We start from the raw sequence: 113,090 nt of genomic DNA, 5'->3' as shown, positions 1-113,090 counted from the left end.
TGCCGCAGCGAAGGAACTTGTGCTGGTCAACTGGGGCGGCGATGCCATCACGGCCTACGACGCGGCCTATGGCCAGGCCTTCACCAAGGACACCGGCATCACCGTCAAGATGGACGGGTCGGGCCCGACCGAAGGCGCGATCGCCGCGCAATCCAAGAGCGGCGCCCCGACCTGGGACCTGGTCGACGTCGACCCGTTCTCGGCCATTACGCTCGGCGCGCAAGGCATGCTCGAGCCGATCGACTACAACATCGTCGACAAAAAGAAGATGCGGCCGGGCTTCGGCTGGGACTATGCCGCCTCGACCTATTTCTTCTCCTATGTCATCGCCTACGATTCCGAGAAATACGGCAAGGATGCACCGACTGGCATGGCCGATTTCTTCGATGTGAAGAAATTCCCGGGCAAGCGTTCGCTCTACAAATGGGGCGTGTCGAGCTGGGAAGCGGCCCTTTTGGCCGACGGCATCGCGCCGGCTTCGCTCTACCCGCTCGACCTAAAACGTGCGCATGACAAGATATCAGCCTTCAAGGAAAACGTCGTCGCCTATTGGGGCGGCGGCGCCGAGAGCCAGAGCGTGCTGCTCAATGGCGAAGCCTCCATGGCGATCGTCTGGTCGACGCGCGCCTCGCTGATCGAGCAGGATTCCGGCGGCAAGATCAAGTTTATCTGGGACCAGGGCCTGATCTCGCCCGGCGCGCTGGCCGTGCTCAAGAACAACCCCGGCGGCAAGGATGCGGCGATGAAGTTCATCGCCAGCGCCCAGGATCCGGAAAAGCAGCTCGTCATGTTCGACAAGCTCGGCCAGGGTCCGGCCAATCCGGCGGCCGACGCGCTGATCCCCGCCGACAAGAAGCGCATCAACCCCGTCGATCCCGAGAACATGAAGAAGCAGATCCCGCTCGACATGGACTGGTACGCCAAGAACTATGGGCCGGCGCTCGACGAATACACCAAGATCATCTCCGCCTGACCGGCGGCGATGCTGATCTGACATGAGAGGCGTTCTCTCCGACAGGATGGGCGCGGCGCTGTTGATGGCGCCGCTGCTCCTTTTTCTCGGCCTTGCCTATGCCTGGCCATTTCTCGGCGTGGTGAAATGGAGTTTCACCTTGCCGACGCCCGGGCTTGGCCAGTACGAGGCGTTGCTCACCGACGATCTGGTCCAGTCGGTGTTCATCCGCACGCTGCGCATCGCCGCGATCGTCACTATAGTGTCGGTCGCCGCCGCCTATGCTATTACGGTCGTCTGGGTTCGCGGCAGCCCGGCGCAGCGCCTCATCGCCGAATTCTGCATCCTGGTGCCGTTCTGGATCTCGGTGCTGACACGCGCCTTCGGCTGGGTGGCACTGCTGTCCAATCGCGGCCTGATCAACACCTGGCTGCAGTCGATCGGTTTTATCTCCGAACCGCTGACTTTGGTACGCAACGAATTCGGCGTCATTGTCGGCATGACGCATTTCCTCATTCCTTTCGCCGTCTTTCCGCTGGCTTCGGCCATGCGCAGCCTTGACGAGCGTGTTCTGCTCGCCGCGCGCGGCCTCGGCTCCAGCCGCATGCGCACCTTCTGGACGGTGTTCGTGCCGATGACGCGCTCCGGCATTATCGGCTCCGCGATGATCGTGTTCGTCTTCTCGCTCGGTTTCTTCGTCACGCCGGCGATTCTCGGTGGCGGGCGCAGCGTCATGATCGCCGAACTGATCTATCTCAGGATATTCCAGAGCCCGGACTGGGGGCTGGGGGCTGCGATCAGCGTCGTGCTGGTACTGTTCGTCGGCGCGCTGATGGCGCTCTTGTTCCGTTATGTCAGACCAAAGCAGCTGATCTGATGCCGACTTATCGCCCCGGTCCTGTCTCCCTGGTTATTGCCGCCCTGGTGGCGTTGTTCCTGCTGTTGCCGCTGTTGGCCGTCATCCCCGTGTCGCTGACGCCGAGCCGCATGCTGGCGATGCCGACGGGCGAATTGTCGTTGCGCCACTACCGATCGTTGATCGAGGATCCGCGCTGGCTCCAGTCGATCCTGCTTTCGATCCGCATCGGCATCGTCAGCAGCGCCATTTCAACTGTGCTGGCGCTCTGCTTCAGCCTCGGCGTCTGGATGTTCCAGCCGCGCTTCACCGCGACCCTCGTCGGCTTCGTGCTGTTGCCGATGGTGGTGCCGCCGGTGGTTTCGGCGGTCACGCTCTACTTCCTGCTCACCTCGATCTCGGGCGTCAGCTCCTTCTTCGGCTACGATACCTGGCTCGGCGTTGCCATGGCGCATTCGGTGATGACGGTGCCGTTCGCGACGGTGCTGATCCTGGTCTCGCTCAGCCAGCTAGACCGACGCATCGACCTTGCCGCGCGGGGGCTTGGCGCAAGTGTCTGGGAGCGCGCCACGCGCGTCATCATGCCCAACATCAAATTCGGCATCGTCACCGCGGCGCTGCTGTCCTTCGTGCTGTCCTGGGAAGAGATCGGCGTCACTTTGTTCATCACCTCGGTCAACGCCATCACGCTGCCGCGCCTGATGTGGATGGGACTACGCGACAACATCGACCCGGCGATCGCCGCACTGTCGGTGATTTTGATCGTGATCACCGTGCTGGTTCTGGCGGTGAGGAGCGTCGTGGTCAGGCTGAACCGGGGGAGCAAGCCGGTCTAGACGAACCGCACCGACACTTTGCCGAACCTGCCCAAATCGCCAATGACTTCGTCACCGGCGGCGACGCTGATCGGTGTCACGCAAGTTCCGGTGATCACCACCTGTCCCGGTTGGAGCGCTATGCCAAGTCCCGATAGCTCATTGACGATCCACGTGAGCGCGATACGTGGGTCGCCGAGGACAGCCGCGCCCGTTCCGTCGTGCCGAGACTTACCCGAAACGAGACCGGTCACCGGGTACTCCGCCAGGTTCATGTCGCGCCAATCGTCTTCGGCAGGCTGGCCGATGACAAACAGATTGGCGCAGGCATTGTCCGCGATCAGCTGCGGCGCGCCGACAGCGCAGAAATCATCATATCGTGAGTCCGGTATTTCGATCGCCGGATGCAGGGTCGCCACGGCGTCCATCACGTCAGCGATTTCATAAGGTGCGGCGCGAGGTGGGATCTGGCGGCCGAAACGGAACGCGAATTCGACCTCGGCGACCCGCATCTTGCTCGTCGCCAGCGAGACGATCCCGCCGACCTCGACCGCTTTTTCGGCGAGCAGACGCCCGGCCATCGGGCCGTCGACGTTGATATGCCTTTGACCGGCCAGGCTGGTTGCCGCGATCTTCCAGCCGAAAAGCGGGGCCGCCGAATGCTCCATGACATGCGACTGGATGGCGTAACCTTCGGTGCGCGTTTTCGGCCGCAGTTCCTCGGGTATGACGTCGAGATGGGTGCCATTGTCCCAATGGCCTACCAGCAGACGTGACGCGGCCCTGGCCTTTTTTGGATCGAGCATGGTCAGCTCCGGAAATCGGGAACATGCCCCTCTGTCCGGCCAAGCCGACAAGGAACATTCCGTCGTATGGACCAGCCTATATGGGGCAAGATCGCGTGACCAGACAATCAGAGGCAAGCTCATGGTCAATTTGCCAGGCCCTATCGCGCCGACTGACGAGATTGTCGGCAAGTCGTATTTTCGAGATCATCGGCGTTCATGATTCCGATGACGAATCGCCATCGTCTTCGCGTGGCGAACCGCTATATCTGAGAAGGGATGCGGACATGGGCAGGCTTTGGAAAAGCATTGTCGGTGGCGCAACGGCTTGAGGAAACGGACGATGACCGCGCCCGGCGATTTGCAGCAGGCCCTGTTTCTAAGATTGAAAAGCGATGCGTCGCTGTCGGCGCTGCTGGGCGGCGCCGGACTGCTCGAGCGGGCAACCGACAACGTCGCCTTTCCCTATGTGACTTCAGGTCAGACTTCTGCCTTTGACTGGGACACCGGCGCCGAGAACAACGACGACCAGCTGATCACGCTGCATGTCTGGTCGAAGGCGCATGGCGAGGCCGAGACGCGGGCGATCATGGATGCCATCAAGGCGCGGCTTGCCGGAGCGGTGTTGGTTATAGGCCCGCGTGGCCAGACGCGGCTGTCGCTGGAATTCAGCGAGGCGCGTTACGATGAGGAACTCCTTGTCCACCATGGCCTGCTGCGATTCCGTGCGCTGACGCAGGAAAACGCCTGACGCACTTTCAATATCACCGAAACGGAGTCTAGACTGAGCTTTCGCGGGTTTCACTGGGGGGCGGTGAAACCCAAGATGTCTGTCTCGCGTTGCAGGGGTGTGGCGAGCATGGTTTCAGGGCCGTTCACTGTTCATTTCACGTTCAGCACCGATGCGTTACAACGCGGGTCATGAAAACGCTTCGCTCCCGTTTCCGAACCGCGACCCTGGCGCTTAGTGCCGCCGGGCTGTTTGCGTCGCAGGCAATGGCGATACCGGTCATCGAGCCCGACCAGGCCAGCCCGATCGTCCTGGCTGCATCCGACTGCTATGCGATCGGTCAGCAGGTGGCTCAGCAGAATGGCGGAACGCTCGCCAAGGCTTCGGCATCGACGCGTGGCGGCCAGCCGGTCTGCGTCATCGTCGTGCTCGTGCCCGGCAAGGACGGACAACGTCCGCGCCGCTCCGAAATCGTCGTTCCGCAGAACTGACCGCTTTTCCCTCCGTTTCCCAGGCCGGCGGAATCGGCCTATATCTGAAATCTTCAATCAACAGGCATTGGTCCCCGTATGCGCGTACTCGTCGTCGAGGATGACAAGGATCTCAACCGGCAGATCTCGGATGCGCTGGTCGATGCCGGCTATGTCGTCGATCGTGCCTTCGACGGCGAGGAGGGCCATTTCCTCGGCGACACAGAGCCTTACGATGCCGTTGTGCTCGACATCGGCCTGCCGCAGATGGACGGCATCAGCGTGGTCGAGCGCTGGCGTCGCGGCGGCCGCAAGATGCCGGTGCTGATCCTGACCGCGCGTGACCGCTGGAGCGACAAGGTCTCCGGCATCGACGCCGGCGCCGACGACTACGTCACCAAGCCGTTCCACATCGAGGAGGTGCTGGCGCGCGTCAGGGCCCTGATCCGCCGCGCGGCCGGCCACGCCTCGTCGGAACTGACCTGCGGGCCGCTGCGTCTCGACACCAAGGCTTCGAAGGCCGATGTCAACGGCGTGCCGCTGAAATTGACCTCGCACGAATTCCGGCTGCTTGCCTATCTGATGCACCACATGGGCGAGGTCGTTTCGCGCACCGAACTGGTTGAGCATCTCTACGACCAGGACTTCGACCGCGATTCCAACACCATCGAGGTCTTCGTCGGACGATTGCGCAAGAAGATGGGCATCGACATGATCGAAACCGTACGCGGCATGGGCTACCGCATGCGCGAGCCGGAGGCGTAAGGCGGAACCGCTCCCCACCAACCCGACCGCGGGCAGACGGCTCTCGCTGCGCGCGTGGCCGCGCTCGCTGACGTTCCGCGTCATCGCCTTCTCCACCGTGTGGGCGATCCTGACCCTGGTCGTCATCTTCACCCTGATCACAACGCTCTACCGACAGGCCAGCGAGCGGGGCTTCGACAGCCTGTTGTCGGCGCATCTGTTCAACCTGATCGGCTCCATCGGCATCTCCGACAGCGGCGCGTTGACCGGCTCCCCCGACCTTGGCGATCTCCGTTTCTCGGAACCGAATTCGGGCTGGTACTGGTCCGTCGAGCCCGCCTCGGAAGGCGTGCATGGCGATCTTCACTCGTCGTCCATGACCCGGACCATCCCGTCGCCGGACGTGGCGGATGTTCCCTTCAACGCCAATTTCCAGCGCAGCTATGCCGCGCAAGGCATCAATGGCGAGGAACTGGTCGTGTTCGAGAGCGAATTCGTTCTCGACGCGAAGAACCGCGCCGCGCGCTTCCGCGTCATGGGCAACAAGACCGAGTTGGAACAGGAAATAGGAACGTTCCAGCGCCGCCTGCTGACCTATCTCAGCCTGTTCGGCATCGGCATGATCGCCATCAACGCCATCGCCATCCTGCTCGGGCTGCAGCCGTTGCGCAGGGTCCGGAACGCACTCGCCATGGTGCGCGAGGGCACCGCACAGAGGCTCGACGGCCGCTTCCCGGCCGAGATCGAACCGTTAGCCAACGAAACCAACGCCTTGATAGAGAACAACAAACGCATCGTCGAGCGCTCGCGCACCCAGGTCGGCAACCTCGCCCATTCCCTGAAGACACCGCTTGCCGTTCTGCTCAACGAGGGCCGGGCGCTTGGCGGCGCCAAGGGACAGTTGATCGCCGAGCAGGCCGCCTCCATGCAAAAGCAGATCGACCATTACCTGCAGCGTGCCCGCGTCGCGGCGCAGCGCGACAGCGTCGTCTATCGCACGCCGGTGGCACCGCTGGTGCAGCGCATGGTGCGCGTTTTGCAGAAGCTGAACCCGCGGACCAGCCTGTCGCTGTCGCTGCCGGCCACCGAGATCGTCTTTGCCGGCGAACGCGAGGACCTCGAGGAACTGCTTGGCAATCTTCTCGAAAATGCGGTGAAATGGGCAAGGAGTGCTGTCGCGATCTCGGTCGTGCCCTTCGCCGGCAAGGATGAGAGCCTGTTCGAGATCAGCATCGAGGACGACGGACCGGGTATTCCCGAGGACAAGGCCCGTGAAGCGCTGAAGCGAGGGCGGCGCCTCGATGAGACCAAGCCTGGGACAGGCCTGGGCCTTGCCATTGTCGCCGATCTCGTCAACGAGTATGGAGGCGTCCTGGCACTCGAGCGGTCCGGCATGGGCGGACTGAAGGCGACGGTGCGATTGCGGAGCCTGCAGTAATGCTACCCAGGCCAATCGGCAGCAATGGAAGGCGCATATTGTGGCGGCATATCGATTGACCCCAGAGCAGCCGCCAGTGGCCAAATTTCCGACAAATATCAACACTATGGCCACGCCTACTTCTCCGATGACGCGGCCCCCGGCGCATCCATGGCAGGCTCCAACTCAAGAAAACCGGTTGTTGGCATGAAGATTCGCGTCGCGCTTGTTTCCGCATTGCTGGCCGTGTCGGGCTGCACCACCTTGAGCGGCAAGGGCCCGACCGTGGCGGCGACACCGGCCTCGACGCCTCCGGCCGGCGGCAAGGTCGTTACCAAGTCGATCATCTCCGCCATGGGCGGCGGCCTCATTGGCGGGTCGATCGGCAACGGTCTGAGCGACACGGAGAAGCGCAGCGCGCTCGAGGCCGAATACAAGGCGCTCGAATACAACACCAGCGGCCAGAAGGTGACCTGGAAGGGCGATCAGGCCTCACGCTATGGCGAGGTCGTCCCTGCCCAGCCTTACCGCGTCGGTTCGCAGGATTGCCGCCAATACACGCAGACGGTGTTCACGGGCGGCGCCAGCGTCACGGCGCACGGAACAGCCTGCCGCAATGCCGACGGCAGTTGGACGCCATTGACATAGCCAGCCGGGTCTCGTTGCGATCCGGCCGGTGGATTTCGATCGCGACATTCGGCGCGTGCCGTCAAAGCGTCGCAGGATGCCTGTGTTGGCAGGGCAGGGCTCTGCCGTTATTGGAAGAACCATGCTGTTCTGGGTCATAGCCGCAATTCTCACGCTGGGCGCCAGCCTGGCGGTGCTTTTGCCGTTGGCTGGTGCCTCCAAGGGCGCATCATCGAGCGGCGATCACGATCTGGAAGTCTATCGCGATCAACTGTCCGAACTCGACCGCGATGCCGGGCGCGGTTTGATCGGGCCCGCTGAAGCGGCCGAGGCGCGCGCCGAGATCGCCCGCCGCATCCTTCGCCTGGGCAACGCGGATATGGCGGCCAAGGCGTCCGGCAGGTCATCGGGCACCGTACGGCTTGTCGCGACCGTTGCGGTGCTGGCGGTTCCGTTGGTCAGTTGGGGGCTCTACAGTCAGATCGGCTCGCCTGACCTGCCGTCGCAGCCGCTCAGTGAGCGGTTGGCCAAGAACCCCGCCGACAGTTCGGTCGATGAGCTGGTGGCGCGCGCCGAGGCCCATCTTGCCGCCAATCCTTCCGACGGCAGGGGCTGGGACGTGCTGGCGCCGGTCTATCTGCGTATGCAGCGCTTTGCCGACGCCGCGGCGGCCTACCGCAACGCCATTCGCCTCGACGGCGACAGCGCTGTCCGTCAGGCCGGTCTCGGCGAGGCGATCGCCGGTGCGGCGGGCGGCATTGTTTCGGCCGATGCCCAGGATGCCTTCGAGGCGGCCTTGAAGCTTGACCCGGCCAATGCGAAAGCCGGTTTCTATCTGGCCATGGCACTGGCGCAGGAGGGCCGTGGCAAGGAAGCGGCCGCGGCCTGGCAGGCTATGCTTGGTACACTGCCGCCGGATTCGCCGTGGCGCGGCGCTGTCGAACAGGCGCTGGCCAAATCCGGCGGCCCGGAAGTCGCCTCCGGCACGACCGTGAAAGGCCCCGATGCCGCCGATGTCGACGCGGCGTCCTCCATGTCGCAGCAGGACAGGGAAGCCATGATCAACACCATGGTCGCCGGCCTGGACGACAAACTTCGTCAAAATCCGCGCGACCCGGAAGGATGGATGCGGCTGGTTCGTTCCTATGTCGTGCTGGGCAAGGCCGATCAGGCGCGCGATGCGCTGGGCCGCGCCATCGCGGTCTTTGGCGCCGATAGTGACGAAGCCAAGAAATTCACCGCCTTTGCCGCCTCGCTCGGCTTGACGGCGACGGAGTAGAATTGGGTATGACGCGCAAGCAGAAACGATTGTCGGTGATCGCGGGCGGATTGGTTTTTCTGGGTGCCGCCACCGGGCTGACCTTCTATGCGCTTGGCCAGAAGGCGTCCTATTTCTACATGCCGGCCGATCTGACCACCGCCAGCGTTCAGCCGGGCCAGCGCATCAGGCTCGGCGGTTTGGTCAAAAAAGGCACCATCCAGCGCGGCCAGGGCGCAACGGTTGCCTTTTCGGTCACCGACACCCACAAATCGGTCAAGGTGACTTATACCGGCATCTTGCCCGACCTTTTCCGCGAAGAGCAGGGTGTCATCACCGAGGGTACCTTCGGCCCCGACGGCGTCTTTGTCGCCGACAGCGTTCTGGCCAAGCACGACGAGCGCTATATGCCCAAGGAAGTAGCCGACGGCCTGAAGGCCAAGGGCGTCTGGCAGGAGAGTAAGAGTGAGTAACTCTGGAGGAAGAGCAAGTGTGAGCCGCGCGAATGGTTGAAACCGGACATTTCGCCCTGGTTCTGGCGTTCGCGCTTTCACTGGTGCAGACGATCGTGCCGCTGTTTGGCGCGCGGCTGAACAACCAGCGCCTGATGGCGGTCGGCGGTCCGGTCGCGGTGACCGGTTTCGCGTTGACGGCGCTGTCCTTCGCGGCCCTTGCGAGCGCCTATGCAAGCTCTGATTTTTCCCTGGCGAACGTCTGGGAGAACTCGCATTCGCTGCAGCCGCTGATCTACAAGATCACTGGAACCTGGGGCAATCACGAAGGTTCGATGCTGCTCTGGGTGCTGATCCTGACCTTCTTCGGCGCGCTTGTGGCCGCTTTCGGCTCCAACTTGCCGGCGACGCTCCGCGCCAATGTGCTCGCCGTGCAGGGCGCTATTGGCGCTGCCTTCTTCCTGTTCATCCTGGTGACCTCCAATCCTTTCATCCGGCTCAATCCGGCGCCCATCGAAGGCCGCGATCTCAACCCGATCCTGCAGGATCTTGGCCTCGCCATTCACCCGCCGATGCTCTATCTCGGTTATGTCGGCTTCTCGATCTGCTTTTCCTTCTCGGTCGCCGCCCTCATCGAGGGTCGCATCGATGCCTCCTGGGCGCGCTGGGTGCGGCCATGGACGCTGGTCGCCTGGATGTTCCTGACCGGCGGCATCGCCATGGGATCGTACTGGGCGTATTACGAACTCGGCTGGGGCGGTTTCTGGTTCTGGGATCCGGTCGAGAACGCTTCCTTCATGCCGTGGCTGGCTGGCACCGCGCTGCTGCATTCGGCCATCGTCATGGAAAAGCGCTCGGCGTTGAAGATCTGGACGCTGCTGCTCGCCATCCTCACCTTCTCGCTGTCGCTGCTCGGCACCTTCCTGGTGCGTTCGGGCGTCCTGACTTCCGTCCACGCCTTTGCCACCGATCCGACGCGTGGCGTCTTTATCCTGTGCATCCTGACGCTGTTCATCGGTGGCTCCCTGGCGCTGTTTGCGCTGCGCGCCTCGAAGCTGACGGCAGGCGGCCTGTTTCACCCGGTTTCGCGTGAAGGCGCGCTCGTCCTCAACAATCTGTTTCTGACCACTGCGACCGCCACGGTGCTCGTCGGCACGCTCTATCCGCTGGCGGTCGAGGCTTTTTCGGCCGACAAGATTTCGGTAGGAGCGCCGTTCTTCAACCTTACCTTCGCGCCGCTGATGGTGCCGCTGCTCGTGATGGTTCCCTTTGGGCCGCTGCTGGCCTGGAAGCGCGGCGATGTCTTCGGTGTTGCGCAGCGGCTGATGGCCGCGTTCGCGGCCGCACTTCTTGCGACGCTGGTTACGGTCCTGTTCATCGACGGCGCTTCGGTGCTTGCCGCGCTTGGCGTCGGCCTCGGCGTCTGGCTGATCCTCGGCGCGCTGACTGACCTCGCCACCAAGGCGGGGGTCGGCAATGTCGCCGCGCCGACAATGGTCAGGCGTCTGGTTGGTTTGCCACGCTCGGTCTTCGGGACTGCTTTCGCGCATCTTGGCCTCGGCCTGACCGTTCTCGGCATTGTTGGCACGCTCTGCTTCGGGACGGAGAAGATCCTGTCCATGCATGCTGGTGAAACCGTCGAAATCTCCGGCCGCACGGTGCGGTTCGTCGGGCTCTATCCTGCGCAGGGACCGAACTACAGCGAGGATCGCGGGCGTTTCGAGCTGATCGGCGTCAGCGGCAGCCCTGTCGGCGAAGTCAGCTCCGCCAAGCGCTTCTATCCGGTGCGGCAGATGACGACGACGGAGTCCGGCATCAAGACTATTGGCCTTTCCCAGCTCTACATTTCGCTCGGCGACGAGGGCAAGGACGGCTCGGTCGTGGTGCGTCTGTGGTGGAAGCCGCTGGTAACGCTGATCTGGGGCGGCGGCCTGGTGATGATGGCGGGTGCGGCCATGTCGCTTATGGACAGGCGCCTGCGGGTCGGCGCGCCTTCGCGCCGTCGCAAGCAGGCGGTGGCGCCGGCGGGCATGCCATGAGGGCAAGGTATTCGTTGACGTCGATAGTCCTGTTGCTGGCGTTGTTCTTCGCCGGAACGGCAATGGCGGTGAAGCCCGACGAGATGCTGGCCGACCCGGCACTCGAGGCGCGGGCGCGGGCGCTGTCGGAAGGCCTGCGCTGCATGGTCTGCCAGAACCAGTCGATCGACGAATCCGATGCGGACCTTGCCAGGGACCTGCGTATCCTGGTGCGACAACGCCTTGTCGCGGGCGATACCGACCGGCAGGTGATGGATTATGTGGTTTCGCGTTACGGCGAGTTCGTGCTGCTGAAGCCACGCTTCGATCTGCGCAACGCGCTGCTGTGGGGCACGCCGGTTCTCCTGCTTCTGGCCGGCGGCGTGTTTATAGTGCTCAGTGCGCGGTCGCGCCGGCTTCCGGCAACGGCAGCGCTTTCGGTCGAAGAGCAGGCCGCATTGGACGCGATCCTCCGCCGCGACTGACGGCTGCCGTCGCCCGCCAACATTACCAAAGTTTCATGTGCCGGAAATGGCGTCGTAATGTGCGCTTCCCTAATTCTCGTTCCTTGAGGATGCCGATCAAGGCGCGTCCGCTTGAAAGAGGATAAGAGATCCATGAATATTGCCCCCGATTCAGATTTCCGCACCCGCAAGCGTCTTCTGGCTGCTGCCGCGTCTATCGCGGTCGCCGGTGCGATCGGCGTTGGCGCGCTGACCAGCGGAACCAGCCCCGTTCTCGCTGACGCCGTGCGCGTCGAGGCCCCGCAGGTTCCGAGCTTCGCCGATGTCGTGGAGCGTGTGTCGCCGGCCGTGGTCAGCGTCAAGGTCAAGGCCAAGATCCAGCCGACCGCCGATGATGGCTCCGACGATCAGGACGGCCTCGACAATCTTCCCAACAATCCGCAGCTGCGTCGTTTCTTTAAGGAATTCCGCGGCTTTGGCGACCAGGGCGGCCAGAACGACGAAGGTCATCGTCGCTTCGGACATCGCGACCGCAACAACGGCGAGCCGCGCCCGGTAGCGCAGGGCTCCGGCTTCTTCATCTCCGAAGACGGTTACCTCGTCACCAACAACCACGTCGTCGAAGAGGGCACCGCCTTCACCGTTGTGACCAATGACGGCAAGGAACTCGACGCCAAGCTGGTCGGCACCGATCCGCGCACCGATCTCGCCGTGCTCAAGGTCGATGGTGGCGGCAAGTTCACCTATGTCGACTTCGCCGACGATTCCAAGGTTCGTGTCGGCGACTGGGTCGTGGCTGTCGGCAATCCGTTCGGTCTCGGCGGCACCGTCACCGCCGGCATCGTCTCGGCGCGCGGCCGCGATATCGGCGCCGGCCCCTATGACGATTTCCTCCAGATCGACGCCTCGGTCAACCGCGGCAATTCAGGCGGCCCGACCTTCAACCTCAACGGCCAGGTGGTCGGCATCAACACCGCCATCTTCTCGCCTTCCGGCGGCAGCGTCGGCATCGCCTTCGACATTCCGGCCTCGACCGCCAAGCAGGTCGTCGGGGACCTGATGAAGAGCGGTGCGGTGCAGCGCGGCTGGCTGGGCGTCGAAATCCAGCCGGTCACCTCCGACATCGCCGAATCGCTCGGCCTGAAGTCCAACAATGGCGCGTTGGTTTCGAGCGCCCAGGACGACGGCCCCGGCAAGAAGGCCGGCATATCAGCCGGCGACGTGATCACCCAGGTCGACGGCAAGGACGTTGCGTCGCCGAAGGAACTCGCCCGCCTGATCGGCGCCTATTCGCCCGGCAAGTCGGTCGATGTCACGGTCTGGCGCGATGGCAAGAGCCAGACGGTCAAGGTCGATCTCGGCAAACTGCCGGCGAGCGACAAGCAGGCCTCGAACGACCAGCAACGGCAGCCTGCCGCTCCGGCAAAGCCTGACACGCTGGCCGATCTCGGTCTCACCGTCACCAAGTCTGAAAACGGCAAGGGTCTGGTGGTGACAGACGTCGACCCCGACAGCGCCGCCGCCGATCGCGGCATCCAGCCGGGCGACGTCATCACCGCGGTCAACTCGGCGGAGGTCAATGGCACCGAAGACGTCACCAAGGCCATGGCCGATGCGGTCAAATCCGGACGCAAGGCGGTGCTGATGCAGATCACCCGTGACGACAACAACCGCTTCGTCGCGGTGCCGGTGGCCAAGGGCTGAGACGACTTTTCCAATGCGGCGGTTTCAACACCCCCGAGTCGCCGCATGGGGAAAGTAAGAAGGAGAGCCCGTTAGTCAGTCATCGCGCTCTCCTTCAGCGGCAGCGGGCTTCCCATCGCCCGCTGCCGCGCCCGCATCTGGCTGCCCACTCAGGCCCTCGTGCCCGATGCCGGTTGGTCCCGGGTTGCAGGTAACGACATGACCGGGAACTGGCATGTTCGGCCTAACGACGCCACGGAACAAAGATTTTATCGCGTACGCTCTCGATCGTCTTGATCGCGATGCGCTTTGGCAAAGGCTAAAATGCAGATGCCTGCTACTCAACCTTCAAGCGAAATCGCGTATAACGGCCCTATGAAGATTCTCGTCATAGAAGACGATCGCGAGGCTGCGGATTATCTGCAGAAAGCCTTCACCGAAGCCGGTCATACCGCGCATGTTGCGGGTGACGGCGAGACCGGCTTCGCGCTTGCCGATGCGGGTGACTACGATGTGATGGTCATCGATCGGATGATGCCGCGCCGCGACGGCCTGTCGGTTATTGCCGCCCTCCGCTCCAGGGGCAACACGACGCCGGTGCTCATCCTTTCGGCGCTGGGCGAAGTCGATGACCGGGTCACCGGCCTGCGCGCCGGCGGTGACGATTACCTGACCAAGCCCTATGCCTTTTCCGAACTTCTGGCTCGTGTCGAGGTGCTCAACCGACGCGCCAGCGCCAAGGAGGCCGAGACCGTCTACCGGGTTGGCGATCTTGAACTCGACAGGCTATCGCATTCTGTCCGCCGGGCGGGCCGTGAGATCACGCTCCAGCCACGCGAATTCCGCCTGCTCGAATATCTCATGCGCCATGCCGGCCAGGTTGTGACGCGCACGATGCTGCTCGAAAATGTCTGGGACTATCATTTCGATCCGCAGACCAATGTCATCGACGTCCACGTCTCTCGGCTGCGCGGCAAGATCGAAAAAGGCTTCGACAAGCCGATCCTGCATACCGTTCGCGGCGCCGGCTACATGCTGAAGGGCGGCTAGGCGGCGGCATGGCGCTTTCCGTGCCCGCCATCATGAAGACGACGGCCGCGCGGCTTTCGGCGCTCTATCTCTTGCTCTTCGCGCTCTGCGCGGTGCTGCTCGTCCTCTATATGACTTCGCTCTCGGCGCGCATGCTGACCGGGCAGACGCAGGAGACCATCAACGACGAGGTGCTCGGCCTTGCCCGCGCCTATCAGCGCGGTGGCCTTCCCGTATTGGTCCGCGTGGTCGAGGCCCGCTCGCGGCAGCCCGGCGCCAATCTCTATCTGATCGCCGATGCCAACGGCCAGATCCTGACCGGTAACGTGCAGAGCCTCGAGCCGGGCGTTCTCGAAAACGAAGGCTGGACCACCAGCCCTTTTTCCTATCAGCGCTTTGGCGAGGGAGAACTCGACCGTCTACGCAACTTGCCTGCCGACAAGGGGACCGCACAGCCCGACCAGAGCGACACGCAAGCGCAGGGCGAGAAGGGCCACAACGCCATTGCCCTGGTGCTGCGGCTGCCGAACCAGATGATCATGCTGGTCGGCCGCGATCTCGGGGAACCAGAGCGGTTCCGTGCCGTCATCCGCCGTTCGCTGATGCTGGCGCTCGGCATGATGGCCCTGGGTGGCATCCTGATCTGGTTCTTTGTCGGCCGCGCGGCGCTGAAGCGTATCGATGGCGTATCGGAGGCAAGCCGGCGCATCATGGGCGGGGATCTCTCCGGCCGGCTGCCGGTAACCGGCGCCGGCGACGAGTTCGACCGGCTTTCGGAAAACCTCAACGCCATGCTGGCCAGGATCGCCACGCTCAACGAAGGCCTCAAGCAGGTTTCCGACAACATCGCGCATGACCTCAAGACGCCGCTGACCCGGCTGCGCAACCGGGCCGAAGCGACGCTTTCCGGCAAGCAGAAGACATCGGACTATCGACAGGCGCTGGAAGGCACCATCGCCGAATCCGACCAGTTGATAAAGACCTTCAACGCCATCCTGATGATCTCCCGCCTGGAGGCGGGCTATTCTTCCGAGCACACCAGCCGCGTCGATCTGGCGGTGGCCGTCCGTGATGTCGTCGAACTCTATGAGCCGGTGGCCGAGGAGGCTGGCGTTTCGCTGGACGCCGAGGTGAATGGTGCTTTTGTCGTCGACGGCAACCGCGAGCTGATCGGCCAGGCGCTCTCCAACATCGTCGACAATGCGATCAAGTACTCGACCGATTCGACGTCCAAGCCGGCGGTCCGTGTAAAGCTCGAACGCACGCATGGCGAGATCAGGCTTTCTGTCACGGACAATGGCCAGGGCATTCCCGACGACGCCGATCGCGCCCGGGCGACGGAGCGCTTCGTGCGGCTGGAGAAGAGCCGTTCGCAGCCTGGTTCCGGCCTTGGCCTCAGTCTCGCCAAGGCGGTCATGACATTCCATTACGGCCGGCTTGACCTGCTGCCTGGCAATCCAGGACTATCCGTGGTCATGAGTTTCCCGACACGCGAGGATCACTGATGGCGGCCGTTGCCAAGCGGAGCAAGACAGACTGGCTGCTCAGCCTGGAAACCCCGCTTGTCCCGCTCGACGAAGCCCGGGCACGTCAGGAGCTGGCCGAAATCGCGGACGCAGCGCGCGAAGAGGGGCTGACACGGGTGGCCAAATTCCTGGCCGGCAAAGGGAAGGCGCAGGATCTCCTCGCCGCTGTCTTCGACCTTTCGCCATTCCTGCGCGATACGGCGCGGCGCCGGCCGCAAATCCTGGACGGGCTGTTCGACCTGCCGATAGAGGCCCGTCTGAAGGCGATCACCGCCGCGATCGACCAGGCGCCGCTGGCCGAAACGGTCTCGGAATCCGGCCTGATGATGGAGCTGCGCCGGCACAAGGCCGAGGCGCATTTCCTGATCGCGCTCGCCGATCTTTCGGGCGAGGCCGAAACCTCGCTGACCGTAAGGCGGTTGAGCGATCTCGCCGACGCCTGCACCCGCGCGGCAGTCGATTTCCTGCTGCGTGACGCGCATGGCCAGGGCAAGCTCAAGCTGCCCGACCTCGACAACCCGTCGCATCGATCGGGCTGGATCCTGCTCGGCATGGGCAAGCTCGGCGCGCATGAGCTGAACTTCTCCTCCGACATCGACCTCGTCGTGTTCTTCGATCCGGAGGCACCCGCCGTGGTCGATCCTCTCGACGCCACCGACCTGTTCTCACGCCTGACGCGCCGGCTGGTTCGCATCCTGCAGGACCGCACCGAGCACGGCTATGTCTTCCGCACCGATCTGAGATTGCGTCCCGATCCCGGTTCCACCCCGCTGGCTATCCCGGTTGAAGCCGCGCTTCGCTACTACGAAGCGCGTGGCCAGAACTGGGAACGCGCCGCGATGATCAAGGCGCGCCCGGTGGCCGGCGATCTCGCCGCGGGCGATGCCTTCCTCAAGGAGCTCCAGCCCTATATCTGGCGCAAATACATGGATTACGCGGCGATTGCCGACGTCCATTCGATCAAGCGCCAGATTCATGCCCATAAGGGCCATGGCGAGATCGCGGTGAAGGGGCACAACGTCAAGCTCGGGCGCGGCGGCATCCGCGAGATCGAGTTCTTCGTCCAGACCCAGCAGCTCATCGCCGGCGGCCGCTTTCCGGAGCTGCGCGGCCGCGAAACCGTGCCGATGCTCGGTCAGCTCGCGGCCCGAGGCTGGATCACATCAGACGCAAGAGACGCACTCGCCCTCCAGTACTGGTTCCTGCGCCGGGTCGAACACGCCATCCAGATGGTGGCCGACGAGCAGACGCACACGCTGCCGGAAGACGATGAAGGGCTGGAGCGCATCGCCCGCATGCTGGGCTTCGCCGACGCCGCCGCGTTCGCCGGGGCCTTCCGTGCCTCGCTGCAGCAGGTCGAGCGCCACTATGCGGCGCTGTTCGAAACCGCGCCCGAGCTTTCGGCCGGCATCGGCAACCTGGTCTTCACCGGTGACGTCGACGACCCGGACACGCTGCAGACCCTGCACGGCCTCGGCTTTCAGCGGCCGAGCGATATCTGCCGTGTCATCCGCGGCTGGCATTTCGGCCGCTATCGCGTCACCCAGTCGGCGGAGGCGCGCGAGCGGCTGACGGAACTGACGCCGGCACTGCTCAAGGCCTTTGGCCAGACGCGCCGGGCCGACGAGGCGCTGGTCCGTTTCGACGAGTTCCTCGCCGGCCTGCCGGCCGGCATCCAGCTGTTTTCGCTGCTGCAGTCGAATCCCGCACTGCTCAAGCTGATGGCGACGATCATGGGCGCGGCACCAAGGCTGGCGGCCATCATCACTCGCCGGCCGCATGTCTTCGACGGCTTGCTCGACCCGGCATTGCTGACCGAGCTGCCAGACCGCGCCTATCTCTCGGGGCGGCTTTCCGCCTTCCTCGAGGGCGACAGGGCCTATGAGGACGTGCTCGACCGCTTACGCATATTTGCTTCCGAACAGAAATTCCTCATCGGTGTGCGGCTGCTCGCGGGCTCGATCGACCCGGCCCGCGCCGGCCGCGCTTTCTCCGATCTTGCGGACCTGACCATTGCGGCGGCGTTGCAAGCGGTGATCGCCGAATTCGCGGTGCGCCACGGCACGATCGCCGGTGGCGTGGTTTCGCTGCTCGGCATGGGCAAGCTCGGCAGCCGCGAATTGACGGCCGGATCGGATGTCGATCTCATCCTGCTTTACGATCACGACGCGGACGCCGAGGACTCCGATGGTGAAAAGCCGCTGGCGCCGTCGCATTACTACACCCGCATGACGCAGCGGCTGATATCCGCGGTATCGGCGCCGACGGCGGAAGGGGTGCTTTATGAGCTCGACCTGCGTTTGCGGCCGTCCGGCAACAAGGGACCGGTCGCCACCCATATCGATGCCTTCAAGAAATACCAGCGCCAGGAAGCCTGGACCTGGGAACACATGGCGCTGTCGCGGGCGCGGCCGATTGCCGGCGACGCCGGCCTCTGCGCCGAGGTTGAAGCGGAGGTCGCCGCGCTGCTCGGTCAGCCACGCGACGCGGCGAAGGTGAAAACCGAAGCTTCCGACATGCGCGCCATGATCGAGCAGGAAAAACCGCCCCGCGACCTGTGGGACATTAAGCTCATACCGGGCGGTCTGATCGATCTCGAATTCATCGCCCAGGTGGCTGTCATCACTGGGCAGGTCGAGGCCGGGCCACGCGCCACCGGTACGGCCGAGATCCTGTCTCGTCTGACGCCCCGTTTCGCCAATGCCGTGATCCGGCAGGACCTTGGCGAGGCTTACGCCCTTTATCTGGCACTGACCCAGATGACGCGGCTGTGCCTTACCGGACCGTTCGAACGTGACGACGTTCCGCCGGGGCTTTCGGATCTGCTTTTGGCGGTCACCGACCTGCCGGATTTCGGTGTGCTGGAAGCACATCTCAAGGAGACGTCGCAAAAGGTCAGGAAGGATTTCGACCTTCTGCTTCGTGCCGGAGGGTCGTGACCAACGACCGTTCGGCCGCATCGGGGGTGACGATGCAACAGGAGAAAACCATGAGAAAGACAACCAAGCTCGCACTTGCCTACATCGCCCTGGCCGGAGCCGTCGGCGGCGCGGCCTACGCCGAGAACCTCGACAGCGCCAACGTGCGTGAGCGCACCATGATGCGGCTCGACAAGGCGATGAAGGACAATGACGGCAAAATCACCTTCGACCAGTTCTCTGATGTCATGGACGCGCGGCTCAAGAAGCTTGTCGCTGACAATGGCGGCAAGCTGACTGTCGCTCAACTCGCCGACGCGCTGGAGAAGGCGCGCTTCGAACGCATGGCCAGGCGCATCATCGCCCGTTACGACAGCAAGGGCGACGGCACGCTGACATCGGATGACATCATCGGCCGCGAAAAGAAGCTTTTCGCGATGCTCGACAAGAACAATGACGGCAAGATCGAGAAGGGCGAACTGCCGAATGACGGGCGCGATGACCGTCAATGGGATGGCGAAGGCAACGAAGGCGGCGTGCAGTAAGATTTGGTTGATACGGGCTCCGCTCCGAGGTCGTCGACCGGAGCCTGTCGCTCAGGCCGCGGCCTTGACCGCCATTGGCGCCTTCTTCACGGGAATGCGCACCGATACGATCGTGCCGACGCTTTCGGTCGAGCGGATCTTCAGTGCACCGCCTTGCAACTCGGCAAGCGAGCGCGAAATGGCAAGGCCAAGGCCGGAGCCGGCATGGTTCTTGGAAAACTGGTTCTGCACCTGCTCGAAGGGGCGCCCCAGCTTGCCGAGGGCTTCCTTCGGGATACCGCAGCCATTGTCCTCGATCGTCAGCACCAGCGCGCCTGACGTGTTGCGGGCCCTGACCGATATGTGGCCGCCCTGGCCGGTGAATTTCACCGCGTTGGACAGGAGATTGATGACGATCTGCTTGATCGCCCGGCGATCGGCAAACAAAGTCAAGGCGTCGGCAATGCGCGTTTCCACGGTGATCGCCTTCTGCGCCGCCTGCAGCGAAACGACACGCACCGTCTCGCTGATCAGCGGACCGAGGTCGATTTGTTCCTGGTCCAGCGAGAACTGGCCGGCTTCGATCTTGGACATGTCGAGAATGTCGTTGATGACGCCGAGCAGGTATTTGCCGCTGCTGTTGATGTCGGTGGCGTACTCCTCGTAGCGCTCCGAGCCCAACGGACCGAACAGCCTCTGTTCCATCAGTTCGGAGAAGCCGATGATGGCGTTGAGCGGTGTGCGCAGTTCATGCGACATGTTGGCCAGGAATTCGGATTTGGCCCGGTTCGCCGCTTCGGCGCGCTCGGTTTCCTTCATGTATTTGCGGTTGAGGTCGACCAGTTCGCGCGCCCGTTCCTCTTCGGCCCGGCGGGCGAGGCTGAGATCATGGATCGTTGCCATCAGCCGGCGTTCGCTGTCGACGAGTTTCTCCTGGTGCAATTTGATCTGGGTGATATCGGACCCGACCGAGACGATGCCACCGTCCCTGGTCCTGAGCTCGTTGACCTGCAGCCAGCGGCCGTCGGACAGCTGCCGCTCGAACGTGGCGCCGCCCTGCGGACCGTTGGTATTGGCGAGCCGGCGCTCCGAAGCGAAGGCCAGCATCCGCTCTTCCAGGGAAGCGCGCGTCACACCTGGCATCACGTCGCGATCCGAGAGCCCGTTGTCCTGCTGATATTTGGAATTGCACATGATCAAGTTCTGAGCCGAATCCCACAGCACGAAGGATTCATTGATGTTCTCGATCGCGGTCCTCAGGCGAAGATCGGCCGCTTCGGAGCGCAGCGCCAGATGGCGCTGCTCGGTGACGTCGACGGCGATGCCGATGAGCTGGATCTCCGGCGCTTCCGGGTCCATGACCTGGGCGCGGGCGCGCATCCACACCCACTGGCCATCGGCATGCCGCATCCGGAACACCTGGTCGATGTGGTCGATCTCGCGCGCGACGATCCTGTTGGCGAGTTCGAACAGGTCGCCATCCTCGGGATGGATGATCTCGTCGACCTCGCCGAAGGACAGCATCGTCTCGCAGGGCTCATAGCCGAGCATGTCGTACATCGAGCGTGACCAGTACATCTTGCCGCGCACCATGTCCCAGTCCCACAGGCCGCAGCGGCCGCGGACCAGCGCCATGTCGATACGCTGATGCGCTTCGACATAGATGCGGTCGGCTGCCTGCGCGCGCGCCGCCTGTCCGAAATAGGCATAGAGGATGATGATCAGCACGCCGGCCGTCAGCACAAACAGGGTGACGTTGAGCGAGACGGTCTTGCGCCACGTGTCGAAGACCGCCTCTTGGGGGACGAGCGCCGCCGCGGCTCCCTTCCTGTCCTTGCTCAGGCTGACCGCCGCGTACCAGTCCTGCCCGCCGATGTTGACCTCCATGACGCCGGCCCGGTCGCCGAACATGAACAGAGGTTGGCCGCCCTGGACGAGGCCGTCGAGCGAATGGCCTTGCCAGGGCACCGAACGCGGCGTCACCGCGGTGATCCTGAAGGCGCTGTCGGTAATGACTAGCACATGGCTGCGGCCCATGGCGCCCTGGCGGCTGGTGGTCTCCAGCAGGTCCTGCGTGGCGCCCGGCAGCGTGTCCGCTGTGGTGGCGAGCGAACTGGCGAGCTGCGCGGCGGCCAGCGTCAGGATAGCCTTGGCATCGCGCTCCACGTCGTCGCGCTCGTTCATCAGCGAGATTACACGCAGCGCCGCGATGACGAGCAGGAAGATGACGATGAGGGCCGGTATCGACCGGCGCAGCAGCGGTTCGGCCGCCAGAAGCCGCTTGTAGGCCGGTTCGGCAATGAGCCGCGTATTCCCGGCAAGGCCGTCGCCGCGCGTCTCGCGACGCGCAAAAACCATCCCACCGGGCGCGCCCCACGCGTCCGCCTTTGCCATAAATGGCACTCCCCGATTTCAGTATGTCGCATTTCTATGTGCTGGTGATCCGGCAACACCGCACTTCCGAATCGCCATTAAAGAATCAAAGGTGATTCGCCTTGTCCAGTGGTCGGGCGAAAAAAGATTAAAAATCGACTAAAATGATGGGCTTTTAGAACCCGGCCTTCTTCCGCAGGGAAGAAGGCGGGAGCGCCTAAGCCAACGTGCGCTCGACGATGTCGCGCAGATCCGCCGATAGGTTTTCGGCATTGGCGATCGAAACCAGCACTTCCCGAGCCTGGGCTTGCCTGCCCGGTTCGAGCGAGCGCCATGACCTGAGCGCCGTCGCCAGCCTTGCCGCCACTTGCGGATTGCGCTTTTCAACCTCGAGCACCGTTCGTGCGAAGAAGCGGTAGCCTTCGCCGTCGGCGCGGTGAAAGCCGGTCTGGTTGGCGCTGGAGAATGTGCCGATCAACGAGCGCACCCGGTTCGGATTGCCCATCGAGAAGCCGGCATGAGCGGTCAGGGCGCGAACCGTCTCCACCGCCTGCGGCCCAGGCACGCTGGCCTGGATCTGGAACCATTTGTCCATCACCAGCGGGTCGGACGCATATGTCTGTTCGAAAGCCGCCAGCGCCTTGCTTGCCTCCGGCGATCCTTGATGGCGATGCGCAAGCACGGCCAATGCGGCCGCCCGGTCGGTCATGTTGCTCGCGGACTGGAAATGCCCGGCCGCCAACGCCGCTCCACCTGGCAGCAGCGAGAGATAATCCAGCAGAATGTTGCGCAAGGCACGCCGTCCGGCACTCGCCGCGTCGGGGCTGAAAGCGCTCTTGTCGGCAAGGCTGTCGTAGAGGCCGGAAAATGCCTCGCCATTGGCCATGCCGATCGCCAGCGCAAGCGCCTGTCGGGCCGCATGGATGGCGTCGGGATCGATGTTCTTGCCGATGTCGCGGGCGATGTCGGCGTCTCCAGGCAGCGCCAGGGCCAGGGCCCGATAGGCTGGCTCCAGCGTCTCGTCGCTGGCGATGCTGCCGGCAAGCTCGGTCAGCCGTGGGGCGAAGTCCGGCTGTTTGCCGCCAAGGATCTGGCGGAAGGCAGCGATCAGAGCATCGGTCAACAGCGTGTTGAAGGCCTGCCAGCGCGAGAAGGCGTCGCTGTCATGGCGGGCGAGGAAGTACTGGTCGGCCGCCTTCTGCTCGGCCGACAGCGTCACCGGCGCCGAAAAGCCACGGTTGAGCGACACCGCCGGGCGCTCGGCCACGCCCGAGAAACGCACCACATGGCGACGCTTGCGGACATGGATGACGCCGTCCTCGACGTTGGCGCCCTCGACGCCGCTATACGCGACAGGTTTGCCGCCGGCGCCGATCAGGCCGAAGGCGAGCGGGATATGCATCAGCCGCTTGCGGCTTTCGGAGGGGGTCGGCGGCACCGACTGCTCGATCTCAAGCGTGAATTCCTGTGCGGCCGGATTGTGCGTCGAACTTACCGTCAGGTTGGGTGTGCCCGCCTGATGATACCATAGCGCGAATTGCGACAGGTCGCGGCCGGACGCGTCCTCGAACACCTTTATGAAATCCTCGATGGTCGCGGCCTCGCCGTCGTGGCGTTCGAAATAAAGGTCCATGCCGGCGCGAAAGACCTCGGCCCCGAGAATGGTGCGGATCATGCGCACCACTTCGGAGCCTTTCTCGTAGACCGTCGCCGTATAGAAATTGTTGATCTCGCGGTAGCGGCGCGGCCGCACGGGATGCGCCAGCGGGCCCTGGTCCTCGGGAAACTGGTGGGCCCGCAGCGTGCGCACCTCGGCTATGCGCTTGACCGCGCGCGAGCGCTGGTCGGCGGAGAATTCATGATCGCGGAAGACCGTCAGCCCTTCCTTCAGGCAAAGCTGGAACCAGTCGCGGCAAGTGATTCTGTTGCCTGTCCAATTGTGGAAATATTCATGCGCGATGATCGCCTCGATATTGGCGAAATCGGCGTCCGTCGCCGTCTCCTGGTCGGCCAGCACGTATTTGTCGTTGAAGATGTTGAGACCCTTATTCTCCATCGCGCCCATGTTGAAGTCCGACACGGCGACGATGTTGAAGACGTCGAGGTCGTACTCGCGGCCAAACGCCTCCTCGTCCCATTGCATCGACCGCTTCAGCGCGTCCATGGCGTAGCCGGCGAGCGCCTCCTTGCCGGGCTCGACATAGATGCCGAGCTCGACCTTGCGGCCGGACATGGTGACGAAATTGTCGGCGACCTGGCCGAGATTGCCGGCCACCAGCGCGAACAAATAGGATGGTTTGGGGAAGGGGTCGTGCCATGTGGCGTAGTGCCAGCCTTCGGCGAGATCGCCGCTCTCGACCGGATTGCCGTTCGACAGGAGCAGCGGCGCTTCGTCGCGTCGCGCATCGATGCGCACCGTGTAGACCGACAGGATATCGGGGCGGTCGAGGAAATAGGTGATGCGGCGAAAACCCTCCGCCTCGCACTGCGTGCAGTACACGTTGTTCGAGCGGTAAAGGCCCATCAAGGCCTCGTTGCCGGCTGGGGCCAGTTCGGTTTCGATCAGCAGCTGGAAACGAGGTGCCGCCGGCGGTTTGAGCAGGGTCAGTTGGTCGGGGCTCGCCAGCAGATCCGCCGGTCTCACCACCTTGCCGTCGACTTCGACGCGTTTGAGCGTCAACCCATCGCCGTCGAGCACCAGCGGAGCCGACGTGGATATGTCCTCGCGGCGTTCGACGGTCAGTATCGCGGTGACGACCGTTGCCTGCGGCGAAAGACGGAATTCAAGGCTGGTTTTCGGAATGAGGTAGTCGCTGGGGCGATAGTCCTCGAGTTTGAAGACCTGACCTGTATCGGTGCGCATTCCCTGGCTTTTCCTGTCTTTTCCGGGACCGGACATGATCTGACCGGTCCAAAAATTCGAAGTCCGCGCTCTTTACACGAAACACTCCCTCGACAAAACTGCGGCAGGGCCTAATTCAGGTCATCCTTTCCTTGTCGCGAGGCAGTCATGACGGCCGTCACACCGAAATTCGGGATGGGCGCTTTCGTTCGGCGCGCCGACAATTTCCCGTTCTGCCATTTCGAGAACCGTAGCGTGCCCTCGACCGCGGGCAGAGACGCATTGCCAAAGTGACATCAGGAGCGGGGGGGCAACCAGAGACGACGGGCGGCCACGGCACGCTGAGAGGCATCGTGCTGAAGATCGTCTCCGTGGCGGTTTTTGTCGGCATGCAAACCTGTATCAAGGCGGCAGGCGATGTGCCTGCCGGGCAGATCGTCTTCTTTCGTTCCTTCTTCGCCATCTTCCCGATCATTGTCTTCCTGACGTTGAAGGGACATCTGGCCACGGCATTTGTGACGAAACGCCCCTTCAACCACGTCGCGCGTGGCGTCGTCGGCGTCGGTGCCATGGGGCTCGGCTTTTTCGCGCTCACCAGGCTGCCTCTTCCCGAGGCGATCACCCTGAACTATGCACAGCCGCTGCTGGTCGTGGTGTTCTCCTCGGTCTTCCTTGGCGAGACGATCCGCGTCTATCGCTGGAGCGCTGTCGCGATCGGCCTCATTGGCGTGCTCGTCATTTCCTGGCCGGAGCTGACGCTGCTCAATTCGGATGAAGGTCTCGACGACCAGGAGGTCCTGGGCGTCATGGCCGCGCTGGCGGCCGCGGCAATCTCGGCTATCGCCATGCTGTTGGTGCGCAATCTCGTGCAGACGGAGAAGACGGCGACCATCGTGCTATGGTTCTCGTCGACGGCGAGCGTGCTCTCGCTGCTGACGCTGCCCTTCGGCTGGCAATCGCTGACGCTAATACAAGCCACGTTGCTCATCGTCGCCGGCTTTTGTGGCGGCCTCGGCCAGATCTTGATGACCGCAGCCTATCGTCATGCCGAAGCCTCGGTCGTGGCGCCTTTCGAATACACCTCGATGATCCTCGGCGTCGTGGTCGGCTATTTCGTTTTCGGCGACGTGACCTCGCCCGCCACGCTGGTCGGTGGCGTGATCGTGGTCGCCGCCGGCATCTTCATCATCTGGCGCGAACGGCAGCTGGGTCTGGAGCGGACGCGCACCCGTAAGGCGGCCTTGCCGCAAGGGTGATCAGGCCCGTTCCTTCGCCAAGCGTACCAGCATCGCCCGTGTCTGCTCATCGGCCGGGAAAAAGGATTCGATCGCCAGTTCCGAAAGGGTGACATCCAGTGGCGTGCCAAACACGGTGATGGTGCTGATGAAGGAAAGCACCGTATCGCCATGGGCAAGCCGCAGCGGATGCACGATCGCATTCGGCTCGACCGGCGCCGGCCGGCTGCTCTGCAGGCCAGAGGGGTAGCCGCGAAGCTCTTGCTCCAATGCCACCAGCACCGGGTCACCGGCGGCATCGTTCTGATGCCTCAGCCGTTCGAGCAGGTGGGTGCGCCATTCCCGGAGGTTGACGATGCGCGGTGCCACACCACCTGGGTGCAGGCTGAGCCGCAGCACATTGACGGGTGGCTGGAGCAGAGAGGGCTCGGAAACATCGGCCAGGAATGGCCCGATCGCCGTGTTCGCCGCAACCAGGTTCCAGTGCCGGTCCACCGCCAATGCCGGAAACGGCTCATGTCCCTTGAGCACCATCTCGACCGCCGCCATTGCCGGTGCCAGCGTCGTGTCGGTGAGCGACCGTTCGCTGAAGCTCGGCGCGAAGCCCGCGGCCAGCAGCAATTGATTGCGCTGCCGCAGTGGGATCGCAAGCTGCTCGGCCAGATGCAGCACCATGTCGCGCGAGGGTGCGGCACGCCCGCTTTCGACGAAGGAGAGATGCCGTTGCGAGATCTCGGCCTCCAGGGCGAGGTCGAGCTGGCTCATGCGGCGGCGCGTGCGCCATTCGCGGATCAGGCTGCCGGCGGAGGTTTGGGGCGCTGTCATGCAGGACGACTAGGCTGACGCTGAATGTATTTCAATTACCTGCAAGGTCATCGCTAGCTCACTTCCCTAAGCTTCGCCTTCACCTCGAGAAAATCCCGCCATGCGAGCTTCTTGTGCGCGGGCGTGCGCAAGAGATAGGCCGGGTGCAGTGTCGGCATGGCCGGAATGGCAATGCCGGAACCCGTGGTGTGGATGCGCCAGTTGCCGCGCAGCCGCAGGATCCCTTCCGAGGTGTTGAGCAAGGTCTTGGCCGACGGGCCGCCGAGATTGATCAGCACCTTGGGATTGACCAGCTCGATCTGACGCTCGATGAACGGCCGGCAGATCTCGGTTTCGTGCGGCGTCGGCGTGCGGTTGCCGGGTGGGCGCCAGGGAATGACATTGGCGATGTAGACCGAGCTACGGTCGAGGCCGATCGCCGCCAGCATCCGGTCGAGCAGGCGGCCCGAGCGGCCGACGAAGGGCAGTCCTTCAATGTCCTCGTCACGGCCGGGGGCTTCACCGACCAGCATGACTGCGGCTTGCGGGTTGCCGTCGGCGAAAACGAGATTCTTGGCGGTGGCCTTGAGATTGCAGCCCTCGAAAGCGGCCATGTGCTGGCGTAATTCGTCCAGCGACATTGCCGCGGTCGCCAGCTGGCGCGCCAGCGCCGCCTGCGCTTCGTCGGGCACGGCCGACGTCGGCGGGCGCGGGGCCGGAGCATCCGGCAAGGCGCGCGCATCGAGGCGCGGTGGACCCGCGGCCGGCTCCGGTGCCTTGCTTTCGCGTGGCGCCGCCGCCGGCGTGCGCTCCGCCGGCTTCGGCACGGCCTCCGCGAACCGATTGACGGGCGCATCCTCCAAAGCCTCGTCAACACCCGCGCTGGCATAGAAGGCGAGCAGATCGGCGAAATCGACGGGATTGTTGGGAGAGGCGGCAGTCATGGCCGCACCATCGTCCGGGCGGGATCAATTTGCAACCTCGACGAGGTCGGTGGCGGCAGCCAATCCCGCTTGCCAAGGCGAGGTCGCGATCTAGCCAGTGGGTATGCGTGGATCCTGCACCAAATAGAAGGTCCATCGCGGCGTGTAGTCGGTCATCAGGAATTCGAAGCTGGCGGTCTTCAGCGGGTCCACCTTGCCGTTTTTGAACAGCAGCCGGTCATAGGGCTCGAAATCGCGGTCGAAATCGGCGAAATTGCTCGACCAGATATTGTCGGGCGCCTTGTTGCGCTGGTCGAACGAAAGCCCGTCTCCGAACACGCTTGGCTGGTCCAGTATTTCCTGAAGCTCGAACTGGAACTCGATCCAGGCCTGGCCGCTGTTGTTGAGCACGTCAATGCGCATATACATGATGCCATTGGCGAACTCGCCTGCTCTGCCGAATGCCTGGATCGGCTTTGTGGTACGGATGGTCAGCGTCACGGGTGTCGCCGAATTCAGCTCTTCGGTGATGATCAGCGGATCGTCCTTGGTTCCGATGCCGGAGGCTCCGGTGATGCGGAAACCGCCAAGCTCGTCGGAGAACGAGTACGCGCCTGTCGCCCAGACCTTCACTTCATCCGCGACGGCATGACCCGGGCTCGACGCCAGAAGGGCCAAAATAAGCGCCCGGCAGGCCCGGCCGGGCGTTGATGGAAAGCGCGTCGAAGAGAAGCCGCCTGGCCCGGGAATGCGCATGGCGGGAAGTATGGCCGATAAGCAAGCCGTCGAACAATAGAAAACGCAAGCCTGGCGGGTCGCGCCGCGCGGAAATGGCCTCTCTGCCGCGCAAAGCGCGACTCTTTGGCCAAATCGGCATTGTCACGTATGCGCCGGTTTCCTGTCGCCAATTGATGCGCTATGCAGCGCAGGAGCCAGCAAGATACGCCAACGGCGGCAAGCCAGTGCGGAGGGGTTGATGAGCGATATCGAACGCGAAAGCATGGAATTCGACGTGGTCATCGTCGGTGCCGGACCGGCCGGCCTTGCCGCGGCCATCCGCCTCAAGCAGGTCAATCCCGAGCTCTCCGTCGTCGTGCTGGAAAAGGGCGGCGAAGTCGGCGCCCACATCCTGTCGGGGGCCGTCGTCGATCCGATCGGCATCGACCGGTTGCTGCCTGGCTGGCGCGAGGAGGATGGTCATCCCTTCAAGACGCCGGTCACTGCGGACCATTTCCTGGTGCTCGGCCCCGCCGGTTCGTTCCGCCTGCCCAACATCTTCATGCCGCCGCTGATGAACAACCACGGCAACTATATCGTCTCGCTCGGCAACGTCTGCCGCTGGCTGGCTGGCAAGGCCGAGGCGCTCGGCGTCGAGATCTACCCAGGCTTTGCCGCGGCCGGCCTGCTCTACAATGAAGAAGGTGCCGTCACCGGCGTCGTCACCGGAGACATGGGCGTCGAGAAGGACGGCACGCATGGTCCAGGCTTCGCGCCGGGCATGGCGTTGATGGGCAAATATGTGCTGATCGGCGAAGGCGCGCGCGGTTCGCTGGCCAAGCAGTTGATCGCTAGATATAAACTCTCCGATGGCCGCGAGCCCGGCAAATACGGCATCGGCCTCAAGGAACTCTGGCAGGTCAAGCCGGAGAACCATCGGCCGGGTCTGGTGCAGCATTCCTTCGGCTGGCCGCTGGACATGAAGACTGGCGGCGGTTCGTTCCTCTATCATCTGGAGGATAATCAGGTGGCGGTCGGCTTCGTCCTCCACCTCAATTACAGGAATCCCTATCTGTCGCCTTTCGAGGAATTCCAGCGCTTCAAGACCCATCCGGCGATCGCGGGCACGTTCGACGGCGCCAAGCGCCTGGGCTACGGCGCGCGCGCCATAACCGAGGGCGGCTGGCAGTCGGTGCCGAAATTGTCATTCCCGGGCGGTGCGCTGATGGGGTGCGCGGCGGGCTTCGTCAACGTGCCGCGCATCAAGGGCTCCCACAATGCGGTGCTGTCGGGGATGCTGGCGGCCGAGCATGTCGCCGAGGCGATCGGCGCCGGCCGTGCCAATGACGAGCTTTCCGCCTATGAGGATGCCTGGCGGGCGACCGACATCGGCAAGGACCTGAAGAAGGTGCGCAACGTCAAGCCGCTGTGGTCGCGCTTCGGCACCATTATGGGCGTCAGCCTCGGCGGCCTCGACATGTGGCTGAACACGCTGTTCGGCGTCTCGCCCTTCGGCACGCTGAAGCACGGCAAGGCCGACTATGCCACGCTCGAGCCTGCCGCCCAGCACAAGAAGATCGTCTACCCGAAGCCGGATGGCGTGCTGACCTTCGACCGTCTGTCCTCGGTGTTCCTGTCCAACACCAATCACGAGGAAAACGAGCCGGTCCATCTGCTGGTCGGCGACATGGACCTGCAGAAACGCTCGGAACATGATGTCTTTGCCGGACCTTCCACACGCTATTGCCCGGCCGGCGTCTACGAATGGGTCGACAAGGACGGCAACGCCGCCGCCGATCCGCAGGCTAAGGATGTGCGCTTCGTCATCAACGCGCAGAACTGCGTCCACTGCAAGACCTGCGACATCAAGGACCCGAACCAGAACATCGACTGGGTGCCCCCGCAAGGCGGTGAAGGACCGGTCTACCAGGGCATGTGACCCCTGCGCCGCCGGGCCGTCCAGGGCGCGGCAGCAAAATTGCAGCGGAGTTCTGGCTGCGAGAGCATGCAGCGTAGCAGAACCGTTGAAACTATCACCGGCTTATGGTTCCCTTCTCCGGGGACAAGGAGAAGGCCGATGCGCCGGACAGTTCTGACATGCCTCGCCGTCATCGGGACACTGTGCGCGCCTCAGGCCTTGGCCGGCACCAGGGCAATCGTCCAGACGCGGACCTACGACATCACGGGAAACTCGGGTACGGCCTTCATCGATGCGATGGACAGCAAGGGGCCCAAGCACGGCTTCATGACGCATGCCATAGCCACAACCGCCTATACGGTCGACTGGGATCTCGGCGGAGGCCAGGACAACGGCGTCTGCCGGCTGCGGCGGGTCAACGGCACGCTCAATCTGTTCTACACCTTCCCTCGCGTCGGCTCGCCCATGGCGCCGACGTTGAAGAGGCGTTGGAACAGGTTTTTCGCCGGTGTTCGCGCCCATGAGGAAACACATGGGCGCATCGCCAGGGAGATGATGCGCGTGACAGAAAGGTCGATAACTGGCCTGCGGGTCGCCAACGACCCGTCATGCGACAAGGCGCGCCGCGAGGCTCGGCTTCGCATCAAGGCCGTTTATGCAGAATATGAGGCGAGGCAAAACGCCTTCGATCGGCGTGAGCATCGCGATGGCGGCCATGTCGAACATCTGATCGCTGCCTTGATCGGGAAACCTTGAACGAGCAATCCGTTCGCCATCTCAACGCTTCGCCGCGGCGCGGGTGCTCCATTCGTTGACGCGTCAGCCGTGCGGCTCAGCAGGCAAATCGTGCGCCGCGAGCGCGGTGGCGTGCCCATCCTCAGGCTGTTTCTCATCGGACCGGACCAAAAATTCGACCAGCACCGGCAGGTGGTCGGAGCCGGCATCTTCCAGCCGCGTCGAAGACAGGATCGTCACGCCGCCTTTGCTGAACACCTGATCGATCGGCAGGCCTGCATAGCGGCGCAGGAAGTCGGGCAGCGTCCGGTGGATCCAGGTCGGGCCGGCGGAAGGCATGAGTGTCAGCCCGCCGAGAGCCGCGACCCGCCGCACCGCGGCACTCCACGGCACGGCGTTGCAATCGCCTGCCATGATCGCGGTCTCGCCGAGCGCGGCCAGTGGCTGCGCCAGTTCGCCGATCTGCCAGTATTGCTCCTTCGGCCAGGGCCAGCTCAAATGAATCGCGGCGACATCGACATCGGTGCCGCCGAAGTCGACCGTGGCGATGGCCATCGCGCCGCGCGGCTCGCAGCGCGGCGCGGCGTCGGCGGCAAAGGGCCGGCGCGACAGCAGCGCCACGCCGAACATGCCGTTTGGGTAGGGGCAGAGGATTCGGTAGGGGTAGGCGCTGGCGATGTAGCCAAGCTCGGTCGTCCACATCTGCGACACCTCGTCGAGCGTGATCACGTCCGGATTGGTGCGGCCGATCAGTGAGAGCACTTTCTTAGGTGTCGGGTTGTTGAAGCGCAGATTCATCTGCAGCAGGCTGTAGACGATCTGGCCGGTCGGCTTGGCGGCCGCCTGTTGTGGCCACCATTTGGGCAGCGCACCCGTCGTTGTGGCCAGGCAGAAAATGGCAAAAAGCAGCCCAGCCGCGGCTTGCAGCCGAAACGAGCTGGCGAGCAGCGGCAGCGCCAGAAGTGCCATCAGCACGCTGAGATGAATGCGGAAATGCGAGAAGGAATCGAACGCCGGGTGCAGTGCGCCGAAAAATCCGGCCAACAAAGCGGCCGACAATGCCGTCATCGCCAGGAATGCCAGCCCAGCCGTCATGTTCAAGCGCGCGCCTGTTGCCATTGAGGTCGTGTCTGCGAGGTTGTATCCGCTGAATGCCGCCTGTCGGTCCGTTCGATTTGCTTATCGGCCAAATTGCGGCCTGAGCAAGACGACGAATTGCCTCGCCGAGGCTTCGCGGTCGCCTACTGGAATGCCGTTTCCGAAAAGCTCCGGAGCTTGCGCGAATGCAGCCGCTCCATCGGCATCTCCGCCAGCTTCTCCATCGCCCTGATGCCGATAGTCAGGTGCTGCGCCACCTGCCGCTTGTAGAATTCGGTTGCCATGCCAGGCAGCTTCAACTCGCCATGCAGCGGCTTGTCGGAAACGCACAGCAGCGTGCCGTAGGGGACGCGGAAGCGGAAGCCATTGGCGGCGATGGTCGCCGATTCCATGTCGAGCGCAATGGCGCGCGACTGCGACAGGCGCTGCACCGGTCCGCGCTGGTCGCGCAGTTCCCAGTTGCGGTTGTCGATGGTGGCGACGGTGCCGGTACGCATGATGCGCTTCAAATCATAGCCCGACAGGCCGGTGACCTCGGCGACGGCTTCCTGCAGCGCGACCTGGATCTCGGCCAACGGCGGGATCGGCACCCAGACCGGAAGATCGTCGTCCAGCACGTGGTCCTCGCGCACATAGGCATGCGCGAGCACATAGTCGCCGAGCGCCTGGGTGTTGCGCAGCCCGGCGCAGTGACCAAGCATCACCCAGGCATGTGGCCGAAGCACCGCGACATGGTCGGTGATGGTCTTGGCATTGGAAGGACCCACGCCGATATTGACCATGGTGATGCCGCCATGGTTCGGCTTCTTCAGATGGTAGGCAGGCATCTGCGGCAGGCGCTGTGGCGCTACGCCTTCGCTGGGCGCGCTCTGCCCGGCCCGGGTGATAACGTTGCCAGGTTCGACAAATTCCGTGTAGCCGTCACCGCCCTTTTCCATCAGGTCGCGGGCGCGGGCGACGAACTCGTCGATATAGAACTGATAGTTGGTGAACAGCACGAAGTTCTGGAAATGCTGCGGGCTGGTTGCGGTGTAGTGCGTCATGCGGTGCAGCGAATAGTCGATGCGCTGCGCCGTGAACGGCGCCAGCGGCCGGGGCTCGCCGAAGGCCACTTCGAACGTGCCATTGGCGATCTGATCGTCGGTGCCGTCGAGATCCGGCACGTCGAACAGGTCGCGGATCGGCCGCTTGATGCGTTCGGCAGCGGCGCCGTCGACATAGGTGCCTTCCAGAAAAGCGAAATGCAGCGGGATCGGGGTGGTCGATTCCGAGACGGCTACCGACACGCCGTGATTGCGCATGATCAGCCGAAGCTGCTCGATGAGGTAGGTCTCGAACAGGTCCGGCTGGGTAACCGTGGTGGCGAAATGCCCTGGTGTTGGCATGTGGCCATAGGCCTGGCGCGAGTCGACCTGGGTGAACGAACTCGTGGTGACGCCGATCTCGGGGTAGAAGGCCCGGTAGCGCTTGCTGCTGTCGCCGCCGGCGGCTAGGGCCGCGAAGGAATCGCGCAGAAACTTGGTATTGCGGTCGTAGAGCACCTGCAGCGCGGCAACGGCCTTTTCGGCGTTATCGAAGCTTTGCCGGCCAAAGGGCTCGGGCATGACGACAGATTCGATGGCTTGGGGATAGATTCGCTTTTCCATGGCTCAATATAGAGACTTGGACGGGCGGTTGGGAGGGGGCTCGCCGCCGAAGGCGCTCAAAGCGCGCTTTTTTCTTCAACCCCGCTGCAGGCTGACCAGCAGCACGAACCCGACGCCGGACTTTCTGAGCGCCGGCGCCTCGATCGTCGAGCCGCTATCGGCGCGCATCATCGGCACCGCCAGGACCGGAGCGGCCAGAAGTATCAGGATGAGCGCCGCCCGCGGCAGGAGCCGGAGGGACTTGGAGAGGTTGGCGGCGATGCGGTTCATGATCTCTGTGCTTTTCTTTTCGAGGTCCGGGTTCTCTGCTTCAGTGACGAAAATCGGTCGGGCAGGCGAGATGGCACATTCTGGTGGCGCCGTCCCAGGAGCGCGGGGAACGGCCCGCTTCGGCGACAAGGATGGCGAAGAACATTCCAAACAGGCTCATCAGCAGGCAGACGATGGTGAAGCGGCGAGCAAGCATTGGGTCCGTGTCTCCTTCAACACGCATGAGAATGCCCTGACGCCTCTGAACCGGCTCTGATGCCGGCGTTCATCTGCCGTTCAAATTGATTGAAGGGATGTTGGCTGGGTTGCGGCAACCAGAATGCCGACCGAGCGCTGCCTGCTCATCGACAGAACGAAAACGGGGCCCGCCAGGCCCCGTTTAGAGATCACACGGAAATGGTCGCTTAGAGTTTGTGCCAGGTCTGGCTCTTGCAGATCAGTCCGCCGAGCACGCAACCGCTCATCTTGAGCGAGGCGCCCGACAAGGTTGCCTTGCCCGAATAGGTCTTGTCATTTGCCGGATCGGTGATGTTGCCGGTGTATTTGTTGTCGCCGGCCGCCTTGAGCGAGCCGATGGTCTTGCCGGCATATTTGCCTGATTTGAGCGTGATGGAGAACGAGCTGCTGCCTGAAATGGCAGCGGTGTCGCCGGCTTGCGTTTTCCAGTTGCCCTCGATCGGATCGGCCCACGCCGCGCCGCTCAGGATCAAAGTGGCCGCCAGGGCCAGGCTCACTTTTCGAGACATGTCTTCCTCCCTTTGGATAGCCGGCCGAATGCTCCGCCTCGCCGGTCTGCCGCTTACGCAAACGTAAGCTAATCCAGCTTCCGTCAAAACGAAAGCGGTGCCGCGACGGAAGGTTTTGGCATTTCGAAAGCGCCTGAATTCGCCCTGTCGGCCCGGAAATGAAAACGACCGGCGCCTCGTGTTTGCTTTCTAGGGTTAGCAGAGTGTTGACCGCGCGCTCGAAAATTTTCGTCAAATTTGGCGAAAACCAGCTGAATTGCTGGCTTCGTATCCTTAACGAATCTTCGCGTTTACCTCTTGTTTTAGCTTTGTTTTCCTCAAATTAAGCACGCCATTTAACGACGGATTCAAGCCTGCGCGGCATTCTCGAAAGCATCGAAAGAGCGGCCCGGACAAGACGAACGGAGGCAGCTCTCGGGAGCCAGACAGGGGACTAAAAATGGCACGTTTTGAAATGCTTGAAGCAGGCTTCGGCGCCATGGGGGCAACTGCCCAGGCCGACATTCTTTTCGAATTGGGCATGATGTATGCGACCGGCCGCGATTGCGAAACCGACGTCGTTGCCGCCCACAAATGGTTCAACATCGCCGCCATCAAGGGATCGGCCCGCGCCGCCGAGTTGCGCTCGGAACTCTCGGCGGCCATGTCGAAGGTCGAGATCGCCAAGGCGCTGCGCGAAGCCCGCGAATGGATGACCATGCACTGAGTTCCGCCAGACGGGGACGCTCCGGCCAAGACCGCAGAAAGACGGTCGGGCCAACAGGGAAAAGGCTGCGCAGACAGCCAGGCCACGGCCATCGACAACGAGAATGCGGCACGCCGACAGGTCCAAGCCGCGCAACGGACCATGATCCCGAAGACTCCGGTTTTCGGAAGGATCATGGCCAACATGAAGACAGGGAAGGTGGGTTGGGTTCAGCGCGGGGGCGCCGGGGAAACAGCCTGACCGGCAAAAAAAGCCACGACCGGCCGGAACAAGGCTGGCGTGGCTTTTTGCGTGGATGAGGCCGCGCAGGCCTAATCGAGTGGCGCCAATGCGCCTAGACAGGTCCGATGAAGGATGAAATTGTCCCGCCTCTCTGGAAGAAGCGCGGCCGGGCGGCCGCGCGTGAGTGGAGGAGTTCTATTGTCATGAAAAAAATGAGTGTTTTGAGCGCGGCCATTTTCGGCCTGATGATGAGCGCGCCGGTCGCGTTCGCCGATGACATCACCATTTCGGTGGTCGGCCCGATGACCGGACAGCTCGCCACCATCGGCGATCAGTTCAAGCAGGGCGCACAGGCCGCCGCCGACGCCATCAACGCGGCTGGCGGCGTCAACGGCTCCCAGATCAAGCTCGACATCGAAGACGACCAGTGCGATCCCAAGCAGGCGGTGTCGGTCGCCAATCGCATCGTCGCCAACAGCGTCAAGTTCATCGACGGGCATGCCTGCTCGGGTTCCAGCATTCCGGCCTCGGCGGTCTATGCCGAAGCCGGCGCCCTGATGATGAGCCCGGCTTCCTCGAACCCGGTGCTGACCGATGCGGCCGCCAAGGCCGGCTGGTCGACAATCATGCGTCTCTACACGCGTGACGACGCACAGGGCGCCTTCATCGGCCCGTGGATCGCCAAGAAATACGCCGGCAAGAACGTCGTCATCCTGCACGACAAGAGCGCTTACGGCCAGGGCGTGGCTGATGCCGTCAAGGCGACCATGAATGCCGGTGGCCTCAAGGAGGTCTATTATGACGCCATCAACCCCGGCGAGAAGGACTATTCGGCGCTTGTCACCAAGCTGAAGGATCTCAAGGCCGATGTCGTCTATTTCGGCGGTTATCATCCTGAAGCTGGCCTGATCCTGCGTCAGTCGGCGGAACAGAATTTCAAGTTCCAGCTGATCATGCCGGACTCGATCGCTTCGCCGGAATTCTGGCAGGTTGCCGGCCCGGCCGGCGAGGGCACGATGTTCGTGTTCCCATCGGATCCGCAGGCAAAGCCGGAAGCCAAGGCAGCCGTCGAGAAGATCAAGGCCGGCGGCTTCGTGCCGGAAGGCTTCACGCTGTTCTCCTATGCCGTGGTCCAGGCATTCGCCGAAGGCATCAAGCGTGCCGGCAGCGACGATCCGGCCAAGGTTGCCGAGGCGCTGAAGAATGGCACGGCGATCAGCACCGTTGTCGGCGACGTCACCTTCGACGAGAAGGGCGACCTCAAGAATGCCAGCTACGACATCAACCAGTGGCATGACGGCAAGTACGCGCCGATCGCGCAGTAATCGCCCTGGCAGTCGGGTACTCCAAGGGAATGGCCGGGTTCGTCCCGGCCATTTCAGTTTGCGGTCGCTCCTTCTATCCGCCGGCGGCCGCTGTGGATGCGTTCTGGTCCTCGGCGAACCGCACCAGCACCGCGCCGTCGGTGACCTGTGCGCCTTCCCCGGCGACCTCGGCGATCACCCCGTCATGCGGGGCGGCGATGGTGTGCTCCATCTTCATCGCCTCGAGGATCAGCAGAGCTTGTCCTTTGATCACAGCGTCGCCTTTCGCCACGCGCACAAGCTTGACCAGGCCCGGCATCGGTGCGCGCAGGCTGCCGGTGGCGGCGGCCGCTTCATCGCTCCTGGCCAAGGGGTCCGGCACCGCGAAAGTATAGCCGACGGCGCCTTCGAACACCGTGATGTGGCCAGGCCAGCGGGCGAGGCGGGGAACGGCGCGAAGATCATGCAAATTGGTGCTGTCATAAGGCGCATCGAGCGCCACCTGGAAGCGCCCGTCCGATCGCACTGAAATCCTTGCCTGAATGGCTTCATCGCCGAACGTCAGCCGCATGCGCTGCGCCCCGCCGTGGAAATGCGCATAGCCGGCGAGTGATGACCATGGGTCGTTCGACGACGGCAATGCTCCGGCACCCGAGGCCGCCATGGCGGCAGCCGAGATGATCTCGCCGGTCGGCGGCGCGACCGCCGTCAACGCCTCCTGGTGTCTGCCGATCAGACCGGTATCGATGTCTTCAGCCGCAAAATCCGGATCGGCGGCAAGGGCGGCAAGAAAAGCGGTGTTGACGGTGGAGCCGGCAATCTCGGTTTGCGCGAGCGCGGTGCGGAGCGCTTCCAGCGCCTGCCGTCTGTCTCCGGCATGGACGACCAGCTTCGCGATCATCGGGTCGTAGTAGGGCGAGATGGCATCGCCAGCCCGCACGCCGGTCTCGATGCGCATTGTTGCCCCGTCGGGCGCCGCGTCGGGAAACTTCAGGTGGTGCAGCGTGCCTGTCGCCGGCAGAAACCCCTTGGCCGCATCCTCGGCATAGATGCGCGCCTCGAAAGCATGGCCACAAAGCGTGATCTCGCTCTGCGTCTTCGGCAGTTTTTCGCCGCCGGCGACCCGTAACTGCCACTCGACGAGATCGGTGCCGGTGACCATCTCGGTGACCGGATGCTCGACCTGCAGCCGGGTGTTCATTTCCATGAACCAGAAGCGATCGGCCTCGAGGCCTTGCGAGGCGTCGACGATGAATTCGATGGTGCCGGCGCCGGAATAGTTGATTGCTCTGGCGGCTTTTACCGCCGCCTCGCTCATTGCCTTGCGCAAAGCCGGCGTCATGCCGGGGGCGGGGGCCTCCTCGATTACCTTCTGGTGGCGGCGTTGCGCCGAACAGTCGCGCTCGTAGAGATGCACCGCATTGCCGAAATTATCGCCGAACACCTGCACTTCGATATGGCGCGGCTTGTCGACATATTTCTCGACCAGCACGCGGTCGTCGCCGAAAGCGGCCTTTGCTTCGCGCCGGGCGCTGGAGAGTGCCTCGGAAAAGTCATCGGGATGCTCGACGCGGCGCATGCCCTTGCCGCCGCCGCCAGCGCGCGCCTTGATCAGCACGGGATAGCCGATCTCGCGGGCCTTTGACGCAAGCAGCACGATTTCCTGCGCCTCGCCATGATAGCCCGGAACGACCGGAACGCCGGCTTTTTCCATCAGCCGCTTGGCGGCGTCCTTCAGCCCCATGGCGCGGATCGAGGTCGCCGACGGGCCGATGAAAACGAGGCCGGCGGCTACCACCTGGTCGACGAAATCGGGGTTTTCCGACAGGAAGCCGTAACCGGGATGGATGGCCTGCGCACCCGTGGCCAGGGCCGCGGCGACAATCCTGTCACCGCGCAGATAGCTCTCGCCGACGGGCGAAGGACCGATATGGACCGCCTCGTCGGCCATCTCGACATGCAGGGATCTCGCGTCGGCATCCGAATAGACGGCGACAGTGTGCACGCCCAGCTTGCGAGCCGTGCGGATGACGCGGCAAGCGATCTCGCCCCGATTGGCGATCAGGATTTTCGTGAACATGGAGCCTCCCGGGTCAGTATCGGGCGGCGCCATTTTGGTAGGCACCGGCCTATTTCGAAGCGGCGATCTCGCAGGCGCCGCCGGTGGTTACCTTGTAGTGCGCGCGCGTGGCCAGACAGGATTTCATAGCCAGTTCTTCCGCTGCCTTTTGTGACGGCGCGTTCAGATGCCCGCCGCAGATTATGTATGATGACATGATCCGGGCATAAGGCGTGGTGGCGTAGGCCGAATGGCCGCCGGCCGCCACATAGGCCTTGTAGGTCTTGGTACATGGATCTTTCAAATTTCGTGGCAAATAGGGCGGGAAACGCTTGTCTCCCTCGCTTCCCGCCAGCGATCCGGCCACGCCCGCGCCATGCGCGGCGGTTAGCAGCAATGCCGAAAGTATTAAAGTAGACGCATTCCGTGAATATTTCCGTTCCATTCTCACCCCATCCCCATTGCAAAGTGCAGGACGAGCGATAGCGAATATTCTCCGGCGCCGCCAGAGCTGCGGGATGAGCTCGCGATTTCGTGAGCGAACGAAAGGCCTGGCCTATAAAATTCAATCTCCACCCAATGTTGCAAGATGTTGACGGTATAGTTCCGCCATCGCTTCGTCGAAGCAGCAGAAAACAACGATTTCGGGAAGCGCGTTGTGCTTGATGAAGTCATTGACCTCATAGACGGCGATTTCGGTCGCCTCGTCTTTCGGGTAGCGGTAAACACCGGTCGAGATCGCGGGAAACGCCACCGAACGGCAATCATTGGCGGTCGCGAGTTCCAGCGACCTGCGATAGCAAGAGGCCAGCAGTTCGGCTTCGCCCTTGCCGCCGCCCTGCCAGACCGGCCCGACCGTGTGGATGATATGTCGAGCTGGCAGCTTGTAACCCTTGGTGATCTTGGCGTCGCCGACCCTGCATCCGTTCAACATCCGGCATTCTATCTCGAGCTCACGACCCGCCGCGCGGTGGATGGCGCCATCGACTCCACCGCCGCCGAGAAGCGAGGTGTTGGCAGCATTGACGATGGCGTCGACATCCAGCTTCGTGATGTCGCCGGTGTGGATGCGGATCCTGTCTTGGGCCTTGCTCATCTCACATCCTGAACACGCCGAAGCGCGTCTCCTCGATCTCGGCGTTGAGCGACGCGGAAAGGCTGAGCGCCAGCACCTCGCGTGTCCTGGCCGGATCGATGATGCCGTCGTCCCAGAGGCGGGCGGACGAGTAGAGCGGATGGCCCTCATGCTCGTATTTCATCAGGATCGGCTTCTTGAATTTCGCTTCCTCCTCGGCGCTCCACTCGCCGCCCTTTCGCTCGATGCCTTCGCGCTTGACCATGGCGAGCACGGTTGCCGCCTGTTCGCCGCCCATCACCGAGATGCGCGCGTTCGGCCACATCCACAGGAAGCGCGGTGAGTAGGCGCGGCCGCACATGCCGTAGTTGCCGGCGCCGAACGAACCGCCGATGATGACGGTCACCTTCGGCACCCTGGCGGTCGCCACCGCCATCACCAGCTTGGCGCCGTCCTTGGCGATGCCGCCCGCCTCGTATTTGCGGCCGACCATAAAGCCGGTGATATTCTGAAGGAAAACCAGCGGAATCTTGCGCTGACAGCACAACTCGATGAAGTGCGCGCCCTTCAGCGCGCTTTCGGAAAACAGCACGCCATTGTTGGCGATGACGCCGACCGGCATGCCATGGAGGTGGGCGAAACCGGTGATCAGCGTGGTGCCGTAGTTCTGCTTGAACTCATCGAATTCGGAGCCGTCGACGATGCGCGCGATCACCTCGCGCACGTCATAGGGCTGGCGCAGGTCGGTCGGGACGATGCCATAGAGCTCATCCGCGGGATGAAGCGGCTGATGAGCTTTCTGTAAGCTCAGGCTTACAGCCTTGTTCCGATTCAGGTTCTTGATGATGCGCCGGCAAATGGCGAGCGCGTGTTCGTCGTCCAGCGCATAGTGATCGGCGACGCCGGAAAGCCTGGTGTGTACATCCGCGCCGCCCAATTCCTCGGCGCTGACGTCTTCGCCGGTGGCCGCCTTCACCAGCGGCGGTCCGCCGAGGAAGATGGTCGCCTGGTTGCGCACCATGATCGTCTCGTCCGACATCGCCGGCACATAGGCGCCGCCAGCGGTGCAGGAGCCCATGACGCAGGCGATCTGCGGAACGCCGGCAGCCGACATGTTGGCCTGGTTGTAGAAGATGCGGCCGAAATGCTCGCGGTCGGGAAAGACCTCGTCCTGGTTGGGCAGATTGGCGCCGCCGCTGTCGACCAGATAGACGCATGGCAAATTGTTCTGCAGCGCGATCTCCTGCGCGCGCAGATGCTTCTTCACCGTCAGCGGATAGTAGGTGCCGCCCTTCACCGTGGCGTCGTTGACAACGACCATCACCTCGGTGCCCTCGACGCGGCCGATGCCGGCGATCAGGCCGGCCGACGCTATCTCCTCGCCATACATGGACCAGGCCGCGAACTGGCCGATCTCGAGGAAGGGCGAACCGGTGTCCAGCAATTGCGCCAGGCGTTCGCGCGGCAGCAGCTTGCCACGACCGACATGGCGATCGCGGGCCTCATCCGAGCCGCCGCGCTCGACGGTCGTGGCCTTTTCAGCGATGTCGGCAACCAGAGCCCGCATGCGCTCGGCGTTGGCACGGAAGGTTTCGGAGGAGGGCGAGATCTGGGTTTGGAGGATAGCCATGCTACACCCCCTCCGCCATGATCTCGCGGCCGATCAGCCAGCGACGGATCTCGCTGGTGCCGGCGCCGATCTCGTAGAGCTTCGCGTCGCGCAAAAGCCGGCCGGTCGGATAGTCGTTGATATAGCCGTTGCCGCCAAGCAGCTGGATCGCGTCGAGTGCCATCTGCGTCGCTTTCTCGGCGGCGAACAGCACGCATCCGGCTGCATCCTTGCGGCTGGTCTGGCCGCGGTCGCAGGCGGCGGCGACGGCGTACACGTAGGCACGCGCGGCGTTCATCGCCGTATACATGTCGGCAAGCTTGCCTTGCACCAGCTGGAATTCCCCGATCGGCTGGCCGAACTGCTTGCGCTCGTGAACATAGGGGATCGCTACGTCGAGGCAGGCCGCCATCAGGCCGATCGGGCCGCCGGCAAGCACGGTGCGCTCATAGTCGAGGCCGGACATCAGCACCTCGACGCCGCGTCCTTCCTCGTGCAGCACATTGCCGAACGGCACCTCGACGTCTGAAAAGACCAGTTCGCCGGTGTTGGACCCTCGCATGCCGAGCTTGTCGAGTTTCTGCGCCACCGAAAACCCCGGCATCGCCTTTTCGACGATGAAGGCGGTGATGCCGCGCGATTTCCGGTCCGGGTCGGTTTTGGCGTAGACGACCAGCGTTTCGGCATCCGGGCCGTTGGTGATCCACATCTTGGTGCCGTTGAGCACATAGCGGTCATTGCGCTTTTCGGCGCGCAACTTGAGCGACACCACGTCGGAGCCGGCGCCGGGCTCCGACATGGCAAGCGCGCCGACGTGCTCGCCCGAACATAGCGGCGGCAGGTATTTTTCCTTCTGTGCCGGCGTTGCCCAGCGGTTGATCTGGTTGACGCAGAGATTGGAGTGGGCGCCGTAGGAAAGGCCGACCGATGCCGAGGCGCGCGAAATCTCCTCGACCGCGATCACGTGGGCGAGATAGCCCATGCCGCTGCCGCCGAAATCGGGATCGGCGGTTATGCCGAGCAGGCCAAGACTGCCGAGTTCTCCCCATAGATACGCCGGGAATTCGTTCTCGCGATCGATGTCAGCGGCTATCGGCGCGATTCTGTCCTGGGCGAAGCGGCGCACCAGGTCGCGCAACGCCTCGACGTCCTCATCATGCCCGAAGCTGAGCGTGTTCGTGTACATGCCGTTCCTCCCCGGTACCAATGCCGATGTTCGCGCCGACCAGGCGCATTGTCATCGAAAGGTATGTCTGCGTGACTTCGGCGATCGACAATCGCTCGCCCGGCCGGAACCAGACGATGACGCCGGTCATCATCTGGATCAGAGCCATGGCCGTCAGGCCGGTGTCCTCGATGCGGAAAATACCCGCCTCGGCGCCATCGCGCAGGATCGAACGCAGGTCCTTTTCGTAGGCCGTGCGCATGCGCAGGATCTGTGTCAGCCTGTCGGGCGACAGGCTGCGCAATTCCATGTTCGACACATGCGTGGCGTGGCGGCGCCCGATATGAAAGGCGATGTGGTTGCGCACATAGGCGGCAAGCTGCCGCACCGGATCCGCGTCGGCCGGCCTGGAACGCTCCCAGGCCTCGCGAAGCGCTTGCATATGGTCGCGCATCAGCGTGAACAGCAGGTCTTCCTTGGTCGGAAAATAGCGATAGAGCGCGGCCGCCTGCACGCCGACCTCGGCGGCCAGCTGGCGCATCGACATTGCTTCATAACCGTAACGCGCAATCAGGGTGGCCGCCGCTTCACGGACTGCCGCTTCGGTTCGCTCGCCGTGTGATCCTGTGGTGCGCGCCATCGTCGCCTCGTTGACGGCAGAATAATAAAACAAACGTTCAATTAATTCAAGTGGGCGGAAATCCGCCTATGCTATGATTCTGAAATCTCCAGGCGTGGTCCAGGTCGCCAATTCGTCCACATCGATCCGCGAGACGGATGCGCCCGGCGGGCCTTGCCGAAGCCGTTCAATCATGGCCGCAATCGCCGCGTCGGCGCCGGTAAGCCATGCCGTCACCGAGCGGTCTCTTTCGTTGCGCACCCAGCCCAACAGCCCGAGCCTTGTCGCTTCATCGCGCGTCCACGCCCTGTAGCCGACCCCTTGGACCGTGCCGTATATGTGCGCCTGCACTGCCCTTTTCCGATCATTCATGGGCTCGCTCCCGTTCCATAGAGTCTGGCGCAGCATCGAACGAAGGCAACGGTTGAAACGGTGACCGCGATGAAAATCGAGGGCCTCCGTTCCAAATTTTCTGCCGCCGGCCTGACCGAGATGTGTACCGATCCCGCGCTACTCCGGCCGCGCGTTCTTTCGCTCACCGCGCGCGGCCAGGCCGCGCTTGCGGCACTTCATGCGGCCACGGATCGTGATCTGGCCCGCCTGACCGCGGGCTTGAATGACAGGGAAGCCGCGGAATTGTCGGATGTGCTGGCGCGTGCCGGACATCTGCTCGGCGCCGCGATGGCTCCCGAGCGCCGCGAAGTGCCCTAGTTTCCGCGCGCCGCTGCCAAGGCGCCAGGCAATTCCTCGGCGAAGATGTCCAGTTCGTGGGCGAGACCGACGCTGACGCGGATGCAGTGGTCGAGCCGTGGCGCCATCGGCTTGCGGATGAAGACGTCGCGCGACAACAGCCCCTGCAGCACTTTCAGGGCAAAAGCACCGTCATGGCCGCAGTCGATGGTGACGAAATTGGTCGCCGAGGCGAGCGGCTTCAACCCGTTCTGTTCGGCGATATCGGCAATGCGCCGACGTCCGGCTGCGACCCGGGCCACCACCGTCTCGAGATAGGCTTGGTCGGCGAGCGCCTCGACGCCGGCGATCTGCGCCATGCGGCTGACGCCATAGTGGTTGCGGATCTTCTCGAAGTCGCTGATCACTTGCGTCTCGGCGACGGCATAGCCGCAGCGTATTCCGGCAAGTCCATAGGCCTTCGAAAAGGTTCGCATGCGGATGACGTTCGGCCGCGAGATGTCGATCGGCGGCAGGGCCGAGGCTGGTCCCAATTCGCCATAGGCCTCGTCGAGCACCAGCATGGTGGCTTCCGGCAAGGCTTCGATGAAGCGGATGACCTCGTCGGCTTCCCACCAACTGCCCATCGGATTGTCCGGGTTGGACAGGTAGACCAGCGGCGCCTTCTCCCTGACGACTGCCGCGAGCAGACCGTCCAGGCTTTCCCTGTCATTCTCGTAAGGGACAGTCACCAGCCGGCCGCCGACACCGGCAATGTGGAAGTTGAAGGTCGGATAGGCGCCGAGCGAGGTGACCACGGCATCGCCAGGCGCCACGTACATGCGCGCCACCAGGCTGAGCAGACCGTCAATGCCTTCGCCGACAACGATATTTTCGACCGCCACATGGTGATGCGCCGCAGCCGCGACCTTCAGATCGTAATTGTCGGGGTCGCAATACATCCACTGGTCGCGCGCGACACTCTCCATGCGGGCGATGACGCGCGGCGAAGGACCAAAACTGCTCTCATTGGCGCCGATACGGGCACGGAAAGCGCGCCCGCGCTCACGCTGCTGCGCTTCGGGGCCGACAAACGGCACGGTCGACGGAAGCGCTGCGATGAGGGGTGAGAGGGCAGGGCGCACAGGCATGTCGGAAGCTCGCTTCGAAGGGACCTTCTTGCTAACGCGCCGGCTTATTAGGTGCAAGTTGCTCGCAGGCAGCAATTTGTCATGCTGGATTCGGCCGTGTCTTTTTGGTAGCCAGACACGATGAACAATCGTCTGCCGCCTGCCTGGTCCAAGCATCTGAAAACTCCGTCCGGACCGAAAAACCCGCAGTCGAAAATCGCCGAACCCAAAGCGGGGTCGCTATCACACGCGCAGGCCGATGACGCACTGCTCAGGCGGGCGGTAGAACTTCATCGGGCAAATCGGTTGCCGGAGGCGGAGGCGCTGTGTCAGCGTGTATTGGCTCATGCCCCGCGACACCCCCTTGCCTTGTATCTGCTTGGAACCTTTGCGCTCGGGCTGGATGACGAGATGGCCATTCGCTGTTTTGAGCGAGCGGTAAAGGAGGCACCTCAAAATCCGCATTACCATCTGACCCTGGGTGAAACCTATTTGAAAGTCGGCGAGCATACGGATGCAATCAGGCATTTCGAGCGTGCTTGCGAATTGAAGGCCGACTGGGTCGAGGCGCTTTGTGCGCTGGGCCGCGCCTACACCGGATTCGGCAAAGCCGACCTCGCGGTGCCCCTCTATGAGAAAGCGCTCAAGATCGATGACGGCCGTTCCGCTATCCGAATAGGGTTGGCCAACGCGCTTGTAAGCCTCGGCCGGATGGATGAGGCGGCAAACTACATGAAAGAGGCGATCGCCCGTGGCCAGGATGTCGCCGCTGCTTACAACGGCTTGGTCGGTATACGAAAATTCAAGGAAGAGCCGACGGAGTTAAAATCCATTCTGGCTGAACTGAAGAATCCGGCGCTTGATAACAAAAGTATACAACAACTCCACTACGCGGCCGGGAAGGTGCTCAACGATATCAGGCGCTATGACGAGGCGATGGGCCATTTTCAGCAGGCAAAGCGCTCGACCCGCGGCTTTGACCTTGAGGCTTACCGCCGCGGCATCGATTTCTTGATCGAACTGTTCAGCCCCGAGATGTTGGCCGCCAAGACAGGACATGGAAGCTCTTCGGAAGTACCTGTCTTCGTGCTTGGCATGCCACGTTCAGGCACCACTTTGACCGAGCAAATCTGTGCGAGCCACCCGGATGCTTATGGCGCTGGCGAGCTGACAAAACTCCGGCGCATCACAAACAGTCTCGCGCCCAAAACGCGCTCGCCCGAAGAATTGCGAAGCTCGATCCTGACCATGACGGTGAATCAGTCGAAGGCTTTGGCTGAAGACTATCTTGCCCATATCCGTCAACGGTCCCCCAACGCCCAGCGTATCGTCGACAAATTGCCGCATAATTTCGAACTTATCGGCCTTATAAGGCTTCTGTTTCCCAAGGCACGCATCATTCACTGCCGTCGAGATGCTATCGACAACTGCCTCTCGTGTTATTTCCTGGGTTTCAATGACGACAATAGTTATACCGCGGATCTCCATATGCTCGGACTGTATTATCGCGAATACGACCGGCTTATGCGGCACTGGGATAAGGTCTTTCCAGGCCAAATCCTTGAGACCCGCTATGAGGACATGGTCTCCGACCAGGAAGCGCAATCGCGCCGCTTGATCGACCATCTGGGGCTGCCCTGGGACGACGCCTGTCTGCGGTTCTTTGACAAGCCAGGTTCGGTGAACACGTTTAGCCGCTGGCAGGTTCGACAACCGATCTACACCTCGTCTATCAATCGCTGGAAGGGCTATGGAAGTTCAATCCTGCCGCTGATTGAGGCCCTTGGAGACTTGGCTGAGACTTAGTCTGGCACGCTTGCGCCGGAACGATGTCGAGATTTGGCCGTGGCTGCGCGAGACGTCCTGCCCCTCTGGCCTAAATCCGTTAAGCGGGTGGATGCACGCGAGTGCAGGACTGGATCAGATCTGCAGGCGTAGGGGAGAAAGATTTCGGTATCAAATAGTTCTGGGAAGTCTCCAGGTAACGGCCGGTGGTCTATCCCATGCTGGATTCTGTCGGCCGTTTTTGCTAGCGAGGCACGATGAACTCACGGCTGCCCCCAACCTGGTCCAAGCATCTCAAGGCACAGCCAGTGCAAAAGGCCAGACCCTTCGCCCAACCGGCTAAGCCTGGATCGTTGCCTGGGCCAACCGATGACATGCTGCTTAGACAAGCGCTGGAACTACAGAAAGCTGGACGGCTGCCGGAAGCCGAAGAACTCTGCCATCGTGTTCTGACGCGCTCGCCCAATCACGCGCTTGCCCTCTACATTCTTGGCACGCTGGGGCTCGGTTTCGACGACGAACTGGCGATCAAGTATTTCGCCCGCGCGGCAGCGAAGGAGCCGAAAAATCCATACTATCAGCTCAGTCTGGGGGAGGCCTTTCTAAAGGTCGCGGATTATCCGCTTGCGATTCATCATTTGCAGCGCGCCTGCGAGCTGAAGCCCGATCTCACGGATGCTCTTCGTCGACTTGGCGAAGCATATTTCATGTTCGAAAAGGCGGACGTGGCTGTGCCGCTCTATGAAAAAGCGCTCAAAATTGACCCCGACAACGCATTCGTCCGGACGGCCCTTGCGAATACTCTCGTTGCCCTCGGCCGCATGGACGAAGCTACGGTTTGCCTGAAGGAGAGCATCGACAGGCGCATGAGCGTGCCGTCGTCCTACAATACGCTTGTAGCGGTTCGAAAATTCTCCGCCGAGCCACCCGAACTCAAAGCCATTCTGGACGAGCTTCAAAAAACGGCGAATCCCGCCGATGAGCCCTACCAGCTTCATATGGCCGCCGGTAAGGTCTTGGATGATCTTGGTCGCCACGATGAGGCCATGGACCATTTTCTCAGAGCCGCAACGAACAAGGGGTTCGATTTTGACATTGAATCCTACGGTCGACAGGTCGATGCGTGGATCGAGCTGTTCAATCCGGAGTTCTTCGCGGCGAGGGTGGGATATGGTGATCCATCTGAGACGCCTGTATTCGTGCTTGGAATGCCGCGTTCTGGCACGACGCTGACGGAACAGATCTGCTCGAGCCATCCCGATGTCCACGGCGCGGGCGAACACTCCAAGCTGGGGCGAGTCGCGGTTGCCAACGGTCTTAAATTGCAGCCGGGACGCCCATTGGGACGACCAGTCATGTCGATGACGCGAACGCAATCCAAGGCGCTCGCCGGTGAATATCTATCCAGCTTGCGTCTCAACGCGCCCGAAGCATTGCGAATCGTCGATAAGATGCCTCACAATTTCGAACTTGTGGGCCTCATCGCCCTTCTCTTCCCTAACGCACGGATTGTTCATTGCGTACGCGATCCCGTTGATAATTGTTTTTCTTGCTTCACCTCGAATCTTAACGACGCGCATAAGTATAATTCGGACCTTGCGGTGCTTGGGCTTTACTACCGCGAGTACGATCGCCTGATGCGCTATTGGAAGTCGATTTTTCCGGGACGCATTCTCGAGAATCGCTATGAAGACCTTGTTTCCGACCAGGAGGGGCAGTCCCGTCGGCTTGTGGAGCATCTGGGTTTGGAGTGGCACGACGCCTGCCTCCGTTTCTTCGAAAGGGCTGGCTCCGTCAGAACCCTCAGCCACTGGCAGGTTCGTCAGCCGATCTACAAATCATCGGTCAAGCGTTGGAAGCACTACGAAGGCAGGCTTCGGCCATTGATCGAAGCCTTGGGGGATTTGGCTGAAGGCTAGCCGTTCTCAGTTGTTCGAACTGACTTTCTGCGCACGACGGAGGCCCCTTACCTGCGATAGTTGCAAGCGGCCAAAAAAACCCGGCGGTTGCCCGCCGGGTTTGATTTCGCCTAGGCGAATTGACTAGAAGTCGCGTTGGAAGCGGAGGAGACCGCCGACGTTGTCCTTCTTGGTCGCGTTGACCCACACGGACTGGTTGTCGATGGCGCCTTGGCCGACGCGCTGCCAGTCGACTTCCGCCGTGACGGTGAGGCCGGGAACGACGGTGTAGGCGACGTTCGCCGCGACACCGATGTCCTTCCAGTCATCATACGACGCCTGGAGGTTGAACGATGTCTTTTCGTTGAACTTGTAGGTGCCGCCGCCCCATGCTGCCCAGTTGCCGCCCCACTGCTTGTAGAAGCCGCGGCCGAGCGCATCGATGTTGTTGGTCGGGTCGTTGAGGTTGTTGTCCGAGCCATAGCCGACCATGGCAAACAGCGACAGTTCGTTGGATACGTTGACGTCCAGGCGAACCTTGCCGGCGACTTCTTCGTAGTTGCTGTCATAGGCGACGACGCCGGTGATGGCGCCCCAGCCCTGTGTCCACTTCACACCGCCGACGACATGCGGAACATAGCTGTCGATGGTGCCAACCTCACCGGAGCCTTCTTCCAGCGAGACCACGGCCGAGAAGCCGTTTCCAGCGTCGAAGTAGTATTGGATGACGTTGGTCTGGAAATTGCCGTAAGGGACGATCGTGTCGTTGATGACGTTACCGGCGTAGCCGATGAACGTATCAAAGGCCGATTCGTCAGCGCCGACACGCAGACCGCCGAGCTGGATCCAGGCAAATTCCAAGGCGCTGGTCTTGTTGCGCGCCTGCCAGCCGTCGCCGCCAGCGTTAGGGTTCGCTTCGGTGTTGCCTGCGAGACCAGGGGTGCCATAGTCGCCGTAGCTGTTGCCGAAGTTGATGCGGTACTCAGTGTAGGTCTTCAACGTACCGAGTTCGGTTTCCTGGCCAGTCCAGGTCTTCAGCGTGAAGCGGGTCTGCTTCCAGTAGGTCGAGTCGTCATCACCGTGCTGGTGGTCCGTGACGTGATTGACGCCATCGAACGAGCCACCGTCGCCCACACCGATATCCTCACGAATATAGCCGCCGACGCGCAGGCAGGTTTCGGTGCCGGGGATGTAGAAGTAGCCAGCGCCGTAGACGTCGCAAATCTTGACGTATTCAGCGGGCTCCGGCTCGGCGACGACGACGGCGTCGGCGGCGCGCGCACCGGAAACTGCGATCAGGGCCGCAGCGGAGCCGAGAAGAAGGCTCTTGATGTTCATTTTCTGACCTCCAGTCAAAAGTTAAAAAACGGGTCTGGGTATTCTTTGCTGAAGGACAGCGTTCCCTGCCCCATCCCCACTACCGAAAAAGATGCGCACCGCGCCGCTCCTTCGAACTCGACATTACCCATGAGCCGGCGGCGTTCAACAACGATCGTACCGGCGAAAGGGCTGTTCGGCTGCTATCCCCCAGCGTTGTTGCACAAATGACACGATTTGGCCTCACTCAGAAAGCTCTCGTTAACCATCGGGCCCGCCGCAGCCGGCTATTTCCGGCCGAATCCGGCATTCGGCCGATGGAATCGTGGCGAGGCCGCGAGTCACCTGCCAGGGATTTGCCGCATTACCGCCCCATCGCGGAAATCCGCGGCGACAGAGCGCCGTTATTTTCTATATTAATGATGCGGGCTTGTTGATTGTGCCGGCGCTTTTCTTTATCCAGCGGCTCAACGGAGAGGTGGCCGAGTGGTCGAAGGCGCTCCCCTGCTAAGGGAGTAGAGGTCAAAAGCTTCTCGTGGGTTCGAATCCCATCCTCTCCGCCATCCTGCTTCGCCCTTCGGGCTTCGCAGGACAAGCCCAGACATTCCCGCGAAGCAGGACGCCCTCCGAAGCCTCGGCGAAGGAGGGCCTGTGGATAGCGAGCGATGTGTCGGCATCACATCCGACCTGAAGCGCCGGATCGCCGAGCACAATGCCGGAAAATCCACCCACACGTCTAAGTTTCTGCCCTGGCGGATCGTCACCTATGTAGCTTTCTCCGACCAAGCCAAGGCGGCTTCATTCAAGCGCCGGCTCCGGGCACGCCTTCGCCAACAAACGTCTTTGGTGACTATTCGCACGACAGCGCGAAATCCACCTGGTCTCCGAAAAAACTTAATTATCTCAGTTAGTTGATGCCTAAACTGGCGTTGATAGGGCCGTCATTCGGTTCGATTCTGACTGGAGGTCAGAAAATGAACATCAAGAGCCTTCTTCTCGGCTCCGCTGCGGCCCTGATCGCAGTTTCCGGTGCGCGCGCCGCCGACGCCGTCGTCGTCGCCGAGCCGGAGCCCGCTGAATACGTCAAGATTTGCGACGTCTACGGCGCTGGCTACTTCTACATCCCCGGCACCGAGACCTGCCTGCGCATCGGCGGCTATGTCCGCTACGACATCGGCGTGGGTGATGCCGGCGCATTCGGTGGCGCCCAGAACGTTCCGGACCATATGGGCGATGGCGATCACGACACCTACTGGAAGAACGCCCGCTTCACGCTGAAGACCTGGACCGGCCAGGAAACCGAACTCGGCACGTTGAAGACCTATACCGAGACCCGCTTCAACTTCGGCAACAACTATGGCGACTATGACTTCCCGCAGACTGGCACGTTCGAGGCGCACAACAAGGGCGTTTCGCTGAATTTCGCCTGGATCCAGCTTGGTGGTCTCCGCGTTGGTAAGGATGAATCGGCCTTCGATACGTTCATCGGCTACGCCGGCAACGTCATTGAGGACACGATCGTCCCCTACGGCAATTTCGACACCAACGTCGTTCAGTACTACTTTGACGCCGGCAACGGCTTCTCGGCTGTGGTCTCGCTGGAAGAAGGCGCAGGTGCCGATACCATCGACAGCTACGTTCCGCATGTTGTCGGCGGTCTGAAGTGGACCCAGGGCTGGGGCGCTCTCACCGGCGTCGTTTCCTATGACAGCAACTACGAAGAAGTTGCCGGCAAGGTTCGTTTGGACGTCAACGTCTCCAACGAGCTGTCGCTCTGGATCATGGGCGGCTATGGCTCGGACGACAACCTCAACGACTTCGGTACCGGCCGCGGCTTCTACAAGCAGTGGGGCGGCAACTGGGCAGTGTGGGGCGGTGGCACCTACAAGTTCAACGAGAAGACCTCGTTCAACGCTCAGATCTCGTATGATGACTGGAAGAACCTCGGCATCGCTGCGAACATCGCCTATGACGTTGTTCCTGGCTTCACGGTCACGGCCGAAGTCGATTACCAGAACGTCGGCGGTGCTGACGACCTGTCGCAAGGCTGGGTCGGTGCGACCAAGAAGAGCAACGTCGCCGGTATCCTCCGCTTCCAACGCTCTTTCTAAGGGCTGGTTCCTTACAGATGAAATCCAGCCCGGGCGCACAAACGCCCGGGCTGTTTTTGTTTCGTGACTGGGTCAACGCAAACGAAGGAAAAGGGGGAATCGGTAGCTGAACAGATCCGTAGGCTTGGTCTCGTGGGATCCGCGGTGGGCGGGTGAGATCACAACTGCGTGATTTAATCTCTTGAAAGGACGCTCCCAAGCGGATAGGGCTGATTCCAATCCACTCGGGGGAGTGACGGATAATGACCAACGAAGCGATTCAAGAGGGATACCCCTCTGATCAGTTTTCGACGTTTTCTTCTCAGAACTCGAAGATCAACTACACATATAACAAGATAAGAGAAGTAAAGTCATACCGGGTCGGAGAGCTTTTTTCAGCTTATCGAGACATATTGTGGGATGATGGGCGACATAAATATAATGTCAGCTCCTTCATCGGCGAGATAGACGAGATCCTCCTTGGGGAGCGTTTCAGCGCCTTTGACCAGAGTACCCTGGACAACCTTATCGGCACCTTGCGCCAGCGCGGCAACAGCAACGCGACCATCAATCGAAAGATGGCTGCTCTCAGCAAACTGCTGCGCAAGGCTTACAAGATGGGAGATATCCACAGCCTGCCCGAGTTTCGCCGCCAGAAGGAGCGGGCGGGACGAATTCGTTTCCTCGAGAGGGAGGAAGAGGCAAGGCTGTTTGCCGCTATCAAGAGCCGCAGCGAGGATGCTTACCGGCTTTCCGTCTTCCTGGTCGACACCGGATGCCGCCTCGGCGAGGCGCTCGGGCTGATCTGGAACGATATCCAGGAACATCGCGTCTCCTTCTGGATCACCAAATCCGGCCGCAGCCGGACCATTCCGATGACCGAACGGGTCAAGGAGGTCATCAAGCTGCCGCCGGCCGAAGGACGCCGACCCAAGGGCCCGTTCACCAAGCTCAGCCAGGCACAATTCCGCGCCATCTGGAACGATGCCAAGGCGGAAGTCGGGCTCGGCGCCGACGACCAGGTCGTGCCGCACATCCTGCGCCACACCTGCGCTTCGCGTCTTGTCCAGGGCGGCATCGACATCCGCCGCGTGCAGATGTGGCTTGGCCATCAGACCTTGTCGATGACCATGCGCTACGCGCATCTGGCCACCAATGATCTCGATGGCTGCGTTGTCGTGCTGGAGAAGCCTCGCGGCGAGCAACCGGCCGGCAACGCGGAAAGCTCTCTGTTTTCGTCGCCGGTGACGACGCCGTCGGCGAAGCGGAAGCAGGCGGATGAGGGCGCTTCGGCGAAGGCGTCGCCAAAAGCGACCCGCAAAAGCTCCAAGGCCAAGTAGTTCCGACAGCTTGCCTTTGCTGCCGTAACAGCCCCGGGATCTGATCTGGTCTTGGGGCTTATTTGCCGCTTATTGCCTCTCGGCGCGATCGAGAAAGACAGCAACGGCGCTGGGCAGGCTGCCGGTCTCGAGGAAAGGCGCGTGGCCTTGGCCCTCGACCGTGATCGCCTCGAGGTTTGGGTGGCGCTTCTTCATTTCTTCAAGCGTCTCGACGGAGAAAAGTCTCGAGTTGGCGCCGCGTATGACCAGCATAGGCATGGCGGCCAGCGCCTCGAATTGCGCCCACGAATCCGGCAGTTTCTTGCTTAGGTCGAGGGCGGCGAGCGTTTCAACCAGCCTCGGGTCGAAATCCGGCATCAGCCCCTGATCCGTCTCGCGATAGAGCGCTGACGCCATCCGCTCCCAATCCGCCGAAGCGAGGGCGGGAAAGTCGCCGCCATGCGTGTCGCGCTGGGCATCGACAGTCTTGGCACGGCTCTTCGGTTTTGGCGTGGGATCAAGATAGGTGAGGATATGGGCAAGGCCGGCGGCTTCGATCACTGGCCCGATGTCGTTGAGCACGACGGCTTTCAGTGCCGCCGGCTGCATCGCGCCAAGCACATGGATGATCAGCCCGCCGCGCGAGGTGCCAATGAAGGCCGCCTGTTCGATGCCGAGCGCCGTCAGCCCGGCAAGGATGTCCCCCGCCTCGACTCCGACATTATAGTGACTGACATCGGGATCGTAGGCCGACTGTCCGCGTCCGCGATAGTCGAAGGCGATGACCTTGCGCGCCAAGGCGGATCGCGTTGAGAGATAGAGCGCCAGCTCGTGAAAATCCCGCGCATTACGTGTCAGGCCAGGCAGGCAGACGACCGGCCAATGTGCGGAATTCGCTTCGCCATAGACGCGCGCGTGAAGTCTCAGCCCATCTGGCGCGGCATAGAAGAAGTCGGAGAAGCCTGGGTTGCTCGACATGGGACGGGCTCCTTAGCCGAAGGGATCGTCCACGTCTGCTATAGACGGAGCGCAGGAGGGGTCAAATGGGAAAGGCTCCTCCTTCTCCTCACGAAGGAAGAGCAAAAACTTCAACTCCGCCCGTTCACGAGATCGCCGACGATGTCGTACTTGCCGGAGATACGCATCTTGTAGACCTCGTAATTCTCCATCACGCGCTGCACGTAACTTCTTGTTTCCGTGTAGGGAATCCGTTCGATCCAGTCCACCACCGCATCGATGTCCTTGCCGCGCGGGTCACCATATTTCGCCACCCACTGGCCGGCCCGGGCCGGGCCGGCATTGTAGCCCGCGAAGGTCAATACGTACGAGCCGTTGAAGCGATCCAGCTGTTCGCCGAGGAAGGCCGAAGCAAGCGTTGCATTATAGGCGGCGTCGGTTGTCAGCCTGGTCTGCGAAAACTGCAATCCAGCCTTCTTCGCCAATTGCCTGGCGGTTGCCGGCATCAGCTGCAGCAGCCCGCGCGCGCCGGCACTGGATATGGCCCCGATATTGAATTCGCTTTCCTGGCGGGCGACCGCGTAGGCCAGCGCCTTGCCGGAACCGGAAATATTGGCCGAATCGGGGATGACGCCGAGCGGATGCGACAGCGCTCCGACGTCGATGCCCCGCGCTCCGGCGATCTTGCCGATTTTCAGCGCCATGAAATGGTTGTCCTGCTTTTCCGCCAGGATGGCGAGCAGCGCCAGTTCACCCGGACTGGTCAACTGGCCGGCAAGGTCGCGGTAGAGCGTTTCGGCATAGCGGTCGTAGCCCGCCTCCTGCAGGCGCTTGATGGCGGAGACGGCCTCGCGGCCGGCAAAGCTCCGCCTGTCGGCGGCACTTGGCTGGGGATAGACGATGTTGAGCGCCTGCCGGCCGACACGTTCGGCGGCGAGCTGGCCGTAAAACGTGGTGCCGTAGGTCGCCGCACGCCCAAAATAGTCCTTGGCATTGCCGGGGCCTCCGACTTCCGCCGCGCGGCCGAGCCAGTAATAGGCGCGCGACAGCACCCGGCGTTCGACCCACCAGGCATCCGGATCGACCAGGGAGTCACGGTCCGCCGGCGCCTTCATGACAACCGCCGCGGCGCCCGCAAAATCCTGCTGCTTGCGCAGATACTCGGCCTGCGCGAAGAAATAGCCGGCCGAACGCTGCGCCGCCGGCACGGCCTTCAGCAGTTTGGCGGCATTCTTGTCGCCCCTGTCGGCCGCCGCCCAGGCGTCGGCAAGCTGCTGGGCGCCGGCGAGGCCGGCGACACGCAAGGCGGAATTCACCCGGTCGGCATAGAACATGCGCTCCATGCGAAAACGGTGGTCGGCGGCAGGAACAAGGCTGCCGAACTCCTTGATCAGAGCCGTCTCGTCCTTGGCTTCCAGGATCGCGGTGCGCCAGAACGGCGACAGCACCGATCGCGCCGCCTTGGCGTTGCCGGACGACACATAGGCGCGCGCGAGAACCATCACGCCTTCGAATGTCTGCGGCTGGCTGCCGTCGAATGCCTTGACGACGACATCCGCCGCCGGGTTTTCGCGGTAGAGCGCGCGCTCGCTGTTCTTGCGCAGGGTAACGGTGCCCGGCCAGTTGGGCAGCATCTTCGCGGCCGCCGCGATGTCGCCGCTTGGAACCTTGTCTCCGCCGTAAAGCGCGATCGCCCAAGCCAATATGTGCTGGTCGAGCGATTGTGCGGGCAGTGCATCACGCACGCCGCGCGCGCCGGCAATATCGCCGGCCGCCAGCGCATCCAGCCCACTTTTCAACTGTGCGACGCTGGGTGAGGGGGCCTGTTGCGCCTTGTCCTGTACACCAGGCACCGGGATGGCCGAGGTGACCCGCACATCGACGCTGCCGCTGATCGCCACGCCGGGCATCAGCGCGGCGACGGCGCCAAGCAGCGCGAAGAGATGGGGCCGACTGGTCGGCATGATCGCGTGTCTTTCCTTAATCCAGCATTTTACCAGCGGGCGAAGAAGCCTTGAAGCCTAAACTTAGGTCGTGAAGGGCTCGTAAACAAAGGGTTATCGAGGCCGTTCGAATTACGCTTGCTGGCACCATGGCAATGCTTGCCGCGCAACAATGTCGAGACTATGGTGCGCGGCTTCGCTTTCGGTTAGAAGGCGCGCACCACGAAACACCGATGCATGGCGCCCAAAAGTGGATACCGGTTTTGGGACAGCGACATGCGTGAACCGAGAAGTCCCAAGGAGTTGGACGACATGCTGAGAGGCTCGCTTACCGCGCTCGTGACACCGTTCGAAAAGAGCGGGCGTTTCGACGAGAAAGCCTTTCGCGCGTTCGTCGACTGGCAGCTTGGCGAGGGCACGACAGGCCTGGTTCCTGTCGGCACAACGGGCGAGTCGCCTACGCTGTCGCATGACGAGCATCGCCACGTCGTCAAGGTCTGCATCGAGGTGGCCAAGGGCCGCGCCCCGGTTGTTGCCGGCGCCGGTTCCAACAACACCGAGGAAGCCGTCGGGCTCGTGCAGTATGCCGAAAAGGCCGGCGCCGATGCTGCCCTGGTCGTAACGCCCTATTACAACAAGCCGACACAGCGCGGCCTCTACGAGCATTTCGCCGCTGTCGCCCGGGCGACCAAGCTGCCGATCATCATCTACAACATTCCGCCGCGTTCGGTCATCGACATGATGCCGGAGACGATGGGCCGGCTGGCGCACGACTTCAAGAACATCGTCGGCGTCAAGGACGCCACCGGCAAGGTCGAGCGCGTGTCGGAGCAGCGCATGACCTGTGGCAAGGATTTTATCCAGCTTTCGGGTGAGGACGCTTCCGCGCTCGGTTTCAACGCGCATGGTGGTGTCGGCTGCATCTCAGTGACCTCGAACGTCGCGCCGCGGCTCTGCGCCGAATTCCAGGAAGCAACGCTTTCGGGCGACAGTGCGAAGGCGCTGGAGCTGCAGGACCGTCTCTTGCCGCTGCACAAGGCGATCTTTATCGAGCCCGGCGTGTCCGGCGCGAAATATGCACTGTCGAAGCTGGGCAAGGTCGAGAACGTGCTGCGTTCGCCGCTGGTGACTGTTGAACCGGCAACGGCCGAGAGGATCGATGCGGCCATGAAGCACGCCGGCTTGATCAATTAGCGAGCCGTTTGGGAAGTCTGCTCCCGCGATCATCTGAAGGCGCCACCTGCGCTTCCGGTGTTCCCGTACTATATGTACGCTCCGCTCCGGTTCTCGGTAGCACCATCATCTGACTCGCGGGAGCGGGTTTCGAAACGGACTCTAGACCTCATGAACCAAGTCAGAAAAGCCGATCCCAACAACAAGACCGTTGCCGAAAACCGCAAGGCGCGGTTTTCCTATGAGGTGCTCGACACGATCGAGGCCGGCCTTGTGCTGACCGGAACCGAGGTCAAGTCGCTGCGTCAGGGCCAAGCCAACATCCAGGACAGCTATGCCTCGGTCGAAGGCGGCGAGATCTGGCTGATCAATTCCTATCTGCCCGAATATCTGCAGGCCAACCGCTTCAACCACGAGCCGCGCCGCCGCCGCAAACTGCTGCTCAACAAGCGCGAAATGGCCAAGCTGTCGCAGAGCGTGGACCGCGAAGGCATGACCCTGGTGCCGCTGAAAATCTATTTCAACGACCAGGGACGCGCCAAGCTGCTGCTTGCCGTCGGCCGCGGCAAGAAACTGCACGACAAGCGCGAGACCGAAAAGCAACGCGACTGGTCGCGCGAAAAAGGCCGGCTGCTGAAGGAACGCGGGTGATCGGGAGATAGCCTGCAAAGCCAACGGTCTGGTTTTCAACGCCGAACAACCGGCAAGTCCAACAGGGGTGGTCTTGAAGAAGCGGATTGTTCTCTGGGGCGCGGCCAGTCTTGCCCTGGCATGTGTCATTGCTGTGGGAGGAGTGGCCTATTTCCGCACCTACTCTCCCGATCGCGACCGATATCCGGTCAGGGGCATCGACGTCTCCCATCATCAGGGCCGGATCGACTGGCGGCGTGTTGCCGCCGATGATGTGGCTTTCGTCGTCATCAAGGCGACTGAAGGCGGCGACCATGTCGACGACGCCTTCGCCGGCAATCTGCGCGAGGCCCGCGCCGCCGGACTCGCCGTCGGCGCCTATCATTTCTTCACCTTCTGCCGGCCGGGCGCCGACCAGGCGAGGAATTTCATCTCGGTGGTGCCGCACGATCAGCCGCTGCTGCCGCCCGTGGTCGACATCGAGTTCGGCGGCAACTGTCCGCGGCGTCCGTCGCCCGAACAGTTGAATGCCGAACTCCAGGCCTTCCTCGGACCTGTCGAGGCGGCATTCGGCAAGCCGGCGATCGTCTATCTTACGGATGAAGCCGAGGCCGCTTATGCCGGGCAAATCGCCGCTCGCCCACTCTGGCTACGCTCACTGCTCATGGAACCGGACCGCCGTGACTGGATCTACTGGCAGTACCACAACAGGGGGCGCGTGAACGGCATCGAGGGGGACGTCGATCTGAACGTTTTGCAGGGCGGGCCGGAGAAGTTGGCCGCGCTGCTCGCCTCCACACCTTGATGAACAGGCCCGATCCGATGCCCGGTCCGGTTCTTCGGCAGCCTGCCATGCCCCTCAAACCATTCACGATCCAGCTGATGTCGAGACAGCCAGATTTTCCCTGGTGCTGCGTCGACCCATCGCCGAATAACCCATCCCGGCGGCCATGATGGCGATGGCCACGCATTGGATAGCCAGCGGGGTCTCGCCAAGCACGACCATGCCGACCATCACGGTGGCGACCGGCACACCCGGCAGGAACAGCGATGCAGCCTGTGAGCCCAATCGGTCGACAATGTAAGTGTAGAGGAACATTGCCGCAGCGCCCGCGAGAAGACCTTGAATGACGATCTGGCTGGCGATTTCGGCGCCTGCGGCGGCATGGAGGCCGCTTGGCGCAAAGACATAAAGAAGTGGCAGCGGCAGGCAGGACAAAAGCACGACGCTCGCGGTCGCCGTGACCGGGTCGACACGCCATCGCTGCACAAGAACGGCATATGTGGAAAACATCGCGCCCGATCCGATAAACAGCAGGTCCCCGAACAGGACATCGCTGGCGCCGGTGCGCGCCGGCGCTATGAACAGCAACAAGCCGGCGATGATCGTAACGACGCCGATGATCCGCCGACGCGACGCGCTTTCCCTGAACAGCGACAATAGGAACGAGAAGAACACGATCGAGGCCGGGCAGAGCGCCGCGGCATGGGCGGCGGGCGCGTGGGTTAGACCCCAGTTGATGATCAGCGGATAGGGCAATCCGGCCAGTGCAGCCAACGTCAGTCCACGCCGCCAGCCCAGCGCCTTCATGGTCGCCAGGCCGCGTCTCCAGACGATCGGCAGGAACACCGCGCCGGCACCTGCAAAGCGCAGGCTGGCCATGTCGGTGGCCGTCAGATGCTCCCTGAGGCTGAAGCGGGCGGCGACGAACTGCGCCGCATAGATGGCGATCATGACAAGGCCGGCGATCACCGCCAGTCTTGTGTCTCCCGTGTCTCGTCCGTCCGCCATGTCAGTTCCGCCGCATGTTCATGCCGCCAGGAGGAGACAGCCCCGACCTTGCGATGAAGCGCAGCCTATGGTCGAAATGGTCGCGACAAAATACGCTGTTTTTTACAATTTGAAGTGTAATTCACGCAAATAAGAGGGCTTGAACGTGAATCCTGAACCAGTCGACCTGGACGCCGTCGACCGCAGTCTTCTGCGACTGCTGCAGGAAGATGGGCGCCGCACCACGCTCGACCTGGCAGCGCGCGTCGGCCTGTCACCAACCGGGGCCAGCCAGCGCGTGAAACGCCTGTTTCGCGACGGGTTCATCACCGCCGTCAGGGCGGTGCTCAATCCGGCAAAGATTGGCCGCGGCATGCTTGTCTTCATCGAGGTGCGGCTCGATCACGCGGCCCCGCATATCTTTGACCGCTTCGCCGAGGCGGTGGCAAAGGCGCCCGAGGTTCTGGAATGCCACATGGTCGTCGGCGGCTTCGACTATCTCGTGAAGGCCCGCATTGCCGAGATGGCCGACTATCAGGACTTTCTCAAACGCGTCATCCTGCCGCTGCCGGGGGTGAAGGAGACACATACCTATGCCTCGATCGGCGACGTGAAGCCGGATGCCTTGCTGCCGGTGTGAGCAGGCACCGCAGACCGCACGGTATCCGAGAGCTCAGTTCTTCAGGAATGCCGCGATCTCGCCAAATACCCTCACGAACATGTCTTCGGTCAACACACCGGTATTGGTGTTGTAGCGCGAGCAATGGTAGCTCGAAAACAGCATGATGCCGCCGGCTTCCAACTGGCCGCCATGTTTGAACGGATAGGCGGCGACGCGCCCGCCCAGTGCCCGCACGGTCGACTGGTGCGCGATCGATCCCAGCGCCAGCACGGCGCGCAGGTTGGGAAAGCGAGCGATCGTCGGCACCAGGAATGTCCGGCAGGTGGCGATCTCGGCACCGACCGGCTTGTTCTCCGGCGGCACGCAGCGCACCGCGTTGGTGATCGCAGTGCCGAGGAGTTCCAGCCCATCATCGGGCCGCGCCTTGAACTCGCCGCGTGCGAAGTTGTGGGCAATCAGTGTCGAATAGAGCAGGTCGCCGGCATAGTCGCCGGTAAAGGGGCGCCCGGTGCGGTTGGCGCCGCGCAGGCCAGGCGCCAGACCAACGATCAGAAGCTGGACGGTATCTTCGCCACCCAGTGGCAGGAAGGTCGGCACCGGCGCGTTGAACCATGACGGCTCGCGCTGCCGCCATTCGGCGATGAAATCATGCAGCCGCGGGCAGAGCGGGCAATCGCGGCTGGGTTCGGAAAGTGAAGGGGCGGTCAAGTCGACCGGCCTCAGTAGTCGTCCTCGTCGACTTCAGCCGGTTCGGGCCGCCGTGCCGGTCGTTCGGAGGGATCGCGGCCGACTTCGTTCTTCAGCGTCGCCAGGTCGATGAAATGGTCGGCCTGCCGGCGCAGGTCGTCTGAGATCATCGGAGGTTGCGAGGCCATGGTCGAGACGATCGACACCTTGCGGCCACGCCGTTGCAGCGCTTCGACCAGCGTTCGGAAATCACCGTCTCCGGAGAATATGACATAGTGGTCGACGACATCGGCGAGTTCCAGGGCATCGACGGTAAGCTCGATGTCCATATTGCCCTTGATCTTGCGGCGGCCGGTCGAGTCGGTGAATTCCTTGGCCGGCTTGGTGACCACCTTGAACCCGTTATAGTCGAGCCAGTCGATCAGTGGCCGGATCGAGGAGTATTCCTGGTCCTCGACCAGCGCGGTGTAATAGTAGGCGCGCAACAGGTAACCGCGCTTGTGAAAGCTCGCCAGGAGCTTGCGATAATCGATGTCGAACCCGAGCGCGCGCGATGTGGCGTAGAGATTGGCGCCGTCGATGAACAGGGCGATTTTTTCACGAGGGTCGAACATGGAAATAATCCTTTTCGAAAAAACGGCCGTCTAAACGAAATGCGGTAGCGACTATCGGTCAGGCTCTAATAACCGGCCGACCTTGGACCAATCGAGATAACGCCAGTTTGGTGGCAATCCAAGGGCATGTGGCGCACTGCAAGCAATTGTGATCGTGGCGCCGAACCCTGGACCCGGCTGCTTTGCTAGATCGGGAGTTCGATATTGAGATTGAGTGCCCTGTGGGCCCGCATTGCCATGATGCTTGTATTTTGGCGCCGTTCGGGTTATGGACCGCGCCTGTTTTCCATTAAATCCAGGCATGAAAGGGGCAGTCCATGGCCCGCGTAACCGTTGAAGATTGCATCGACAAGGTCGACAACCGCTTCGAGCTGGTGCTTCTGGCCGGCCACCGCGCCCGTCAGATCAGCCAGGGCGCGCAGATCACCGTCCCGCGCGACAACGACAAGAACCCCGTCATCGCACTGCGCGAGATCGCCGACGAGACGCTGTCGCCCGATGATCTCAAGGAAGATCTGATCCATTCGCTGCAGAAGCATGTCGAGGTCGACGAGCCCGAAGCCGATGGCGAAGTGATCGCTGATCAGACCGGCGGCGCTGTTGCGGCCGCCGAAGCCGACGACGCCGAGGAGAACGTCACCTTCGACCGGATGACCGAGGAAGATCTCCTGGCTGGCATCGAAGGCCTGGTGCCCCCGGAAAAGAGCGACGACTACTAAGCCTCCGTTCCGGCACTTCCGTCCCGGCGGTTTCGTGGCTATCTAGTACCAACTGTCGCAAATACCAGATGCAGTTTTGGCCGCACTTGGCATAATGCGTGAATCTGGTATTTGCGACAGTTGGTACCGGCATGCGCCGTACAACAGTGCGGCGCATGATTCATTTCATCGCCGAGAGATTTAGCCCATGATGCGTCAGTATGAGCTTGTCGAGCGCGTCCAGCGCTACAAGCCTGACGTCAACGAGGCGTTGCTCAACAAGGCCTATGTCTACGCCATGCAGAAGCATGGCCACCAGAAGCGCGCTTCCGGCGATCCCTATTTCTCGCATCCGCTCGAAGTCGCCGCCATCCTCACCGAGATGCACATGGACGAGGCGACCATCGCCGTCGCCCTGCTGCACGACACCATCGAGGACACGACGGCGACGCGGGCCGAGATCGACGATCTGTTCGGCCCCGAAATGGGCAAGCTGGTCGAGGGCCTGACCAAGCTCAAGAAACTCGACCTCGTCTCCAAGAAGGCCGAGCAGGCGGAGAACCTGCGCAAGCTTTTGCTGGCGATCTCGGAAGATGTTCGCGTGCTGCTGGTCAAGCTCGCCGACCGTTTGCACAACATGCGCACCCTCGATCACATGCCCGAGGCCAAACGCCTGCGCATCGCCGAGGAGACGATGGATATCTACGCGCCGCTGGCCGGGCGCATGGGCATGCAAGGCATGCGCGAGGAGCTGGAAGAGATCGCCTTCCGCTTCATCAATCCGGAAGCCTACCGGGCCGTCACCGCGCGGCTCGCCGAGATATTCGAGCGCAACAAGGGCGTGCTGACCGACATTGAAAAGGCGCTGTCGGCCCTGTTTGAAAAGCACGCCATCAACGCCGGCGTGAAGAGCCGGCAGAAGAAGCCATGGTCGGTGTTCCGCAAGATGGAGGCCAAGGCGCTGTCCTTCGAGCAGCTGTCCGACATTTTCGGCTTCCGTGTTGTCGTTGACAGCGTCGAGGACTGCTATCGCGCGCTGGGTGCCATCCACACCACTTGGTCGATGGTGCCCGGCCGTTTCAAGGATTACATCTCGACCCCGAAGCAGAACGACTACCGTTCGATCCACACCACCATCGTCGGGCCTTCGCGCCAGCGCGTCGAACTGCAGATCCGCACCCGCGAGATGAACAAGATCGCCGAATACGGCGTCGCCGCCCATTCGATCTACAAGGACACCGGCGGCAAGACGAACGGCGCCGGCCATGCGATCTCGAAGGAGACCAACGCCTACGCTTGGCTGCGCCGTACCATCGAGCAGTTGGCCGAGGGCGACAATCCCGAGGATTTTCTCGAGAACACCAAGCTGGAGCTGTTCCAGGACCAGGTGTTCTGCTTCACGCCGAAAGGCATGCTGATTGCCTTGCCGCGCGGCGCCACGCCGATCGATTTCGCCTATGCGGTCCACACCGATGTCGGCGACACCTGCGTCGGCGCCAAGGTCAATGGCCGCATCATGCCGCTGATGACGGAACTGAAGAATGGCGACGAAGTCGAGATCATCCGCTCCAAAGCGCAGGTGCCACCAGCCGCATGGGAATCGGTCGTCGTCACCGGCAAGGCGCGCGCAGCCATCCGCCGCGCCACCAAGAATGCGATCCGCAAGCAGTATTCTGGCCTTGGCGCGCGTATCCTGGAGCGTGCCTTCGAACGAGCCGGCAAGACCTTCACCAGGGAAAGCCTGAAGCCCGTGCTGCACAGGCTGGCACGCAAGGACATCGAGGATGTGCTGGCATCCGTGGGCCGCGGCGAACTGGCCTCAACCGATGTCATGAAGGCGGTGTTCCCCGACTACAAGGACGAGCGCGTCACGCCGGCAGCGCCCAAGCAGCGCGAGGAGGGCTGGTCGAAGATCCGCAACGCCGCAGGCATGCTGTTCCAGATACCTGGCCGGGCCGCGCGCAAGGACAAGGACCAGCCAGGCGCCGGCGCCGTGCCGATCCGCGGCGTGCGCGGCGACCTGCCGGTGCGCTTCGCGCCGGAAGGCGCGGTCCCTGGCGATCGTATCGTCGGCATCGTCCAGCCGGGCACCGGCATCACCATCTACCCGATCCAGTCTCCGGCGCTGCAGGCCTTCGACGATCAGCCGGAGCGCTGGATCGACGTGCGCTGGGACATCGACGAGCGCACCAAGGAACGGTTCCCCGCGCGCGTCTCGGTCACCGCCATCAACGCGCCGGGTTCGCTTGCCGATATCGCCCAGGTCGTTGCCTCCAACGACGCCAACATCCATACGCTGTCGATGGTGCGCACCGCGCCCGATTTCACCGAAATGCTGATCGACCTCGAAGTCTGGGACCTGAAGCATCTCAACCGGCTGCTGTCGCAGCTCAAGGACAATTCGAGCGTCAGCGATGCGCGGCGCGTCAATGGCTAGCGATAGCCGACCATGGGGGACGAGATGAATACCGACGAAGTGCTGGACATATTCCGCGGGGCTGGCGCTGTTCTCGAGGGTCATTTTATCCTGACGTCGGGCCTGCGCAGTCCAGTTTTCCTGCAGAAGGCACGCGTCTTCATGCATGCCGACAAGACCGAGCGGCTGTGCAAGGCGCTGGCCAAAAAGATCCGCGCCGCCGTGCCAGGCAAGATCGACTATGTCGTCGGGCCGGCGATCGGCGGCCTGATCCCGGCATACGAAACCTCGCGCCACCTTGCCGTGCCGGCGATCTGGGTGGAGCGGGAAGGAGGCGAGTTCCGCCTGCGCCGCTTCGAGATCGATCGAGGCGCCCGCGTCGTCATCGTCGAGGACATCGTCACCACCGGTCTGTCGATCCGCGAAACCATCGATTGCCTGCGCGACGTCGGCGCAGAGGTGGTCGCGGCCGCCTGCATCATCGACCGTTCGGCCGGCAAGACCCATGTCGGCGTGCCGTTGATCGCGCTTGCCGAATATGAAGTTCCGGCCTATCCGCCGGACAGGTTGCCGCCGGAGCTTGCCGCCATCCCGGCCATCAAGCCGGGCAGCCGCAACATCTGACGGGGAGGTCGAAATGATCGCCGGCATCGACCATTTCGTGCTGACGGTCCGCTCGGTTGAAGCGACTTGCGATTTCTACCGGCGCGTGCTTGGCATGCGGCGCCTGGATCAGCCGAACCGGCCGACAGCGCTTCTGTTCGGTTCGCAGAAGATCAACCTGCACGAAGTCGGCCGCACTTTCGAGCCAAAGGCAAGGACGCCGACGCCGGGTTCTGGCGATTTCTGCCTCGTGTCGGCGGTGCCTCTCGCCGAAATCCAGGCCGGCCTCGCGGCCGACGGCGTTGCCATCGAAGTCGGTCCGGTTGAGCGCATCGGCGCGCGAGGACCTATGATGTCGGTCTATTTCCGCGATCCCGACGACAATCTGGTCGAGGTCAGCGAATATCTGAAGTAGGCACCGCGCCGGAAGGATATCGTCTCGGCCACGGATGGTGCCCTTGTCGAAGCCGGCAGGAACCCCTGGCCGCATATCGGTCATCCGGCTGCGACAATTAGCCGAAACCACTTCTCAAATTCGCCGCGATTGTCCGATGTGGAGAAGATGGATCTGACCAAAAATCTGGCGCTGCGGACGCTGAGCGTACGGCCTTCGGTTGTTGTTGGGCTTGCGGATGGCTATATCAAAGTCGCGATTGCCTTCTGGCGACCGTAAAGCGCAAGATGTGGCGGTCGAAGCCTGGCTGGAAACAGCCGGCGTGTAAGCTGTGAACTGTCGGGAATAGGAAGAGAGTGCTTTTTCGTCGCCGCAAGCCTGATGGCCTTTTCGAGCGGGTGCGTACCTATCTGTGGCCGCGCCGTTCGTTTTCGCGCTCGCTTCAATATTTCTCCAAGCGCATTCTGCGGCTGAAGGCCACCCCGCATGCGGTGGCGGCCGGCGTCGCCGCGGGTGTCTTTGCTTCGTTCTTCCCCGTCGGTTTCCACTTCATCATTGCCGCCGTTCTGTGTTGGGTGATCGCCGGCAATCTGGTGGCCGCCGCTCTGGGAGCCGTATTCTTCGGCAATCCGCTGACTTTTCCGCTCTTGTGGGGCGCATCCTGGGAAACCGGCAAGCTCATCCTGCACGATCGCCTGCCGACACATGGTCCGCCGGCGCATCTGGGCGAGATGCTGCACACGCTGTCCTTCGCCAAACTATGGCATCCCGTCCTGGAGCCGATGCTGATCGGCGCGGTGCCGCTCGGGCTGGTGTTCGGCCTGGTGTTCTACGGCATCACGCGCTGGGGCATGAATGTCTTCCGCGAACAGCGGCGCAAGCGGCTGGCCGAGCGCGCGAGACGCCGTGAGCATTCGCCTCATCCCGGCGGAAGCGTCGGTTCCGCCGCCCAATGATCATCGGCATCGGCAGCGACCTGATCGACATCACACGCATCGAGAAATCGCTTGAGCGTCACGGCCAGCGCTTCATCCAGAGGATCTACACCGAGGTGGAACAGGCGCGTTCGGAGAACCGGCGCGCCCGCGCAGCTTCCTACGCCAAGCGCTTTGCCGCCAAGGAGGCGTGCGCCAAGGCACTGGGCACTGGTCTGGCACAAGGGGTCTTCTGGCGTGACATGGGTGTCGTCAACCTGCCCAGCGGTGCGCCGACGATGGCGCTGACCGGCGGGGCGCTGGCGCGGCTGGAAAAGATCCTGCCTCAAGGTCATCGGGCGGCGATCCACCTCACCATCACGGATGATTTCCCGCTCGCTCAAGCCTTTGTGATCATAGAGGCGTTACCGGTCGAAGAAGCGCCACATTGATTGCATCTGACGACCGGCATGGACGTTGCCCAGCGCGCGCCGAGACTCTATACCATCCAACGCACAATCGAGGACGACATGAGCGTGGCTGAAAAATCTCAGAAGAAATCCGGCGGGCTTGGCGAAACCGTCAGCGTCATCGTCCAGGCGCTTTTGCTCGCCCTGGTCATTCGCACGCTGCTGTTCCAACCGTTCTCGATCCCGTCGGGCTCGATGCGGCCGACGCTTCTGGAAGGCGACTATCTGTTCGTCACCAAATGGTCCTACGGCTATTCACGCTATTCGCTGCCTTTTGGACCGGACATTTTCTCGGGCCGCATCTGGGGCTCCGAGCCCAAGCGTGGCGACGTGGTGGTGTTCAAGTTCCCGCCTGATCCGTCCGTCGACTACATCAAGCGCGTCATCGGCCTGCCCGGCGACAAGATCCAGATGAAGGATGGCCAAGTCTTCATCAATGGCGTTGGCGTGCCGCGCGTCAAGACGGGCCAGATCGACAATCCCGACATCACGGAAAAGGATTATCCGATCGACGTCTATCGCGAGACGCTGCCCGATGGTGTCAGCTATGACACGCTCGACCTGTCGCCGAACTCGATTGGCGACAACACCCGCGAATTCGACGTGCCCCCCGGCCACTATTTCATGATGGGCGACAACAGGGACAATTCCGCCGACAGCCGTTTCACCGTCGGTTATGTTCCGGCCGAGAACCTGGTCGGCCGCGCCAACCTTGTCTTCTTCTCGATCGCCGGCAAGGCTAGCCCGCTCGAAATCTGGAAATGGCCGTCGCTGATGCGCGCTTCGCGCCTGTTCCACTTCGTCAACTGATGGCCTTGAAGCGCCCGACAGGCGAGACTCTGGCCGGTTTGGTGATGGCCAGGACCGGCCATGTTTTCAGGGACATCCGCTTACTTGAGACCGCCTTGACGCATTCCAGCGCGGTCAAGGCGGCAAGCAACAATCAGCGTCTTGAATTCCTTGGCGACCGCGTGCTTGGTCTTGTCGTCGCCGATATGCTTTTCGAGAAATTCCCTGATGCACCGGAAGGTGAAATCGCGCCCCGTTTCAATGCGCTGGTCGATGCAAAGACATGCTCGGAAGTCGGCATCGAGATGCAGCTGGAGAATCTGGTCCGGGCCGACGCCGCCTTGAAGACGCGATCGCGCGGCTCCGGCGGAAATTATCTGGCTGATGCCGTCGAAGCCCTAATCGCGGCAGTTTATCTCGATGGTGGTATCGACGCCGCGCGGCGGTTCGTTCTGCGTTATTGGGAGCCACGTTCGAGCACGGTTGTGACGAAGCCACGTAATCCGAAATCCGATTTGCAGGAATGGATTGCCAAGACGAGTGACGCGCGCCCCGAATATGTGATCGAAAAACGCGAAGGGCCCGACCATCAGCCGGTCTTCACTATTTCTTTGCAGGTTAGCGGCTTTGCACCTTCCGTCGGTACCGGCGGCTCCCGCAGGGCGGCCGAAGAAGCGGCGGCTTCGGCATTTCTCGTGCGCGAAGGCGTGTGGGCCAATAAAGGGAGCGCGGCATGACCGCCGAAGACACTGCAGCCGCTCCCGTCACGCACTCCGGCTTCGTTGCGCTGATCGGCGCGCCTAACGCGGGCAAGTCAACGCTGGTCAACCAACTGGTCGGCGCCAAGGTCTCGATCGTCACCCATAAGGTGCAGACGACACGCGCCATCGTGCGCGGCATCGCCACGCACGACAACGCGCAGATCGTCTTTGTCGACACACCGGGCATCTTCAAGCCCAAGCGGCGGCTCGACACCGCGATGGTGACCACCGCCTGGGGAGGCGCCAAGGACGCCGACATCGTGCTGCTGCTGATCGATGCCGAGCGCGGCATCAGGGGCGATGCTGATGCCATCCTCGAACGGCTGAAGGACGTGCGCCAACCGATGGTGCTGATTCTCAACAAGGTCGATCGGGTCAAGCACGAGGCGCTGCTGGCCCTGTCTGCGGCAGCGAACGAGAAAGTGCCGTTCCAGCGCACCTTCATGGTCTCCGCGCTGACCGGTTCCGGCTGCAAGGACCTCCTCGACTATCTGGCGCAGGCGCTGCCGGCCGGCCCCTGGTACTATCCGGAAGACCAGATTTCGGACCTGCCGATGCGCCAGCTGGCTGCCGAGATCACCCGCGAAAAACTCTATCTCAGGCTGCATCAGGAACTGCCCTATTCCTCGCACATCGAAACGGAGAAATGGGAAGAGAAAAAGGACGGCTCGGTGCGCATCGACCAGACCATCTTTGTCGAGCGCGACAGCCAGAAGAAGATCGTGCTCGGCCACAAGGGCGAGACCATCCGCGCCATCGGGCAGGCCGCGCGGATGGAAATATCAGGCATACTGGAACAGAAGGTGCACCTGTTCCTGTTCGTGAAAGTGCGCGAGAACTGGGGCGATGATCCCGAGCGCTACCGCGAGATGGGGCTGGAGTTCCCCCGCTAAGGCCGAAAAAATCCTGGCGCGTCATCGCACGGTGGCCGACCACAAGCATTGGGCGTGAGGCTAATGCATGTCGCCCGGAAGAGTCCTCGGTTCCGGGACAACGACATGCATAAAATCAGAAGCTTACAGCAGGTCGGCGAATCCGATTCGCCGCGACGTGCTGTAGAGCACGTCGCGGTTTTACGCGAACCGCGAACGGCTCCCGGGTGGCGGAAAGCAGGCCAAAGCGAAACGCCGGCTCCACCATGCGGCCCGCGATTGGCGCGAGACCAACTCAGATTCTTGCAAGCCGCCAACGAAGCGGCGACGCGTGCTGAGGCCGGCTTTCCGCGCCGTGATCTGGATCTGCTGATGGTGTTGTTTTCGCGCCGACAGCGATACGAGGACAGAAATCACAAATTTCTCAATTTATTTTAGATTTAGAGCTTAAAAGACCGAAATTCATAGAGTAAACTGGTATATGCAGAAGGATACACTTAATTATTACAAAAATATGACGATGTTCCATTTGTGCCATTTTAAATTCAAGCAAGCTCTCATTAGTGTTATTTGTGCAACACGTATTTAATCTGTGGCGAGAATCCAGCGCATTTATGGAATTGTCATTGAAGGTGGACGATTGGTGGGTATGTTCGCCGCGAAAAGGGGACGCGGTGCGGGCCTTTTTCATTGTGGGGGTGAGGCGGGAAAACATATCCGCCAGCCACAATTCAGAAGCCATTTTTTCAAACTTGACTGGAGAGGTCAGAAAATGAACATCAAGAGCCTCCTTCTCGGCTCAGCCGCGGCTTTGATCGCGGTGTCCGGCGCGCGCGCCGCGGACGCGGTTGTCGTCGCCGAACCGGAGCCGGCCGAATACGTCAAGATCTGCGACGTCTACGGCGCCGGCTATTTCTACATCCCGGGCACCGAGACCTGCCTGCGCATCGGCGGCTATCTCCGCTATGACATCGGCGTCGGCGATTCCGGCACGCTGGATGGCGTCAACAACGTTGGCGATCACATGGACGGTGGAAACCACGACACCTACTACAAGAACATGCGCTTCACGCTGAGGACGTATACCGGCCAGGAAACCGAACTCGGCACGTTGAAGACCTTCACCGAGACCCGCTTCCAGTTCGGCAACTCCTCGGGCGACTATGATGGAAGCTCCTCGACCTCCTGGCAGGCCGGCAACAAAACCACCAGCCTCAACTTCGCCTGGATACAGCTCGGTGGCCTGCGCGTCGGTAAGGATGAAACTGCATACGACCAGTTCATCGGTTACGCGGGCAACGTCATCCAGGACACGATCATCCCGTACGGCGTCAAGGACACCAATGTCGTCCAGTACTATTTCGACGCTGGCAGCGGCTTCACGGGCGTGGTCTCGCTCGAAGAAGGCACGGGCGTCAACACCATCGACAGCTATGTTCCGCATGTCGTCGGCGGCTTGAAGTACAAGGGCGACTGGGGCGCGATCACCGGTGTTGTCGCCTATGACAGCAACTACGAGGAAGTGGCCGGCAAGGTTCGCCTGGATGTCAACGTCAGCAAGGAACTGTCGCTGTTCATCATGGGCGGCTACGGCACCGACGACAACCTCACAGACGACGCCCACAATGCCATCGACGTACATGGCCGCAGCCAGTACAAGCCGTGGGGCGGCAACTGGGCCGTCTGGGGCGGCGGTACCTACAAGTTCAACGAGAAGACCTCGTTCAACGTCCAGGCTTCGGCTGACGACGACAAGAACTATGCTCTCGCCGCGAACGTCGCATACACCATCGTCCCGGGCTTCACGGTCACGACCGAAGTCGACTGGGATCACTACGGCAATTTCGGCAATCCATCCATCTACGGCAACTGGTCCAAGGCCGACAAGAAGGACAGCGTCGGCGGCATCGTCCGCTTCCAGCGCAACTTCTAACGGATCGACTGACCTCACCAACCGCCCGCAGCACATTGCTGCGGGCGGCTTTTTTATGCCTCGTTGCGAGAGCCGGCACAGGCGCCAGACCCATACCTTGATTTCGCCACCCGATCGGTGAAAAGCTCCTGATATGGAATGGCGCGACGAGGGAATCATTCTCGGCACCCGCAGGCATGGCGAAACCAGCGCCATTCTCGAGGTGATGACGCGCGCCCATGGCCGCTATCTCGGCCTCGTGCGCGGTGGCCGCTCGCGCAAGCAGCAGCCTGTTCTCCAGCCAGGCAATCGCGTCGATCTTTTGTGGCGTGCGCGCCTCGACGAGCATCTGGGCACATTCCAGGCCGAAGCCATCGAGATGAACGCCGCCCGGCTGATGGACAGTGCCGTTGCCGTCTACGGCCTTCAGACGATGGCGGCGCATCTGCGCCTGCTGCCCGAGCGCGATGCCCATGGCGGCCTCTACGAGGCGCTTTCGGTGATGATCGTTCATCTCGACGACGCAGATGCCGCCGGCGAACTGGTGGCGCGCTTCGAGCTCCTGATTCTCGATGAACTCGGCTTTGGCCTCGATCTCAGCCAATGCGCCGCCACCGGCTCGAGGCAGGATCTGGCCTATGTCTCGCCTAAGTCTGGGCGCGCGGTGTCGCGTGAAGCCGGGGCGCCGTGGCACGACAAGATGCTGGTGCTGCCCGCCTTCCTGCAGCGCGGCTCCGGCCAGCGCGCCAATCATGCGGCGATGGCGGACGCATTCCGCCTGACCGGCTACTTCTTCACCCGCCACGTCTACGAGCCGCGCGGCATCGATCAGCCCGATGCGCGCGCCGGCTTTCTGGCCGCACTGCGCAAGCACCACGCAGCGCAGAAGCCCATCGCCGGAGAGAGCACGGCCGGAGAAATCATCCGATGAGCGAAGTCGAACTCTATCCGGGCCGGGTCTCGCCGCTCGGCCTCGGCACCATTCCTCATGCCGACATCCTGAAATACACCGGCTTGGAATTGCTGCAGCGAATCGTCGACGGCAAATACCCGGCACCACCGATCTCCTTCCAGCTCAGCTTCGCGTTGACCGAAGTATCGGAAGGTCGCGCCGTGTTCCGGGGCGTGCCGAACGAACGCCACCTCAACCCGCTGGGCGGCGTTCACGGCGGCTGGGCGGCGACGCTGCTCGATTCAGCGTTGGCGTGCGCGGTGCAGACCCTGCTCGACAAGGGCGAGGCTTACACCACTGCGGAGTTCAAGGTGAACCTGACGCGGCCGATCACGCCCAGGACCGGTGAGGTTGTCTGCGAAGGCAAGGTGGTTCACAAGGGCCGCACGCTTGCCGTTTCGGAAGCGACGCTGAAGGATGCCGGCGGCAAGCTGCTGGCTTTCGGTACCGAGACATGTTCGATATTTCCAGCCGCCAATCTGGCGGCACGTTGAATTTTCAGCCGTTTAGCCGCCGTATTTCAATGTCAGTGAGATGAAGCGTCAGTGAAAACTGGCCTGGTTTGGGGGAACCGCCATGTTTGAGAGCCTGATCGGCCTCGTCGCCATCATTGCCTTGTTCGTCATCATTTCGCGTCAGCAGGGCCGCATCGGTCTGATCGAGCGCGAACTTGGCGCACTGCGCAGCCTCGTGCTTTCGGGCGCGGTATCGCCCACGGTCAAGCCGTCGGAACTGGAGGCGGCGCAGGGCAGGGCCGACACGGCTCCGGTGGCCAGGCCTGCCGACATCGCCCCGGCACCAATCGGCGAGCCGGCCCCCGCGCTACAGGCCACGGAGGCGGAAATCCCGGCCGGAGGGCCCGGCCCTTGGAGCGCCCCCGAGATCACACCGAAAACGCCAGAGGTCGCGCCGGCCGCAGTCGCCAAAGCCGCTCGCCAGTCCGACGTTGAAACCGCGCTCGGCACGCGTTGGGCGGTCTGGGTCGGCGGCATTGCGCTGGCTCTGGGCGGCTTGTTCCTGATCCGCTACACCATCGAGGCCGGCATTTTCGGACCCGGCGTGCGGCTCACCATGGCGGCGGTGCTCGGGTTGGTGCTGGTCGCCGGCGGCGAGTTCATTCGCCGCACCGGCTTCAAGGTACCGGTGCAAGGTATTGCCGGCGCTTATATTCCGGCGATCTTGACCGCGGCCGGCGCCTTCATCCTGTTCGGCACCGTCTATGCCGCCCATGGCATTTACGGCTTTATCGGCCCGGCGCTTGCCTTCACGCTGCTCGGTGCGATCGGCGTTGCGACCATAGCCGCCGCTCTCGTCCATGGCCAGGCGCTGGCCGGCATCGGTCTCGTCGGCGCCATGGTGACGCCGGTGCTGATCGCTTCGCAGGCGCCCAATCCGTGGGCGTTGTTCGGCTATCTCGCCATCGTGCTCGCCGCCACTGGCGTGATCGCCCGCATGCGCGACTGGAAGACGCTGATGGCGGCCGCTTTTTTCGGTACCGGCGTCTGGACCATCCTCTACATGACCGACGCACCGGGCGCGAACCTCTCCGCCATACTGTTCATCGATGCTGTGACGCTGGCTGTGCTTGCCCTTGTCTGGCTGAGCAGTCGTGGCGGCGAGACCGGACTAGCAGGGACTTTCGACTGGCCATCCATCGTGCCTGGACTGTTCGTCGCCTTCTCGGCGCTTGGCCTCTCGGTTGACCCGGTCTTCGCCGCTGCCGGTGATGCTTTGCCGGGCGCGGTGCTGCTTGTCGTGATGATAGCGGTCGCGCTCTACCGCCCACTGGCGCTGCCACTGCTTTATGGCGCGGGACTGGTGACGGTGCTGATCTATCTCGGCATCATCCCGCCAACGTCTATCGCTTCCGACTTTTCGGGCGGCGCTTTGGGTGTTGATGGGGTGCCCTTGGCCACCGCTGACGCGCTGAGCTTGCGTATCGGTATTGGTCTCGGTCTTGTTTTCGTCGCCGCTGGTTTGTGGGCCGCGCGCCGCTTCGCCGCCACGGCGCAGATCCGAGCAGCCTCTTGGGCTGCATGGGGTGTCATCGTGCCGCTGATCGTCCTGCTGGCGCTCTGGTTCACGTTCGGCAATCTCGACCGCGACTTTGTCTATGCCGCCGTCGCGGCCCTGCTGGTCCTGGTCTTCGCCGCGGGCGGCGAGTGGATCGCGCGGGCCGAGGAACCGCCGCACAAGGGGGGAGCCGCAGTGTCGTTTGTTTTGGGCGGCGCGGCAGTCGCCGGCCTCCTGATGCTGCATATGGCTTTTGATTCCGGTTGGACCACCATCCTGCTTGGTGCCGCCGCGATCGTGCCGGCGCTCGCCACGCGCTGGCGCTCCTATCCTGTGCTCGGCTGGATTTCGGTCGCCGCTGTCATCGCGGTGCTTGGCCGCGCCGCCGTCGATCCGACGATCGTCGGCGCCGAATTCCTGTCGACGACACCGGTTTTCAACTGGTTGCTGCCGGGCTACGGCGTGCCGGCGCTCGCCTTCGGCTTCGCGGCCTGGCAACTCGCCCGCACCACCGATGGCCGTCCACGCCTGGCCATGGAAGCGGCGGCGGCACTGTTTGCGCTGCTGACGCTCGCCATGCTGGTGCGTCACGCAATGCATGGCGGCGTCATCAACAGCGATGCGCCGACGCTCGCCGAACAGGCGATCTACACGCTGATCGCCGTCGGTGCCGGCGCCATCCTGATCGCCATCGACAGGCGCTCGCCAAGCTCGGTGCTGCGCTATGGTTCGATGGCGGTGGGCGTGCTCTCGGCCGCCTTCATCGTCATCCAGCATTTCCTGGTGCTCAATCCGTTGTTCACGGACGAATCGACCGGCCGGATCCCGGTCTTCAACCTCTTGTTCCTCGCCTATCTCCTGCCGGCCGTCGCCGCCGGTGGTCTGGCGCTCTATAGCAGGGGCAAGCGGCCGAAATGGTATTCGGCCATGCTGGCGCTGATGGCGGCGCTGCTTGCCTTCGCCTATGCCACGCTTTCGGTCAGGCGCCTGTTCAAGGGCGAGTTCATCGGCATGTGGAGCGGCCTTGGGCAGTTGGAGACCTATACCTATTCGGCGCTCTGGCTGGTTATCGGCGTGGCGCTGCTCACCGCCGGCGTCTGGCTGAGATCGCAGGTGCTGCGCATCGCCTCAGCCGCGCTGATCGCGGTGGCCGTCCTGAAGGTCTTCCTGTTCGACATGTCGGAACTGGAAGGGGTGCTCAGGGCGCTGTCCTTTATCGGGCTCGGCGCCGTTCTGATCGGCATCGGCCTGTTCTACCAGCGGCTGCTGACGCGGGCGGCAAAGGAGAAATTGTCGGCCGGCGAACAATAATAGCCGGAATTCAACGCTGTGCGGGAATAAACCGGCATCCGCCGGCGTTATCTCGTTGCTTGGGTGACCGGAGCGGTGGACCGCTTCGCGCTGGCTGCTTGCGCCGTGCCGGGAAGGCGCGTTCTATCGGATCAACAAGGGCGACCTCAGAACCAGCGGTCATGGACGAAAAAAAGGCAGCAATCCTTGGCGAAATACCGCGCCTGCGCCGCTACGCACGCTCGCTTCTGCGCGGCCGTGATGCTGCGGACGACCTCGTTCAGGACTGTCTTGAGCGCGCGCTGTTGCGGCTCGACAACTGGCAGACGGGAGAAAGCCCCAGGAGGTGGCTGTTTACGATCATGCATCATTTGTTCATCGACCAGATGCGCAAGGTGAACCGCCGCGGCGAAGCGGCGATGCTGCCGCTGGAGGCGGGCGAGGCGGTTGCCCAGCCGCCCGAACAATTGGAGGGCATCGCTTCGCGCGAGATCATCGACGCGTTGCAGGCGCTCAGCCCCGATCGCCGCGCGGCCATTGTCATGGTTGCCATAGAAGGCTTTTCCTATGCCGAGGCTGCCAACATTCTGGGTGTTCCCGCCGGCACGCTGATGTCGCGCATCGCGCGGGGGCGTGAGGAATTGCGCGGGCTGCTGGACGACACAGCGCGCCGCCGCGCCATAAGGATCGTCGAGAAATGATCCGCCGCGATTTTTCCGAACGGGACATCCATATGGCGCTCGACGGCGAACTGCCGGCCGATGAGCGCGCCGCCTATGATGCCTGGCTCGACGCCAATCCCGAGATGAAGGCCAGGAGCGCCCGCTTCACCGCCGACCGGGAGGCGTTGCGCTCGGCCTTCGCCGGCGTGCTGGACGAGGTGGTGCCAGTGCGCTTGCGCAAGGTGGTGCTCGGTGAAGCGCCTGTTAAGGCAGCAGTGCCACGCTCACGCTGGTGGCTTGCCGCCGCCGCGGCCGTGCTTCTCGCCACGGGCGGATTTGGCGGCTACTTTGCGGGTATCGGAGGGATCGGGCAGGAGGATCCGGCGGAGGATCAGCTCGCCGAACAAGCGATCGCCGCCCATGTCATCTATGCCGCCGAGAAGCGGCACGCGGTGGAAGTGCCGGCCAGCGACAAGGATCATCTGCAGACCTGGCTGTCCAGTCGGGTCGGCCTGAAACTGGTGGCACCGGACCTGAGCGCGAACGGCTTCCAACTGGTTGGCGGCCGGTTGCTGCCGGCGGGGGAAAGCAAGGCCGCGATGCTGCTCTACGAAGACGACAAGGGCGAGCGCATATCCCTCTTCGTGACGGCGGAATCGACCGAGAATGCCAAGGGCACCTATGCTTCGGCGCAGGACGGTCCGCAGGCCGTCTACTGGCTGGATAAAGGCTATGGCTGTGCCGTCGTTGGTTCGCTGCCGCGCGAGCAGTTGGCGGCCGTGGCCAAGAGCGCGTATGGCCAGCTTCTGGCCGGTCTCTCCAGCTGAGCCGGCTGCGATCTTGCGCGGTCGGCTGGCATGAAAACAGCGATTCCGTTCAAAGCTTGTCAGCTTCCCTGCTGTCGCGGAAAGTGTCACAATTCGGCCCTAATCAAGGAGCGATAGCGCTTGATGAATACCGGCGCTTCGGCCGGTGTTTGCGACGCTTTTCGACCGGGGACGTTGCCGCAACGCGATCGAGGTTTTCTCAAGCCGCATGCCTGCCGAGATCCGCACGGCCCGCGCGTCTGACGTCGATGACCTCGCCGCCATCGAGAAAGCTGTATTCTCGAGCGACCGCATTTCCCGCCGCTCCTTCCGCCTGTTCATCGAGCGCGAGACCGCCGAGACGCTGGTCGCCGAAATCGATGGCCGAGTCGGCGGTTATGCGATCGTGCTGTTTCGCAAGGGCAGTGGGGTAGCACGGCTTTATTCGATCGCCGTCGGACCGTTTTTCGGCGGGCTCGGCATAGGCCGGCAATTGCTGGCCGCGGCCGAAGAGGCAGCCTTCGAACACGACCGCATGATGCTGCGTCTCGAAGTGCGCGAGGACAATGGCCGTGCCATCAGCATCTATGAACAGGCCGGCTACCGCAAGATTGGCCGCGAGCCCGGTTACTACGAGGACGGCGCGACGGCACTGCGTTATGAAAAAACCCTGCGCGGCGACCTTCCGGTCGCCACCAGGGTGCCATTCTATCAGCAGACCTGCGAGTTCACCTGCGGTCCATGCTGCCTGATGATGGCCATGGCCAATTTCGATCGTGGCTTCGTGCCCGACCCGGTGATGGAAATCCGACTCTGGCGCGAGGCGACGACCGTCTTCATGATGTCAGGACCGGGCGGCTGCGAACCATTCGGCCTGGCTGTCTCGGGCTACGAAAGCGGGCTTGCGGCGGAGATTTACGTTTCCTTCTACGGCGCATTGTTCCTGCAGTCGGTGCGTAGCGAGGACAAGCGCCGGGTCATGGAACTGGCACAGGTCGACTTTCGCCGCCGCGCGGAACTTTACGGCATCCCGGTGAATTACCGTCCATTCACCATCGACGATATCAGGGCGGCTCTCGCCGGGGGCAAACTGGTGCTGGTGCTGATCAGCGGCTTCCTGATGTTCGGCAAGAAGGTGCCGCACTGGGTGCTGGCCATCGGCGATGATGGCGATCATATTCTGATCCACGATCCGTGGGTCGAGGATGAAAGGCAGGAAACCATCCTTGATGCCGCCAACATTCCCGTGCCTTACGGCATCTTCATGAACATGGCGCAGTTCGGCCGCGACGGACTGCGTGCCGCCATCACTTTGGGAAAGAGATAATGACCTGGGTCATTCTTACCGGCAGGCAGAGCGATCTCGACCAGGTGGCGACGCCGCACAAGATCATCACCAATCGCGACTATCTCGCGCATCCCTCGCTGTTTCGCGGTCAGCGGCCTAAGGTCATCAACCTGTCGAACAACTACGGCTATCAGAGCCGCGGCTACTATGCCTCGCTGCTGGCGAGTTCGCGCGGCCACAAGGTCATCCCGACCGTGGAGACGATGATCGACCTGTCGGAGCGCAAGCTCTACGAGCACGCCTTGCCGGAACTGGAACTGGCGCTCAACAAATGCCGCAAGGATCTCGGCGGTGTATTTCCGGCGAAGGTCTGCATCTTCTTCGGCATCGGCCCGTCCAAGGTCTGGGACCGTTTCGCCAAGCTGTTGTTCGACTGGTTCCGGGCGCCGGCGCTCGAAGTCCATATCAAGGACAGCGCCGAATGGGCTTCGATCCGCAAGGTCGGCTTCCACCCGCTGGCTCGGATGACGGAGGACGAGGAAAAAAGCTTCATCCAGTGCCTGGAGACCTACACCAACCGCGAGTGGCGCGACACCAAGGGCCGCACGCCGGCGCGCTACACCTTCGCCACGCTGGTCGATCCGCATGAGGAATTGCCGCCTTCGGAAATCTCTTCGCTGCGCTACTGGGCCAAGATCGCCGAAAAGATGGGGGTCGAAATCGAGCCGATCACCAGAAAAGATCTGGCCAAGCTCGCGAATTACGATGCACTGTTCATCCGCGAGACCACCTCGATCTCCAACCACACTTACCGCTTCGCTCGCCGCGCCCAGCAGGAAGGCATGCCGGTCATCGACGACCCGCTGTCCATGATCCGCTGCACCAACAAGGTCTATCTCAACGAACTGATGGCCTACAACAAGGTGCCGGTGCCGCCGACAGTGATGATCGCCGGCACCTCTGACCTCGAACTGGCCGCACAGACGCTGGGTTTTCCCCTCGTGTTGAAGATCCCCGATTCGTCCTTCTCGCGCGGCGTCAAGAAATGCGAGACCCTGGAGGAACTGACGCGGCTCGCGACCGAATGGCTGGAGGATTCCGACCTTCTCATCGCGCAGAAGTTCATCCCGACCGAATATGACTGGCGTGTCGGCGTGCTCGGTGGCCAGCCGCTGTTTGCCGTGCACTATCTGATGGCCAAGAAACATTGGCAGATCGTCAACCACAAGGCCAATGGCAAGCCCGACCAGGGCGGCATCAAGACCTTCACGTTGAAGGAGACGCCGGCCCATGTCGTCGAGACCGCCGTCAAGGCGGCGCGCTGCATCGGCGACGGCCTCTACGGCGTCGACCTCAAGGAGACCAAGGACGGCGTCTTCGTCATCGAGGTCAACGACAATCCAAACCTCGATCACGGCTGGGAGGATTCCGGCGAGAAGGACGAGGTCTGGGTGCGGCTGACGCAGTGGTTCCTGGAGCGGCTCGACCGGCCGGGGCGGTAATCATCCGAGGGGAAATATGCAGTTCATCGTCATCGAGGATTTCACCGGCTGCGACCGCAAGGAAATCTACCGCCGGTTCCGCGCGACCGCGGCCGCCTGAAGCCGGAGCAGCTTGTCGTGCATCACAGCTGGATCGCGGCTGACATGAGCCGCTGTTTCCTGCTGGTGGAGACCGATGACGTCACGTCGCTGCAGCGCTGGGTCGTCGAATGGGCTGACTGATCTGGTCGAGTTCGAGATCGTGCCCGTGGCGACCAGCAAGGACATGGTGGCGGCCTTGAGCGGGCACCTCTGACCATCTCCCTCCCGGTCAGCGCAGCGCCGGCGAGCCAACCGCGCGTTGGCATTGGTTGACCAGCCAATCGCGGAACGCGGCCACAACATCGCGGCTTGCGCTTCGCTCTGGAACCGTCAGGCAATAGGGCTGGCGCAATGCAATCGCGCCGCCGGCCGGCCGGACCAGCCTGCCGTCCTCCACGGCTTCGGCACAATAAATCCCTTGCGCCAGCGCCACGCCCAACCCCGAAATGGCGAGGTCGAGGGCCGCGCGCGACGAATTGGCCGAAAGGCCGCGCCGTGCCGCTCGGCCAGGGTGAGCACCCGCGGCCTCGAACCAGTTGGGCCAGGACGGAAACGATGCGCCTGTCGGCCCCCAGTCGGTGTGGATGAGCGGCAGCCCGGCGAGCGGCTCGCCCGCCTTGGTGATGCCGGCAAGCCCCGGCGCGCAGACGGGATAGACGGCGTCCCGGGCGATCTCCTCGGTCGGGTGCTCGCGATAATGCGGGCCATAGGAAAGCCTGATGTCGATCAACTCGCGGTCGAACGACACCGGGTCGTCATCGCCCCGGAGCGATATGTCGGCGGCGCCGTGGCTTGCGACAAAGCCGGCGAGGCGCTGCGAGAGCCAGCCCATGGCCATGGATGGCGGCACCGACACCACCAGGCGCGGGCGGAATGCATCGGCGCCCAGTTCGCGCGAGACGCTGCCGATCTCCTGGAAGGCCACGGTCAGCCGAGGCAGCATTTCCACGCCGGCCTCGGTGAGGACAACGCGGCGGTTGATCCGGTGAAACAGCTTGCGTTCCATCTGCACCTCCACGGTGCGGATAAGCTGGCTGACGGCGGCGGCCGAAACCGAAAGCTCTTCCGCCGCCGCGGCAAAGCTGCCCGTGCGCGCCGCGGCCTCGAAAGCCTGAAGTCCTTTCAGGGATGGGGATGTGGCCATGATCGCTAGATAGGTAAGGTAAGCTTATCTAAATCGCAGAAATCGTCGTTTCTGGAAAGCTTTTTCGTCGACTAGAATGGCTTCATCATTCTTCAGCCTGGATCGAAGCCGATGGACCATCGCGACATTATCGCCTCATTGACACCGGAAGAGCGCAATCGCCTGACGGCCAAGTCCGATGTTGCGGGCCTGTTCCAGCTCTGCACTCACTTGGGTGCGATTATCTTAATTGGATCGCTGATCGCGGCCGAGGTCCCATTCTGGCCGTTGCTGATGCTGCCGCAAGGCATCCTGATCGTGTTCCTGTTCACGCTGCTGCATGAGACGGCGCACCGCACGGCTTTCGAAACACAGTGGCTGAACGACGGCGTGGCGCGGCTGTGCAGCCTGGCCATCGCGCTGCCGGCCGACTGGTTCCGCTACTTCCATTTCGCTCACCACCGGTACACGCAGGATCCCGAAAACGACCCCGAGCTTGCCTCCCCGAAGCCCGAAACCCTGCGGCAATACATTGTCCACGTCTCTGGGCTTCCGGTGTGGTGGGGCCATCTCAAGACACTCTACGCCAATGCGATTGGCGGTAGTCAGGAGAGCTATGTACCGCCGAAAGGCCGACGCAAGGTGCGGGCCGAGGCGCGCGCCATGATTGCCTTCTACGCTGTCCTCATTCTGCTCGCCGTCTATTTCCGGCTCACCGTGCTTTTCTATGTCTGGATCATTCCCGCTCTGCTCGGACAGCCATTCCTGCGCCTCTATCTGCTGGCCGAGCACGGTCGTTGCCCGCTGGTGGCCAACATGCTGGAAAACACCAGGACGACGCTGACCAGCTGGGGGGTGCGCAAGCTCGCCTGGAACATGCCGTTCCATGCCGAGCATCATGCCTATCCCGGCGTTCCGTTTCACCAATTACCGCGGTTTCATGCGCTGATCGAGCGGCATCTGAAGGTGGTCGAGCCCGGCTATGTCAGCTTCCATGAGAAATACCTGGAAACGCTGCGCTGACTTGCGCTGACGTCATCAGCCGGTCTGGCTGCGTGTCGTACGCGACTTCAGCAGGCGCTGGATGTCGGCCGGCTTTGACGGCACGCCGATCAGATAGCCTTGCGCCTCGACACAGCCATTGTCGCGCAGCATGTCGAGTTGCGCCTCCGTCTCGACGCCTTCGGCCGTGACGACGATGCCAAGCTCGGCACCCAGCCCGATGATGGTCCGAACGATGGCCGCCGTGTCGCGGTTGCCCATGTCGCGAATGAATGATCGGTCGATCTTGATCTTGTCGACCGGAAAACGCCTGAGGTAGCCGAGCGAGGAATAGCCGGTGCCGAAATCGTCCAGGGCGATGCGGATGCCGAGCTCACGCAACTGGCGCAGCGTTTTCAGCACGGCCTTGCTTTCGTCCATCAGCACGGTTTCGGTGATCTCCAGCTCCAGCCGTCCAGCCGGAACGCCGGAAAAAGCCAGCGCCGAGATCACCCCGCGGGCAAACCCGTTGCTTTTGAGCTGCACGGCCGAGACATTGACCGCAATGCGTAGGCCGGGTGGCCAGCTTGCGGCCTCTGCGCAGGCTTTCCTCAGCGCCCACTCGCCGAGCGGCACGATCAGCCCGGTCTCTTCGGCGACCGGGATGAAGTCGTCCGGCGCGACAGTGCCACGCCCTGGTGAATGCCAGCGCATCAAGGCTTCCGCGCCGGTGATCTCGCCGGAAGTGATGTTCATGATGGGCTGGAAATGGAGATCGAACTCCTGGCGCGGCAGTGCTGCCTCGAGGTCCACTTCAAGCGCCCTGCGGGCCTGCACGACAGCATCCATTCCGGGCTCGAAGAAGCGATACAGGTTTCGTCCTTCGCTCTTCGCCCGGTAGAGCGCCGTATCCGCGTTTTTCAGCAGCGTGTCGGCGTCCCTGCCGTCGTTGGGGAAAACGGCAATGCCCATGCTGATGCCGACATGCATGTCCCGGCTCTTGTCTCTAAATGGTTTTGCGATTGCTTCGACGATGCGCTTTGCCAGTTTTTCGGCATCGCCAATGCCCTTGAAATGGAACTGCATGACGACGAACTCGTCGCCGCCGAAGCGGGCGACGATGTCTGTTTCGTTGCGGACGCAATGCCGCAGCCTCTCGGCTACGCTTCTCAGCAGCCAGTCGCCTGCGGGGTGTCCCCAGGTGTCGTTGACCGCCTTGAAGCGGTCGAGATCGAGCGAGAAGATCGCCAACGGCTTGGCTGCCGCGTCCTCCAGCGCAAGATCCAGCCGTTCGCGAAACTTCGAGCGGTTGGGCAGTCCGGTCAGCGTGTCGTGATGCGCAAGATGGGTCATGCGCTCTTCGGTCCGGCGGCGCTCGGTCACGTCGTCGAAAGTCACCACCCAGCCGCCGCCGCTCATCGGCCGGCGTGTGACCAGAACCGTCCTGCCGTCGGTCAGATGCCGGTAGGCCGAATGCGTCTTTGCCGCCGCCAGACAGGCTTCGGTTTTGGCGACTTCGCTGTCGACGTCGATCTTCATGTAGATGCCGAGTTCCAGCAATCGTTCGAGCGCGTTGCGGTGCGTCGTTCCAAGCGGGAAGTCCTCCGCAGTGACGTTGTAGAGCTCCAGAAAACGCCTGTTGCGCACAATCATCTTGCCGTCGGCGTCGTACATCAGCAGGCCTTGCGACATGTTGGCGAGTGCCGCGTCGAAACGGCGATGCTGCTCCTTGAGATCCTGCTCGGCGCGCCGCTTTTCGGTGATGTCCTCGTAGATCGAAACCCATCCACCCAGGGCAAGCGGACGGTGCGAGATGTTGATGATGCGGCCGTCAGACAGCGTCTCCTCGTAAGTTGAGGGTTTTGCCTGGTCGATATAGGGCTTGCGGATGGCGTAGAGTTCTTCGGCGCTTTGCGAGGCAACCCCGATATCGACGCTGTGCCGCAGGATATCGACGAAGCGAATGCCTGGCCGTACCACTTTGGCGTCGAGGCGGAAAATGTTGATATAATTGCCGTTGCAGATGATCATGCGCTCGTCGGCGTCGAACATGCACAGGCCATGCGACATGTTTTCGACAGCAGCTGAAAAGCGTTCGTTCTGCTCGCGCAGCTCATCTTGCATGCGGCGCTGATGTTCCATGCCTCCGGCCGCCCGTTCCGGGACGACCGAACCACCCTTGACATCCACGACGGGCATGAGGCGCCCCTGCGATGCTTGATCGAACACCACACTGTTGACGCTTCCGGTTAATTTAGCGTTTTCTATCCTAGCGCGGACGTCGGAACGTGATGCCGCGACTTCTCGATCGCCGAAAACCGCTTCAGGAACGCATTCTGCGCTGAGGTCACCGAGCGTGGCGCGAAGTCGAAGCGCTCGGCGGAAAAACCGCGCGGCCGGCCGAAGAACTCGGTCGCCTCGGCGGTCGAAAACCCGGCAAGCAGCGTCGCCTCGAAATAGGCGGCGATCTGGTCGGCGCGCTTGATCTCCTTGCGCAGGATCGCACCCGGTTCCGGCGGCAGCGAGAAGCGCAGATGGATGGCGCGCTGCAGGCGCACTTCGCAGTCCTTGTAGCTGCCGCCCATCACCGACTTGAATGGCGAGATCATGTCGCCGATGACATATTCGGGCGCATCGTGCAGCAGCGCCGCCAATTGGTCGTCGGCCGAAGCCTTGGGCACCAGCTCGTTGAACAGTGCCTCGACCAGCAGTGAATGCTGGGCAACCGAAAAGGCGTGCTCGCCGCTGGTCTGGCCGTTCCAGCGGGCGACGCGGGCAAGCCCATGGGCGATGTCCGAGATCTCGATGTCGAGCGGCGAAGGGTCGAGAAGGTCGAGCCGGCGGCCGGACAGCATACGCTGCCATGCCCGTGGCGGCGCACCGGCGCGGTCTGCCGCCATCAGGCTTCCTCCGCGCCGGCGATTTCCTGCGGAAAGCTGAATTTGGCCCAACTGGGGATGATGAGCGTCACCGGTACGTCACCCGCCAGGATCGGCTGGCCGGCATCGAGCGCCGCCTTCACCCTGTCGATGCGGGCGATGGCGAGCCCTGTCACGGTAGCACTCGAGCCGAGCGTGCCGACCGGCCGCCCACCGACGGTTAGCTCGGCACCCGCAGAGGGCAGGGGAAGCCCAGCCTGGACAATCAGCACGCGCCGCCGGGCGGTGCCTCGATGCTGCATGCGCGAGACGACCTCCTGGCCGACATAGCAGCCCTTCTTGAAGCCGACGCCGCCCATTTCGTCGAGCAGCACGTCATGCGGGAACGCATCGCCAAGTGCATAGTCGGCCCCGCTCTCGGCGACGCCGTGGGCAATGCGAAAGGCCTGCCACGCGCCAATGTCGCCACCGTCCGCGGTGCCGGCATGGAAGCGCGTGACGCCTTCGTCGCCAAAGCGCCTGTCGGCAAGCGCGGTTGAATCACTTTCTGAGGCGATTGACTCTTTTCCCCAGGCGACAGTGACAAGTGCCTGTCCCGACTTCGCAATCTCGACCTTGGCGCGAAGCTTGTAGAGCATCAGCCGGCGAATGAAATCGTCTGAAATATCGGCACGGCATTCGATGCGGAAGGCGTTTTCGCCTGCCCGTGAGATCAGGAAGTCGAACAGGATCTTGCCTTGCGGCGTCAAAAGCGCGCCCGGCTTTGCCTCGCCATTGCCAAGCGTATCGAGATCGGTGGTCAGGATGTTCTGCAGAAAATGCTCGGCATCCGGGCCGGAGACGGTGATGAGCGCGCGGTCTTTCAGCAGGGCAAAGGGCATGGGGCGGATTAAAAGCCTGATCTTGCAAAACGGTTGGCCATTACGTAAGCCGCTGACACTCCCCCCGCAAGAGAGCATCACCATGACCTACGACCTCATCCTGACAGGCGGCATAGTGGTCAATCATGACGGCGAGGGGCCACGCGACATCGGCGTGAAGGGCGGGCGCATCGCCGCGATCGGCGATCTGCGCCAGGCATCGGCTGGCGAGACGATCGACTGCCGGGGCCTGCATATCCTGCCCGGTGTCGTCGACAGCCAGGTGCATTTCCGTGAGCCGGGACTGGAACACAAGGAAGACCTGGAAACGGGTTCGCGGGCCGCGGTGCTGGGCGGTGTCACCGCCGTGTTCGAAATGCCCAACACCAATCCGCTGACCACCAGCGAGGCAACGTTTGCCGACAAGGTCCGGCGCGGCAGCGGCCGCATGCATTGCGATTTTGCTTTCTGGGTTGGCGGTACTCGCGACAATGCCAGGGACGTCGGCGAGCTCGAACGTTTGCCGGGGGCTGCGGGAATAAAGGTCTTCATGGGATCGTCCACCGGTGACCTGCTGGTCGAGGACGATGAAGGCGTCGCCTCGATCCTGAGGAATACCCGCCGTCGCGCCGCTTTTCATTCGGAAGACGAGTTCCGGCTGCGCGAGCGCCTGGACGAGCGCGTCGAGGGCGATCCGTCATCGCATCCGGTCTGGCGTGATGAGATCGCCGCCTTGCGCTGCACCGAGCGGCTGGTGCGCATCGCGCGCGCCGTTCGTGCCCGCATCCATGTCCTGCACATCTCGACCGCCGAGGAGATCCTGTTCCTCGAACAGCACAAGGATGTTGCGACCTGTGAAGCCACGCCGCACCATCTGACGCTGAGCGCCGACGACTATGCGCGGCTTGGCACGCTGATCCAGATGAACCCGCCGGTGCGGGACAAACGCCATCGCGACGGCGTCTGGCTTGGCATAGCGCAAGGCATCGTCGACGTGCTCGGCTCCGACCACGCGCCGCACACGCTGGCCGAGAAGGCAAAACCCTATCCGGCCTCGCCGTCGGGCATGACCGGCGTGCAGACGCTGGTGCCGATCATGCTCGACCATGTCAACGCCGGCCGGCTGAGCCTGCAGCGCTTCGTCGATCTCTCCAGCCATGGCCCGCAGCGCATCTTCGGCATGGCCAGAAAAGGCCGCATCGCCGCCGGCTATGACGCCGACTTCACCATTGTCGACATGAAGCGGCGCGAGACCATCACCAACGCGCAGGCCGGCACGAAAGCCGGCTGGACCCCCTATGACGGCAAGCAGGTCACGGGATGGCCGGTCGGCACGGTCATTCGCGGTCAGCGCATTATGTGGGACGGCGAAATCGTGACGCCAGGCCAGGGCACGGCGGTGGAGTTTTCCGAGGCGCTGCCGGGTTAGCCACCTGTGGCTGTGCGTCACGTCTTTGATTTTTAAGCGTTCCGCATTATGTTCAAGGCATCATTCGGACACATGTCGCGCCTATGATTGACCCCGCCGAGTTTCCAGAGCTGCAAGCGCTCCTGTGGAATCGCGATGTCGCGCGACTGATCCCGGCCAACGAAGCATTTGCGTTGTACGAGCGCAATTGGCGCTTTGTCGATCAGACACGGCTTACGACGCGCGAGAAATTGCTTATCCAGAATCTCGCCAGGGAATTCGGTCAGGTATCCTTCTGACTGCCGGCTGAATTGTCCTCCCGGGCTGTTTTTTGCATCGTATCTGCAACATCAATCCGGACACGTCGCGTGCGCTAGCGGTGCTATTTCGATTCTTCGAAACGAAAGCATTCGCATTTGCCCGGATGCCGACGTCAGTGCAAAACCTGCCGGCCCGCTCAAATAGCAACATCGTCCACGATGCTGTTCGCATCCTGGCGCAACCAGGGGGCCTTCAGTCGCCGGCGACGAAGAAGGTCCATTGCCCGGCTGGCGTAATGCCGACGCGATAGAAGATGTAGGCTCCGAACTGCTTCATGTCGTCGAAATCGCCGGCGGTGACGATCTTGAACAGCTCGACCCGTTGCTTGGCGTCGAGCTTGTCCAGCGGCAGCGCGAAGAAATACGGCCAGACATAGAGGTCCTGTGGCGTGCCTGCATCGACATGGACGTAGCCTGCGGAAAGCACTTCCTCCAGAATGGCCAGGATCTCCTGGCCATCAGGGTCGCCGGACAGCCCCTTGAGGAAGGTGATGGCGTCGCCGTCGGTGTCGGCCAGCGACAGCTGGGTCATGCTGTCGCCCTTGCCGATCAAAGGCCTGAGCTTCTCGATGTCGCCGCTCTTGCAGGCCTCGATGATCAAGTCATGCATGCGCCGCACGGGCTCGGGCAGCTTGCCGAGATCATAGACGACTTCCGGCAGAGGTGCCTCGGGATCGACACGCGGCCTGTTGCTGCCGCCATCCGATGGGCTGTCCGGCTCAGCGGCGTCGGGAGCGGCCGGCTGGCTTGTCGAAGGCGGCGTTCCCACCGGGTCAGGCATGGGAATCGCGCTTCCGGGCGGCGAAACATCGTCCTCCGACGGTGTGGCTGGCGCGGGGAGCTCTTCGCGTTTGATCTCGCTCAGCGCATGGGTCGGACTGCTGGCCAGGCAAGTCGTGAAGGCAACCGCGGCACAGCAAGCAGCGAGGCGGATGTAGAGGCCCAAGCCCTTCGGCTTGCCTGACATCGGAAAATTCACTGCCCGTATCTCCCTACTTCCGGGCATGACACCCGAACGGCATTCGATCGTCAGAGAACCTGATATCGGTTCAGTGCCGCAGCCGCTCAGGTTCGAAGGCGCCTGCGATCACCTTCTCGCGCATGCGGTCGAGCAGGGCAAGGGCCGAGGTTTCGCCGTTGGCGCGCAACATTTCACCGAATGCCGTCTCAAGGGCCGCCTCGGCGATGATTTCTGGCTCAATGCCGGCCGAGAGGCCTTCCGCCCAGGCTTCGCTGTGGCTCTCAACCGCCGTCAGGCGCTTCTCTTCCCTGACCAGCGCGTCGATGTCGTTGGCAGCATGTTCCATAAGCGATGTCCACCCTTCCAAGCGGCAACCCATCAGTGTGGATCAGGCTTGATCTGTTCCATTCATAGGCAGCTTCAAGTAAGTATCTGTAAATACGACATTTTTTTGATCGTCATTTACAGGGGCCAAGTGTGTTTGGCGAAGCTGCGTTTCAACCCGGATCAAACTTAGCCGATTAGGCTGGCCTGCGGGGCGAAAACCTTCAGTTTGAGTTAATTGCGCCTTCGCGTGATAACGTTTGATTAACGCTGTTGCAGAAGTGCAACATCAGAATTGCACCAAGATGTGGGCGGCGACAAGCCGGATATATCGAGATCCCTGGCGGCGGGCCTGATATCTGTTGATGAATGCTCAGTTGCCATACCGCGAGGCGATATCGCGCGACAGCGTCTCGCCTTCTTTCATGTAACGGCTGATGGCTTCAGTGGCCGAAGCGGTGCACTGGGTGTAAGTGCCGAAGGAACGGTAGCCGCGATTGAAGCTGGCCATGAAGCGGGCGCGGCGCTCTGGGTCCGGGTTTTCCGAATCGAGCAGTTTTTCCATCTCGCCACGCCACTGGTCGCCCTTCTCCCCGCACAGATTGCGCAGGAAATGCAGCGACCCAAGAACTTCTGCCAATCGCATCAGCCCCGGCTCGAACGGCGACTCGGCACTGAAGGCAGGCCGCGCCGGGACGACCGCGCTGACGGCAAGGCAAATGGCAACGAGCATTGACGGACGATTCATAAACCTCCTCTGCCTGACGGCTTAGGCCTTGTGGTCTGCCTGATGGCCTGAGACGTCGTGGCTGGCGAGACAACATAAGCCTTGTGACGAAACAATTTGTCGCCTGCAAGGCAGTTTTTCAGTGCCGCGTCAGCGGGCTTGAACGGGACCGAGGAGTTCCTCGGCGACCGCGAACACCGAGCCGGCGAGCGGCAGCAGGGTCATCTCCTTGAGTGTATAGAAGGCAGCTGTCTCGGCGTCGTCGCGGGCCTCGGCCTCGCCACCGGCATAGATGGCGCCGAAGACCGTGAGGAGATAATCGACCGGGTGGCTGTCTTGCCTGCCGTCGATGTGGATTTCCCGAAGCGGGCGAAAGCCGGCGGCGCGCAAGCCGGTCTCTTCCATCAGTTCACGCCGCGCCGCGTCCTCCAGCGTCTCGCCGGCTTCGACCTTACCGCCGGGAAAGGCGTAGAGCCCTTGCGAGGGCGAACGCGCCCGCTTGACCAAGAGTACGGTGTCGCCGCGCACGACGGCTACGGAAACGGCCGGAAGTACCTTGCGTGCTGTGTCCATCGATCCTTGATCAACTCATTTGAGACAGGTCTTTTGTGGACCGACAGCATGGGCAAGCTTTAGCGGTTGCGCAACGCCGGTTCGATCGCCACTTTCAACACCGAACTATTCGAAAGACACAATCGATCATGTGCGGACGTTTTGCCTTGACCGCCACGCCGGACCAGACCGCTGCCTTGCTGGGCCTTGCGGAGCTGGAGGATTTCCCGGCCCGCTACAACATCGCACCGACACAGCCGGTCCTGATGGTGACCGCTGGCGTGCCGCGAGCCCCAGGCTCCAATCTGCCGGACCGACAGCCGATGCTGGTGCGCTGGGGCCTGATCCCAGCTTGGGTGAAGGACACCAGGGAGTTTCCGCTGCTGTTCAACGCGCGCTCCGAAGGTGCGATCGAGAAGGCCTCGTTCAAGGCCGCCATGCGCCATCGCCGCGCGCTGGTGCCGGCGTCCGGTTTCTACGAATGGCGGCAGACCGGAGGCAAGAAGGGGCAACCCTATTGGATCCGGCCCAGGCATGGCGGGTTGATCGCCTTTGCAGGTCTGATCGAAACCTATGCCGAGCCCGGTGGCTCGGAGATGGACACCGGCGCTATCCTGACCGTCAACGCCAACGCCGATATCGCCCATATCCATGACCGCATGCCGGTGGTGGTCGATATTTCTGACTTTGCCCGTTGGCTGGATTGCCGCACGCTCGAACCGCGCGATGTCGTCGATTTGCTGCGGCCGGCGCAGCCCGATTTCTTCGAGGCGATCCCTGTCTCCGACCTCGTCAACAAGGTTGCCAACACTGGACCGGAGATTCAAGAGAGGGGCGAAATCGGGCCGGAACCCGAGAAGGTCAGGCGACAGAAACCTGGCGCGGACGACAGTCAGATGACGCTGTTCTAGCGAAGCCGGTCGAAGTCTAAGTTCAGGACGCCTGTTCTCGCCCTCATCGTCGGCGATTGCGCCAGCCGCGTCATCTCAGGCAGCGCGAGGCGACACGATCTTCTGCGCCGGCTTCTTCTTCTTGGCGGTATGAAGAAGGGCGGCGACGATGGCGGCCGGGCCGATTGCGCGATAGTGGTTGGCCAGCGCCGGTTGCTTGGCGCGGTTGGCTTCCTGCTTGCTTCGAGGCATGTTTCTCTTCCCTGGTAACATTTCCGTGTCTGCGTTTGCTGGTTGATTCCGACCAAATCGTGACGCGTGGTGATCTAGCCGGCGAATGTTTCATGACTGTGCCGACATGTTTAATAAAATGTTTCACTGACTGATTCCGCATGACCGGGCGATGCGTTTGCCAGCCCTCGCTACTTTTTTCCCGGAATCCGCGACTTGACGGCAACACTGGTCAGGGCGATAAAGCCGCCGATGAAAACGTCTTTCGCCATTTGTGGCATTTGCATTATTGGCTAGCCTCGCGCTGGTCCGGACGTTTTCGCCTCATCTTCCCCAGATTGGACAAACGCCCCGGCCAGCAGGCTGGAACCTGATTTGCGCCTTGGCGCTGGGCTGGCTCCATCCAGACAAGAAGTTCTGAACGGGAAGCATGGAATGTCTGACGCATCAAAGGGCCTGCGCCTCTACAACACGCTGACGCGCACGAAAGAGGGCTTCGTGCCGATCGATCCGCTTGACGTGCGCATGTATGTCTGCGGCCCGACCGTTTACGACTTCGCCCATATCGGCAACGCCAGGCCGGTGATCGTGTTCGACGTGCTGTTCCGCTTATTGCGCCACCTCTACGGCGAGACGCACGTGACCTATGTGCGCAACATCACCGACGTCGACGACAAGATCAACGCGCGGGCGCTGCGCGATTTCGGCGGCGAGATCGCTTCGGGAACCCTTTCGCTCAACGAAGCGATCCGACGGGTGACCGAAAAAACGGCCGACCAGTTCCACAGGGATGTCGCGACGCTTGGCTGCCTGGAGCCGACGGTCGAACCGCGCGCCACCGAATTCGTCGAACCGCGCGCCGACGGCAAGGCTGATATGATCACCTTGATTAAGCGCCTGATCGAACGCGGCCATGCCTATGTCGCGGCAGGCGAAGTTCTGTTCGATACGGCCTCGATGCCCGACTATGGTCAATTGTCGAAGCGCAATCTCGACGAGCAGCAGGCCGGTGCCCGCATCGCCGTCGACGCCCACAAGAAGAACCCCGGCGATTTCGTGCTGTGGAAACTGTCATCGCCGGAAGAGCCCGGCTGGCAAAGTCCATGGGGCAGGGGCCGGCCCGGCTGGCATATCGAATGCTCGGCCATGTCGGCCGCCTATCTCGGCGAGGTCTTCGACATCCATGGCGGCGGCCTCGATCTGATCTTCCCGCATCATGAGAACGAGATCGCCCAGTCGCGCTGCGCCCACGGCACCGATGTCATGGCCAATGTGTGGATGCACAATGGTTTCCTGCAGGTCGAGGGCCAGAAAATGTCGAAGAGCCTCGGCAATTTCTATTCGATCCACGAATTGCTCGAGACCGAGACCTTCGGCGGCCGCAGATGGCCTGGCGAGGTGCTGCGGCTGGCGATGCTGATGACGCACTACCGCGAGCCGATCGACTTTTCCGTGCGCAAGCTTGAGGAGGCGGAGAACACGCTACGCAAATGGAAACGCGCGTCGGACCTGGCGCCGGCTGCGGGAAGCCAGGTGCCGGCGGAAGTCGTGGAGGCGCTGTCGGATGATCTTGCGACCTACGCGGCCTTCCAGCAACTGACCCAGCTTGCCGGTGAGGCAACCGACTTCAGCGGCGCTGGCGAGAATGGCGCCGCGGCTTCCTTGAAAACCTCGCTCGCGTTCCTCGGTTTCGACGTCGGCGCGGCCAAGTTCGACGAGGCCGCGATTGCGGAAACCATCGCCAGGCGCCTGCAGTTCATCGCCGCCAAGAACTGGGCCGAGGCCGACCGCATCCGCGATGAACTCCTGGCGCAAGGCGTGCAGTTGAAGGATGGCAAGGATCCGGTCACCGGCGAGCGCGTGACGACGTGGGAGGTGAAGCGGTGAGGGTGGCGCCAGGCACCTTTGCGGTTTTGGCGGGGGCGCCGGTGACAGCCGATCTCCCCCCTTGCGGGGGAGATGTCCGGCAGGACAGAGGGGGGTGTGACGGAACACCGGCGTTTCCGTTTGTTCACCCTCGCCGCAAACATTTATTGAGAAGGCAGTGGTCGCAAGCTGATAGATCGGCGGGACAGCACCCCCCTCTGCCCTGCCGGGCATCTCCCCCGCAAGGGGGGAGATCAGCTCTCGTCGCCGATTTCGCTAATTGCTGGCGAAGGGGTGTTTGATGGGGCACGATCTCGTTCCGTCCTGTCAACGCAAGAACGCAAAATCCATGCGGCGCGTCATGACCGATGCCGAGCTGAAGCTTTGGAATGAGTTGCGTGCTCACCGGCTGATGGGAATGAGCTTTCGGCGGCAGGTGCTGATTGGGCCTTATATCGTTGACTTTGCTTGCTCGGCTCATCGCTTGATAGTCGAAGTTGACGGCAGCCAGCATGCCGACGCGGGACATTCAAAACGCGATCAGGCAAGAAGCGCTTATCTGAGCGCCAGCGGTTGGACCATCCTGCGCTTCTGGAATGACGACGTGATCCGCGATATCGACAATGTCTGCCAGCACATCGTTATCGCGGCCGGTCTGGCCGGCGCCAACGTGCCGGAACCAGCAACGGAGGAGCTCGTTCCATGATCGACCATCTCGGCATCACCGTTTCCGATTTCGATGCCTCCAAGGCTTTCTACGACAAGGCGATGGCGCCGCTGGGTGGCTCGCTGCTTTATATGGTGCCGCAGGAATACACTGGTGGCGCCAAGGTCGGCGGCTATGGCCGCGACCGGCCGGTGTTCTGGTTGAGCGCGGCCAGGGAAAAGCCCCGAGATCATCAGCACGTCGCCTTCACCGCGCGCAGCCGCGCCGAGGTCGACGCCTTCCACGCCGCCGCCCTTGCAGCCGGCGGCAAGGACAATGGCGGACCGGGCCTGCGTCCGCACTATCACCCCAACTATTACGGCGCCTTCGTCCTCGATCCCGACGGCAACAATGTCGAGGCGGTCTGCCATGATCCGGAGTGAAAACCGATGAGCCTCGACAACCGGCCAGTCTACACAGGCGGCTGCCAGTGCGGTGCGGTGCGCTTCCGCGTCGAAGGCGCGCTCGGCGACGCCTCGGTCTGCCACTGCCGCATGTGCCAGAAGGCCAGCGGCAATTTCTACCTGCCGCTGGTCTCGGTGCGCGGCGCCAAGGTCGACTGGACGCGCGGCGAACCCAAGCGGTTCCGTTCCTCCAATGCAGCATGGCGCGGTTTCTGCGCCGAATGCGGCACGCCGCTGACCTTCGAGGCGCCCGACGGCATGGCTCTGGCGATCGCCGCCTTCGACGATCCGGCTGGTATCGCGCCGACCATCCAGTGGGGCACGGAAGCAAAACTGCCCTATGTGGATTCCATTCCGCGATTGTCGGGCGAGGACACGATGGCGGATATCGGCTCGGCTCCTTATCTCGCCGAGCTCGTCTCCTATCAGCATCCCGACCACGACACCGACCAATGGCCGCCGGAGGAAAGACCATGACCGAAACTGTCCGAACCGGCGGCTGCCAATGCGGCGCCGTGCGCTTCCGCATCAAGGGGGCGCTGGGACGTGCGTCCATCTGCCATTGCCGCATGTGCCAGAAACAGTTCGGCTCCTTCTTCGGCGCGCTGGTGACGGTACCCAAGGACGGCGTCGAATGGACCCATGAAGAACCAAGTTATTTCCAGTCTTCGGTCAACATCGATCGCGGCTTCTGCGCCCGTTGCGGCACGCCGCTGACCTACCGGCAGCCCGGCGGGCTCGAGATCGCCATCGGCGCCTTCGACGACCGCTCGGATCTGGCGCCGCGGATCCAGGTCAACTATGCGGCACGGCTGCCTTGGGTCGAGACGATCTTCGACCAGCCTGTCCACCAGGATCCCGATTATTACGCGCGGCAGGAGCAAATCATCTCCTTCCAACACCCCGATCACGAAACGGCCAACTGGCCGCAACAGGGCCTGAAAATATGAGCTTGCGCACCCTCTACCCGGAAATCGAACCGTTCGACTCGGGGATGCTCGATGTCGGCGACGGCCATATGGTCTATTGGGAGCGGTCGGGCACCAAGGGCGCCAAGCCGGCCGTGTTCCTGCACGGTGGACCGGGCGGCACCATCTCGCCAAAACACCGGCGGCTGTTCGACCCCAAGCTCTACGACGTCATCCTGTTCGATCAGCGCGGCTGCGGAAAATCGACGCCGAACGCCTCGCTGGAGGCCAACACGACATGGCATCTCGTTGCCGACATCGAGCGACTGCGCGAAATGGCCGGCTTCGATAATTGGCTGGTGTTCGGCGGTTCCTGGGGCTCGACGCTGGCGCTCGCCTATGCCGAGACACACCCTGATCGCGTCAGCGAACTGGTGGTGCGCGGCATCTACACGCTGACCCGCGCCGAGCTCGAATGGTACTATCAATTCGGCGTCTCGGAGATGTTCCCCGACAAATGGGAGCGTTTCCTGGCGCCGATTCCGCAGGCCGAGCGCGGCGACATGATGGCCGCCTACCGCAAGCGGCTGGTCGGGTCCGACCGGAAGGCGCAGATCGAGGCCGCCCGCGCCTGGAGCCTGTGGGAAGGCGAGACGATCACGCTGCTTCCTGAACCCGAAACCAGCGGTCCGTTCGGCGAGGACGACTATGCCGTCGCCTTCGCCCGCATCGAAAATCACTATTTCGTCCATGCCGGCTGGCTCGAGGAGGGACAGTTGCTGCGCGATGCCGGGAAGCTCAAGGACATCCCCGGCACCATCGTCCACGGCCGCTACGACATGCCGTGCCCGGCGCGCTACGCCTGGGCGCTGCACAAGGCCTGGCCGAAGGCGGACTTTCATCTGATCGAAGGCGCCGGTCATGCCTATTCGGAGCCGGGCATCCTCGACCGGCTGATCCGCGCGACGGACAAGTTTGCGGGCAAATGACGATGAGCCGCGAGCGCCTCTATCTCTTCGACACCACGCTCCGCGACGGCCAGCAGACGCCGGGCATCGACTTTTCGGTCGAGGACAAAATCGCGATTGCCAAACTGCTTGACGAGTTCGGCTTCGACTATGTCGAAGGTGGTTATCCCGGCGCCAATCCGACCGACACTGCATTCTTCCAGCAGAAGCGCACGGCACGCGCAAAATTCGTTGCTTTCGGCATGACCAAGCGGGCTGGAGTCTCAGCCTCTAACGATCCGGGGCTGGCGGCGCTTGTCCAATCGAAATCGGACGCCATCTGCTTCGTCGCCAAGAGCTGGGACTACCACGTTCGCGTGGCGCTCGGTTGCACCAACGAGGAGAACCTCGACTCCATAAAAGTCTCCGTCGAGGCATCGGTCGCTTCGGACAAGGAAGCGATGGTCGATTGCGAGCATTTCTTCGACGGCTTCAAGGCCAATCCGGACTATGCGCTCGCTTGTGCGAAAACGGCCTACGACGCCGGTGCGCGCTGGGTGGTGCTTTGCGACACGAATGGCGGCACGCAGCCCTCGGAAGTGCGGGCAATCGTCGAGAAGGTTATCGCCGCAGGCATTCCGGGAGAGCATCTCGGCATCCATGCCCATGACGACACCGGCCAGGCGGTGGCCAATTCCCTTGCCGCCGTCGAGGCCGGCGTGCGCCAGATCCAGGGCACGCTGAATGGCATCGGCGAACGTTGCGGCAACGCCAATCTGATCTCGATCCTGCCGACACTAGCGCTGAAGCCGGCTTTCGCCGACCGCTTCGAGACGGGAATCTCAGCCGAAGCGCTTACCGGCATTTCGCGCCTGTCGCGCGCCTTCGACGAATTGTTGAACCGCGCTCCGGAAGCGCAGGCGCCCTATGTCGGCTCCTCCGCCTTTGCCACCAAGGCGGGTATCCACGCTTCGGCGCTGGCCAAGGAGTCGGCGACCTATGAGCATGTGGAGCCGCAGGCCGTGGGCAACCGCCGCCGCGTCATGGTCTCCGACCAGGGCGGCAAGGCCAATTTCCTCGCAGAGTTGAAGCGGCGCGGCATCGATGTGCCGAAGGACGACCATCGGCTCGACGCCCTGATATCGGTGGTCAAGGAGCGTGAGGCCTCGGGCTACGCCTATGAGGGCGCCGACGCCTCCTTCGAACTCCTGGCGCGCAAGATGCTGCATGGCCTGCCCGAATTCTTCCACGTCACCTCGTTCCGCTGCATGATTGAACGCCGCTTCGATGCCAATGGCCAGTTGAAGACGGTGTCGGAAGCAGTGGTCAAGGTGCTGGTCGAGGGCGAGGAGAAGATGTCGGTGGCCGAGGGCCATGGCCCCGTCAACGCGCTCGACATTGCGCTGCGCAAGGATCTCGGCAGATACCAGAACGAGATCGCGGATCTCGAGCTTGCCGACTTCAAGGTGCGTATCCTCAATGGCGGCACCGAGGCCATCACCCGCGTGCTCATCGAATCGCATGACGGTACCGGTGCGCGCTGGTGGACGGTCGGGGTCTCGGAAAACATCATCGACGCCTCGTTTCAGGCGTTAATGGATTCGATCGTCTACAAGCTGATGAAGAATCGCGAGATGGCGGGGCTGGTGGCGGCGGAGTAAGTTTGAACCATCAGCGAAAGTCCATTGATCCATCAGAACTTTGCGATGGTCTTGCCAAGATTACTGGGCCATAGCGTTGGGCCATGGCCGCTGAAGCAATTACCCCCGATGCAGAATCGAAAGCCCGCCGCGGCTTCTTGCTGGCGCTGGGTGCCTATCTCTTGTGGGGGTTGCTGCCCTTCTACATGAAGGCGGTGGCGCATCTGCCGCTTGCCGAGGTGATTGCACACCGCATCGTCTGGTCGGTGCCGATTGCCGCGGCGGTCCTGGTCTGGGCCGGCCGCACGGCCGACTTCAAGGTGGCGATCCGCTCGCCTCGCACCATCGCCATGGCGGGGCTGACGGCGGCGCTGATCTCGGTCAACTGGGGCATCTATCTCTGGGCGATCGCGGTCGACCGCACCGTCGAGACGGCATTGGGCTATTACATCAACCCACTGGTGAACGTCGTGGTCGGCGCACTGCTGCTCGGCGAGCGGCTCGACCGGTTGCAGATCGCGGCGGTGGTGCTTGCGGCGGTCGCCGTCGCCGTGCTGACAATCGACGGCGGCAAACTGCCCTGGGTGTCGCTGGCATTGGCGTTTTCCTTCGCCGCCTACGGCTTCTTCCGCAAGACGCTGCCGATCGGTCCCAGCCAGGGCTTCCTGCTCGAAGTGCTTTTGCTGTCGGTGCCGGCGCTGGGCTACATCGTCTTCCTTATCGCCACCGGACAGGACCATTTCGTCTCCAGCAATGGCACCGACACCGCGCTGCTCATCGGCTGCGGGCCGGTGACGGCCGTGCCGCTGCTGCTGTTCGCCTTTGGCGCCAAGCTGCTGCGCCTCTCGACCATCGGCATCATGCAGTACATAGCGCCGACCATGGTGTTTCTGATTGCCGTGCTGATCTTCGACGAGCCGTTCGGCACCACGCAGGCCATCGCCTTTGCCCTGATCTGGGCGGCCCTTGCGGTCTATTCCTGGTCCATGCTGGCAACGGCGCGCCGGGCTACATCTGCCCGAGCCGCCTGACAAAAAGATAGGTCACGCCCGCGATCAGCAGCGACGCGCCCGTGATCACCCAAAAACCCAACGGGGTGTTGACCAGCGGCAAACCGCCGACATTCATGCCGAACAGGCCTGAGATGATGGTCATTGGCAACAGCACCGCCGTCATCACCGAGAGCACGTAAAGCAGCCGGTTCGACTGCGTCGTCAGCTTGGCCATCAGCTCGTCCTGTAGCAGCCGCGTGCGCGCCTGCAACTGCTCGCCGTCATAGTGCAGTGTCTGTGCGCGGTGCGAAAGCCGCGCCGCCATGTCGTTGATCGAATCCGGCAGGTCGTTGCGGTGCGAATGGTCGAGATGGCGAAACAGGTTGGTCAGCGTCGCCATCTGCCGGTGGATGACCACCAGATGCCGGCGTGCATCGACCAGCGCCTGCCGCTCATTGTGCCATGCGTCGCAGACGATGCGGTCCTCAATGCCGTCGAGACTGTCGCTGAGTGCCGCGAGTTCCGTCGCCATCCCGTCGAACGACTGGCCGACGACAGCCTCGATCAGCTCGGCCGGAGACCGGAACTTGCGCGATCCGTTCTCGATCGCCTTGCGGATGTTGTCGACCGATTGCAGCGGCTGCTTGCGGGCGCCGACCAGCATCGTGTCGTTGAGGGCGAAGCGGAAATGACCAAGCCCGCCGGCTTCCGCCGAATAATCATGGCGCAGGTCCGGCAGATCGCCATAGAGCCAGTCATCCTCGAGGTCGATGTGGCAGCCATGACTGGCGGTCAGGAAGGCTTCGCGCACCGGCGCCGGCAAGGCCTGATCGGCGCCGATCTCGTGGCGCGCATGCATGTCGGAAAGCTGGTAGCTGCGCCATGTCCAATGCGCGGCGGCGGCATCCCTGGTGCGCACCCCTTCGGTGGTAAAGTGGTAGATGAAGAACAACCCGTGCTCATCGGGCAGGTAAGGCGACAGGTCAGTGCCCTCGGAGGGGATGGCGATGTTCATGGCGGCTTCGCCGGTCTCTGATGCGGTCGGGGTCGCGGGGGCGGCCAAGCGCGATTTCTAGCACGGCATCCCCGATTTAGTGTGACTGTTCCGTGACGGCGTGCCCGCTTACAGGACGCTGGTGATCCCGCCATCCACCAGCAGCGTCTGTCCGTTCACGAAACTGGCGGCGTCGGACGCCAGGAACACGGCAGCGCCCGCGAGTTCCCTCACTTCGCCCCAGCGCCGCATCGGCGTGCGGCCGGTCAGCCAGGCGGAGAATGTCTCGTCGGCGACCAGCGCGGCGTTGAGCTCGGTCTTGAAATAGCCCGGCGCGATGGCGTTGATACGCACGCCGTGCTGGCCCCATTCGCCGGCCATCGACTTGGTCAGCATGGTGATGGCGCCCTTGCTCGCCGCGTAGGGCGCGATCGAGGGGCGGGCGAGCACGCTCTGCACTGAGGAGACATTGATGATCGACCCCCTTTGGCGCGCGATCATGCCCTTTACGACGGCCCGGCTCACCTTGAACACGCCGTCCAGGTTGGTGGCCATCAGCGCGTCCCAGTCGGCGTCGCTGAAGGTCTCCAACGGCGCCCGTCGCTGGATGCCGGCATTGTTGACCAGGATGTCTATCGGTGCGGTGCCGGTTTCCGCCGCCGCGATTGCCTGGTCGACCGACTGGGTGTCGGTCACGTCGATCACCGCTTCCGTGATCGAATGGCCCGCGGCGCGCAACTTGTCCGCGGCCGCTTTGAGATCGTCGGCCTTGCGGCCGCCGATCGTGACGCGCGCGCCGGCGCTCGCAAGCGCCTCCGCGAAGGCGAGGCCCAGGCCACGGCTGGCGCCGGTTATGAAGGCATGCTTGCCTTCGAGGCCGAACAGTTGGCCGAGATAGTCGGTCGAATGCAATTTGCACCTTCATCGGTTGCGATTTGTCGCCCGTCAGTCGAAGGCTCGTTCGGCCCTTGGCAAGCGGCAGCGCCAGCGTGCCGCTTGGCTTGATGAGATGCAAGGCGCTTGTCGGCCTGGCGGTCCTGCTGACGACCTCGATTGCGCGGCCGTCGGCCTCAGCGCTTCGGCCCAAACCCCGGATAGGGGTTGAGTGGCACGGTCGCGGCAATGTCCATCATGCCAGCCTTGACCAGTGGCAAGGTGGCCAGATGGCCGCGCACATCGGCATCGCTGCCGACTTCGAACATCATGCCGCTGCCGGGAATGTCGCCGATCTGGGGCAAGCTGCTCGGAGGGAGTAGGGAGCAGGCAGTAGGGGGAAGTGTACGCTCCCACACTGCAAACCTACTGCTCTACTCCCGTAACCTTACATCTTGTCGATCACCGACTGGACGCCCTCGGTCGGTGCGTCGACCGAGGAGCCCGCGACCATGATAGCGGCGACGATGGCCTCGGGGTCGTTGACGACCAGCGGCTTCACACGCTGCGCGGTATGAATGAAGCCTTCCGCCGCCATGTGATCAAGCAACGCCGTCATCGGATCCCAGAATCCGTTGACGTTGCCGAAGACGATCGGTTTGCGGTGATGGCCAAGCTGCGCCCAGGTCATGATCTCGACGATCTCCTCGACTGTGCCGATGCCACCAGGCAGCGCCACAAAGGCGTCGGATTTCTCGAACATCTTGTGTTTGCGCTCGTGCATGTTGTCGGTGATCGACAACTCGTCGAGCCGGTCAAGCGCGGTTTCGGTTGCTTCCTTGTTGATCAGGAAGCGCGGAATGATGCCCGTCACCTTGCCGCCGGCCTTGAGCGCGCCTTCGGCGACGGCGCCCATAATGCCTTTGGTGCCGCCGCCATAGACCAGCCGCAGGCCTGCCTTTGCAATTGAGCGTCCAAGCAGGTGGCCGGCCTTGACATAGATTTCATCGCGGCCCGGAGATGAGCCGCAATAGACGCAAACGGATCGAATCGTGTTCATGCCGATGATTGGTGATTGGGTCTGAAAGCGCGGTCAAGCCCTAGGGTTGAGAAGGCCGGGCTTTTTCTTGTCGGTCATGGCAAAACACGCTAGACCGGCGTTAGGTGGCTAAGGGGCAGGGAAATACATGGCAATCAATCCATTGAAGGCGTTCTTGTTCGCGGCGGGTGGGACCGTCGCGGCCGCGGGAACCGCCTATGTGTCGGGCGCACTCGACCCGTATCTTCATCGCACACCGCCGGCGGAAGTCGCGGCGTTGACGCCGCCCGCAGCGCCGAAGCCGGCCGATCCTGGCACGGAAGGGCGCCTGCCGGCTCCGGCGATGCCGGCCGCGTCGGGCGCGGCACCTCAGGCGACGGCCCCGGCAGCACCTGCAACCGACGCTGCGGCGCCTGCGGCGCCCGCGACGGCGGATCCGATCGCGCCGACTTTCGATGTCGTACGGGTCGAGAGCAACGGCTCGATCGTCGTTGCCGGCAACGCGGCGCCCAACTCGAAAGTCGAAATTCTCAACGGCGCGACGGTGATCGGCTCCACGGTTGCTGGTCCCGATGGCGCCTTTGTCATCGTGCTCGAAGACCCGCTGAAGCCCGGCGACTATACGATCGCCCTGCGTTCGACGGTTGGCGCGGTCGTGACCGCCTCGGCGCAGACCGCAGTCGTCTCGGTGCCCGCGAATGCGGCTGGCCAGGTGCTGGCCATGGTCGAGGAGCCGGGCAAGCCGGCCGAACTGCTGACGGTTCCGGCATCTGAGCCAAAGCCGGCGCCGGCAACCGGCGACCAGGCTGCCGCTCCTGCTGCTGAAGCGCCCGCCGCGCCGGCGACGGCCACGCCAGCCGTGGTTGAAGCAAAACCCACTCCGGCGGCACCGGCCGCGCCCGCGGCAGCCGTCGCCGAACCAAAGATCGTGGTCGAGGCAGTCGAGATCGACGGCAACAAGATCTTTGTCGCCGGCCTCGCCGATCCGGGCCGCAAGGTGCGCGCCTACGCCAACGACATCCTGCTCGGCGACGCGCAGACCTCGTCGGACGGCCATTTCCTGGTCGAGGCGACGCGCGATATTCCGGTCGGCAGCTATACCATCCATGTCGACGGCCTCGATGCCGATGGCGTGAAGGTGGTGGCCCGCGCCGCGGTGCCCTTCGAGCGCGAACCGGGCGAGGCGGTCGCCGCCGTTGCCCCCGCCGAGACCAAGCCCACCGAGACCAAGCCCACCGAGACCAAGCCCGCCGAGGCCAAGCCCGCGGCGCCCGCTGTTGCCGCCGCTGCTCCGGGCGAGACCGCGCCGGCTCCCGCCGCGCCAGCCACCGAGGCTCCGGCTAACGTCGCAGCAGCCACGCCGCCAAGCGACGTGCCCGAAATCGTGTCGCCCAAGCTCGAACATGCCGACAGCGCGATCATCATTCGGCGCAACGACACACTGTGGCGGATCTCACGGCGCGTCTATGGTCACGGCGTGCGCTACTCCACCATATACCTCGCCAACCAGGACCAGATCAGGAATCCGAACCGCATCTGGCCGGGGCAGGTGTTCAAGGTTCCGGAAAAGTCGAAGGAAGGCGAAGCCGCCGACCTCAAGGCAATGGGCGAGCAGGCGACGACCGCACCGATGAAGACGGAATAGGGATAGACCGGCAATTCCGGCGATCTACCCATCGGCCTAGCTTGCCCTGTCATCGTTCATCGTCTATCGCCGATGAACGATGACAGAATGCGTTCCCTTACCAGACCATGCCGCCTCGGCACTGCCTGGCTGCATGCCGGACAGCCGCGCTGTCGCGGCGCGGTTCGCAGCACTTTCGCATCCGGCGCGGATCGAGATACTGAGGCATCTGTCGGCCAGCAATTCCTGCTGCTGCCGTGAGGTCGTCGACCGTTTCGCTCTGGCCCAGTCGACGATCTCCCAGCATCTGAAAATATTGGTCGAGGCGGGCCTCGTCCGGTTTGAGCCCGACCGTCAGCGATCGCGCTATGCGGTCGATCGCGCGGCACTTGCCGACGTATCGGCATCGCTGGGCGCGCTCATCAATTCCTGCTGCTCCGGCCGCTGACCCTCTCACCCAAAAGGCAAGAAAAGTGGCCGAAAAAACCGTCTCCTCCGACACCTCGACACTCACGACACTGCGCAATCTCTGGCCCTATATGTGGCCGGCCGACCGCGCCGATCTCAGGGCGCGGGTGACCTGGGCGACGCTGCTGCTGGTCGTCGCCAAGGTGACGCTGGTCGCCGGTCCCTATTTCTTCAAATGGGCGACCGATGCGCTGGCGGGCGGCTTCAAAACGCCACCGCCGCTGCCATCGTTCATGCTTGCCCCGGTGATGCTGGTCATTGCCTACAATGTGCTGAGGCTCGTCCAGCTCGGCTTCAACCAGCTGCGCGATGCGCTGTTTGCCCGGGTCGGCCAGCATGCGGTTCGCCAGCTTGCCTTCCGCACCTTCGTGCACATGCATCAGCTGTCGCTGCGCTTCCACCTGGAGCGCCGCACCGGCGGCCTGTCGCGCATCATCGAGCGCGGCACCAAGGGCATCGAAACGATCGTCCGCTTCATCATGCTCAACACCGCGCCGACGATCCTCGAATTCGCGCTGACCGCGGGCATATTCGGTTTCACCTATGGCTGGAAATATGTGGCCGTGGTGGCGGTCACCGTCTGCCTCTACGTCTGGTTCACGGTCAAGGCCAGCGACTGGCGCATCTCGATCCGCCGCGACATGAACGACAGCGACACCGACGCCAACACCAAGGCGATCGACTCGCTGCTTAACTTCGAGACGGTCAAGTATTTCACCAATGAGCGCATGGAGGCCGAGCGCTTCGACCGCTCGATGGCGCGTTACGAGATCGCCGCAACCAAGACATGGACCTCGCTCGGCTGGCTAAACTTCGGCCAGGGCTTCATCTTCGGCGTCGGCACGGTCGTCGTCATGTGCATGTCGGCGCTGGAGGTGCAGGCCGGCACCCAGAGCGTCGGCGATTTCGTTTTCATCAATGCCATGCTGGTACAGCTCTCCGTGCCGCTCAACTTTATCGGCTTCATCTATCGCGAAATCCGCCAGGGCCTCACCGACATCGAGCACATGTTCGACCTCCTCGACGTGCCGCAGGAGATCGTCGACAAGCCCAACGCCAAGCCGTTGGCCGTCAGCGCCGGCAAGGTCGAGTTCCGCGACGTCCACTTTTCCTATGATCCGAACCGCAAGATCCTGAAGGGCGTCTCCTTCGAGGTGCCGGCCGGCAAGACCGTTGCCATTGTCGGGCCGTCGGGCGCGGGCAAGTCGACCATCTCGCGGTTGCTGTTCCGCTTCTACGACGTGCAGGGTGGCCAGGTTCTGATCGACGGCCAGGACGTGAGGGATGTCACACAGGACAGCCTGCGCGCGGTGCTCGGCATGGTGCCGCAGGACACGGTGCTGTTCAACGACACCATCGCCTACAACATCCGCTACGGCCGTGTCGGCGCCGGCGAGGAGGAGATGCGCAAGGCCGCCGAACTCGCCCAGATCGGGCCGTTCATCGAGAAGCTGCCTGACGGCTATAAGTCGATGGTTGGCGAGCGCGGGCTGAAACTTTCCGGCGGCGAGAAGCAGCGCGTGGCGATCGCCCGCACCATCCTGAAGGCACCGCCGATCCTGATGCTCGACGAAGCGACCTCCGCACTGGACAGTCATACAGAACAGGAGATCCAGGCCGCGCTCGACCTCGTCAGCAAGGGCCGCACCACCATCGTCATCGCCCACCGCCTGTCGACGGTGATTGCCGCCGACGAGATCATCGTGCTGAAGGACGGCCAGATCGCCGAGCGCGGCACTCATGTCGAGCTGATGCGAAAGCACGGCCTCTATGCCTCGATGTGGGACCGCCAGCGCGAGGCGACCGAAGCCGAGGAGCGGCTGCGCATTGCCCGCGAAAGCGACGAACTGGGTGTCGTCGTACGCCGGCGCACATCGGAGATGTCGTAGCTCAAAAAAGCTCTTGACCTCAACTTAGGTTGAGATTGTAGACCGTCGCCCGAGAGCCGCAAAACAGCATTGTCGACGACGGAATCAAATGGATATGAGCTTTACGAATCAGGATGTTAACGGCGGCAGCGTGTTCAGGGTCGACAAGTTCGTGGTGCCCGCCAATGCCCGCGATGAAATCCTCGCAAAGGTGAAGATGACGCATGAGTTGCTGCGTCTGCAGCAAGGCTTCGTCCAGGACTTTCTGCTCGAGCAATTCTCCGGACCGGGCGAATTCAACCTCGTCACCATCGTCGAATGGGAAAGCCAGGCTGCCGTCGACAATGTGGTACCGATCGTCAAGGCTGCGCACGAGCGCATAGCCTTCAACCCGCAGGAGACGATCGCCCGGCTCGGAGTGCGAGCTGATATCGCCAATTATCAGCGCGTGCCGGGACTCTAGCCAGGCCACCCCACACTCGGTGCCGGCGCTTCAATGCCGAGCACCTGGCCGGTGCGGGCGTCGCTTGTCATATGCTCGAAGCCGCGCCACTCGGCGGCGGTGATGAACAGCGTTTTCCGGTCCGCAGCGCCCAGCATGCAGGCAAAGCAGCCGCGATCGGCGGTGACGGTCTGCAAGACGTCACCGCCTTCGCGCACCCGCACGCAGTGCTTGTTGGGAACGTCGGCATACCAGACCGCCCCGTCCGCATCGAGGCAGATGCCGTCGGGATATCCGTCGAGATCGGCCCAGGTGCGTCTGTTGGACAAGGAACCGTCGGCGGCAATGTCAAACGCGCTCAGCCGGTTGGCATGGGATTCGGCAATGATCAGCGTCTTGTTGTCCGGGGTCACCGCCATGCCGTTCGCAAAGGCGATAGTGTCCGCCACTTGCCTGACCGCGCCATCCGGTGTGACCAGCACGATGGTGCCGGGACCGAAATGCTGGCCGGCCGCCGGCGCCGGCCCGCCACCATTGACGTAGATGTTGCCGCGCCCGTCGACGACGATCTCATTCCATGGGCTTTTCGACAGGCGGCGCAGGTCGGCGTGGGTGACGAGCGAGCCATCGGCTTCCTGCCGCAACAGCAGGCCCTCGCGGCCTGAGACAACCAGCAGGCGACCATCCGGCAGCCAGTCGATTGAGTAGGGCAGGACAGCCGGAATCGTGAGCATGATCTTGCGGCTGCCGCCGGCATCGACGGCGATGATCTCGCCGGTGCCCCAATTGCAGACCCACAGGCGCCCATCATGCCAGCGCGGCGATTCCCCGAAGGCGAGACCGTCCATGACGATATGCGGTTTGTTGCCGGACGATATTCGCATGATCAGGAGCCTCCGTTGCGCGCGTCATCCGCCCTTGCGATGAAGCGCTTCCCACCAAGGACGGGCGAGATGGGAGTCTCCCGACAGCGGGCCGGTGTATTTTCGCGCAGGAAGAACGCCGCATCGGTGTGACGTTGACGCCACAGGTGCCGGTCTGCGCAAGGGCGGCGTCGGCGCAGATAGGTTTCTCGGCCACTCTGGCTGTCCTGGCGCTGTCAAAGGATGGCTTTTGAGGGCATGACACAGGCATGCGACCCGGTATCCAATTTCACGACACACGGAGCGCCAGGCTATCCGCGGTCACAGGCCCGCACTTGCCCGTTCATCCGCGCCGGCGATTGTCGCGTTGCGGGCAGGGGGTGTTTCGGCTATTGAGGCCGGACCTGAAACAGGGACCGCCCCCAGCCCATGAGCCTTGTCGACACGGTCAAGAACGCGTTCGTACCGATCCATCGCGAAGGCTATCCCTTCATCGCGGCGTTTGGCGCGGCGACGCTGTTCGTCGGCTATTTCTCCTCGATCCTGTTCTGGATCGGCCTGATCCTGACCGCCTGGTGCGTCTATTTCTTCCGTGACCCCGAGCGCGTCACGCCTGTTGACGATCGCCTGGTGGTAAGCCCCGCTGATGGCATCGTCTCGGCGGTCGGGCCGGCCGTGCCACCGCGCGAGCTTGGCCTCGGCAATGTCGAGATGACCCGTATCTCCGTGTTCATGAACGTCTTTTCCTGTCACGTGAACCGCTCTCCGGTGCGCGGCCGCATCGCCAGAATCGAACATCGGCCGGGAAAATTCCTCAATGCCGAGCTGGACAAGGCGAGCACGGAAAACGAGCGCAACGGCCTCGTCATCGAGAGCCCCAACGGCACGGTGGCGGCAGTCCAGATCGCCGGCCTGGTGGCGCGCCGCATTGTCTGCTGGACCGAGGCCGGCGCTTCGATCGGCACCGGCGAGCGTTTCGGCCTAATCCGCTTCGGCTCGCGCGTCGACGTGTTCCTGCCCTTGACCGCCACGCCGCGCGTCGCCGTTGGCCAGACGGCGGTCGGCGGCGAAACCGTGCTCGCCGAATTCGGCGGTGTCGCCGGCACGCCCCTGGTGCGGATTTCCTGACGGTGGGCACGCAATATAAAAAATTCGAGGCCCATGCCAGCGGCGGTCCGCGCATCCGCGAGATCCCCATGCGCATGGTGCTGCCCAATCTGGTCACCGTGCTTGCCATCTGCGCCGGCCTGTCCGGCATCCGCTTCGGCTTCGAGGGGCGTTTCGAGCCGGCGGTGGTAATGGTGCTGCTGGCCGCTTTTCTCGACGGCATTGACGGCCGCCTGGCGCGGATGCTGAAGGCGACCTCCAAATTCGGCGCGCAGATGGATTCCCTGGCCGACATCGTCAATTTCGGCGTTGCGCCGGCACTGGTGCTCTATGCCTTCCTGCTCGACCGCGCCGGCTCGCCAGGCTGGATCGCGGCACTGCTGTTTGCGATCGCTTGCGGGCTGCGGCTGGCGCGTTTCAACGTGCTCGACGACGAGAAGGCCGACCGCCCGATATGGCAGACCGAATATTTCGTCGGTGTGCCGGCGCCGGCAGGCGCCGTTCTGGTGATGCTGCCGCTCTATCTCTATTTCCTGCGGCTTGGGGTGGAGCCCAGCCGGCCGGCCGCCTTCGTCGCCACCGGCTTCACCATCCTGGTGGCCTTCCTGCTGGTCAGCCGCTTGCCAGTCTATTCAGGCAAGAGCATCAAGATCCCCGGCGACAGGGTGCTGCCGGTCATCCTCGCCGTCGTCCTCTACATTCTCTTGCTGATGACCTATCCCTGGTACACGCTGACGGCATCGGTCGCGGGCTACCTGATCTTTCTCCCATTCAGCGTGCGCGCCTATTCCAAGCGAGCCAAGCTGGAAGGCGAGAAGGTGCCGCCTTCGGACATAGGTTAGAAAGTCGGCCGAAGTCCTTGGTCCGACTCAGGCCGCCACGCCAAGTCCGAGCCGGTCGATCGCCAGCTTTCTCGTCGACACATAGTCGGTCTTGCCGGAACCGAGCACCGGGATCTCCTCGACCTTGACGATGTCGTTCGGCACCATCAGTTCGGCCGCTCCGCTCTTTTTGCCGAACTGACGCAACTCCTCGGCGCTGGCATCGTCGGCGGTGGTGACCAGCACGATGCGCTCGCCCCGCCTCTTGTCCGGCACCGCCACCGCCGCATGGCGTTCTTCCGGCCAAAGCGACTGCACCAGCATCTCGACCGCACCCAGCGACACCATCTCGCCAGCGATCTTGGCGAAGCGCTTGGCGCGGCCGCGAATGCTGATGAAGCCTTCGCGGTCGACGGCGACGATATCGCCCGTGTCGTGCCAGCCGGTCAGCGGCTGGAGCTCGCCGGGGCGGTCCGCGGTCATGTAGCCCATCATCATGTTCGGCCCGTCGAGCCACAACTGGCCGGCATCGTTGATGCCTTCGACCGGCTCCAGTTTCATGCGAATGGCCGGCAGAAGCCGGCCGACCGTGCCGTCGCGGCCGTGGATCGCGGTGTTGACGGCAACCACGGGCGCCGCCTCGGTCAGTCCGAAGCCCTCGATGATCTCGGCCTGGAAGCGTTCGCGATAAACGCGGCGGGTATCCGGCTTCACCGCCTCGGCGCCGGCGACGACGAAGCGCAGACTGGAGAAATCCCCGTCCTTGGCGGTGCGCGCATAGTTGGCGAGGAACGTGTCGGTGCCGAACATGATGGTCGGTTTCACCTTGCGCGCGATCTCGGGGATGAGCTTGTAGTGAAGAGGCGAGGGATAGAGGAACAGCTTTACCCCGGTGACCAGTGGCAGGATGGTGCCGCCTGTCAGGCCGAACGAATGGAACACCGGCAACACGTTGAGCAGGATGTCCGCCGGCGAAATGGTGATCCGCGCCTCGGCCTGCATGGCATTGGCGAGGAGATTCTTTTGCGACAGAACAACGGCCTTCGGCGTGCCTTCGGAGCCCGAGGTGAACAGGATCACGCCGGGCTTTGCCGCGTCCTGTCGCTGCAGCGGCAGGCGCCACAGCAAGGCGGCTGCAAGCTTGTCCAGCGTGGTGACGCTTTCGCGTACATCTTCCAGCCACAGCAGCCTGGCGCCGCCCTTTTCGACCGCGGCGACGATATCGGCGAGATCGGCCTTCTCGACGAAGGCACGCGAAGAGACAACGGTGCGGATGACGGCGGTGCGGACAGCCGCGGTGACGCTTGCCGGCCCGGCCGTGTAGTTGATCATCGCCGCCACACGGCCCGCCGAGAGCAGGCCGACGAGCGACAGCACGACGCCGTTGGCGTTGGGCAGCATCACCCCCACAGCTTCGCCCGGCGCCGTCACCGCCTCGAAGCGCCTGCCCAGCACCCGCGCGCCGATGAACATCTTGCGGTAGCTCAGCGCCCCGGAAATGACGTCCTCGATGATCGCATGCGAAGCGCCGATCCTGGTTGCGGCGTCGCGCATGGCAAGGAACAGGCCGCGGTCGAGGTCGGTGCCAAAAAGCCGGGCCTCCGCGACGCGGTCGAACAGCGCATTGGTGTTGGAAGCCTGGTCCGGATTGCGCGCCACCAGTTCGGCGATCGTCATCGGCTCCAGGACACTGACCGACAGCCGTGGAAACCAGTGACGCGGTGCCTTGTCCGCCGGCGTCAGCGACACCGGCAGGTTGCGGGCGCCGGCGACGAAGATCGGCACGATGCGGGCGTCGGCCTGCATGGCTATGCGGGTGACGGCGCGGAACAGCCGAAACGTCTTGACGTCGGGCTCGACCGCGTCCGGCAGATAGACGGCCAGCCGGCCCTTGCCCTTCAGCACGCGCACCAGCCGGCGGCTGACGAAGACATGTTCGGCGTTGAAGGCAATGGTGCGGCCGAGTTCGCGCCACGGTTCGAGCCAAGGCGAACGCGCCGAGACCTCGTCGAGTATATGCAGCGTGTCGTCGGGCAGCAGCGACAGCATCAGCGCCGGCTCGAAGCGCGACTGGTGCGAGATGACATAGATGACCGGCACCTGCGCCTTGCGAGCGATCTTGATGCGATTGTCGCTGATCCGGTAGGCGAGCTTGAACGGTGCGTAGAGCAGCGCTTGGGTGAAGCGCAGGCCGAGGCGGAATTTTTCCACCACGCCGATCAGCAACCAGGCCACAACCAGACCCGCAAGCAGCGCCAGTGTCAGGATCATGCCGCGTCTCTCCCAACGATTTTGTCATTGCGGCTCTTGTGCGGCCGCTTCGGGGGCAGAGCCTAGCGGAAGTCGAGGCAAGGTCAATGCGGAAGGGGCGCCCTCACGCCGCGTTCAGCCGCCCGCTGATGAAACGGAACTCCTGCGTCTTGCCGCCGTAGCCATAGGCCGCTGCCGGAACCTCATGCACGAAAGCATAGCTCTCCTGGTGCACGCCGCTTAGCAGGCGGCCAAAGGCATCGAAGACCGCCTCGAGATAGGCCTCCAGTTCGAGCTTTGTGTTGGTGCCATCGACCACCTTGATGTCGAGCCAGAACGTGTTGGTGCCGTGCTCGGCGAGCGACTTGCCGCCGGCGAACCAGTGCTGCGGATCGAGATAGGACACGGCAACTGCGGTGATCGTCGGATCCTTGCGCAGATGCGTGGCGGTAATCTCGGTTATTTCCCTGGCGATGCTGGCCGACAGGGTGGCGTCGGGCTTGCCGGTGACGCTGACATTGATGATGGGCATTTTTCTCTCCTTGGTTTTTAGCGGCGTGGGCGCCGTTGAAGACCATGCCATCATCTTTTGATCGAAAAAACTGAATTGTTTTCAACTGATGATTTGATAAAATCGAATTATGGAAACGCTTGATCCCGACCTGCTCAGAACCTTCCTTGCTTTCGTCGACAGCGGTTCGCTGGCGCAGGCGGCGGCCAATGTCGGCCGCTCACCCTCGGCGGTGACGGCGCAGATGCAGCGCTTGGAAGAGATCGTCGGTGAGCCACTTCTGGCGCCGCAGGGCAGGGGGCGCGGCCTGACGCCGGCAGGCGAGGATCTTGTCGGGCACGCCAGGCGTATTCTTGCCGTGCATCGCCAGGCCTGGCTGGCGCTGAAGGGCGCGCGCGCTGCCGGGCGCGTCGCCATCGGCACGACGCAGGATTTCGCCGATAGCGGCCTGCCGGACCTGCTGCGTGCCTTCGCCTCCAGCCATCCCCGCGTCAGGATCGAATTGCGTGTCGGCCGCTCCGCCGAACTGGCGCAGGCGTTACAAGCTGGCAGCCTCGATCTGGCGATCGTCATGCGCCAGGCTGCCGTGCCGGACGAGGTCGGCGTGTTGCGCGAGCCGATGACATGGCTGTGTTCGCAGAAGGGACTGGCCTCGCGGCAGGAAGAATTGCCGCTGGCGCTGCTCGACCCCTATTGCGGGTTTCGCGAGGCGGCGCTCGCCGCGCTCGACGCCGCCGGCCGCCGCTATCGCATCGCTGCCGGCAGCGCCAGCCTGGCCGGTCTGCGCACTGCGGTAAATGCCGGTGTTGCGCTGACCTTGCGAACCCCGCGCTTTGCCCATTCCGGCATTGTCGAAGCGCCCCGCGAACTTGGCTTGCCGCCGGTTCCGATGGCTGAGTTCGCGATCCGCCTGCGCGCCGGTGCCGATGCGCCCGCGGGCGATCTGGCGACGCTGCTCGGCGGTAGCCTCGCTTTGTCCGGATCGCTTGGTTGATTGACGAGGCGCGAAGTTCCGTCGCCGGTCTATCGGCTGGAAAGCCGACTTGCGGTCGACCCGTCTGTTGCAAAGCAAAAGCTGTCGCAAAGAAAAAGCCGACCTTGCGGTCGGCTTGGAGTAGGACGGGCCGAGGGGTTTGGGGGGACTTGGGG

108 protein-coding genes, 1 tRNA gene and 1 pseudogene (1 of these 110 running past the window's edge) are annotated in these 113,090 nt (G+C 62.8%); 69 read left to right on the top strand and 41 right to left on the bottom strand.

Annotation, left to right across the window (positions count from 1 at the left end):
• The 3 genes in view from FJ954_RS22100 to FJ954_RS22090 are tightly spaced (at most 22 nt apart) and all read left to right on the top strand, a layout consistent with a single transcriptional unit that may run on beyond the window.
• A protein-coding gene (locus FJ954_RS22100) for an ABC transporter substrate-binding protein (protein WP_140663157.1) crosses the window boundary here: on the top strand, positions 1-973 show its 3' portion. It extends 140 nt beyond the left edge of the window; only the last 973 of its 1,113 coding nucleotides appear in the window; its start codon lies beyond the left edge, outside the window; its stop codon occupies positions 971-973.
• Between the two features lie 22 nt (positions 974-995).
• The gene (locus FJ954_RS22095) at positions 996-1,829 is read left to right on the top strand and encodes an ABC transporter permease (RefSeq protein WP_015318632.1); all 834 of its coding nucleotides are present in this window, start codon (positions 996-998) and stop codon (positions 1,827-1,829) included.
• The gene (locus FJ954_RS22090; RefSeq protein ID WP_140663155.1) at positions 1,829-2,644 is read left to right on the top strand and encodes an ABC transporter permease; all 816 of its coding nucleotides are present in this window, start codon (positions 1,829-1,831) and stop codon (positions 2,642-2,644) included. Before FJ954_RS22095 ends, FJ954_RS22090 begins: the two co-directional genes overlap by 1 nt.
• Here FJ954_RS22090 and FJ954_RS22085 read toward each other — a convergent pair.
• Complete coding sequence (locus FJ954_RS22085) at positions 2,641-3,429, bottom strand: fumarylacetoacetate hydrolase family protein (protein WP_140663153.1); 789 nt, start codon at positions 3,427-3,429, stop codon at positions 2,641-2,643. The two genes, FJ954_RS22090 and FJ954_RS22085, sit on opposite strands and share 4 nt — an antisense overlap.
• 322 nt (positions 3,430-3,751) lie before the next feature.
• Here FJ954_RS22085 and FJ954_RS22080 point away from each other — a divergent pair, with 322 nt between their 5' ends.
• The 14 genes from FJ954_RS22080 (at position 3,752) to FJ954_RS22015 (ending at position 19,289) form a co-directional block, all read left to right on the top strand.
• Positions 3,752-4,159, top strand: coding sequence for a DUF3168 domain-containing protein (locus tag FJ954_RS22080; protein WP_015318629.1), 408 nt, complete (start codon positions 3,752-3,754; stop codon positions 4,157-4,159).
• A 170-nt stretch (positions 4,160-4,329) separates the two neighbouring features.
• Positions 4,330-4,629, top strand: coding sequence for a hypothetical protein (locus FJ954_RS22075; protein WP_140663151.1), 300 nt, complete (start codon positions 4,330-4,332; stop codon positions 4,627-4,629).
• 78 nt (positions 4,630-4,707) lie between these two features.
• A complete protein-coding gene (locus FJ954_RS22070; RefSeq protein WP_015318627.1) occupies positions 4,708-5,373 on the top strand; it encodes a response regulator transcription factor in 666 nt (221 codons plus the stop codon).
• A gap of 46 nt (positions 5,374-5,419) precedes the next feature.
• Entirely contained in the window at positions 5,420-6,790 is a 1,371-nt protein-coding gene (locus FJ954_RS22065) for an ATP-binding protein (RefSeq protein ID WP_140663149.1), read from the top strand.
• Positions 6,791-6,976: 186 nt separating this feature from the next.
• Positions 6,977-7,417, top strand: coding sequence for a hypothetical protein (locus FJ954_RS22060; RefSeq protein WP_041163489.1), 441 nt, complete (start codon positions 6,977-6,979; stop codon positions 7,415-7,417).
• 121 nt (positions 7,418-7,538) lie between these two features.
• Entirely contained in the window at positions 7,539-8,675 is a 1,137-nt protein-coding gene (gene ccmI, locus FJ954_RS22055) for a c-type cytochrome biogenesis protein CcmI (RefSeq protein ID WP_015318624.1), read from the top strand.
• 8 nt (positions 8,676-8,683) lie between these two features.
• Positions 8,684-9,127 (top strand): cytochrome c maturation protein CcmE, encoded by a 444-nt coding sequence (gene ccmE, locus FJ954_RS22050; protein ID WP_140663147.1) that lies wholly within the window; start codon positions 8,684-8,686, stop codon positions 9,125-9,127.
• A gap of 32 nt (positions 9,128-9,159) precedes the next feature.
• Positions 9,160-11,145 carry a heme lyase CcmF/NrfE family subunit gene (locus FJ954_RS22045; RefSeq protein ID WP_140663146.1) on the top strand — a complete coding sequence of 662 codons (1,986 nt, stop codon included), beginning with the start codon at positions 9,160-9,162 and terminating at the stop codon, positions 11,143-11,145.
• On the top strand, positions 11,142-11,609 hold the full coding sequence (locus FJ954_RS22040; RefSeq protein WP_140663144.1) for a cytochrome c-type biogenesis protein: 468 nt from the start codon (positions 11,142-11,144) through the stop codon (positions 11,607-11,609). Before FJ954_RS22045 ends, FJ954_RS22040 begins: the two co-directional genes overlap by 4 nt.
• A 132-nt stretch (positions 11,610-11,741) precedes the next feature.
• On the top strand, positions 11,742-13,292 hold the full coding sequence (locus FJ954_RS22035; protein ID WP_140663142.1) for a Do family serine endopeptidase: 1,551 nt from the start codon (positions 11,742-11,744) through the stop codon (positions 13,290-13,292).
• Positions 13,293-13,646: 354 nt separating this feature from the next.
• The gene (locus tag FJ954_RS22030) at positions 13,647-14,321 is read left to right on the top strand and encodes a response regulator transcription factor (protein WP_041163488.1); all 675 of its coding nucleotides are present in this window, start codon (positions 13,647-13,649) and stop codon (positions 14,319-14,321) included.
• An 8-nt stretch (positions 14,322-14,329) separates the two neighbouring features.
• Complete coding sequence (locus FJ954_RS22025) at positions 14,330-15,805, top strand: ATP-binding protein (protein ID WP_140663141.1); 1,476 nt, start codon at positions 14,330-14,332, stop codon at positions 15,803-15,805.
• Positions 15,805-18,765 carry a bifunctional [glutamine synthetase] adenylyltransferase/[glutamine synthetase]-adenylyl-L-tyrosine phosphorylase gene (locus FJ954_RS22020; protein ID WP_140663139.1) on the top strand — a complete coding sequence of 987 codons (2,961 nt, stop codon included), beginning with the start codon at positions 15,805-15,807 and terminating at the stop codon, positions 18,763-18,765. The genes FJ954_RS22025 and FJ954_RS22020 overlap by 1 nt, the downstream gene beginning before the upstream one ends.
• Before the next feature lie 50 nt (positions 18,766-18,815).
• The gene (locus tag FJ954_RS22015) at positions 18,816-19,289 is read left to right on the top strand and encodes a hypothetical protein (RefSeq protein ID WP_015318616.1); all 474 of its coding nucleotides are present in this window, start codon (positions 18,816-18,818) and stop codon (positions 19,287-19,289) included.
• Positions 19,290-19,340: 51 nt separating this feature from the next.
• Here FJ954_RS22015 and FJ954_RS22010 read toward each other — a convergent pair whose 3' ends face one another.
• Positions 19,341-21,662: a PAS domain-containing sensor histidine kinase gene (locus FJ954_RS22010; RefSeq protein ID WP_140663137.1), complete on the bottom strand. Its 2,322-nt coding sequence runs from the start codon at positions 21,660-21,662 to the stop codon at positions 19,341-19,343.
• Between the two features lie 196 nt (positions 21,663-21,858).
• Positions 21,859-24,504, bottom strand: a complete 2,646-nt coding sequence (gene pepN, locus FJ954_RS22005) for an aminopeptidase N (protein ID WP_140663135.1) — start codon at positions 24,502-24,504, stop codon at positions 21,859-21,861.
• Between the two features lie 269 nt (positions 24,505-24,773).
• On the opposite strand from pepN, the gene FJ954_RS22000 reads away from it, so the two are divergent.
• A complete protein-coding gene (locus tag FJ954_RS22000; protein ID WP_140663133.1) occupies positions 24,774-25,739 on the top strand; it encodes a DMT family transporter in 966 nt (321 codons plus the stop codon).
• Here FJ954_RS22000 and FJ954_RS21995 read toward each other — a convergent pair whose 3' ends face one another.
• From FJ954_RS21995 to FJ954_RS21985, 3 genes are all read right to left on the bottom strand, one after another.
• A complete protein-coding gene (locus tag FJ954_RS21995) occupies positions 25,740-26,543 on the bottom strand; it encodes a helix-turn-helix transcriptional regulator (protein ID WP_140663131.1) in 804 nt (267 codons plus the stop codon).
• Positions 26,544-26,596: 53 nt separating this feature from the next.
• Positions 26,597-27,466: a uracil-DNA glycosylase gene (locus FJ954_RS21990; RefSeq protein WP_140663129.1), complete on the bottom strand. Its 870-nt coding sequence runs from the start codon at positions 27,464-27,466 to the stop codon at positions 26,597-26,599.
• A 90-nt stretch (positions 27,467-27,556) separates the two neighbouring features.
• Positions 27,557-28,201: a hypothetical protein gene (locus FJ954_RS21985; protein WP_140663127.1), complete on the bottom strand. Its 645-nt coding sequence runs from the start codon at positions 28,199-28,201 to the stop codon at positions 27,557-27,559.
• 220 nt (positions 28,202-28,421) lie between these two features.
• Between FJ954_RS21985 and FJ954_RS21980 the strand changes: the two genes are divergently transcribed.
• Positions 28,422-30,101, top strand: coding sequence for an electron transfer flavoprotein-ubiquinone oxidoreductase (locus tag FJ954_RS21980; RefSeq protein ID WP_140663125.1), 1,680 nt, complete (start codon positions 28,422-28,424; stop codon positions 30,099-30,101).
• Positions 30,102-30,239: 138 nt separating this feature from the next.
• On the top strand, positions 30,240-30,836 hold the full coding sequence (locus tag FJ954_RS21975; protein ID WP_140663123.1) for a DUF922 domain-containing protein: 597 nt from the start codon (positions 30,240-30,242) through the stop codon (positions 30,834-30,836).
• Between the two features lie 63 nt (positions 30,837-30,899).
• On the opposite strand, the gene FJ954_RS21970 is transcribed toward FJ954_RS21975, so the two are convergent.
• The 5 genes from FJ954_RS21970 to FJ954_RS21955 form a co-directional block, all read right to left on the bottom strand.
• A complete protein-coding gene (locus FJ954_RS21970) occupies positions 30,900-31,910 on the bottom strand; it encodes an endonuclease/exonuclease/phosphatase family protein (protein WP_181177896.1) in 1,011 nt (336 codons plus the stop codon).
• A 146-nt stretch (positions 31,911-32,056) separates the two neighbouring features.
• Positions 32,057-33,517 (bottom strand): AMP nucleosidase, encoded by a 1,461-nt coding sequence (locus tag FJ954_RS21965; protein WP_224641891.1) that lies wholly within the window; start codon positions 33,515-33,517, stop codon positions 32,057-32,059.
• A gap of 117 nt (positions 33,518-33,634) precedes the next feature.
• Positions 33,635-33,829, bottom strand: coding sequence for a hypothetical protein (locus FJ954_RS21960; protein WP_140663117.1), 195 nt, complete (start codon positions 33,827-33,829; stop codon positions 33,635-33,637).
• A gap of 40 nt (positions 33,830-33,869) precedes the next feature.
• Positions 33,870-34,025: a hypothetical protein gene (locus FJ954_RS31665; RefSeq protein WP_181166393.1), complete on the bottom strand. Its 156-nt coding sequence runs from the start codon at positions 34,023-34,025 to the stop codon at positions 33,870-33,872.
• Between the two features lie 208 nt (positions 34,026-34,233).
• Positions 34,234-34,575, bottom strand: a complete 342-nt coding sequence (locus tag FJ954_RS21955) for a DUF2147 domain-containing protein (RefSeq protein ID WP_140618524.1) — start codon at positions 34,573-34,575, stop codon at positions 34,234-34,236.
• 439 nt (positions 34,576-35,014) lie between these two features.
• Here FJ954_RS21955 and FJ954_RS21950 point away from each other — a divergent pair, with 439 nt between their 5' ends.
• On the top strand, positions 35,015-35,281 hold the full coding sequence (locus tag FJ954_RS21950; protein WP_010915070.1) for a sel1 repeat family protein: 267 nt from the start codon (positions 35,015-35,017) through the stop codon (positions 35,279-35,281).
• 425 nt (positions 35,282-35,706) lie between these two features.
• Positions 35,707-36,828 (top strand): branched-chain amino acid ABC transporter substrate-binding protein, encoded by a 1,122-nt coding sequence (locus tag FJ954_RS21945; RefSeq protein WP_015318602.1) that lies wholly within the window; start codon positions 35,707-35,709, stop codon positions 36,826-36,828.
• 73 nt (positions 36,829-36,901) lie between these two features.
• Here the strand turns inward: FJ954_RS21945 and FJ954_RS21940 are convergent, their stop codons facing one another.
• The 7 genes from FJ954_RS21940 to FJ954_RS21910 form a co-directional block, all read right to left on the bottom strand.
• Complete coding sequence (locus tag FJ954_RS21940) at positions 36,902-38,887, bottom strand: acetyl/propionyl/methylcrotonyl-CoA carboxylase subunit alpha (protein WP_140663115.1); 1,986 nt, start codon at positions 38,885-38,887, stop codon at positions 36,902-36,904.
• Between the two features lie 49 nt (positions 38,888-38,936).
• The gene (locus FJ954_RS21935; RefSeq protein ID WP_015318600.1) at positions 38,937-39,311 is read right to left on the bottom strand and encodes a hypothetical protein; all 375 of its coding nucleotides are present in this window, start codon (positions 39,309-39,311) and stop codon (positions 38,937-38,939) included.
• Between the two features lie 120 nt (positions 39,312-39,431).
• Positions 39,432-39,962: an O-acetyl-ADP-ribose deacetylase gene (locus FJ954_RS21930; protein ID WP_140663113.1), complete on the bottom strand. Its 531-nt coding sequence runs from the start codon at positions 39,960-39,962 to the stop codon at positions 39,432-39,434.
• Between the two features lies 1 nt (position 39,963).
• Complete coding sequence (locus FJ954_RS21925; protein ID WP_140663112.1) at positions 39,964-41,571, bottom strand: carboxyl transferase domain-containing protein; 1,608 nt, start codon at positions 41,569-41,571, stop codon at positions 39,964-39,966.
• 1 nt (position 41,572) lies between these two features.
• Positions 41,573-42,736 carry an isovaleryl-CoA dehydrogenase gene (locus tag FJ954_RS21920; RefSeq protein ID WP_015318597.1) on the bottom strand — a complete coding sequence of 388 codons (1,164 nt, stop codon included), beginning with the start codon at positions 42,734-42,736 and terminating at the stop codon, positions 41,573-41,575.
• Positions 42,705-43,355, bottom strand: coding sequence for a TetR/AcrR family transcriptional regulator (locus tag FJ954_RS21915; protein ID WP_140663110.1), 651 nt, complete (start codon positions 43,353-43,355; stop codon positions 42,705-42,707). The genes FJ954_RS21920 and FJ954_RS21915 overlap by 32 nt, the downstream gene beginning before the upstream one ends.
• A gap of 66 nt (positions 43,356-43,421) precedes the next feature.
• Positions 43,422-43,706, bottom strand: coding sequence for an acylphosphatase (locus FJ954_RS21910; protein WP_140663109.1), 285 nt, complete (start codon positions 43,704-43,706; stop codon positions 43,422-43,424).
• Between the two features lie 69 nt (positions 43,707-43,775).
• Between FJ954_RS21910 and FJ954_RS21905 the strand changes: the two genes are divergently transcribed.
• A complete protein-coding gene (locus FJ954_RS21905) occupies positions 43,776-44,045 on the top strand; it encodes a hypothetical protein (protein ID WP_181171092.1) in 270 nt (89 codons plus the stop codon).
• Here FJ954_RS21905 and FJ954_RS21900 read toward each other — a convergent pair.
• Positions 44,042-45,154: a pyridoxal phosphate-dependent aminotransferase gene (locus FJ954_RS21900; protein ID WP_140663107.1), complete on the bottom strand. Its 1,113-nt coding sequence runs from the start codon at positions 45,152-45,154 to the stop codon at positions 44,042-44,044. The genes FJ954_RS21905 and FJ954_RS21900 overlap by 4 nt on opposite strands.
• 120 nt (positions 45,155-45,274) lie before the next feature.
• Between FJ954_RS21900 and FJ954_RS21895 the strand changes: the two genes are divergently transcribed.
• Positions 45,275-46,939, top strand: a complete 1,665-nt coding sequence (locus FJ954_RS21895) for a tetratricopeptide repeat-containing sulfotransferase family protein (protein WP_140663104.1) — start codon at positions 45,275-45,277, stop codon at positions 46,937-46,939.
• A 236-nt stretch (positions 46,940-47,175) separates the two neighbouring features.
• Positions 47,176-48,837 carry a sulfotransferase gene (locus tag FJ954_RS21890; RefSeq protein WP_140663102.1) on the top strand — a complete coding sequence of 554 codons (1,662 nt, stop codon included), beginning with the start codon at positions 47,176-47,178 and terminating at the stop codon, positions 48,835-48,837.
• A 123-nt stretch (positions 48,838-48,960) separates the two neighbouring features.
• Here FJ954_RS21890 and FJ954_RS21885 read toward each other — a convergent pair whose 3' ends face one another.
• Positions 48,961-50,154, bottom strand: a complete 1,194-nt coding sequence (locus FJ954_RS21885) for a porin (RefSeq protein WP_015318591.1) — start codon at positions 50,152-50,154, stop codon at positions 48,961-48,963.
• Positions 50,155-50,605: 451 nt separating this feature from the next.
• On the opposite strand from FJ954_RS21885, the gene FJ954_RS21880 reads away from it, so the two are divergent.
• The 4 genes and pseudogenes from FJ954_RS21880 to FJ954_RS21865 all read left to right on the top strand — a co-directional run bounded on the left by FJ954_RS21880 (position 50,606) and on the right by FJ954_RS21865 (position 53,563).
• Positions 50,606-50,696: transfer RNA gene (locus tag FJ954_RS21880), tRNA-Ser, on the top strand.
• A gap of 88 nt (positions 50,697-50,784) precedes the next feature.
• Positions 50,785-50,983, top strand: a pseudogene (locus FJ954_RS21875) (GIY-YIG nuclease family protein).
• Between the two features lie 124 nt (positions 50,984-51,107).
• A complete protein-coding gene (locus FJ954_RS21870) occupies positions 51,108-52,244 on the top strand; it encodes a porin (RefSeq protein ID WP_015318589.1) in 1,137 nt (378 codons plus the stop codon).
• Between the two features lie 242 nt (positions 52,245-52,486).
• Positions 52,487-53,563 carry a site-specific integrase gene (locus FJ954_RS21865; RefSeq protein ID WP_181177887.1) on the top strand — a complete coding sequence of 359 codons (1,077 nt, stop codon included), beginning with the start codon at positions 52,487-52,489 and terminating at the stop codon, positions 53,561-53,563.
• 69 nt (positions 53,564-53,632) lie between these two features.
• Here the strand turns inward: FJ954_RS21865 and FJ954_RS21860 are convergent, their stop codons facing one another.
• Positions 53,633-54,520 (bottom strand): alpha/beta hydrolase, encoded by an 888-nt coding sequence (locus FJ954_RS21860; RefSeq protein ID WP_140663097.1) that lies wholly within the window; start codon positions 54,518-54,520, stop codon positions 53,633-53,635.
• A gap of 110 nt (positions 54,521-54,630) precedes the next feature.
• On the bottom strand, positions 54,631-56,463 hold the full coding sequence (locus FJ954_RS21855; protein WP_140663095.1) for a lytic transglycosylase domain-containing protein: 1,833 nt from the start codon (positions 56,461-56,463) through the stop codon (positions 54,631-54,633).
• 291 nt (positions 56,464-56,754) lie between these two features.
• Between FJ954_RS21855 and dapA the strand changes: the two genes are divergently transcribed.
• The 3 genes from dapA to FJ954_RS21840 all read left to right on the top strand — a co-directional run bounded on the left by dapA (position 56,755) and on the right by FJ954_RS21840 (position 59,050).
• Entirely contained in the window at positions 56,755-57,636 is an 882-nt protein-coding gene (dapA, locus tag FJ954_RS21850; RefSeq protein WP_140663271.1) for a 4-hydroxy-tetrahydrodipicolinate synthase, read from the top strand.
• Positions 57,637-57,786: 150 nt separating this feature from the next.
• On the top strand, positions 57,787-58,266 hold the full coding sequence (gene smpB, locus FJ954_RS21845) for an SsrA-binding protein SmpB (protein WP_006202221.1): 480 nt from the start codon (positions 57,787-57,789) through the stop codon (positions 58,264-58,266).
• A gap of 73 nt (positions 58,267-58,339) precedes the next feature.
• On the top strand, positions 58,340-59,050 hold the full coding sequence (locus FJ954_RS21840) for a GH25 family lysozyme (RefSeq protein WP_140663093.1): 711 nt from the start codon (positions 58,340-58,342) through the stop codon (positions 59,048-59,050).
• A 63-nt stretch (positions 59,051-59,113) separates the two neighbouring features.
• On the opposite strand, the gene FJ954_RS21835 is transcribed toward FJ954_RS21840, so the two are convergent.
• Positions 59,114-60,037 (bottom strand): DMT family transporter, encoded by a 924-nt coding sequence (locus FJ954_RS21835; RefSeq protein ID WP_140663091.1) that lies wholly within the window; start codon positions 60,035-60,037, stop codon positions 59,114-59,116.
• Positions 60,038-60,182: 145 nt separating this feature from the next.
• Between FJ954_RS21835 and FJ954_RS21830 the strand changes: the two genes are divergently transcribed.
• Positions 60,183-60,656, top strand: coding sequence for an Lrp/AsnC ligand binding domain-containing protein (locus FJ954_RS21830; protein WP_015318584.1), 474 nt, complete (start codon positions 60,183-60,185; stop codon positions 60,654-60,656).
• Between the two features lie 33 nt (positions 60,657-60,689).
• Here FJ954_RS21830 and FJ954_RS21825 read toward each other — a convergent pair whose 3' ends face one another.
• Both FJ954_RS21825 and FJ954_RS21820 read right to left on the bottom strand, forming a co-directional pair.
• Positions 60,690-61,346: a uracil-DNA glycosylase gene (locus tag FJ954_RS21825; protein WP_140663089.1), complete on the bottom strand. Its 657-nt coding sequence runs from the start codon at positions 61,344-61,346 to the stop codon at positions 60,690-60,692.
• An 11-nt stretch (positions 61,347-61,357) separates the two neighbouring features.
• Positions 61,358-61,939, bottom strand: coding sequence for an NYN domain-containing protein (locus tag FJ954_RS21820; RefSeq protein ID WP_015318582.1), 582 nt, complete (start codon positions 61,937-61,939; stop codon positions 61,358-61,360).
• A 317-nt stretch (positions 61,940-62,256) separates the two neighbouring features.
• Between FJ954_RS21820 and rpoZ the strand changes: the two genes are divergently transcribed.
• The 17 genes from rpoZ (at position 62,257) to FJ954_RS21735 (ending at position 80,281) form a co-directional block, all read left to right on the top strand.
• Positions 62,257-62,658, top strand: coding sequence for a DNA-directed RNA polymerase subunit omega (gene rpoZ, locus FJ954_RS21815; protein WP_015318581.1), 402 nt, complete (start codon positions 62,257-62,259; stop codon positions 62,656-62,658).
• A gap of 187 nt (positions 62,659-62,845) precedes the next feature.
• Positions 62,846-65,074: a bifunctional (p)ppGpp synthetase/guanosine-3',5'-bis(diphosphate) 3'-pyrophosphohydrolase gene (locus FJ954_RS21810; RefSeq protein ID WP_023771627.1), complete on the top strand. Its 2,229-nt coding sequence runs from the start codon at positions 62,846-62,848 to the stop codon at positions 65,072-65,074.
• A 24-nt stretch (positions 65,075-65,098) separates the two neighbouring features.
• Positions 65,099-65,677 carry an orotate phosphoribosyltransferase gene (gene pyrE / locus FJ954_RS21805; protein WP_140663087.1) on the top strand — a complete coding sequence of 193 codons (579 nt, stop codon included), beginning with the start codon at positions 65,099-65,101 and terminating at the stop codon, positions 65,675-65,677.
• Positions 65,678-65,690: 13 nt separating this feature from the next.
• Positions 65,691-66,071, top strand: coding sequence for a VOC family protein (locus FJ954_RS21800; RefSeq protein WP_015318578.1), 381 nt, complete (start codon positions 65,691-65,693; stop codon positions 66,069-66,071).
• A 335-nt stretch (positions 66,072-66,406) separates the two neighbouring features.
• Positions 66,407-67,006, top strand: coding sequence for a DUF2062 domain-containing protein (locus FJ954_RS21795; protein WP_015318577.1), 600 nt, complete (start codon positions 66,407-66,409; stop codon positions 67,004-67,006).
• A complete protein-coding gene (gene acpS, locus FJ954_RS21790) occupies positions 67,003-67,416 on the top strand; it encodes a holo-ACP synthase (protein ID WP_015318576.1) in 414 nt (137 codons plus the stop codon). The genes FJ954_RS21795 and acpS overlap by 4 nt, the downstream gene beginning before the upstream one ends.
• 78 nt (positions 67,417-67,494) lie before the next feature.
• Positions 67,495-68,244: a signal peptidase I gene (gene lepB, locus FJ954_RS21785; RefSeq protein WP_027144187.1), complete on the top strand. Its 750-nt coding sequence runs from the start codon at positions 67,495-67,497 to the stop codon at positions 68,242-68,244.
• Complete coding sequence (gene rnc, locus FJ954_RS21780; RefSeq protein ID WP_140663269.1) at positions 68,244-68,960, top strand: ribonuclease III; 717 nt, start codon at positions 68,244-68,246, stop codon at positions 68,958-68,960. The genes lepB and rnc overlap by 1 nt, the downstream gene beginning before the upstream one ends.
• Positions 68,957-69,877, top strand: a complete 921-nt coding sequence (era, locus tag FJ954_RS21775) for a GTPase Era (protein ID WP_015318573.1) — start codon at positions 68,957-68,959, stop codon at positions 69,875-69,877. The genes rnc and era overlap by 4 nt, the downstream gene beginning before the upstream one ends.
• A gap of 751 nt (positions 69,878-70,628) precedes the next feature.
• Positions 70,629-71,789 (top strand): porin, encoded by a 1,161-nt coding sequence (locus FJ954_RS21770; RefSeq protein ID WP_140618485.1) that lies wholly within the window; start codon positions 70,629-70,631, stop codon positions 71,787-71,789.
• Between the two features lie 133 nt (positions 71,790-71,922).
• Positions 71,923-72,699 (top strand): DNA repair protein RecO, encoded by a 777-nt coding sequence (gene recO, locus FJ954_RS21765; protein WP_140663085.1) that lies wholly within the window; start codon positions 71,923-71,925, stop codon positions 72,697-72,699.
• Positions 72,696-73,214, top strand: a complete 519-nt coding sequence (locus FJ954_RS21760; protein ID WP_015318570.1) for a PaaI family thioesterase — start codon at positions 72,696-72,698, stop codon at positions 73,212-73,214. The genes recO and FJ954_RS21760 overlap by 4 nt, the downstream gene beginning before the upstream one ends.
• An 82-nt stretch (positions 73,215-73,296) precedes the next feature.
• Complete coding sequence (locus FJ954_RS21755; protein WP_140663083.1) at positions 73,297-76,044, top strand: DUF2339 domain-containing protein; 2,748 nt, start codon at positions 73,297-73,299, stop codon at positions 76,042-76,044.
• A gap of 161 nt (positions 76,045-76,205) precedes the next feature.
• Positions 76,206-76,724: an RNA polymerase sigma factor gene (locus tag FJ954_RS21750; RefSeq protein ID WP_140618480.1), complete on the top strand. Its 519-nt coding sequence runs from the start codon at positions 76,206-76,208 to the stop codon at positions 76,722-76,724.
• Complete coding sequence (locus tag FJ954_RS21745; RefSeq protein WP_140663082.1) at positions 76,721-77,512, top strand: anti-sigma factor; 792 nt, start codon at positions 76,721-76,723, stop codon at positions 77,510-77,512. Before FJ954_RS21750 ends, FJ954_RS21745 begins: the two co-directional genes overlap by 4 nt.
• Positions 77,513-77,720: 208 nt before the next feature.
• Positions 77,721-78,818: a peptidase C39 family protein gene (locus tag FJ954_RS21740; RefSeq protein WP_140663080.1), complete on the top strand. Its 1,098-nt coding sequence runs from the start codon at positions 77,721-77,723 to the stop codon at positions 78,816-78,818.
• Positions 78,818-80,281, top strand: coding sequence for a RimK family protein (locus FJ954_RS21735; protein ID WP_140663078.1), 1,464 nt, complete (start codon positions 78,818-78,820; stop codon positions 80,279-80,281). Before FJ954_RS21740 ends, FJ954_RS21735 begins: the two co-directional genes overlap by 1 nt.
• A gap of 310 nt (positions 80,282-80,591) precedes the next feature.
• Here the strand turns inward: FJ954_RS21735 and FJ954_RS21725 are convergent, their stop codons facing one another.
• Entirely contained in the window at positions 80,592-81,506 is a 915-nt protein-coding gene (locus tag FJ954_RS21725; protein ID WP_140663076.1) for a LysR substrate-binding domain-containing protein, read from the bottom strand.
• Between the two features lie 111 nt (positions 81,507-81,617).
• Here FJ954_RS21725 and FJ954_RS21720 point away from each other — a divergent pair, with 111 nt between their 5' ends.
• Entirely contained in the window at positions 81,618-82,508 is an 891-nt protein-coding gene (locus FJ954_RS21720) for a fatty acid desaturase family protein (protein WP_140663074.1), read from the top strand.
• A gap of 15 nt (positions 82,509-82,523) precedes the next feature.
• Here the strand turns inward: FJ954_RS21720 and FJ954_RS21715 are convergent, their stop codons facing one another.
• From FJ954_RS21715 to FJ954_RS21705, 3 genes are all read right to left on the bottom strand, one after another.
• The gene (locus FJ954_RS21715; protein WP_140663072.1) at positions 82,524-84,665 is read right to left on the bottom strand and encodes an EAL domain-containing protein; all 2,142 of its coding nucleotides are present in this window, start codon (positions 84,663-84,665) and stop codon (positions 82,524-82,526) included.
• Between the two features lie 65 nt (positions 84,666-84,730).
• Positions 84,731-85,366 carry an HD family hydrolase gene (locus tag FJ954_RS21710; protein WP_015318561.1) on the bottom strand — a complete coding sequence of 212 codons (636 nt, stop codon included), beginning with the start codon at positions 85,364-85,366 and terminating at the stop codon, positions 84,731-84,733.
• A complete protein-coding gene (locus FJ954_RS21705; protein ID WP_015318560.1) occupies positions 85,366-86,226 on the bottom strand; it encodes a folate-binding protein YgfZ in 861 nt (286 codons plus the stop codon). Before FJ954_RS21705 ends, FJ954_RS21710 begins: the two co-directional genes overlap by 1 nt.
• A 76-nt stretch (positions 86,227-86,302) precedes the next feature.
• Between FJ954_RS21705 and FJ954_RS21700 the strand changes: the two genes are divergently transcribed.
• Both FJ954_RS21700 and FJ954_RS21695 read left to right on the top strand, forming a co-directional pair.
• The gene (locus FJ954_RS21700; RefSeq protein WP_181174650.1) at positions 86,303-87,634 is read left to right on the top strand and encodes a dihydroorotase; all 1,332 of its coding nucleotides are present in this window, start codon (positions 86,303-86,305) and stop codon (positions 87,632-87,634) included.
• An 83-nt stretch (positions 87,635-87,717) separates the two neighbouring features.
• Complete coding sequence (locus tag FJ954_RS21695) at positions 87,718-87,912, top strand: hypothetical protein (protein WP_015318558.1); 195 nt, start codon at positions 87,718-87,720, stop codon at positions 87,910-87,912.
• A gap of 214 nt (positions 87,913-88,126) precedes the next feature.
• On the opposite strand, the gene FJ954_RS21690 is transcribed toward FJ954_RS21695, so the two are convergent.
• The 4 genes from FJ954_RS21690 to FJ954_RS21675 all read right to left on the bottom strand — a co-directional run bounded on the left by FJ954_RS21690 (position 88,127) and on the right by FJ954_RS21675 (position 90,518).
• Positions 88,127-88,912: a hypothetical protein gene (locus FJ954_RS21690; RefSeq protein WP_181177886.1), complete on the bottom strand. Its 786-nt coding sequence runs from the start codon at positions 88,910-88,912 to the stop codon at positions 88,127-88,129.
• 70 nt (positions 88,913-88,982) lie between these two features.
• The gene (locus FJ954_RS21685) at positions 88,983-89,240 is read right to left on the bottom strand and encodes a hypothetical protein (RefSeq protein WP_015318556.1); all 258 of its coding nucleotides are present in this window, start codon (positions 89,238-89,240) and stop codon (positions 88,983-88,985) included.
• A 351-nt stretch (positions 89,241-89,591) separates the two neighbouring features.
• Positions 89,592-89,966 carry a TIGR02301 family protein gene (locus FJ954_RS21680; protein WP_140663067.1) on the bottom strand — a complete coding sequence of 125 codons (375 nt, stop codon included), beginning with the start codon at positions 89,964-89,966 and terminating at the stop codon, positions 89,592-89,594.
• Positions 89,967-90,095: 129 nt separating this feature from the next.
• A complete protein-coding gene (locus FJ954_RS21675; protein ID WP_140663065.1) occupies positions 90,096-90,518 on the bottom strand; it encodes an NUDIX domain-containing protein in 423 nt (140 codons plus the stop codon).
• Positions 90,519-90,646: 128 nt separating this feature from the next.
• On the opposite strand from FJ954_RS21675, the gene FJ954_RS21670 reads away from it, so the two are divergent.
• Positions 90,647-91,408: an SOS response-associated peptidase gene (locus FJ954_RS21670; RefSeq protein WP_140663063.1), complete on the top strand. Its 762-nt coding sequence runs from the start codon at positions 90,647-90,649 to the stop codon at positions 91,406-91,408.
• A 75-nt stretch (positions 91,409-91,483) separates the two neighbouring features.
• Here the strand turns inward: FJ954_RS21670 and FJ954_RS21665 are convergent, their stop codons facing one another.
• Entirely contained in the window at positions 91,484-91,639 is a 156-nt protein-coding gene (locus tag FJ954_RS21665) for a hypothetical protein (RefSeq protein WP_015318552.1), read from the bottom strand.
• Positions 91,640-92,053: 414 nt separating this feature from the next.
• Here FJ954_RS21665 and cysS point away from each other — a divergent pair, with 414 nt between their 5' ends.
• The 8 genes from cysS (at position 92,054) to rarD (ending at position 99,120) form a co-directional block, all read left to right on the top strand.
• A complete protein-coding gene (gene cysS / locus FJ954_RS21660) occupies positions 92,054-93,505 on the top strand; it encodes a cysteine--tRNA ligase (protein ID WP_140663061.1) in 1,452 nt (483 codons plus the stop codon).
• Between the two features lie 280 nt (positions 93,506-93,785).
• Entirely contained in the window at positions 93,786-94,190 is a 405-nt protein-coding gene (locus FJ954_RS21655) for an endonuclease domain-containing protein (protein ID WP_140663058.1), read from the top strand.
• Entirely contained in the window at positions 94,187-94,573 is a 387-nt protein-coding gene (locus tag FJ954_RS21650; RefSeq protein ID WP_015318548.1) for a VOC family protein, read from the top strand. Before FJ954_RS21655 ends, FJ954_RS21650 begins: the two co-directional genes overlap by 4 nt.
• Before the next feature lie 6 nt (positions 94,574-94,579).
• Entirely contained in the window at positions 94,580-95,071 is a 492-nt protein-coding gene (locus tag FJ954_RS21645; protein WP_140663056.1) for a GFA family protein, read from the top strand.
• Entirely contained in the window at positions 95,068-95,544 is a 477-nt protein-coding gene (locus FJ954_RS21640; RefSeq protein WP_140663054.1) for a GFA family protein, read from the top strand. The genes FJ954_RS21645 and FJ954_RS21640 overlap by 4 nt, the downstream gene beginning before the upstream one ends.
• Positions 95,541-96,491 (top strand): prolyl aminopeptidase, encoded by a 951-nt coding sequence (pip, locus tag FJ954_RS21635; RefSeq protein WP_015318545.1) that lies wholly within the window; start codon positions 95,541-95,543, stop codon positions 96,489-96,491. The genes FJ954_RS21640 and pip overlap by 4 nt, the downstream gene beginning before the upstream one ends.
• Positions 96,488-98,110, top strand: a complete 1,623-nt coding sequence (cimA, locus tag FJ954_RS21630; RefSeq protein WP_181177885.1) for a citramalate synthase — start codon at positions 96,488-96,490, stop codon at positions 98,108-98,110. Before pip ends, cimA begins: the two co-directional genes overlap by 4 nt.
• 83 nt (positions 98,111-98,193) lie before the next feature.
• Entirely contained in the window at positions 98,194-99,120 is a 927-nt protein-coding gene (gene rarD / locus FJ954_RS21625; protein ID WP_140663049.1) for an EamA family transporter RarD, read from the top strand.
• On the opposite strand, the gene FJ954_RS21620 is transcribed toward rarD, so the two are convergent.
• The 4 genes from FJ954_RS21620 to FJ954_RS21605 all read right to left on the bottom strand — a co-directional run bounded on the left by FJ954_RS21620 (position 99,098) and on the right by FJ954_RS21605 (position 102,008).
• The gene (locus FJ954_RS21620; protein ID WP_140618719.1) at positions 99,098-100,096 is read right to left on the bottom strand and encodes a transporter; all 999 of its coding nucleotides are present in this window, start codon (positions 100,094-100,096) and stop codon (positions 99,098-99,100) included. The two genes, rarD and FJ954_RS21620, sit on opposite strands and share 23 nt — an antisense overlap.
• Before the next feature lie 108 nt (positions 100,097-100,204).
• Positions 100,205-100,987 carry a glucose 1-dehydrogenase gene (locus tag FJ954_RS21615; protein ID WP_140618456.1) on the bottom strand — a complete coding sequence of 261 codons (783 nt, stop codon included), beginning with the start codon at positions 100,985-100,987 and terminating at the stop codon, positions 100,205-100,207.
• Between the two features lie 158 nt (positions 100,988-101,145).
• Positions 101,146-101,313 carry a hypothetical protein gene (locus FJ954_RS21610; protein ID WP_181177898.1) on the bottom strand — a complete coding sequence of 56 codons (168 nt, stop codon included), beginning with the start codon at positions 101,311-101,313 and terminating at the stop codon, positions 101,146-101,148.
• A gap of 83 nt (positions 101,314-101,396) precedes the next feature.
• A complete protein-coding gene (locus FJ954_RS21605) occupies positions 101,397-102,008 on the bottom strand; it encodes a TIGR00730 family Rossman fold protein (protein ID WP_015318539.1) in 612 nt (203 codons plus the stop codon).
• A gap of 127 nt (positions 102,009-102,135) precedes the next feature.
• On the opposite strand from FJ954_RS21605, the gene FJ954_RS21600 reads away from it, so the two are divergent.
• The 4 genes from FJ954_RS21600 (at position 102,136) to FJ954_RS21585 (ending at position 106,410) form a co-directional block, all read left to right on the top strand.
• Entirely contained in the window at positions 102,136-103,632 is a 1,497-nt protein-coding gene (locus tag FJ954_RS21600; protein WP_140663045.1) for a LysM peptidoglycan-binding domain-containing protein, read from the top strand.
• Positions 103,633-103,711: 79 nt separating this feature from the next.
• Positions 103,712-104,059, top strand: a complete 348-nt coding sequence (locus FJ954_RS21595; protein WP_015318537.1) for a metalloregulator ArsR/SmtB family transcription factor — start codon at positions 103,712-103,714, stop codon at positions 104,057-104,059.
• Positions 104,060-104,084: 25 nt separating this feature from the next.
• Positions 104,085-105,968 (top strand): ABC transporter ATP-binding protein/permease, encoded by a 1,884-nt coding sequence (locus tag FJ954_RS21590; RefSeq protein ID WP_140663042.1) that lies wholly within the window; start codon positions 104,085-104,087, stop codon positions 105,966-105,968.
• A 94-nt stretch (positions 105,969-106,062) separates the two neighbouring features.
• On the top strand, positions 106,063-106,410 hold the full coding sequence (locus tag FJ954_RS21585; protein ID WP_041163878.1) for an antibiotic biosynthesis monooxygenase: 348 nt from the start codon (positions 106,063-106,065) through the stop codon (positions 106,408-106,410).
• Here FJ954_RS21585 and FJ954_RS21580 read toward each other — a convergent pair.
• On the bottom strand, positions 106,407-107,273 hold the full coding sequence (locus FJ954_RS21580; protein ID WP_140663040.1) for an SMP-30/gluconolactonase/LRE family protein: 867 nt from the start codon (positions 107,271-107,273) through the stop codon (positions 106,407-106,409). The two genes, FJ954_RS21585 and FJ954_RS21580, sit on opposite strands and share 4 nt — an antisense overlap.
• 408 nt (positions 107,274-107,681) lie before the next feature.
• On the opposite strand from FJ954_RS21580, the gene FJ954_RS21575 reads away from it, so the two are divergent.
• Together FJ954_RS21575 and FJ954_RS21570 are read left to right on the top strand one after the other, a co-directional pair.
• A complete protein-coding gene (locus tag FJ954_RS21575) occupies positions 107,682-108,380 on the top strand; it encodes a phosphatidylserine decarboxylase (protein WP_140618445.1) in 699 nt (232 codons plus the stop codon).
• 74 nt (positions 108,381-108,454) lie between these two features.
• Positions 108,455-109,201: a phosphatidylcholine/phosphatidylserine synthase gene (locus FJ954_RS21570; protein ID WP_224584719.1), complete on the top strand. Its 747-nt coding sequence runs from the start codon at positions 108,455-108,457 to the stop codon at positions 109,199-109,201.
• A 27-nt stretch (positions 109,202-109,228) separates the two neighbouring features.
• Here the strand turns inward: FJ954_RS21570 and FJ954_RS21565 are convergent, their stop codons facing one another.
• Positions 109,229-111,451: an AMP-binding protein gene (locus FJ954_RS21565; protein ID WP_140663038.1), complete on the bottom strand. Its 2,223-nt coding sequence runs from the start codon at positions 111,449-111,451 to the stop codon at positions 109,229-109,231.
• Positions 111,452-111,554: 103 nt separating this feature from the next.
• Positions 111,555-111,962 carry a 4-oxalocrotonate tautomerase family protein gene (locus FJ954_RS21560; RefSeq protein ID WP_140663036.1) on the bottom strand — a complete coding sequence of 136 codons (408 nt, stop codon included), beginning with the start codon at positions 111,960-111,962 and terminating at the stop codon, positions 111,555-111,557.
• 109 nt (positions 111,963-112,071) lie between these two features.
• Here FJ954_RS21560 and FJ954_RS21555 point away from each other — a divergent pair, with 109 nt between their 5' ends.
• Positions 112,072-112,935, top strand: coding sequence for a LysR substrate-binding domain-containing protein (locus FJ954_RS21555; protein WP_140663034.1), 864 nt, complete (start codon positions 112,072-112,074; stop codon positions 112,933-112,935).
• Positions 112,936-113,090 lie beyond the last annotated feature (155 nt).

The organism is Mesorhizobium sp. B2-3-15 (assembly GCF_006442875.1).
Lineage (GTDB): Bacteria > Pseudomonadota > Alphaproteobacteria > Rhizobiales > Rhizobiaceae > Mesorhizobium > Mesorhizobium australicum.
This window is presented reverse-complemented; position numbering and strand designations above follow the sequence as displayed.

Bases quoted from the DNA above. Each gene is read 5' to 3' on its own strand.
- FJ954_RS22095 (WP_015318632.1), top strand. From the start codon at position 996: ATGAGAGGCGTTCTCTCCGACAGGATGGGCGCGGCGCTGTTGATGGCG.
- FJ954_RS22090 (WP_140663155.1), top strand. From the start codon at position 1,829: ATGCCGACTTATCGCCCCGGTCCTGTCTCCCTGGTTATTGCCGCCCTG.
- FJ954_RS22085 (WP_140663153.1), bottom strand. From the start codon at position 3,429: ATGCTCGATCCAAAAAAGGCCAGGGCCGCGTCACGTCTGCTGGTAGGC.
- FJ954_RS22080 (WP_015318629.1), top strand. From the start codon at position 3,752: ATGACCGCGCCCGGCGATTTGCAGCAGGCCCTGTTTCTAAGATTGAAA.
- FJ954_RS22075 (WP_140663151.1), top strand. From the start codon at position 4,330: ATGAAAACGCTTCGCTCCCGTTTCCGAACCGCGACCCTGGCGCTTAGT.
- FJ954_RS22070 (WP_015318627.1), top strand. From the start codon at position 4,708: ATGCGCGTACTCGTCGTCGAGGATGACAAGGATCTCAACCGGCAGATC.
- FJ954_RS22060 (WP_041163489.1), top strand. From the start codon at position 6,977: ATGAAGATTCGCGTCGCGCTTGTTTCCGCATTGCTGGCCGTGTCGGGC.
- ccmI (WP_015318624.1), top strand. From the start codon at position 7,539: ATGCTGTTCTGGGTCATAGCCGCAATTCTCACGCTGGGCGCCAGCCTG.
- ccmE (WP_140663147.1), top strand. From the start codon at position 8,684: ATGACGCGCAAGCAGAAACGATTGTCGGTGATCGCGGGCGGATTGGTT.
- FJ954_RS22045 (WP_140663146.1), top strand. From the start codon at position 9,160: ATGGTTGAAACCGGACATTTCGCCCTGGTTCTGGCGTTCGCGCTTTCA.
- FJ954_RS22040 (WP_140663144.1), top strand. From the start codon at position 11,142: ATGAGGGCAAGGTATTCGTTGACGTCGATAGTCCTGTTGCTGGCGTTG.
- FJ954_RS22035 (WP_140663142.1), top strand. From the start codon at position 11,742: ATGAATATTGCCCCCGATTCAGATTTCCGCACCCGCAAGCGTCTTCTG.
- FJ954_RS22030 (WP_041163488.1), top strand. From the start codon at position 13,647: ATGAAGATTCTCGTCATAGAAGACGATCGCGAGGCTGCGGATTATCTG.
- FJ954_RS22025 (WP_140663141.1), top strand. From the start codon at position 14,330: ATGGCGCTTTCCGTGCCCGCCATCATGAAGACGACGGCCGCGCGGCTT.
- FJ954_RS22020 (WP_140663139.1), top strand. From the start codon at position 15,805: ATGGCGGCCGTTGCCAAGCGGAGCAAGACAGACTGGCTGCTCAGCCTG.
- FJ954_RS22015 (WP_015318616.1), top strand. From the start codon at position 18,816: ATGAGAAAGACAACCAAGCTCGCACTTGCCTACATCGCCCTGGCCGGA.
- FJ954_RS22010 (WP_140663137.1), bottom strand. From the start codon at position 21,662: ATGGCAAAGGCGGACGCGTGGGGCGCGCCCGGTGGGATGGTTTTTGCG.
- pepN (WP_140663135.1), bottom strand. From the start codon at position 24,504: ATGCGCACCGATACAGGTCAGGTCTTCAAACTCGAGGACTATCGCCCC.
- FJ954_RS21995 (WP_140663131.1), bottom strand. From the start codon at position 26,543: ATGACAGCGCCCCAAACCTCCGCCGGCAGCCTGATCCGCGAATGGCGC.
- FJ954_RS21990 (WP_140663129.1), bottom strand. From the start codon at position 27,466: ATGACTGCCGCCTCTCCCAACAATCCCGTCGATTTCGCCGATCTGCTC.
- FJ954_RS21985 (WP_140663127.1), bottom strand. From the start codon at position 28,201: ATGCGCATTCCCGGGCCAGGCGGCTTCTCTTCGACGCGCTTTCCATCA.
- FJ954_RS21980 (WP_140663125.1), top strand. From the start codon at position 28,422: ATGAGCGATATCGAACGCGAAAGCATGGAATTCGACGTGGTCATCGTC.
- FJ954_RS21975 (WP_140663123.1), top strand. From the start codon at position 30,240: ATGCGCCGGACAGTTCTGACATGCCTCGCCGTCATCGGGACACTGTGC.
- FJ954_RS21970 (WP_181177896.1), bottom strand. From the start codon at position 31,910: ATGACGGCTGGGCTGGCATTCCTGGCGATGACGGCATTGTCGGCCGCT.
- FJ954_RS21965 (WP_224641891.1), bottom strand. From the start codon at position 33,517: ATGCCCGAGCCCTTTGGCCGGCAAAGCTTCGATAACGCCGAAAAGGCC.
- FJ954_RS21960 (WP_140663117.1), bottom strand. From the start codon at position 33,829: ATGAACCGCATCGCCGCCAACCTCTCCAAGTCCCTCCGGCTCCTGCCG.
- FJ954_RS31665 (WP_181166393.1), bottom strand. From the start codon at position 34,025: ATGCTTGCTCGCCGCTTCACCATCGTCTGCCTGCTGATGAGCCTGTTT.
- FJ954_RS21955 (WP_140618524.1), bottom strand. From the start codon at position 34,575: ATGTCTCGAAAAGTGAGCCTGGCCCTGGCGGCCACTTTGATCCTGAGC.
- FJ954_RS21950 (WP_010915070.1), top strand. From the start codon at position 35,015: ATGGCACGTTTTGAAATGCTTGAAGCAGGCTTCGGCGCCATGGGGGCA.
- FJ954_RS21945 (WP_015318602.1), top strand. From the start codon at position 35,707: ATGAAAAAAATGAGTGTTTTGAGCGCGGCCATTTTCGGCCTGATGATG.
- FJ954_RS21940 (WP_140663115.1), bottom strand. From the start codon at position 38,887: ATGTTCACGAAAATCCTGATCGCCAATCGGGGCGAGATCGCTTGCCGC.
- FJ954_RS21935 (WP_015318600.1), bottom strand. From the start codon at position 39,311: ATGGAACGGAAATATTCACGGAATGCGTCTACTTTAATACTTTCGGCA.
- FJ954_RS21930 (WP_140663113.1), bottom strand. From the start codon at position 39,962: ATGAGCAAGGCCCAAGACAGGATCCGCATCCACACCGGCGACATCACG.
- FJ954_RS21925 (WP_140663112.1), bottom strand. From the start codon at position 41,571: ATGGCTATCCTCCAAACCCAGATCTCGCCCTCCTCCGAAACCTTCCGT.
- FJ954_RS21920 (WP_015318597.1), bottom strand. From the start codon at position 42,736: ATGTACACGAACACGCTCAGCTTCGGGCATGATGAGGACGTCGAGGCG.
- FJ954_RS21915 (WP_140663110.1), bottom strand. From the start codon at position 43,355: ATGGCGCGCACCACAGGATCACACGGCGAGCGAACCGAAGCGGCAGTC.
- FJ954_RS21910 (WP_140663109.1), bottom strand. From the start codon at position 43,706: ATGAATGATCGGAAAAGGGCAGTGCAGGCGCACATATACGGCACGGTC.
- FJ954_RS21905 (WP_181171092.1), top strand. From the start codon at position 43,776: ATGAAAATCGAGGGCCTCCGTTCCAAATTTTCTGCCGCCGGCCTGACC.
- FJ954_RS21900 (WP_140663107.1), bottom strand. From the start codon at position 45,154: ATGCCTGTGCGCCCTGCCCTCTCACCCCTCATCGCAGCGCTTCCGTCG.
- FJ954_RS21895 (WP_140663104.1), top strand. From the start codon at position 45,275: ATGAACAATCGTCTGCCGCCTGCCTGGTCCAAGCATCTGAAAACTCCG.
- FJ954_RS21890 (WP_140663102.1), top strand. From the start codon at position 47,176: ATGAACTCACGGCTGCCCCCAACCTGGTCCAAGCATCTCAAGGCACAG.
- FJ954_RS21885 (WP_015318591.1), bottom strand. From the start codon at position 50,154: ATGAACATCAAGAGCCTTCTTCTCGGCTCCGCTGCGGCCCTGATCGCA.
- FJ954_RS21870 (WP_015318589.1), top strand. From the start codon at position 51,108: ATGAACATCAAGAGCCTTCTTCTCGGCTCCGCTGCGGCCCTGATCGCA.
- FJ954_RS21865 (WP_181177887.1), top strand. From the start codon at position 52,487: ATGACCAACGAAGCGATTCAAGAGGGATACCCCTCTGATCAGTTTTCG.
- FJ954_RS21860 (WP_140663097.1), bottom strand. From the start codon at position 54,520: ATGTCGAGCAACCCAGGCTTCTCCGACTTCTTCTATGCCGCGCCAGAT.
- FJ954_RS21855 (WP_140663095.1), bottom strand. From the start codon at position 56,463: ATGCCGACCAGTCGGCCCCATCTCTTCGCGCTGCTTGGCGCCGTCGCC.
- dapA (WP_140663271.1), top strand. From the start codon at position 56,755: ATGCTGAGAGGCTCGCTTACCGCGCTCGTGACACCGTTCGAAAAGAGC.
- smpB (WP_006202221.1), top strand. From the start codon at position 57,787: ATGAACCAAGTCAGAAAAGCCGATCCCAACAACAAGACCGTTGCCGAA.
- FJ954_RS21835 (WP_140663091.1), bottom strand. From the start codon at position 60,037: ATGGCGGACGGACGAGACACGGGAGACACAAGACTGGCGGTGATCGCC.
- FJ954_RS21820 (WP_015318582.1), bottom strand. From the start codon at position 61,939: ATGTTCGACCCTCGTGAAAAAATCGCCCTGTTCATCGACGGCGCCAAT.
- rpoZ (WP_015318581.1), top strand. From the start codon at position 62,257: ATGGCCCGCGTAACCGTTGAAGATTGCATCGACAAGGTCGACAACCGC.
- FJ954_RS21810 (WP_023771627.1), top strand. From the start codon at position 62,846: ATGATGCGTCAGTATGAGCTTGTCGAGCGCGTCCAGCGCTACAAGCCT.
- pyrE (WP_140663087.1), top strand. From the start codon at position 65,099: ATGAATACCGACGAAGTGCTGGACATATTCCGCGGGGCTGGCGCTGTT.
- FJ954_RS21800 (WP_015318578.1), top strand. From the start codon at position 65,691: ATGATCGCCGGCATCGACCATTTCGTGCTGACGGTCCGCTCGGTTGAA.
- acpS (WP_015318576.1), top strand. From the start codon at position 67,003: ATGATCATCGGCATCGGCAGCGACCTGATCGACATCACACGCATCGAG.
- lepB (WP_027144187.1), top strand. From the start codon at position 67,495: ATGAGCGTGGCTGAAAAATCTCAGAAGAAATCCGGCGGGCTTGGCGAA.
- rnc (WP_140663269.1), top strand. From the start codon at position 68,244: ATGGCCTTGAAGCGCCCGACAGGCGAGACTCTGGCCGGTTTGGTGATG.
- era (WP_015318573.1), top strand. From the start codon at position 68,957: ATGACCGCCGAAGACACTGCAGCCGCTCCCGTCACGCACTCCGGCTTC.
- FJ954_RS21770 (WP_140618485.1), top strand. From the start codon at position 70,629: ATGAACATCAAGAGCCTCCTTCTCGGCTCAGCCGCGGCTTTGATCGCG.
- recO (WP_140663085.1), top strand. From the start codon at position 71,923: ATGGAATGGCGCGACGAGGGAATCATTCTCGGCACCCGCAGGCATGGC.
- FJ954_RS21760 (WP_015318570.1), top strand. From the start codon at position 72,696: ATGAGCGAAGTCGAACTCTATCCGGGCCGGGTCTCGCCGCTCGGCCTC.
- FJ954_RS21755 (WP_140663083.1), top strand. From the start codon at position 73,297: ATGTTTGAGAGCCTGATCGGCCTCGTCGCCATCATTGCCTTGTTCGTC.
- FJ954_RS21750 (WP_140618480.1), top strand. From the start codon at position 76,206: ATGGACGAAAAAAAGGCAGCAATCCTTGGCGAAATACCGCGCCTGCGC.
- FJ954_RS21745 (WP_140663082.1), top strand. From the start codon at position 76,721: ATGATCCGCCGCGATTTTTCCGAACGGGACATCCATATGGCGCTCGAC.
- FJ954_RS21740 (WP_140663080.1), top strand. From the start codon at position 77,721: ATGCCTGCCGAGATCCGCACGGCCCGCGCGTCTGACGTCGATGACCTC.
- FJ954_RS21735 (WP_140663078.1), top strand. From the start codon at position 78,818: ATGACCTGGGTCATTCTTACCGGCAGGCAGAGCGATCTCGACCAGGTG.
- FJ954_RS21725 (WP_140663076.1), bottom strand. From the start codon at position 81,506: ATGGCCACATCCCCATCCCTGAAAGGACTTCAGGCTTTCGAGGCCGCG.
- FJ954_RS21720 (WP_140663074.1), top strand. From the start codon at position 81,618: ATGGACCATCGCGACATTATCGCCTCATTGACACCGGAAGAGCGCAAT.
- FJ954_RS21715 (WP_140663072.1), bottom strand. From the start codon at position 84,665: ATGCCCGTCGTGGATGTCAAGGGTGGTTCGGTCGTCCCGGAACGGGCG.
- FJ954_RS21710 (WP_015318561.1), bottom strand. From the start codon at position 85,366: ATGGCGGCAGACCGCGCCGGTGCGCCGCCACGGGCATGGCAGCGTATG.
- FJ954_RS21705 (WP_015318560.1), bottom strand. From the start codon at position 86,226: ATGCCCTTTGCCCTGCTGAAAGACCGCGCGCTCATCACCGTCTCCGGC.
- FJ954_RS21695 (WP_015318558.1), top strand. From the start codon at position 87,718: ATGATTGACCCCGCCGAGTTTCCAGAGCTGCAAGCGCTCCTGTGGAAT.
- FJ954_RS21685 (WP_015318556.1), bottom strand. From the start codon at position 89,240: ATGGAACATGCTGCCAACGACATCGACGCGCTGGTCAGGGAAGAGAAG.
- FJ954_RS21680 (WP_140663067.1), bottom strand. From the start codon at position 89,966: ATGAATCGTCCGTCAATGCTCGTTGCCATTTGCCTTGCCGTCAGCGCG.
- FJ954_RS21675 (WP_140663065.1), bottom strand. From the start codon at position 90,518: ATGGACACAGCACGCAAGGTACTTCCGGCCGTTTCCGTAGCCGTCGTG.
- FJ954_RS21670 (WP_140663063.1), top strand. From the start codon at position 90,647: ATGTGCGGACGTTTTGCCTTGACCGCCACGCCGGACCAGACCGCTGCC.
- FJ954_RS21665 (WP_015318552.1), bottom strand. From the start codon at position 91,639: ATGCCTCGAAGCAAGCAGGAAGCCAACCGCGCCAAGCAACCGGCGCTG.
- cysS (WP_140663061.1), top strand. From the start codon at position 92,054: ATGTCTGACGCATCAAAGGGCCTGCGCCTCTACAACACGCTGACGCGC.
- FJ954_RS21655 (WP_140663058.1), top strand. From the start codon at position 93,786: ATGGGGCACGATCTCGTTCCGTCCTGTCAACGCAAGAACGCAAAATCC.
- FJ954_RS21650 (WP_015318548.1), top strand. From the start codon at position 94,187: ATGATCGACCATCTCGGCATCACCGTTTCCGATTTCGATGCCTCCAAG.
- FJ954_RS21645 (WP_140663056.1), top strand. From the start codon at position 94,580: ATGAGCCTCGACAACCGGCCAGTCTACACAGGCGGCTGCCAGTGCGGT.
- FJ954_RS21640 (WP_140663054.1), top strand. From the start codon at position 95,068: ATGACCGAAACTGTCCGAACCGGCGGCTGCCAATGCGGCGCCGTGCGC.
- pip (WP_015318545.1), top strand. From the start codon at position 95,541: ATGAGCTTGCGCACCCTCTACCCGGAAATCGAACCGTTCGACTCGGGG.
- cimA (WP_181177885.1), top strand. From the start codon at position 96,488: ATGACGATGAGCCGCGAGCGCCTCTATCTCTTCGACACCACGCTCCGC.
- rarD (WP_140663049.1), top strand. From the start codon at position 98,194: ATGGCCGCTGAAGCAATTACCCCCGATGCAGAATCGAAAGCCCGCCGC.
- FJ954_RS21620 (WP_140618719.1), bottom strand. From the start codon at position 100,096: ATGAACATCGCCATCCCCTCCGAGGGCACTGACCTGTCGCCTTACCTG.
- FJ954_RS21605 (WP_015318539.1), bottom strand. From the start codon at position 102,008: ATGAACACGATTCGATCCGTTTGCGTCTATTGCGGCTCATCTCCGGGC.
- FJ954_RS21600 (WP_140663045.1), top strand. From the start codon at position 102,136: ATGGCAATCAATCCATTGAAGGCGTTCTTGTTCGCGGCGGGTGGGACC.
- FJ954_RS21595 (WP_015318537.1), top strand. From the start codon at position 103,712: ATGACAGAATGCGTTCCCTTACCAGACCATGCCGCCTCGGCACTGCCT.
- FJ954_RS21585 (WP_041163878.1), top strand. From the start codon at position 106,063: ATGAGCTTTACGAATCAGGATGTTAACGGCGGCAGCGTGTTCAGGGTC.
- FJ954_RS21580 (WP_140663040.1), bottom strand. From the start codon at position 107,273: ATGCGAATATCGTCCGGCAACAAACCGCATATCGTCATGGACGGTCTC.
- FJ954_RS21575 (WP_140618445.1), top strand. From the start codon at position 107,682: ATGAGCCTTGTCGACACGGTCAAGAACGCGTTCGTACCGATCCATCGC.
- FJ954_RS21570 (WP_224584719.1), top strand. From the start codon at position 108,455: ATGGTGCTGCCCAATCTGGTCACCGTGCTTGCCATCTGCGCCGGCCTG.
- FJ954_RS21565 (WP_140663038.1), bottom strand. From the start codon at position 111,451: ATGATCCTGACACTGGCGCTGCTTGCGGGTCTGGTTGTGGCCTGGTTG.
- FJ954_RS21560 (WP_140663036.1), bottom strand. From the start codon at position 111,962: ATGCCCATCATCAATGTCAGCGTCACCGGCAAGCCCGACGCCACCCTG.
- FJ954_RS21555 (WP_140663034.1), top strand. From the start codon at position 112,072: ATGGAAACGCTTGATCCCGACCTGCTCAGAACCTTCCTTGCTTTCGTC.